Here is a 115,343-nt window from a genome sequence, read left to right as displayed (position 1 = left end):
CGGCACATCCCAATCCTGTTCAATGTTAGTTACATGAAAATATACATCATCGCCCATCCTTATACCTTCAATATTATCCGGTGTAAGGTGCGAACGGATAGCGGTCATATAAACATCAACTTTATTTCCGGTTCTTATAACTTTAGTTGTTCCTTCACCTTTGCTTACAAATGCGTTTGCATTGTCTTCAATCTTAAAGAATTTAACAGAACGGTCGCGGATAACACTTGCTGCGACAGCTTGTGCATAGTGCGGTTCACCAATGGTTGGGAAGTCTAAAATCAATTGCATTTTATCACCACTGATATCATACAGTTGTGCGCTCTGAGCCAGTTCCGGACCTGTTGGCAGGTAACGGTCTTTGGTGATTTTATTATAAGCAATTACATATTTTGCATTCGGTGTTTTTGTATCACCACCAGGTATGCATAAGTGACCAACAGAATAGTAAGTAGGAGCCCTGTCCAGTACTTTCAAATCTTTAATATTCCATTTTACAATTTCAGAACTTACAAAGAAAGATGTAATGGCATTGCCTTTTCCGTCAAACTCTGTGTGTAAAGGGCCAAGACCAGGTTTCTTTACTTCACCATACAAAGCGGCTTCGTATTTAATAACAGGTATGCCATCATAATCGCCTTCGTATGCTTTATCAGCAATGGCTTTTTGAATTTTATCAAAACTAAAAACGGGAATTAAAGCAGCCAGTTTACCACTGCCTACGATGTATTCGCCAGTCGGGTCAACATCGCAACCATGCGGCGATTTAGGGCAGGGGATAAAGTAACAAATGTCTTTCAGTTCTTTTGTATCCAGTACGGTTACTTCGGTTCTTATTTCAGAAGTTGCCGTATGTGTTTTTTCGTTGTACACGTTGTGCGCATATTTAACTGCCTGTTTTTTTCCTTTGCCGGCTTTTAAATATTCTTCCGCTTTTTTCCAGTTAACAGCCATGATAAAATCCTTATCACGCTTGGATGCATTTACTTCCAGCAGGGTGTTTGCCTGCTCTGTGTTGTAGCAACTAAAGAAGAACCAGCCGTGAGATTTTCCTTTACCAGCATGGCTCAAATCAAAGTTTACACCAGGGCATTGTAATTGAAAAGCGATGTCCATTTTACCGTCTTCTTTGCCAACACTAATGAAACTGATGGTGCCTTTAAAATTTTGTTTATAAGTGTTGATAGGAACGTCTCCATTTTTATCATCCGGTGGTACGCTAAACCTGGTGCCTGCTACTACATACTCTGTATTTTCTGTAATAAAAGGCGAGGAGTGGTTGCCGCCGCTGTTGGGTAATTCGATGATTTCAGCCGTGTGAAAAGTAGAGAGATCAACCCTTGCAACACGGGGTGTATTGTTGGCGTTGGCAAAAATCCAGCGGCCATCAATGTTGCCATCCGTTTGAGAAAGATCAAGGTGATGCTGGTCATCCCATGGAATAAAACCGTGTGAGGTGTTTAGCATAGGCTTTGTTTCTTCTGAATAGCCATAGCCATTTTCAGGATTTACGGAAAAGATCGGCACAACTTTCAACAGCCTTCCGCTTGGTATGCCATACACGCTCATTTGTCCGCTAAAGCCGCCTGAAACAAAATTGTAGAACTCATCATATTTGCCTGGTGCAACATATACTTTGGCGGCGGCATCGCCACTTACAGCCGAGCCGGCACTTTTCGGCTTGCAGGATTGCATCCCCAAAATTAATGCAAGTGCAGCCACAGCAAATGCATATTGTTTCATTGATTTCATTATTGTAGAATTTAAATTGTTTGATAGTTTAGGCATTGGATAAAAACGGGACATTGTAGGTAGATTATTTTACGCCGTCATTTTTACGCATGAATTCCAGCAGGTTTCTTGCATCATCATCTGTAAGGTTTTGATTGGGCATACGCACCAGGCATATTTCTAACTGCGCCTGTGCTTTGGGATCTTTGTTAATCATTGCATCCGTATTGGTAATAAAGTTCATGATCCACTCAGGTGCATGTCTTGAAGTAACACCAGACCAGCCAGGGCCAACCAGTTTTTCATCAGTTAGTTTATGGCAGGCGCCACATTTTACATCATATACTTTTTTGCCGCCGTCTGCTTTGGCTGCATCAAGCGTTGCTGCCAGTTCTACTTTTGTAAATTTGCCTTCACCCCTGTGCGGATCGTAAGAAGGATTTGCGTCTGTTGTTGCCGCGTCGGTTGTGGCTGCTTTACTGCCTGCATCTGCAATGCTGTTATCCGTACTTTTATTTTGTCCGCAGGAAGCTATTAAGGCAACTGCCAGGCTAAGTACAATCAGTTTTTTCATGTTGATTTATTTTTGAAATTGAAATTTGATTGCACAAGATTACCACCGGATAAAATGTGTTTTTATGCGTGAAGTCATATTCGAAAAATAGCTCATCGTGCAGCATACAAAATCCAACTTTCAAGCACCCGGCAGAATCCAGTACTGTGGCGGAAAAGGAGTGATTTATATAATATGAAAATCCCTGAAAGAGTTCAAAAATGACCTTTAAATATGATTAAGATCATGTAATTATCCGATTATCATCAGCTCTTCAACTTTCTGTACTGGCTATTTTTGGCCATACTTTTACCAGTAACCTTTTATCATGATTGACATCGACCTATTGCTCGCCTGGGGTGCCGCTTATAAGAAAGTTAGCACCGGAGAAATTATTTTTAAAGAAGGACAACCCTGTTCTTTTTATTACCAGCTCGTAACGGGAAAAGTAAAATGGGTGAACATTGATGATGAGGGAAAAAATTGTATTCACGCAATAGTTGAGCCAGGCGAATCTTTTGGTGAGTTCCCTTTATTTGATGACGGACCGTTTGCAGCTACTGCTGTAGCCGACGAAGATAGCCTGATCATCCGGTTGCATAAGCCAATCTTCCTGCAATTGATGCAGGATAATCCTGCCATTCATTTCGCTTTTACACAAATGCTTTCGAAAAGACTGCGGTATAAATTTGCGGTTATAAAATCTTTTGCGGCACATTGCCCGGAAGAAATGATCGCTACTTTACTAAACCAGTTAAAATCAGAAAAGAAAAATTTTTGCGGCGACTGCAACCAGTTAAATTTAACCCGTCAGCAAATTGCAGACATGACCGGGCTTAGAGTTGAGACCGTCATCCGCACCATGCGTACCATGCATGAAAAAGGCGACCTGGTGATCAGTCGCGGTAAAGTGTATTGCAAGGATATGATTCAACGCATAACCGCATAAAATTTGTTGCGGTTATTTTGCCAAAAAGTTTTCATGAATCATTTTTTGCGCAGGTGGCTTTCCGTTTCCTTTTTTAATTTATTGCTCGTTGCTACGCTTGGCGTAATTCTCCGGTATAAGATCGCGTTTTATCTTCCCTTTGTTCAGCAAAAATTTTTACTGCACAGCCATTCGCATTTCGCTTTTTCAGGATGGATAACACAAACCCTGATGGTGTTGCTGGTGCATTACCTCGCAGTAAAAAATGGTGAGGCCATGTTAAAAAGATACCGCTGGTTATTGTATGCCAATTGCATCACCGCTTACGGCATGCTGATCAGTTTTATTTTCCAGGGCTATGCATTTTTCTCTATCACCTTTTCAACGCTGTCTATATTTGTGTCGTATTTTTTTGCGGTATATTACTTTAAAGATCTTGCTAAACTAAAAGAAAAAAATGTCAGCCATTACTGGTTTAAGGCGGCGCTTATTTTTAGCGTGTTATCTTCTGCAGGCGCCTTTAGCCTCGCTTACATGATGGCCACTAAAATGATGGTGCAGAATTTATACCTGGCTGCCATCTATTTCTTTTTACATTTTCAATACAATGGCTGGTTCTTTTTTGCAGGCATGGGTTTGCTCTTCACAAAGTTGGAGCAAGTGCCGGCAATAGCTGGTCAGTTGAAAAAAGTGTTTTGGTTATTTTGCCTCGCTTGCCCCCCTGCCTATTTTTTATCAGCTTTATGGCTTCCTTTTCCTTTTGTAGTGTATTGTATTATTGTTATAGCGGTAGCAGCACAATTAATAGGATGGGGGATTATGATAAAAGTACTATTACAACAGAAGGCATTCATTCAAACACATTTTTCTAAGCACGGGAGAACTTTATTATTACTGTCAGCCATCGCCTTTTCAATCAAATTGGTATTGCAAACAGGTTCGGTTCACCCCGCGTTAAGTCAACTCTCATATGGTTTCCGGCCGATTATTATTGGTTATCTGCACCTTGTTTTATTGGGTGTCACCAGCATTTTTATCATCGGTTATATCATCTCTTTCGAGCTGATACCTTTCACAAAAAAAATATTTACAGGCATTTTTATTTTTGTTGCGGGCATAATTATCAATGAAATATTATTGATGGTACAGGGAGTTGCAGCCCTTGGCTATACACCTGTTGATGGTATTAATATTATGTTGTTAATGGCGGCACTGGTCCTGTGCACTGGTGTGGCAATCCTATTTTTAGGTTTAATAAAAAAAGATGCATCGCTGCGTCTTTAATACGGCCAGTCAAAAAGATTTTTATTTTTAATAAAAGGATTTTTTCTAATCAGACAGCGCCTGCTGTTTAATTTTTTCGTGTTTTACTTTTACAGAATTTCGCCAGCAAAATCTTTTTTAAAAATTTATTTAGCCCCATTTTACAGCTGTTTTACAAGAAAATATACTGTTTACTAATACAATTTTTTTTCAATAAAAAAAATTGGCATGATAATGGTTTTATGTCGGTCAAACATCAAAAAATTGCTTGAAAATTAATTCTTTCCTGCTTTCAGATGTTGCTGATAACTATTTATAACTTAAAACTTAATATCATGAGCGATTCAAATTTTCCAGCGGCCACTACAACAAGTTCGGCTCCGCGTTCGAATTACAAAAACGGCATTATCGCTGCTTTAGCAGTTGCTTTAGTTGGCGTCGGCGGTTATGCAATAGTAGATAAAAACAAAACAGGTGAAGTGATTCACCAGCAGGAAACTACCATTGCTAAAGTTTCAGATGAAAAAAGCGATATCCAGAAAAGCTTTGACGGATCACTGGCTCGTCTTGATTCATTGGGTACCGTTAATACTTCATTAGAAAGTAAATTAAAAGATAAAACCAGCGAGATCGCAAAGACAAAAAACCAGATCCGCAGTATTTTAAATAAAAAGAATGCTACTGCTGCTGAATTGGCAAAGGCTAAAACCTTGATTGCTGATTTAAATGGCAAAATCACAGGCATGCAGGAAGAGATTGCTAAGTTAACCCAGGAGAATCAATCTTTGACAGCTGATAAAGTTGCTTTAACAGCCGACAAAGAAAAATTGACTACTGACTTAAATACTACTACTGTAATTAAGCAGGACCTTGAAAAGAAAGTGGATGTAGCTTCTACGCTAAACGCTTCCAACATTGCTATTACAGCGATTAATGTTAAGAAGAATGGTAAAGAAAAAATCACTACTACCGCAAAGCGTGTTGACAAACTGGTTATTTCTTTCGACGTAAACAATCGCATTATTCAGTCAGGAATGACAGATGTTTATGTAGTTGTAATCGGACCTGATGGAAAACCAATTTCTGCAGAAAAATTAGGTTCAGGTACTTTCACAACACGTGAAGATGGCGATAAAGCTTTCACCGCTAAATTACCTGTTGATTTGGAAACATCAAAAAAGAAGAATGTAGAATTTGCTTTTGCTCCGGGACAAAGTTTCCAGAAAGGAAGCTATACTATCCAGATTTATCAGAACGGATTTAAGATTGGCGAAGGAACGCGTGAATTGAAAAAAGGCGGCCTGTTTAGTTAATCATTTATTATATAGTACGATTGCATTATCCTTTAAAATGCTATTAGCAACCTGTTCGCAGGTTGCTATTTTTTTTGCCATTACCCGACGTTGCGGTTACTTTTCGTTTTACAGTTTTGAAATTTTTGATTTGCAAGTCAGCATTGTGTTTGCTCTCTATCCTGATAGCAATTAATAATTAAATAAATAGCTTAACTGATATAGGTTTACTATGCATTAAGAAAAATACGATTGTTGTTTCAATAAATATTTCAATACTTTTAAAAAAAATAGACGGCTTATGGCATCACAAAGATTTACTGCACTGGATGTGTTTCGTGGTATGACGATTTGTTTTATGATTATTGTTAATACGCCTGGTAATGGCCTCACTACTTACTCTGAATTGGAACACGCCCATTGGAATGGCTTCACGCCCACTGATCTTGTCTTCCCGTCTTTTTTATTTGCAGTTGGAAACGCCTTAAGCTTTGTTATGCCACGCTGGGATAATTTACCTGCCGGTGCAGTGGTATGGAAGATCTTAAAAAGAACATTGATAATTTTTTTACTTGGTTACCTGATGTATTGGTTTCCTTTTGTAAAACAAGTTTCCGGCCATTGGGAGATGGCGCCTTTTAGCCATACAAGAGTGTTCGGTGTATTGCAACGCATTGCCCTGTGCTATGGTATTGCAGCCTTGCTTTTGTATTTCTTAAAACCTAAATTAACCATGCTGGTTGCGGTGGCACTGCTTTTAATGTATTGGTTTATTTTGTTGTTGTATGGCCAGGGAGACCCTTTCAGTATGGAAGGAAATGCGGGCATTTTGCTGGATAAATGGTTGCTGGGCAATGATCATTTATACCATGGAGAAGGCGTTGCTTTTGATCCTGAAGGCTTGCTGGGAACTATGTCTGCCGTTGGTAATGTAATAGGTGGTTTTGCCGTAGGAAGTTTTATTCAGCGTAAAGGAAAGACCTACGAGATGCTTGCGCAGTTGCTTTTGGCAGGTGCCAGCCTGATGGCGTTGGCCTGGGCCTGGAATCACTTTTTCCCGGTTAATAAAAAATTATGGACAGGCTCTTTTGTGCTGTTAACCGTAGGGCTCGATTGTATTATTATTTCTGCTGTCATTTATATTATCGACTTTTTGCACAAAACCAGGTGGACTTATTTTTTCGAAGTGTTCGGCCGTAATCCTTTATTTATTTATTTGCTGAGCGAACTGGGAGTAACGCTGCTGTATGTATTCACGGTGCAACCAAAAGTATCTGTCTACAAATGGATATACGAAACGATTTATGTACATGCCGGAGATTACTTTGGTTCTTTACTGTTTGCCATCAGTGTGATGCTCGTATGCTGGCTGGTAGGTTATTTCCTTGATAAGAAGAAGATATATGTAAGGGTGTAAATAAACCGCTATTGTTATTTTATATATTATTTTATTGTTGACCTGCTTTATGCGGGTCACTTTTTTTATACTATGATTTATCAATTACAATAATTAAAAATTACCTATGTCGCCAAAGATTAGATAACAAATGCTAAAAAGCCAGCAGTGCTCCAATTGCAGTGCGGCATTTTCATCGATAGACAAATACGGCCAAAATGGTGCACCAGTGCGGTGTGGCTCGTTGCCTGAAATAGTGTTCAGTAAATAAAATCTTAAACGTTAAATCAATTGGCTCGCATTGATGTTACTTTGCAGTTTAACTCCAGTGTATGAACAACGATTTTTCTACTTTGTCGGCCATTATAAAAAACCGGCGCAGCATAAAACCAGTCATGTTTAATGGCAATAAAATTCCTGATGAGCAAATTGAACAACTGCTTGAACTGGCAGACTGGGCGCCTACCCACACGTTTTCTGAGCCATGGCGTTTTGTTGTGTATTCAGGTAAAAAAGTAAATGATTTTAGCAGGCAGCATGCGCTGCTTTATCAGCAGTTTACACTGGCAGAAAAGTTTATGCAGGGAAAGTTTGATAGCATCATTGCCAATGGTGAAAAATCATCGCATTTAATTGTTTGCATAATGAAACGGAGCAATGAAAAAATACCTGCAATGGAAGAACTGGCTGCCGTTTCCTGTGCTGTACAAAATATATTATTGGGAGCACAAGCTTTGGATATAGCTACACTATGGAGTACCGGTGGTATGATATTGCACCCTGCTATGAAGAACTATTTTCAACTGAATGAGCAGGATCATATCCTTGGCATTCTTTTTCTTGGTAAAACAAATGAGCATAACGAGGGACACAGAAAAATAGCTCTGAGTGAGAAGGTTGTTTGGCAGAAATAGCACAAAAAAAAGGGATACCAAAAAGTTTCGTATCCCTTTTTTTACCGGTTCCTGGTTTATTTTAACTCATTCTGCAGCTTCATATTAAGCGCTACATAATCATCATTTTTTGCTGCTTGCGCCAATTCAATTGATTTTTTTGATACCGCTAAAGCTTCCTGCTTTTTCCCGAGCTTCGCCAGCACACGGGCTTTCTGGTAAAACATATAAAATGCATCGGGGTTTTGCGCAGTTGCTTTTTCAAGCCAAGCCAGTGCCTGGTTAAGATCTTTACCGTTGTCCATGTAATACATGGCGGCCGCAAAATAAGGGCGGTTATCTTTTTCCATCAACTCTTTAATCTGCGCAGTAACTTTAGTATCCACATCGGTGGTTATTGGTACAGCTACTACAATATCATCCCAAATAATCTGCAAATTGCAACTGTTGGCAGTTACATCTCCAAACAAAATCGAAAATGTTTCTACCGGAAAGCCAAGGTTAACAGGCTTTGCTGTTACACGCACAACATCCTGGTCCTGCTTGTAAGCGGCGGGACTGGTAACATCAGTTTGTTTAGTAATAATTACGGTCCATTCGCCTGCATTTGGGATGGTTAATAAACCATATTTACCGGCAGGGATTTTTTTTCCGCCAATAGTTACGTCATCGCCAAAAGTAAGGGTGGTTGCACTGTTGGCACCTGTACGCCATACTTTTCCATAAGGAACAAGGTCACCAAAAATCTTGCGTCCTTTCATTCCCGGTCTTGAATAAGATAACTCAATTTTGGACAGGCCGAAGTTTTGCTTCACCTCCTGGGTTGTTGAAGGCTGTGGCGTGTTTAATTGCTGGGCGAAAGAACAAAAAGCAAATGCACAGAGCGTCATTACGAGGCTTAATTTTTTTATCATGGCAGTTTTTTTATTGCAAATATAAGCGGTTGAAACATGTAAAATCAACCTAATAAAAATACTCATTGCGGCCAGGTACCATGAGCGGTTGCCATTTTAGTTTTATTGGAGGTAGCGGAATATTTATTTATCCGATAAGCTGCGCCCCCGCCAAATTACTGCAACAGCAATGGGCATAATTTAAAAGTAAGTAACATAAAAAATGTACATTGGGGATTGTTTTTGAATTGCCTGCAAACACGTAAAAATTGCAGGTATCTATTTAACTTAAATTACTTTACATGAAACGCTGCCTGTATTTATTATTATCCATGATGGCAACAAGTTTTTGCCTTAGTGGCAATGCGCAATCACCTGCGAAACCAATTTATGTGATTGTACATGGTGCATGGGGTGGTAGCTGGGCGTTTAAAAAAGTAGATTCATTGCTTACCGAAAAAGGTGCCGTCGTGTATCGTCCGTCATTAACCGGGCAGGGAGAACGTGTGCATCTGGCTACTACCAGCGTAGGACTGGACACGCACATCAAAGACGTGGTAAATATGATTTTGTACGAAGACCTGCACGATGTGATATTGGTGGGCCATAGTTACGGCGGTATGGTGGTGACCGGTGTTGCAGACAGTTTGCCGGGCCGGATAAAAAAGTTGATTTACCTGGATGCCTTTGTGCCGGAGAACGGCGAAAGTGTGGAAAGCATACAGGGAAGTCGTGCTGAAGGAATCAGGAAAATGGTAGTGAACGGATTTATTGTGCCCCCATGGGTTGCTGCCGGTAAGATGCCGCCAAAAGATGTTCCGCATCCATATAAAACTTTTACAGATGCCATATCGCTTAACAATAAGGAACGTTTAAAAATTCCTACCACGTATATACTTACCGTTGAAAAAGGAAAGGAGGCCAAAGCTGATGATTTTGCATCGCAGGCTGAAAGAGCCTGGAAAAAAGGCTGGCCAATTTTGGTATTGGAAGCGGATCACAATGCACAATGGTCTGCACCGGAAGCATTGGTAGATATGCTCAGAAAAGTTGGCGGTGAATAATACATTTGATTAAGGTGATTATGGTAGACATGACGGATTGGGATTTTAAAAACTATCAGCCAGGAAAAATATATACAAACTGCAATTAGTCTGATGCTCCAGAGCAAGGAATATAAAAAAGGGATCTCATTCAACGTTGATTGAGATCCCTCTTTTATTGGTAGCAGTCTTATTTGAACCAGCAGGCAGCCGTTGGTTATTGCAACTGATTAACTAGTACTTCAGGTATTTATCATACCACTTAATCCATCTTTGCAACCTGTCTGCCTGGTAAGATGGAACAGTAATGCCGTGATACTGGCCCGGATAAATTACCAGTTGAGTTGGTATACCCAGTGTTTTTAACGCGGTGTACATTTGCTCTGCACCCTCAACCGGTACATTAAAATCATTTTGTGAAGCCATAAAAAGGGTAGGTGTTTTTATTTTACTGGCTTTGAAAAAAGGATAGGATAATTTAATCCACCTGTCCGGATGCTCCCATGGTCTACCTAATTCGTTGTTGTATTGGTTGATGTACTGATCTACGCCGTACATGCTCAGTTGCAAGGCGCTGCCAGCGCCGCTGGAGGCAGCTTTAAAACGATTGTCTGTGGCAATAACATAGTCTGTTAAAATTCCTCCATAGCTCCAGCCGCCAATGCCCATTCGCGCCGAATCTGCAATGCCTTTTGCTATCAAATAATTTGCTGCGCCGATAATGTCTTTTACTTCTTTGTTTCCCCAGTCTGCATAAATGGCCTTGCAGAAAGCTATGCCTCTTCCATTGCTGCCCCTGTAATTTACAGCTGCCACTGCATAGCCTGCACAGGCCAACACCTGGCGCTCTGCATCAAAATCAAATTCATCCTCGGCAACAGGACCTCCGTGAATAAATAAAATAAGCGGCAATTTTTGTTTAACAACATTAGGTGGCGTGTATAATATGCCTGATACTTTTGTTCCGTCTTTACTGATACTTTCAAAGCCTTCTACATTGGCCAGCGAAACATGCGTAAGAAAACTATCGGATTGATGTGTGAGTCTCTTATAGTCATTGTGCTGAACCAAATAAAGTTCGTAGGGAATCTGGGGTGTGCTTCCCAGTACAGCCCAGTTATTGTCATTCAGCGCTTCCATTTCAGTACAATTATACTGGCCGTTTCCCAGTGGTTTCATGCTGCCGTCTGTTATGGAAAATAATGCGGCATAAGCATTCCGGTTATCTGTAACAATAGCTGCAACTGATTTACTATCTTTTGACCAATGGGGGTTATTGACCGGTCTGTCTAACTTTGCTGATAGCCTGCGGGGGGTGCCTCCGTTGGCATCAACAACGCAAAGCAGGTTTTGACCATACATGGTAAAATCATCTTCGGCAGAGCTTTGCAAATATGCAATAGTAGTGCCGTCAGGGCTCCATACAGGCCTGTCATCGGAACCTTTCCAAGTGGTGATTTGCCTGGGTTCACTTCCGGGAACTGCTTTAATTGTCCAGATATCGGTATTGTCATTGTAATCAAAAGCTGCGGAACGATTGCTTACAAAAGCCAGTTGTGTTCCATCAGGGCTCCAGTCAATTCCTGTTTCATTGTAAATACCTTTTGTGAGGGTGTCCAATTTTTTGGTAGCAACATCAAACAAATAAATGTGGCTGCTGCTGCTATCCAGGTAACCTTCTATGTCCTGCTTAAAATGGTAGCGATCAATCACAAAAGGTTTGCGGTTTTTTGGTTTTGGTGTTGCAACGGTGTCAGCATCTTTTATTACCATAGCTATCTTGGCTCCATCAGGCCGCCATACATATTCCGTGAGTTTGCCTTTTACATCCAGCAACTTTTGGCCCTCGCCTCCGCGCCTGTCCAATAGCCAGATACTGCTGCTGTCGTCACTGATATTACGTGAAGACAGGAAGCTTAAATATTTACCATCCGGGCTCCACTGAGGAGCAAAATCGCCGTCTTCCCCGTTCGTCATCCGGAGGGTGGTTTTACCATCCACACTACTCACCCAAACATGCGAAATGGTTTTATCTTTTGCCGTATCCACTGTTGCTACAACGTATGCCAGCATCATGCCATCAGGCGATGCTTTACAATCTTTCAGTTGAGGTAAACGGTATAAATCGGTGGCTTTTAATAAAGGTGGCGTTGGTTGTGCATCGCTATACAATTGGGTAAAAAAGAAAAAAAGAAGAAAGAAATATTTCATACAAATTTTATTTTGATTTAATAAAATGAAGTGCTACAAAAATCCGCTTAAAAATAAAAACAGGTAAGGTGCAAAACAGCTTTTTGCCTGACCCACTATCCTGTAAAAAATTAATCAGCATTTGTATAATGCTGATTAATTCTGTTAAGCATATACATATTTTGCTCAACCAGCTTTTTAATAGCCTTCGTTCTGGGTAAGGTTAGGGTTCACTTTTAAATCATTAAATGGGATGGGAAATGCCCAGGACCTTGAAGAGGAAGCAATGCTGCAAACATTGGAAGTAGAGGCGCCTGCAGTGCCGCACTCGGTTCTGTCAATGGTACGGGTAGTCTTCTTAATATCAAACCATCGGTGGCCTTCTCCAAGCAGTTCAACACGACGCTGTAAAAGAATGGTATTTAACAGTGCCACCCCGGTTTCGTTGCCTGTTGCAACGCCGCGGTTTGCTCTCAACTCATTCAAATCATCCAGGGCCGTTGCAACACCTGTACGCTGCCTGGCTTCGGCACGTATCAACATCATTTCACCAGCTCTGAAAACTTTAAAGCTTTTAATACCTGCATATTTGCGCAAAAGCGTACGCGGAAAGTCACCAATGCCTGTTTGGTTAAAACGTATGAGTGCGGTATTGGAGTACACGCCACCCTGCCCGGTTATGATGTTTGACATGGCTGTAGAAACCCTGTAATTAGGATTGGCTCCATTGGTAGCGCCACCCGGTGTCATAGTTCCATCGGATGGAATGGCCCAGTAAACCTCGCTTGACGGAATGGGTTCACCGGCTGCCGAAAATACATCCACAAATCCGGCAGCATCGGTAAGTGGCCGAAGGTTCAATGCAATGGTGGCATCGGCGATGGCGGCGGTCCAGTCGGAGGCATAATAATCCACCCTGGCCTTCATAGCGTACACCACTGTACTGTCAATATAATTTCTTGAATCGTTACCCGGTGTATCACCTCCATCCCTGAAGGCAGCAAGAGCGTCATTTAAATCTGCATAAATTTTATCATAGTCTTCCTTCACTGAGTTGCGTGGAGGCAGATTTGCAAAAGGTTTTAATGCATCAAAAATTGTTACGTAAGCAACCCCGGGGCTGGCAGAAGTACGCTCATAGGTCGGTGCAAAATATCGCAATAGATCAAAGTGAGCATGCGCCCTTATTGCCAAAGCCTGGGCCTTGATTGTTTTTGCTTCTGCAGCATTGTCGCCTGTTTCGTACTTATCAATAACATTTAAAAGGTTATTTGCTCTTGAAATAATTTCATAAGCCTGGCTGTAAATACTTTGTATGGGTCCAAAATCTGCAGCATAACTCATTTCGGATTGTGTTCTCCAGTTGCCAAGGCTTTCAAGGGCTTCTATCATGTCGTCCCCCATTAAATCAGGCAAAGCACTCCATCCGCTTCCAGAACCAGAAGCAGAAGGATTATTATAATACGCTGAACTTTGAAAACCTGCATAACAACCCTTCAGGGCACTCTTTACATCATCAAAAGTTTTAAGGTCTGTTAAAGAGGTTTGCGGCGTTGTTTCCAGTTCTTTTTTACAGGAAGAAAGCAAAACCAAACCTGTAACCATTGTAATAACGGTAAGCTTAAATATGTTTTTCATGTTTGTTTAGTTGAGGTTGATTAAAAGGTTACGTTCAATCCAAAGGTTACTCTCTTTAAAGTTGGATACTGGGCCCCGCTGACATCTGCGCTTGAATTAGCATCTGCAGAACTGATAGTGGAAACCTCGGGGTCCCAGCCCTGGAATGTAAATTTGGTGTACAAATTCTGGCCTTGTACAAATACCCGTAACGCCTGAATTTTTAACTTCTCCAATAAAATGCCTGGTATAGAATAAGCCAGTTGCACATTGCGTAACCTGAAGAAATCGCCCTTCTCAAGATATCTTGTTGTTTGACTTTGGGTGGTTTCCGTAATTCTTGGAAAGTTGGTTACCTGGCCAGGCGTAGTCCAGGCATTGATACCATTTTTTGCAAAACCGGATGAAGCGTAGCCTGAATTTTCTACGTTGATACGGGCATTGTTGTAAATATAATTTCCCGCAGATATAACTCCAAAGGCAGACAACTCGATCCCCTTAAAATAAAAGCTGGTTGTTACGCCGCCATTGTGGGGTGCATCGCTGGTGCCCAGTACTACCAGGTCGTTTGCATCATACTCTTCAGTAATAGTTTTACCATCCGCTTTCAGGTATTGAGAGTTACCATTTGCGGGATTAACGCCAACAAAAGGCACCAGGTAAAAACTGTTCAATGGCTTACCCACTTTCAAAGCCTGGAAACTTTTATACAGCTGAAAATCCTGTTTATCGGGCAATGATTTGATGGTGTTTTTATTGTAAGCGTAGTTAAGGTCTACTGCAATTTTGAAGTCTTTGGTATCTACTATTTTTACTCCAAAAGTGATTTCTATTCCTTTGTTTTCCATGCTGCCATTATTGCTCAATATGGCGCCGCCACCGCCGCTTGTGCTGGGAACAAAAGGAGAGAAGTACAATCCTTTGGTTAAGCTCCTGTATACTTCAACCGAAGTACGCAACCTGTTTTTAAACAGTTCAATGTCAGCACCAATGTTGGCAGTACTTCTCTTTTCCCAGGTAAGGTCTGCGTTACCCAAGCCGCCTATCTGCAGGGTGCCTGCACCACTGTAAGTTCCCCTGCCATAGCGTTGTTTATAAGGAAAATCGCCAATGCCATTTTGATTACCCACGCTGCCATAACTGGCTTTTAATTTTAAATAATTAATTGCTTTTACATTAAAAAATCCTTCATCACTCACAATCCAGCCACCACCTACAGAACCATATTTTGTCCAACGGTGTTCAGGGCTTAGTTTAGACGAGCCATCTGTACGACCGGTAACAGTCAGGTAATACCTGTTTTTATACGCATAGTCAATAGAACCAAAATAAGACATTAACGCACTATTTTCCGGGAACCCGCCACCAACAACCGGAATAAAGCCATTGGAAACGGTACCCGCCACAAGACCTGCTTCATTATCAAACGGAAGCAGCAAGCCATAACCGGTATAATTAAAGCTTCGTCCCTTGTTGCTAACAAACTCAGCAAATGCAGAAGTTGAAATGCTGTGGTTGCCGGCTTTATCAAGAAATGTGCGATAGTTTAAGCTGTTGGTGATGGTATATTTTGTACGCCTGTCCAGGCTGCGGCTCACTTGACCGTTGAGCCTGAAAGCCTCGCCGAAGGCATCGTTCTGCAATGCACTTTGGGTGCCGTTTTTTGTTATGGCAAAGCCTTCAGATTGTGAATAATCAAGGCCGCTGTTGATTTTGTAAGTCAGGTTTTTTACCCAGGGTAGTTTCCATTCCAGGTACATATTGCCGGAGCCTTTTAACTGTGCACTGGAGTTTTTATTTTCTTTCAATTCTTCAACGGGATTTATCCAGAAAGGAAATTGTATGGAGTTGGTATATCCTCCGGTTGGGGTGAAAGGCTTTTCGTAAGGCAGCGCCCATATTACCGTGTTAAGTGGTGAACCTACCCCGGAATTTCCTTCTGAAGTACCCGTAAAATCAGACCAGCCGGTGGCCAGGTTTGCACCGAGTTTAACGTTGTTTTCTGTATGGGCTATGTTTAGCCTGGCGTTGTATTTTTTAATGCCGGTTGCAATAGTGATGCCCTCCTCATTATAGTATCCTAATGAACTATAAAAGGTTGTTTTTTCACTGCCACCAGAAAGTGATAACTGGTGTGACTGGGTATTGCCTTTTCTGAAAACATAATCATCCCAGTTAACGTTTATTTTGCGAAGGTCTGCAACCTGGGCGTCTGTCCAGCCCCATGGGTTACCTGCAATCTTTGTTTCAAAATCGAGTTTCTCCTGCGTGTTCATTAACAGCAGTTGATTTTTTGGAAGCCTGGAAGTACCGGCCTGTATATCATAATTTATTTTCAATTTGCCGGCCTTACCTTTTTTGGTGGTAATTACAATTACGCCGTTTGACCCTCTTGAACCATAGATGGCAGTGGAAGCTGCATCTTTTAACACGGTGATGGTTTCAAAATCATTCTGGTTCATGGAACTAAAATCTGAACCCCGTATTTCAACGCCATCCAATATGTACAAGGGATTGGTAGAGCCGTTGATGGAACCTTTTCCTCTTATCACAACATCGGCACTTCTGCCCGGTTGGCCGGAGCCTGTTTTTACATTCAAGCCTGGCGCCTGTCCCTGCAAAAGCTGGTCAAAAGATGCGTTGGGCTGCGACCGCACATCATCTGCTGATATTACAGATGCGGAGCCGGTGTTGGAACGTTTTGAACGGGTAACATATCCTGAAATAATAACTTCAGACAATACCTTATTACCCTTTTCCATTTTTACACTGAAGTCTCCGGTGTTAGCCGGCAACTCTATTTCGCTGTAATCTACAGAAGAGAAAATGAGTGCTTTTGTTTTAGCTGGCACTACTACTTTAAAACTGCCGTCGGCATTGGTAACTCCTATAGAGGCACCGTCTTTTATTCTGATGGTAACGGCCGGCAGCGGCGTTCCATCTTTTAAGTCTGTTACTTTACCTGTAAGGGTCTTGTTTTGTGCTGAAATAAAAGCAGTTAACACAAACAGGTTAATCAGCAGGAGCAGATTTTTTTTCATTTAAGTTAGTTTGGTTCTGTTAAAAAAGAACAAACAACTTATGATTGTATGTGGTTCAAAATAATGACATAATTTTTTTACTAATGTTATCTTATTGCTCAATTTTTGTTGAATTGAATATGTTTAAGATACTTTAAAATAAATAATTAAATAAGTAATATTAATAGGTCAAGAATATGTGATACTGCTACTCCAGGTATGATTGGATTATTCAGCGGCGATAAGCTGATTCCGGCTTTGCCATGAGAATAATGGTAAAAATTTAACAATGGATATATTTTGACAGCCGCCCGTGTGTTAATTATTGCCGTAAATTGCACTGAGTCCTTTTGAAAATGAATGCACTTCTGCTGCAGGAGTTTTTTCTGCGTTTCGTTTCCGGAGTATCCGGTGTATCTGCCGAGCGTTTATATTTTACCGCACTTTGTTCATCATACTGCAACTAACTACGACGTCTTAATTTAAATGATTGATACAAGTGACGGACTGGAGGATGACAGAATATAATGGCTCATTTTTCATTTCGGGTCTCAATAATTTGTAAACAAATCTTTGCTTCAAAAAAAATGAATTCCAAAACACTAAAAAAACAGTCCTGTAGAAAACAGATTTTTTACACAACTACCTTCATGTTGCTGTACATGGTAATTGCCTTACAGGCAAAGGCCCAAATTATTTCTCAAACAAATGCAGCGATTGATTCAGCCAAATTAACAGACAAAGAATATACTTGTGAAGATTCTCTGTGGAATCATGTTTTTATGAAGTACAGGCTGCGCATGATTGAACGTTGCAAACAAGTAACTGGTGTAATAATGGGCACAAAAAAATCAGGTGACGGAGATGTACATTTTCTGTTGAAACTGGATGCAGGACAGGAAAAACTGCTGAACACAAAAAACATAACAAAACAAGAAGGGTGCCTGGTGTTAGAACCCATCTGCATAACTAAAGTAGTTAATTTTTTTGTTGGAAAAGCTTGCGTAGGATATGTCAATAAGGTGACCATACCAAAAGTGGGCGACCATGTTGAGGTGACCGGTAGTTTAGTAAGAGACGGCGTACATGGCTGGAATGAAATACATCCTGTTACAAAAATTACGGTAACAGCAAAATGAAAATAGTCACCCGGCGATGCCTGGAGTTGGAAGGTGGCATGGCAAACTAAAGCATCTATCAGCGCAGGTAGCTGTTTATTGCCCGTTGTTTTTTAGTTGCAACCCAGGCCAGTCTTGAAAATAACAACCTGCATCCCGGAAGTTGCACAATCTTTTTATTCATCACAATATAGCGTCAATGAAAAGGAACCTGATTAAATATTTTATGCTTGGCATGGTTGCAGTTTTTTACCTCAATGCATTTTGCATCGGGCAAACAGAAAAAATAAGACCTGCAAACTGGGCAGTGAAGATTAATTCTACTTCATTGGGCAACTTATATCGACTGAACGATAGTATTTACAGAAGTGAACAACCACGGAAGAAAGCTTTCCAGGATTTGTCTGTGATGGGTATTAAAAGTGTGCTGAACCTGAGAAACGATTTTTCTGATTCAGACCTTCTGTCTTCCACTACCATTCAGGGTTTCAGGGTAAGTATGAAAGGGGGCCATTTTTCTGATGCTGAAATAGTTGCTGCTTTAAAAATACTTTTAAGTGCGCCCAAGCCATTGCTGGTGCATTGTAAACATGGCGCCGACAGAACAGGGGTGGTAATAGCCATGTACCGCATGATTTTTGAAGGCTGGACAAAACAAATGGCGCTTGATGAATTACTGAACGGTGGATATCATTTTCACCGGCGATACAAAAATATTCCTGTATACATCAACAGGGTAAACCTGGCTGCTATCAAAAAACAAGTTTTGGCGGATACTGTTTCGACAGACCGTTGAATACTTAGGCGATGTCAAAAAGTAACCATTGGCAGAAAGATGAAAACAACAACGTACAACAATTAGTTGCTTCCTAATAATTCTGGTAATGAAAGTGTTTCCAAATTTGGTTGACGAATATATGTTTGTTGGTATCGCCTTCCATCAATATCTGCATAGCCTACGACAATTTGAAAAGAAGGGTTTATTCGATAGTCAAATTTATCGCCAAGAAAAATATTTAGCATTGCGTTTGCTTCAATGTCATTTTTGTTTATGATTAAATTTATTTCGCCATTTATATTTCCTGTAGTAACTATCAAACTAAAAGCCATTAATCCTATGTTGTAAAGACGGATTATTTTGTTTGTTGCTGATGGCTGAATTATAAAATTGGGTTGAACTAATAGCTGGCGCGTCCTATTTTCGATAAATTTATTATCCTTTTTATCCTCAGAATCGATAAAATAATCTTTTATATTTTTTTCCAAATCTTGAAGAACTTTTTTCATTAAATCCTCATCGTTTTCAAATGATTTATAAAGGATTTTATCTTGTATTGTTTTTTTAAAGCTTTCTAACCTTAGAAACTCTTTTTGAATGGATTTTAAACTTTTTTCAATTACAGATATAACAGGAGCTTTTGAATAATAGTAAAGCATTCCTATTGGGAAATCTTTTTTTGATTTATCTAGTGATTGAAGTAACTCTTCTGCTGTTCCAGATTCAGCTCGTTGTACTCCAGTCAAAAGATTCTTAGTTGGAGTTCCCAGTTTATGCTTAAAAATAGTAACCACAAAATCACATTCCTTAATGAGTTTGGCATTTATTAAATCTTGCCCATATCCCGGTTGAGATGCTAAGTCTTCCCATCCATGGACAATAATTCTGAATCCACAGTGACTTTCGTGACCATCCTTCCTAAACTTTGTCTCCAAGTGATCAAGTAACATTTTTCTTTCACTTACTGCATCACTTGGGGAAGCAATTACGATATGTATTGAATCCTTATTCTTTGGATTTCTTTTCAAATCTTCGCCTTCTTTATATTTAATTTTATCTAGTTTCATTTGATTTTTGTATTCCATTTCTCCTTTCGTTGTTAGCCAGACAATGTGCGGCCCTTTATGAAAAGGATCAGAATTATTAGGTTCAAAATGGCAAACACACATTCTATTCACAGAAGGTTCATGAAAATCAATCCAGCCAAAATTTTAAATCTAAAAGTACTCTATGATAAATTCTTGATCTGCTCTCAGATTCAAGAGTCTTGTCAGATTCATTGTCATTCCTACAATGATTGAGAATTAATTCCTGAATATCGTACGGTTGATTTTTAACACTCAACAAATTTTCAAGTAAATCTTCTTTAAATGATCCTTTATTAGGCATGGATAAAATTTGTTTTTTTTACGTTGAACTATTAAATTACTACTTGATCGAACCGGCCAGTTCTTTAACATAAATTAAATAATAAGAATCGTTATAAAAATATCCCATCTTTTTAAGCTAACCAAAAATCAAAGATTGTCGAAGTTAAGCTGCCAAAATCAACCAATCCATTTAAATCCCATTCAAACAATCTCCGCTACAAGAAAAGTTCCACACAGGTATGCCGTTAAAGTGAGTGACACAACGATGATCACCAGCGTTACTACAGCCCGACACAAAATAAAAACCCGCTTCTAGAAAAGAAGCGGGCTATATTTTTAGTCTTTAAAAAGTACTAGTAACGGTAATGATCTACCTTAAATGGTCCTTCTTTTGGAAGGCCTAAGTAGGCACTTTGTTCTGGTGATAAAACATCCAGCACCACACCAATTTTTGCAAGGTGTAAACGGGCTACTTTTTCGTCCAGTACCTTTGGTAACACGTACACTTTGTTTTCGTATTTGCCGGGGTTGCAATACAATTCAATTTGGGCAAGGGTTTGGTTGGTGAAAGAAGCACTCATTACAAAGGATGGGTGACCTGTTGCACAACCTAAGTTTACCAAACGGCCTTCAGCCAAGACGATGACATCTTTACCTTCGATGGTGTACATATCTACCTGGGGCTTGATGGTATTTTTGGTGTCGCCGTAGTTGGCGTTTAACCATGCCATGTCAATCTCAATATCAAAGTGACCAATGTTACAAACGATGGCTTTATCTTTCATCACACGGAAATGTTTCTCCGTGATCAGGTCGCGGCAACCCGATGCCGTTACGATGATATCGGCTTCTTTAACTGCATCGATCATTGGCTTTACTTCAAAACCATCCATTGCAGCCTGCAATGCACAGATAGGATCAATTTCAGTAACGATCACGCGGCAGCCTGCGCCCTTTAATGAAGCGGCAGAACCTTTACCTACATCACCGTAACTTCCTACAACAGCTACTTTACCAGCCATCATTACATCCGTAGCACGGCGGATAGCATCTACCAGACTTTCTTTGCAACCATACTTGTTATCAAATTTAGATTTGGTAACTGAATCGTTTACATTGATCGCTGGCATTGGCAATGTGCCTTTTTCCATTCTTTCGTACAGGCGGTGAACACCGGTAGTTGTTTCTTCTGATAAACCTTTAATGCCGGCAACCAGTTCAGGATAAATATCCAATACCATATTGGTCAAATCGCCACCATCATCCAGGATCATGTTCAGCGGACGGTCTGCACCACCGAAGAACAATGTTTGTTCAATACACCAGTCAGACTCTTGCTGTGTTTGTCCTTTCCAGGCAAATACACCAATGCCTGCAGCAGCGATGGCAGCAGCAGCCTGGTCCTGCGTAGAAAATATATTGCAACTGCTCCATTTAACTTCGGCGCCAAGGGCGATCAACGTTTCAATTAAAACAGCTGTTTGAATAGTCATGTGCAAACAACCGGCGATGCGTGCGCCTTTCAATGGCTGGCTTGGACCATACTCTTCTCTTAATGCCATTAAACCCGGCATTTCTGCTTCAGCTAAACGGATTTCTTTGCGGCCCCATTCGGCAAGGCTGATATCTGCAACCTTATTTTTAAGGCTGAAGTCGATTGAATTTTGTGTGATGGTTGACATAAATTTTATTTTAGACAACAAATGTACCAACACAGTATAATATTCTGCACAATTTGATAACTTTGGGACAAACCTTAACAATTAGGTCTTTTTGTAGAACAAAACACTTTTAAACCATGGCCAAAGCAATTGTAAAAGAAGATTTACCTGTTGAAGAATCAACGCTTGACAACAAGGACCTGGCGATACTGCACCTGCTGCAAAAAAACGCCCGAATAACGGTGAAGGAAATCAGCGAACAGGTGCACCTGAGCACCACGCCGGTGCATGAACGCATTAAGCGCATGGAAGCGAGCGGCGTAATAAAACAGTACGCCACATTGCTGGATCATAACAAGGTAAAAAAGGGCCTGATGGTGATTTGTTATGTATCGTTAAAAGAGCATAGTAAAAAAGCCGGCGTAAAATTTATTGATGCCATGCAGGCATTGAGCGAAGTAATAGAATGCTACAGCATATCCGGCGAGTTTGATTTTATGCTGAAGGTAATGTGCGAAGACATGAATGCTTACTACAATTTTCACGTAAACAAATTAAGCCAGATTGAAAATATGGGCAAAGTGCAAAGCACATTTGTAATGGGGATTATTAAGCAAACGCATGAGCTGGTTTAATTAATAATTTGATAATCGGGCTCTTTCTTACAGGCGGATAATAATAACATTGAACCATAAGAAACCAGCAATTAAAGAAGGCTCTGTACTTATTATCCATTACCCGGCTATCATCTTTAAAAACTCTTCCTTCTTTCTTCTCGCTACTTCTATTTCGGTACCGTCCTGCATCATTACTCTTCCGCCATTGCTGCGCAGGTATTTTTGTATGTAGTTTAGATTGATGAGGTGCGAATTGTGTACCCTGTAAAAATGGTAGGGTACCAGCATGTCTTCAAAATCTTTTAATAGTTTGGTAACGGTTAATGTGCGGTTGTCTTTAAAAAATATCTTGCTGTAATTGCTGCTGCTTTCAATGTGAATAATATTTTTGATAGGAATGAATTCAAGCCCTTCCGTAGTGGCTATGGCAATTTTATCTTCCTGCGATTTTTTATCACCCAGGGAAGATTTAAGTACATCCATTCTGTCCCTGGTTTGCGGGTTCAGTAATTTATTCAGCCGTGATACAGCCTGCTGCAAATCTTTGATGGCAATGGGTTTCAGCAGGTAATCAAAGGCTGCGATGCGGATGGCTTCTACGGCATAATGGTTGTAGGCGGTGGTGAAAATAATTTCAAAATCTACCTCCTTTAATTCTTCCAGCATGCGGAAGCCATTCATTTTAGGCATTTCAATATCTAAAAAAATAACATCGGGTTTGTGGTGATTAATTAGCAGGATCGCATCTTCCGGTTTTTGCGCACTGGCAATTACCTGGATGGTGGGGCAAAATTCAGCGATCTTTTGCTGCAGATTTTGCAGGCTGCTTAATTCATCGTCAATCAGGATGGCCTTAATCTTTTCCATGTTACAATAATTTAATTTTTACTTGTACCCTTGTTCCTGCTGGCTGGTTATCCGGCGTGTGCAGGTCTGTAATTACAATATCACCAGCATCTTTTTCCGAGCCGTTAAAAATATGTACCCTGTCTGCAGTAATGGTAAGGCCTACGCTTTTATGGTGGCGCTTGTTATTGTAGTTATATGCTGCAGCCTGTTTTCTTCCAATACCATTGTCTTCAATAGTGTACAATAAAAATCCATTTTGCAGTTCTGCAGACACGGCTACAAAGCAATCTGTTTTTTCACTATGTGCAATGCCGTGTTCAATAGCATTTTCTACAAAAGGCTGTATAATCAACGAGGGTACTTTATAGTCGCCGGTTAATATAGAAGGGGCAATGCAGGTGCGGTAGGTAAATTTATTATTGAACCGCAGCTGTTGCAAATCAATGTACAACTGCAGCGATTCCATATCTTTTGCTACTGGTATCAGTTCGTTAAAACTGCTATCCAATATAGAACGGATAAGCCTTGTGAACTTATTGAGGTAATCACTCGCCAGCCATTTTTCATTCTGCATCATAAAATTTTCAATGCTGTTGAGGCTGTTAAAAATAAAATGCGGATTCATTTGTGTTCTTAACACCTGCATTTGTACCTCAGCTATTTTTTGCTTTAACGAGGCTTCACTTCTTTTCTTTTTTGCCGTACTGGTTTTATAAATAAAGAAGGCGATAACAATGGCGAATATGAGCGAAATAAATACTACCAGCAGTAAGATATTTTTAATGGTAAGATCCTGGTGCTGCAATTGCGAGAGTGCCAATAAATGCGTATTTTCAAGCTCCTTTCTTTTAATCATCCATTCCGATTCTTTGATGATTACATTGCGTTTATTGTTCTCAGAAAAGAGGGAATCCGCGGCCTTTCGGTAAATGCGGTAAAAATGCAGGGAGGAATCATTGTTCTTTTTTTCTTCCCACACAGAGGCCAGTTCCTGCGCTACGTCGGCAATGCCCTGTGTAAAACTGGTTTGTGTGGCCAGTTGTAATGCAGAATCCAGCAGTGCTATTTTTTTATTACTACTGATATTGGATAAATATTCCGCCTGGGCTAAGAAAACCTGTTGCACATTTCTTAAATCGTCTTGCTGCCTGGCCTGTTCAATGGCTTTATTAAAATAAAAAATGGCAGAATCATTATGTCCGTTAACGGCATGCAGTTTTCCAAAACCCAAATAAAATATGGACAGCACATAGCTATCGTTGGATAACAACGCATAGGGCATTCCCCTCACCAGGTCTTCCCTGGCAGCAGGATATAATTTTTCCTGCAGGTCGCATTCATGAAGCAGCTCATAGTTAATGGCAACACCCCGCCAGGCTTTTAGCTGCGAATTGATTTGTATGGCCTCCTGTGTATATTTCCTGCTTTTTTCATAATCATGCAGCACTTTTAAATTATCGCCGATATTGTTGAGCGATACCGATTTTAAACGCAGCGAACCGCAGGCTTCCGCATAGTCGATGGCTTTAAAATATGCGCTGTTACTGGCATGGTAGTTTGCGGAGTTGCTTAGTAAAATACCGAGGTTAATTTGGGCCAGGGCTTTGCCATAAATAAAATTCACGCTGTCGCTGAGGGCAGACACTTTCTCGTAATATTCAAACGATTTTTTGACGTCTTTTTCTGATAACCTATAACTAATGCGGTGTAATGTGAGCAGGTGTTGCGAATCTATGGAAGGGTGGGCGATCGTCCAGGCGATCATGCTATCTACCAGTTTGCCCTGTCCGTATGCAACGCCATAAAGAAGGCCAATGCAGCACAGCAGAATAATTTTTTTTCGCATAATGTTCTATAAACAGTTGATTGCCCAATCAATTATTTCTGTGCGTTTCACGAGGAAAACAAATATTATTTGTAAGCAGTGGCAGCAAAAATTAAAAATACAATAATTAAGGGTAGGATAAGGATTGCCTTGTATTTTATTTATTAACAGATGTAGCTGGCAATGAGTAATTTTCAGGTGTGATAATACCAAACAGAAGCCTCATGCAATATGGCTTTTGCAGTTTAAGTTTGAGGCAGGAAGATTGAAATTATTGAATGGTAATTTTTAATTCAGGCGCAAAAAAACGCCGGCCCAGTTTATCCAATACAATGATGTCAAAAAAGTAAAGCGATTCTCCTGAATGCAATGATTCGGCAATATTGGTTTGCCATACTTCCGGTAAAGGGGTGGTATCAAATTGTCTTGATACAATATCCGATTGCGGTGAAGTTTTGCCGGTTTCTTCATCTTCGGTGATGCCGATTCTTTTATAGGTAAACTGGTAAGATGCTACGGTATAAGCACTGTTTTTGCTGTCTGCTATTTTTAATGGCTGGCTGATTAAATTTTTCGCCTCGTCCACGCCAGCCACGGCCGTACTGCCGGAAAGGTTGCCCAGCAAGGTCTTTACCACCGGAGGTTTAAATTTTGCAGCCGGTTTGGCGGCAGGTTTCGCAGGCGCCTGTGCAACAGTCCTGCTACAGGTAAAAAGCGTTGCAACGAATAGTAAAGAATAAGCACAAAATTTTCTTATCATCATAACTTTAAAGATAAAACGAAATTATGGTAACAATAGTGTAACAGCTATCCCACAAGGCGCCAAAGAAAAAAAATGTATTTATTTTAACCAAAATATCTGCCGGCAGTACTACTCAACTCAATTTAACCCGGCAAGACCTTCTTCAATAGTTTTAATTCTTGCTGCAGCATCAGACAATTTTTTACGTTCCAGCTCTATCACTTCCGGCTTTGCATTTTGTACAAATTTTTCGTTGCTTAATTTCTTTTGCACGCTGGCTATAAATCCCTGCTGGTGTGCCAGGTCTTTCAATAAATCAGTTTTTAAAGCAGCGCTGTCCAGCTTCTGTTCGCTTTCTATGTAAAATTTATTTTGCTCTACTGCAACTACAATGCTGTTGGCAACTGTATCATTGGTATAAAATACAGCGGCCGCATTTACCTGTTTGCTGATGATGTTTTCAATAGCTTTAAACGCAGCGCTATCTTCAGTCTGAATGTGCAGTTGAATCGTTTCTTTCGGCTTCAGCTGGTTTTTATTGCGTGCATCTCTTAAAGCAGAAATTACCTGTTTTAATAATTCACCCTGTTGCAAAACCGGCACGGCTGCAGCAATGGTTGGTGCATCTTGCGTAACGCATAAATCAGTTGACTGCTGCCTGAGCAAATGATAAATTTCTTCTGAAACAAAAGGCATAAACGGATGAAGTAACTGCATCAGTTCTTCAAAAAAAGCAACAGTAGTATTGAATACAGCGGCTTCAACAGGTTGTTCAAAGCCGGGCTTAACCCATTCTAAATACCAGCTGCAAAAGTCATCCCATATCAATGAATAAATTGTCTTTAAGGCTTCGCTCAAGCGAAATTGATGCATCAGTATTTCCACTTCTGCTTTTACCTGGTTCAGCCTGTTGGTAAACCAGTTGATGGCAAAACTATTGGGATCAGAAGTGTCATTATTATCAGCAACTCTTGCTTCCCACATCTTAACCAGTTTTAGCGCATTCCACAATTTGTTATTAAAATTGCGACCTTGTTCCAGTGCGCTTTCATCAAACATCAGGTCGTTACCGGCAGGGGAGGATACCATGATTCCAAACCGAACCGCATCTGCACCGTAGTTATCAATCAGCGCCAGCAAGTCAGGAGAGTTGCCCAGCTGCTTGCTCATTTTTCTGCCCAGCTTATCCCTTACCATGCCGGTAAAATAAACATCTTTAAAAGGTCGCTGACCTGCATATTCGTAGCCAGCCATGATCATACGAGCCACCCAAAAAAAGAGAATGTCCTGCCCCGTAACCAATGTGGTAGACGGATAATAATAAGCAATATCATCATTGCCCGGGTGACTGATGCCTTTAAATACTTCCATCGGCCAAAGCCAGGAAGAGAACCAGGTATCCAGTACGTCTTCATCCTGCTTCAATTGCATCCCGATTGTTGCCGGTTGATTTGTATGCAATGCCTCCAGGCTTTCTGCGACATATACGTTGCCCGCTTCATCATACCAGGCCGGTATTTGCTGGCCCCACCAAAGCTGGCGGCTGATGCACCAGTCTTTTATATTTCCCATCCAATGGCTGTACGTATTTTTTAACTTCGCCGGATGAAAGGCAATGTTGTCATCACTTACAGCCGACAGTATCTCCGGATTATTGGCAATAAATTTCTGCATATCAATAAACCATTGCAGCGATAAACGGTGTTCAATTACTGCTCCGGTTCTTTCACTCGTGCCTACCTGTCCCTTGTACTCTTCTGTTTTTTCAATCAACTGTAATGCGCTGATGTCTTCTACAATTTTTTTACGCAACGCAAAACGGTCAACGCCCACATAACTCAAAACAAGTTCCGAAGGCTTGTCTTCCATCAAATTTTCTGCAGTAAATTTTCCCGAAGCATCCAGCGTGTCAATTGCTTTCAGGTTATGTTTAATCCCCAGCACGTTATCATTCTTGTCATGCGCCGGTGTAATTTTTAAAGCACCCGTACCAAAATCCATGGTAACATATTCATCTGCAATAACAGGTATCACCCTGTTGATGATGGGTACCAGTACGTTCTTACCAATAAGGTTTGTATAACGTTCGTCTGTGGGGTTTACACAAATTGCAATGTCGCCCAAAATAGTTTCAGGCCTTGTGGTAGCTACCGTAAGGCCAGCGCCATCGCCTGACGGCTGGCCATCTTTATCAGTCAGCAAATATTTTACATAATATAGTTTAGAATCAACCTCTTTAAAAATAACTTCCTCATCGCTCAACGCGGTAAGGCTTACCGGGTCCCAGTTAACCATTCTTTTGCCCCGGTAAATAAGTCCTTTACCATGCAGATCCACAAACACCTTCATCACGCTCTGGTAATAATCTTTATCCATCGTAAAGCTGGTGCGGTTCCAGTCTAAACTACAGCCCAGCTTTTTTAATTGCTGTAAAATAATACCGCCATATTTTTCTTTCCATTCCCAGGCATAGGCTAAAAATTCTTCTCTTGTTAAAGACGATTTCGCGATGCCTCTTTCCCTCAACATGCCCACCACTTTTGCTTCGGTAGCAATGGATGCATGATCCGTTCCCGGCACCCAGCAGGCGTTTTTGCCCTGCATTCTTGCACGGCGAATTAAAATATCCTGGATAGTATTATTAAGGCAATGGCCCATGTGCAGCACACCGGTAACATTTGGTGGCGGAATCACAATCGTATAAGGTTCCCGTTCATCGGGCGTGCTGTTAAAATAGCCTTTATCCAGCCAGTGCGCATACCATTTGGCTTCTGCTTCTCCGGCAATAAAATTCTTACTCAGTTCCATGTTAAAAAGGTTTTGTCCGGACTACAAAGCAGTGTGGAACACCGTTGCATCGCCCTCTTGTACCGCATACCATTGAGGTACTTTTATGATATTATAGCTGACAGCCTGCTGTTTCGCCAATGTTCGCAAAGGTACGGATTGCAGTAATAATTTAAGCAGCAAAACAGTGGTTAAACGGCTCGCAAAAAAATGGGGTTTTATTTTGCTATTTCAAAATCTTTACCCGCTTACAATCAGATACAGGTTATCTTTGCTCCCTAAAAATTTTTTCTTGTACAAAGCACAGCAGAATTTACGACTTCAAAAAATAATAACGCTTATCGGCATTGTTCTTTTTATCATGAAGGTAATAGCCTGGTATTTGACCGGTTCGGTAGCTATTTTAACCGATGCATTGGAAAGTACTGTGAACGTAGTGGCCGGCCTGATTGGTATTTACAGCCTGTATGTTAGCGCCAAACCAAAAGACACGGATCATCCTTATGGTCATGGCAAAGCCGAGTTTCTATCTGCCGCCATTGAAGGCACGCTGATATCCGTTGCAGGTTTAATTATTGTATACGAAGCTATCAATAACTTACTCCATCCGCATCCCATTCAGCAACTGGATTATGGTATCTGGATTGTGGCTGCAACAGCCGTCATCAATTATTTCACCGGCAGTGTTTGTATCAACACAGGTAAAAAAAATAATTCGCTTGCATTAATTGCCAGCGGCAAACACTTGCAAAGCGATACCTATTCTACGATTGGTATCATTGCCGGATTAGTGTTGCTGTATTTTGTAAAATTGTGGTGGATAGATAGTGCTGTAGCCATTCTTTTTGCTTTCATCATTATGTTCACCGGTTATAAAATTGTACGCACATCCGTAGCCGGTATTATGGATGAAGCCGATACTACTTTACTGGAAAAACTGGTGGTAACATTAAACGCCAACCGCAAACCCAACTGGATTGATCTGCATAACCTGCGCATCATAAAATATGGTGGTACCATTCACCTGGACTGTCATCTTACTGTGCCATGGTATATGAATGTAAATGAAGCGCATCATGAAATAGATCAGTTATCTGACCTGATAAAAAATGAATACGGCGACTCGATGGAATTATTTGTGCACTCGGATGGTTGTCTTGAATTCAGTTGCAGGATCTGCACAAAAGATGATTGCCCGGTAAGGCAACATCCGTTTGAAAAGAAGATTGAATGGACGATGGACAATATTGTTTCCAATAAAAAACATACGGTTGACACAGCCTGATTCTTTCCAATATTTTTAATGACCTTCAAATAGTTTGGCAACTCCAAAGGCAGCAGCAGCAGCGACCGCACCGATAAGCATCACTTTTACGGCGCCCATCAATGGGTTTACGCCAGTGATTTTACTTTTAAAATAGCCGAATATAAAAAGACATATCAGGGTAGCTACGACAGATATTTTTAATGCTTCGGTTGAATCAGTAACGAAAAAGTAAGGACTTAAAGGTATAATACCACCTGCTATATATGCGAGGCCAATATTCAATGCACTTTTGGTAGCCCGTTTAGGATCTGGTTTCTCAAGCCCCAACTCATACTTCATCATAAAATCTACCCAGCGGTCTTTATCCTGTGCAATTTCTTCTGTGGCCTGGTCCTGCAAAGCAGGGCTTAAACCTATATTGGCAAAAAATTCTTTTGTTTCTTCAATCTCCAGGTGGCGCTTGTTTTCAACCTCATCGTATTCTCTTTTCACCTCGCTGCTATAATGATCCTGTTCGGTTTTTCCTGCCAGGTAACCACCCAACCCCATGGCTATGCTTCCTGCGCAAATTTCAGCAATACCCGCAATCACAATAATGGTACTGCTGCTCACAGCGCCGCTCAAACCAGCCGCCAGTGCAAAGGGAACGGTAAGGCCGTCACTCATACCGATAACAATATCGGTGAGCATTTCGGAGCTCTTTAAATGGCTTTCAATATGTGTGTCGTGGTGAAGATGGGTGTCCATTCGATGGTTGTTTATTGGGGCGTAAAGATATTGAAAAGGTGAACGCAAAGTCAAAAGTAAAAATGCAGGAAGCTAAGGCAAAATTCAAAGGTAAAAAGTCAAAACAGGAGAGTTCGTCGTTTATTAAAATCATTATCAAATTTAGTTAGCAGTAACGTCATTCTATTATCCATTATGCAATTATCAATTATCCATTAATTCCTATCCATTAAAATGCGCTCTCATCACTTTTGAATAATGTGCAATGGCTTTTTCCGGTGCTTCAATTTCAGGATGCCATAATTTTTCCCATTCAAAACTAAAGTAACCTTTGTATCCATCTTTATATAAAATATCAATGGCTTCAAAAATGGGTGTTTCACCTTCACCTAAAAAAGTATAGTGCTCTTTGCCATCGGTAACTTTTAAATCTTTAATGTGCGTATGATGGATGTAATTTTTTAACGCCGCATATACGGTAGCAGGCGGCTCTTTTGTCACCGACCACATATTAACAATATCCCACACGAGGCCAACATTGTTGCCTGCCGCAGCCTGCATTATCTTTTGCAGATCTTTCACGTAAACAAGCTCTCCATGCGACTCGAGCACTACTGTTACATTGCTTCCTTTTGCATATTCGCCCAGTTCAATCAAACCCTGTGTAATCAGATCAATGGTAATATTGCGGTCAACTTCTTTCGGCAAATTGTTGGGAAATACGCGAACATTGGGGCAATCTATTTTTTGTGCCAGGTCAATAAAACGTTTGGCATCGTCCAGGTTTTTCTTGCGCTCAGTTGCATCACTATGGTGCATTGCTGCAGATGAGCCAAGGTCTGAAAAATGCAATCCTTTTTCTTTCATCAGTTTATTAGTGGCTGCGATGCTTTCAGGATTGCTGAATTCTTTACATTTATTAAGATCAAGCTCCCGCAGTATGCCCCGTAATTCAAGACCGTCGAATTTATTATCCACCGCAAAATCAACAATTTGCTGAAAGGTCCAGTCGGGGCAGCCGAGCGTGGAAAAAGAGAGCAATGGCATTTTCTTTTTAAAATCAAAACCGCTGCCGGTAAGGCCCATCGCGATCAATATAGCGGAGGTTTGTAAAAAGTCTTTTCTGTTATATGGCTTCATCATTGTTATTTTATCTTTTTAAAGATAAGCAGCAATAGGCAGGCAATCAAATTTCAAGAGACGTATCCTCCGTAAAAAAAATTGCGGCTGCTATTTTTATAAAATGGCAGCCGCGATACTTACAAGTTGAAGTAAAATAAAAGTTATTTACTCCTTTATAAATCTCTTTGTTTCAGCGCCTGATTTTTTTAGTAATTGCAGATTGTAAATTCCCGCAGCGAACCCACTAATGTTCAACTGAATATTGGTGGTTCCGTTCAAGGATATTTTTTTCTCCTGAATGATTTTACCATTTAAATCAGTGATGATGATTGTGGCTGCTTCATTGCTTCCGCTTGTCTGTACAAATAATATATTTTTTGCAGGGTTGGGCGATGTTCTTAAACTAAAACCATCTCCGGTAATACGGACGGTAGCAACATTACTGTAAGAAAATTTGCCATCAATGTCTATCAGCTTTAACCGGTAATAATTAACGCCGGTAAATGGAGTTTGATCAATGGTTGAATAGTTGAGTTTAACATTGCTGTTTCCTTTTGCGGGTACAAAACCAATGGGGGAGAAGGTACCGCCATCCATGCTTCTTTCTACGGCAAATCCGGAAAGGTTTTCCTCGTTTACAGTTTGCCATTGCAATAACGCAGTTTTGTTCGCCTGGGCCATTGCTTTAAACACAGTGAGCTGTACAGGTAAAGGTCCGGCCCCAATGCCCAGGATATTTAAATTAAATCGGGAAGCCATACCCAGCGAACCAGGTATTTGTGAGTACCCGGAGACATATAGTTTACCATTTGAAAATAACTGCGATTCCGGCACACTGTTAGACAAATTTATAAAAGAAAAAGGCACTTCATTTTGTTTAAATGTCGAATCCAGACTACCATCAGTATTTAAAAGTGAAACAATCATAAGATTGCCAGAAGCACCGCCTGAAAGAATTTTTCCCTCATTGCTGAGAGACAAAAAGTAAGGATGATAAATTATGTTATCGACTGTAAATTGAGTTGTGTGATACCCATTATTTCCGAAAGAAGTATCAGGGCTACCATTAACATTATATCTTGCTGTAATGATTTGCGTATAGTTTTCATACACACCCTGACTATAACCTGTAGCCAATAGTTTTCCATCACCTTGTAAAGCTAATTGTCCGCCGAAATAATGAGTAGCCGGCATAAAATAGCTGGTTTGGATCCCTCCATTCCCAAAACTGGTATCAAGATTACCATTTACATTGAGACGTATAAGTTGTAAACCAGATGGGTAGTTTACATTCCAGGCAGAACCACTGACCACAATTTTTCCATCAGTTTGAACTACTGCACTTGTTACTTCCTGAGGTTCTCCTACTGCTGGTGAAGGTATTAATACTAAGCCTGTGTTATTAAAAGTATTATCTAATTCCCCATTTACATTTAACCGCACTATTGAAGATGCATAATTTGGGTAAGCATAGCCATAAATATCCAATGCAGAATCAATACTTTGCCCGTAAGCTAAAATTTTTCCATCGGGCTGTACTGAAACGCCTCTCAAAAAGTCCTGGTTATGCATAGCAACGATTTGTTTACCGTTACTACTAAAATTATTATCCAGACTACCGTCTGCATTGTACCGGTTTATTGCAAAATGGTTATCCGCAGTGGCACCAACGATTATTTTACCCCCCGGGGTAATAGCGACGCCTTTAACGTCTGACACAATTCCCACATTGGTAATTACTTTACCATTAGAGCCAAATGTTTGGTCAAGGCTGCCGTTTGTATTATAACGTACCACAGCAATATCATAATAATTACCATTCCAGGTTTTACCAGCAGTAATTAATTTGCCGTTATTTTGAACAGCGGCTGCAGTAAAATTGGTATTTCCCTGGTTATAATTAATTGTATACTTGCCATTCACACCAAAGCCTGCAACTACATTGCCGTTGCTATCGTATTTGGCAAGTAAAGTATTTGTGTGATCTGTTGAATCTATTGTTGAGGCCCCGATTAATATGTTGTCATTATCGTCAAGTGCAAGGCAATCTAAATAAATTGAAGATGACAAATAAGAAGGGATTATAGTGGAAATATCAGTCGTTAATAGTCCGCTATTTCCAAAAGCGTTATCATTCGAACCATCCCCATTTAGTCTTGTAATGGCGACATTAGCATTTGATCCATTGGATAGATAGCTGCCCAAAATAATTTTTCCGGATTTTTGTACATCAATGAATACCGGAGGTTTTGACACATTATTGAAAGGTCGTGTGCCAGTTCCACTAAAGCTTGAATCCAGCACGCCATTGCTATTAAATCGAAACAAGGAATAATTGCCATAATTAGTTCCGCCCGCAACTATTATCTTGTCATCTTTTTGGCTGGCGACAACCGGATTAAAGAGTGCCTGGCCAGGGCTTGCTATAATTTGCTGGCCGTTATTTCCAAAAGTTGAGTCAATGTTGCCATCCCGATTAATACAAGCTATCGCGAGAGTGCATGCAGTAAGATCAACTTTGGCATTACCCGTTGCAACAATTTTACCATTTGATAAAATTACCAAACCAGTGACAGTAGCATTTTGAATATGAAAAATAATGTCGCCGCCTTTCTGAGGCTTTATGTAAATTAACGGGAAACCGGATGTTACTACACCAGTTTTGTTAAAGCTACTATCTGGAATGCCATCAGCGGTATATCTCATGATAGCAAAATCTGCAGCGTTTGCAATCGGATCATTGATTTGGGCCAAAGGATTGTCGACTCCTCCACCTACTACTATTTTCCCATCGTTTTGTATTGCAAGCGCTTTATTTACCGAGGTTCCGTAAGATTGGGCAAATAGCGGCACCCGGGTTAAATTTGTATTTATAATCCCATCTTTCCCAAAAGTTTTATCCAATAATCCATTTTTAGTTAATCTGACAAGTGTTATTAAATCTGCATCCGGAGTTTTTCCTAATAAAACCATTTTTCCATCAGGTTGCAAAACTCCATAAGGTGACGTCACCTGAATTTGGTCAGAGTAACCATTTAAGCCGTACGAGGCATCGACGCTGCCATCTGCATTTCTTTTTGTTATCATAGTTGAATTTAAAAGTAAAAAATTAGAACCGCTACCATCATTGTTTTGAATGATTTGCCATACGTTCGCACTATATCCGGTGTAAATTGAACCCATGTCTACGTTCGAAATCCCTTTCGTTCCAAAGGTTGAATCAACCGTAAGGGTCATTTGTGCATAACTTGCTAACATTGTGTTGAAGCACATGCAACAGAGTAAAATTTTTTTCATTTTCATGTTCAATTGTATGATTAAAAAAGTTTAAAGAGGGGGCATAAATGTGCCTTTCGTTAGGTGGAAAATCAGGAAGAGATTGAAAACAATAAGGGTAGGTTTTAAGTGGGATAGCGGCAGGAAAACCGGCTACATATTTACCGGAAACCAAATGTAAGTTGGAAAAACGACTATAAACAAAGAAATATAAAAATATTTTTTGTTTTGGAATGGTTAGATGTGATTTATAATTGTGAATAAATGTAATTCGGTCTTTAAGTCCGGTATTCACTGAATATTTTAAAGTTTAACTACGGAAGCTAGCTAACTTACAACAGGCAACAAAAATACTAGGTCAATTAATTTTACATATCTAAACAGGATAGCTCGAGCAGCGGTAGTGCCCGGGCTATCCTGTTATAAGAAAATCCAAATCCATAATCACAACATTTCATTATGCCAGCGTCTGAAGACTTCTGTCAATAATATTCACGCAATCCATCACCTGCTCTTTTGTTATCAGCAACGGTGGCGCAAAACGTATCTTGTCGCCATGCGTTGGTTTGGCCAGCAGGCCATTTTCTTTCAATGTTAAACATAAGTCCCATGCGGCTTCCGGGTTGCTGTGTTTTATTACAATGGCGTTTAATAATCCTTTTCCTCGGACCAGTGAAATAAATGGCGAGTTTAGTTTTCTTATTTCGCTGCGCAATAATTCGCCCATCACTTCAGCGTTCTCGCACATGTTTTCATCTTTCAAAACTGCCAGCGCTGCAATGGCCACAGCGCATGCCAGCGGGTTGCCACCATAGGTGCTGCCATGTTCGCCGGGCTTGATAGTCAGCATGATTTCGTCGTCTGCAAGTACTGCACTTACCGGCAATACGCCACCACTGAGCGCCTTGCCGAGAATTAAAATATCAGGGCGCACATTTTCATGATCGCAGGCCAGCATCTTTCCTGTACGGGCAAGCCCGGTTTGTATTTCATCCGCAATCATCAGTACATTGTACTCGGTGCATAAATTTCTAACGCCGGTTAAATATCCGTCATCCGGAACCATTACGCCCGCTTCGCCCTGGATAGGTTCAAATAGAAAAGCAGCCACATTTTTATCCTGGAAAGATTTTTCCAACGCCGTCAAATTATTGTAGTCTACAGTTGTGTATCCGCCGGTAAATGGCCCGAAATTATTTTTAGCAGAAGGGTCAGTGCTGAACGTGATTACGCCCGTTGTGCGGCCATGAAAATTGCTTTCGCAGGTTACAATCACCGCCTGTTCAGCGGCTACTTTTTTTACTTCATAGGCCCATTTGCGGGCAAGTTTCAATGCCGTTTCAACCGCCTCCACGCCGGTGTTCATCGGCAGTACTTTATCATATCCAAAATAGGTCGTTATAATCTGTTCATACTCGCCCAGCAAACTGTTGTGAAAGGCCCTGCTGGTAAGGGTTAGCTGGCTGGCCTGCTTTGTGAGGGCAGCAATTATTTTTGGATGACAATGCCCCTGGTTAACAGCTGAGTAGCCACTTAAAAAATCATAGTAACGTCTACCACCCACATCCCACACAAAAACACCTTCACCCCGATTTAATACAACCGGTAAGGGATGATAATTGTGTGCACCGTATTTTTCTTCCAGGTCAATATAATGTTGCGTATTGGCGGATAAGTTGATAGTTGATTGCATGATGATAAAGTTGACTAATTAATAAAAGCTATTAAATTCAATAAAGTGGGCGGAAATAGAAAACCTCCTCTCCGTCAATGGGAGAGTGAGCGAAGTGTGAACTTAGTGATTCAGCAAATCAAGATTATTGCTGAGAAAATAGGATATGTTTTGCGAAGATTTGATGGTAATAATTTTTGTGCAAGATATAAAAATTATTTGAAAAATGGATAGAACGCTGATTGCGCTGATTTTGCGGATTTGCACTGATTTTTTGATGGAATGCTGATGAGACTGATTTTACGGATTGACACTGACAAAAAAGCCTTTCTTTAATTATCCGTTAGATCTGTTTGATCTGCGCCATCAGCGTTCCATCCGGTATTTTATAAATCAAACTTAATACCCTGTGCCAGCGGTAATTTATCTGTGTAGTTGATGGTATTGGTTTGCCTGCGCATGTACACTTTCCAGGCATCGCTGCCGCTTTCCCTTCCACCGCCGGTTTCTTTTTCGCCGCCAAAAGCACCGCCGATTTCAGCACCTGAAGTGCCGATGTTTACGTTGGCAATACCGCAATCGCTGCCCGCTGCAGAAAGGTATTGTTCTGCTTCCCTTAGGTTGTTGGTCATAATGGCGGATGATAGCCCTTGTGGTACACCATTCTGCATGGCGATGGCTTCTTCCAGTGTTTTGTATTTCATGAGGTATAAAATAGGAGCAAAGGTTTCATGCTGTACGATGGCGTAACTGTTTTTTGCTTCGGCGATACAAGGCTTTACATAACACCCACTTTCATAGCCCTTGCCTTTTAATACGCCGCCTTCTACAACAAAATTACCACCTTCGGCCTTGCATTTTTCAATGGCATCTTTATACATTTCAACGGCCATGGTATCAATCAACGGACCTACATGATTTTTTTCATTCAAAGGATCGCCGATCTTTAACTGCCCGTAAGCATGCACCAATTTATCTTTAAATTTATTGTACACTTTTTCGTGAATGATGAGCCTGCGGGTGGAAGTACAACGTTGTCCCGCAGTACCTACTGCGCCGAACGCAGCGCCAATCAAGGCCATATCAAGGTCCGCATCTTTTGAAATAATAATGGCGTTGTTACCACCCAGTTCCAGTAAACTCCGGCCGAGTCTTCCTGCCACGGCGGCCGAAACCGCTTTGCCCATTCTTGTGCTTCCGGTGGCGGAAACCAATGCAATGCGGGTGTCGTTGCTCATCCATTCGCCCACGATTCTGTCGCCAACAATTAAATTATTTACACCTTCGGGTACATTATTTTTCTTAAATACTTTCGCGGTAATATTCTGACAGGCAATAGCACACAGCGGTGTTTTTTCGCTTGGCTTCCAGATGCAAACATCTCCGCAAACCCATGCCAGCGTGGTATTCCAGCTCCAGACTGCAACCGGGAAATTGAAAGCGGAGATGATGCCGACGATGCCTAACGGATGATATTGTTCATACATTCTGTGGCCTGGTCTTTCGCTGTGCATGGTTAATCCATGCAGCTGGCGGCTTAAGCCAACGGCAAAATCACAGATGTCAATCATTTCCTGTACTTCGCCTAAACCTTCCTGTAAACTCTTGCCCATTTCGTAACTTACCAATTGGCCAAGCGCATGTTTTTGTAACCTTAATTCTTCACCAATCTGGCGGACTATGTCGCCGCGTTTGGGCGCCGGCCAGGTTCTCCACTCTGCGAAAGCAGTTTGTGCCTGTTGTACAACGGCTTCATAACTTTCTTTATCTGCACTTTTTACGGAGGCAATTAATTGGCCATCCACGGGAGAATAGGAATCTATGGCCGCGCCTTTTGATGAAAGCCATTTTGTTCCGGTTGATACGCCTTTATTTTTTTGCTGTACTTGTAATTGAGAAAGGAATTGCATAAACTGTTTTTTACAAAGTTACGATTGTAAAGTTGTTGATTTGCAGATGCTGTTACTTGTACTTTACAAGCTTCGGTAAAGCTCAATAAAAATTTACTGTAAAAGAGTGCGACGCCAATGCGGCACCACAAAGCTTCCTGGCCCGGCCCAATAATATTTTTTAAAGATCGATGTTTACGCCGGCGCTTGTCCATCTGCGTGGCATAATGCTTCCCAGCAAATCGCTGTATTTGATGTTGGTAATATTGTTGGAAGCAATGAATAACTGTAATTTCCGGTACAGCGTATAACCGAGTTTTGAGTTAAGTAAAAAATAGTTGCTTAAAATAGCCGCGTTGATGGCCGGAGCGTTAAGAGCGCCCCTGTTTTTGTACACCATGTTAGCGGATAGACTGGCTTTTTTATACTGGTATAAAACAGTTGACTGCATGAGTGTTTTCGCGTGGGATATAATATAAAAAGATGGCACGGGGTCTGTACTGACCGAATGCAGGAAAGTAATGCCCGCATTGATATACAAGTGCTGCTGCCGGCTAAATGCTTGTTCGTAGGTCAGCTCAATTTCCACACCGGATGTTTTTACTTTTTTGATATTTTTTGCCAATGCATAGGTACCGGTTGGCGAAAGATTTTCTTTTCTTGGCATGTCGCTGTAAGGGGTGGTTACAAAGTCAATCACATTGTGCTGATTTCTGTAAAAGCCGGTGGCGCTTGCTTTAAAACGATTGTTTAAAATAAGGTCTGCGCCTGCTTCGTAGCTCCAGGCATTTTCTGTGGTAAGATCCGGATTGCCAATGCTGCCTCCACTTACCAAACTTTTGTTGTAATTGTTGTACCGCTCCGTAAAGTCGCCGCCACGGATACTTTTGCCAGTGTTGGCACGCAATGTTATATTTGATAACTGCCAGGAAGCGCTTAACTGCGGCAAAAGCGCCGTTCCATAATTTCCATCTTTGTCTAACCTTAAGCCGGGTGAAATTTTGACCCGATTTTTTGAGTACACACCTGTTGCAAACAAAGCGCCATGAGCGGTTGCATGATTGCCGCGATCGTTGGAAATGATGAACCTTTTATCGAGCTGCATACCAGAGTTTAGATTAAAATGTTCACTTAATTTTTGTGCATACACATATTGTAACAACAGTAAATGAGAGCGGTTGTCATTGGCGGCTGAAGCGGCGTTATAAACATAATGGTCGCTGGTGTTTTTATACAATACATCCAGTTGCTGACTGTGTTTTTTTGACTGTTGCTTTAGCTGGGCCTGGTTCCACCAGGTGTTTACCCTTTCTGTGGCGGTATCACTTTTAAAAGTGGTATAGAAATTTTGTGCTGCAAAATCCCTGGTATCGTAACTGCTGCGTAAGGCCAGCTGCCAGTCGTTTTTTAATGCCATGGCCACTGAACCGCTAAAAGTATGGTTATGAATATAGCCCCGGTTACTGCCTCTTAAAAGCTGGCCCGATGTATTGTTACTTAGTACACCTATTGAACCATTTAATTTTTGCCCGGTGCCATGCCATCCCGCTGTTCCATTTACCAAACCATATTGCCCCAGCGAAACCCCAATGTTTTCGTGGTTACTTTTTTCTTTCACCAACTTGTTGAATGTTTTGGTAATGATGTTGATGACGCCGCCAACAGCCTCGGCGCCATAAACTGCGGCAGCGGGGCCGCGTAATACTTCTATGCGTTCAATCTCATACGGCGCAATGGGAACATAAGATGAAAAGTGCCCGGTGATTGGGTCGTTTACCTTAATACCATCCAATAATACCAATACCTGTTGAAAAGTGCCACCTCTTAATACGATATCGCTCTGGGCGCCCATCGGCCCCCGCGACTGTACTTCAACACCTGGAATGTATTTTAATAACTCATCAATGGAGTGTACACTTAACTGGTTAAATAATTTACCCTCCATTACTGTAATGGAGCGCCCGGTTTCACTTGCTTTTTGAGGAGTTCTGGCAGCCGTAACGGTGATCGGATTTAACTCAATTATTTGAGCGGCAAGGTTAGTAGTAATTAATATGCAAATGAAGAAAAGAATGCTTTTCATAAATTATTTTTGGAAACAGGCGCGGGATAGCTTAACAAAAATTAATTTGAACTGTGCGCAGATGTTGTAAATATTTAGATAGAAAATGCTTGTCAATAGTTCAGGAGATATTGGCAGAACACATATTAATACTGTTCATTTTCGTTAGGGAAATCTTTGGTTTTAATATCTGACACATACTGTTTGATGGCACCTGTTATCTGCTCATCCAGATTTAAGTACCTGCGTAAAAAACGCGGCTTAAATTCCGTGTTAATGCCAAGCATATCATGCATTACCAGCACCTGTCCGTCGCAATCACCGCCCGCGCCAATGCCAATGGTTGGTATGTGTAAACTTTCCGACACTTCTTTCGCCAATATCGCCGGAATTTTTTCGAGTACGATGCCAAAGCAGCCGGCTTCCTGTAAAATAAGGGCGTCTTTTTTTAATTTTTCGGCTTCGGTATCTTCAGTAGCCCTTACTACGTAAGAGCCAAATTTATTGATGGACTGGGGCGTTAAACCGAGGTGCCCCATTACAGGTATGCCAGCGCTGACGATCTTTTTTACGGAGTCAATGATTTCCTCGCCGCCTTCCAGCTTTACTGTGTGGGCGCCGCTTTCCTTCATGATGCGGATGGCAGATGCCAGGGCGATATCAGAGTTGGATTGATAGGAACCGAAAGGTAGATCTACTACCACAAGACACCTTTCCCTTGCCCTTACAACGCTTTGTGCATGATAAATCATTTGATCAAGAGTTATAGGAAGGGTAGTGGCATGGCCGGCCATCACGTTGCTGGCACTATCGCCAACTAAAATGACATCAATGCCTGCCGCGTCAAATAATTTTGCGAATGAATAATCGTAGGCAGTAATCATGGAGATTTTTTCTCCTGCTGCTTTCATTTTCTGAAGTGTATTGGTGGTTACTTTTTTGTATTCTGTTTCTGCGCTCATTTGTTTGCGTGTGGATTTTTAACTGCTGTTGTGAATTATTGCTTAGCCGTGAGCGAAGGAAGGAATTGACTCTGCGTTAGAATAAAACAAATCCGGGAATGATCGCCGGTGTAAATGTAGAGAATATTTATAAAAAATCATCGCAAACCAACGTTGAAATCAGGAAGGCTTTTTACAAGCACGTGCTTGCAGATAAATAAAAAATTAAAGAATGCAGTAACCCGCGGGTTGTTGCGATGGATTATTATTGATTAAGTATTTGAAACAGGAACTGATTTTATCTCACCAAAACTACTGTGCCATTCCGGTTAAATGACCTTCCGGACGGACATTCCATTTGAGCAAAGTAGGCATAGGTGCCAACAGGCAAAGGCTCACCCCTGAAAGTCCCATCCCAGCCTGCAGACCGTTCGCTCGCGATAAAATTATGGCGTTCAAATACTGGTGCCCCCCAACGATTGTAAACGATCAAATGCTTGACCACCGAAATGCCCCTGATGTTGAATACATCATTTTTGCCATCCCCATTGGGCGAGAAGGCCGCAGGAATAAATACCCTGTTTTCCTGGCATTGCAGTTTAAGTATTACCTCTGCAGATGCACTACATCCGTTACTGTTTGTTACAGTGAGGGTATAATTTTTTTGTGCCAGTGGTGTACTCACCGGCGATGGGCAGTCGCTGCAACTGAGGTAATCGGCAGGCATCCAGTTCCATGTAATTACGTCGCTGCTGCTTGTACTGTTCAGTGGTATTTGAGTGCCCAGCAAAATGTCCGGCACCTGCGCAACACTAACAGTGGGTAGTGCTAAAACTGCAATCTTTATTATTGCTGTATCACTAAAGCATTTATATTCGTCCGTTCCGGTGACAGTATATGAAGTGGTTTGTAAGGGGCTTGCTACCGGGTTACTAATGGAAGTATTGCTTAAACCGGCGGTATTGTTGATCCATTGGTAAAATGCGGCGCCAGCAACGTTAATTTGTACCGACTTGCCAAGGCAAACAGCAGCATTGCTGCCGGCAGTTAATTTACCTGGTTGAACAACAGTAATTTTTTGTGCAGCGCTGGATGAGCAGCCGATATTATCTTTTACTGTAACCGTATAAGTGGTGGTAACGGATGGGCTTGCCGCAGGTGAGGCGATGGATGCATTGCTTAAACCAATCGCCGGCGACCAGGAGTAAAATGAACCTCCGGAGGCGGTAATATTTAATTGCTGCCCCCGGCAAATCCTTGGATCCTGGGGAATGACTTTTATAACGGGGTCAGGGTGAACCAGAATAGTATCTGCAAGAGGAGCGAATGCGCTGCAGCCATTGGAATCTGTGAGTACCATCAACGGTATAAAACTACCGGGATGATTGTACTGGTGATTTGTGGTAAGGTTGCCGTTGCTAACAATGGTGCCGTCCCCATAATCCCATACATAAGCTAGCGCATTTTTTGTGGTGATGGTAAATGTGGGCGTTAAACCAATGCAGCCTTCTTTTTTATTTGTTTTAATACCCCCTTGTGGCAGCTGAATCAGCAGCGAATCTTTGAAAGTGCCGGTTAGGCCACTGGGTCCATATACATACAGCGTGATGATGTACTTGCCCGGTTGCTCATAGATATGACCAGGGTAATTTAAGTTATCGGCAGAAGTGCCATCTCCAAAATCCCATTTTACTGAAGTATAGTTGGTGGAGTTGTTAGTCATTTTTACCAAAACAGGCGGGCAGCCCGCCCCGGTTAAATACATTTTATCAAAAGTAAATATTGGTATAAAATTGCTCACAATAATAACCTGCGAAGTAGTATCAGTACAACCGGTGTCAGGATTGGTGGTTATTAATTGTACAGTGTACTGGCCGGGACGTTGATAGGTATGTTGCGGGGAGTAGTCGCTGGAAGAAATGCCATCGCCAAATTGCCATTTGTATTGTGTATTGTTGCTGTTATAGTTATTGGTATTGTTATAAAAATAAACCGGCAGCGTAATGTAAGTATTGGTGGTAGAAGGGTAGAATGTAGCTTTAGGACCGTTCACTGTAACATACTGGCTGTAAGATGGAGTAGTGGTACTGCAACCCGAAGCATCAACAACAGTAAGACTTACATAATAATAACCAGGGTTGCTGTACGTATGCCTCACCAGGCCGCCTTGTGCAACTGTTTCCACTGCACCATCACCAAAATTCCATTGCCAGCTTACGATTTTATTATTGGTATTGGAAGTATCTTTTAACACGATTGGCAATTTAAAACACACATTATCAGTCACCACTTCAAAGCCAGCCTTTGAACCTTTTATTGCAAGCGGTATAAAATTAGTAGTGTCGGGGCATTGAAAGGAAGATGACCTTAAAATGATCCTTAAAGCTGTTGTGTTTGTCGAAAAATTACCCAATGTTCCCTTAAAAGAATTTGACCAGTAATAATTTGAGTCGTTATCTCTGACAATATAACCAGTGAATGCGCTGCCATCGTTGTATTCCAGCTTTTCAAAGTTATAATGATTGTCGTAGGAGGGATAAGCAGGATTGTTCTGAAGTTTGCTGATTTGTATATGAACATTTCCGTCACTGCAAACTTGTGTTGCACTGGCAGTGAGCAATGGAGTTTGTTTCAGTAACACTTTGGTATATATGGAATCTCTGACGGTGCATTGGCCATTAGTATTAATAAGTACGGCTTTATAGCTTCCTGTTGCGTTATACACATGATTTACGGATGGACTATCCGCAAAAAATGTTTTCGTAATTCCATCTCCAAAATCCCACGTCCAGGTGTTTGCTTTTTTCGATTCCTGGGTAAATGTTACCATACCCCTTGTGCCTGCACAGGTATTTGCCTGGCTGGTAATTCTGGGAAAAGGTGGTAAAACTTTAATATAGTTAGTCCTGGTGATGGTATCCCGGCAATTGCCCCGGTTGGCTACAATAAGGGTAACTGTGTAAGTACTGTCATAAAGGTATTGATGCGTTGGGGAACTTCCGTAATTGTAACCGGGGTAATTATTGTCGCCGAAATCCCAGTAATAGTCGGTATCTGCACCCTGGTAAACAGCGTTGAAGGTTACCGGCGAATTGCCACAAATAGTGGTTGAGCCTGCTGAAAAATTGGCTTTTGGCATCAGATAAACGGCAACAGTTCCATAAGTTGCCGTGCCGCTGCAGCCGGTTTTTGTTTTATAGGTGAGCGTAACAGGCCAGTAACCGCCAGTGTTAAATAGATGGCTGGGTTGCGCTTCGGTCGAAAAGTTTCCATCGCCAAAATTCCAGTTGTATTGAATAATGGAATCTGAACTTGTTGTAGTAAACTTTAAAGAGTAGGGGCCACAGGTTGGAGCTGTTCCGTTGGACGTAATACTTACGTAAGGCCCTGTAATGCTAACGTATTGGTTTGCCGTGGAGGTACACCCGGCGGCGTTGGTAACCCTTAACGAAATATAATGATCGCCATTATTGATATAGGTATACGACGGGGCCTGCAATACAGATTGTATATCTGTTAAATAATACTGATTAAAATTCCACTCCCATTTTACTGCAGAGGCAGTGGTATCTTTAAAGTTAACCTTAACCGGTGCATTGCATTCACTCGTTTTGTTGGTAATAAAACCATTCAGGTTGGGCACTTCATTTATTACCGCTTTTTTAGATGCAGAATCCCTGCAGCTGCCGAACGTATTTTTGAGTTCAATGGTATGTGCTCCGGTTACTGCAAAATTATAGTTTAAGCTATTGTCATAATAATAGGCATAGGCTGGCACACCATCAACAAACCATTCTGTTGTGGAGGCTATAGGTGTGCTGGTATTATTGAAAACAATATTAAAACCCTGGCATATCAGTGATGGAACCGTAAAATCAGTTTTAAAATTGTCTACATTAATATATCCGCTTTGCGTGTTAACGGCCGCACATCCCTCTGAACTGGTAACGGTTAACGTTACAGTGAAAGTACCTTTGGTTTTAAAGGTGTGTGAAGGTGTTATGACCGTTGACGTGGTGCCGTCACCAAAATCCCACAAATAGGTCAAAGTGCCGGGACCGTAACTAGTATTAGTAAATTCAACGGCATCAGTTACCCTGCACAAAAAAGTTCTGCTGGCGCCGAACACGGCGCTGATAGCAGGTAAAATAGTCAGGATGTTATCTTTCTGAATAGTTTTAGTACAGCCATAACTGTTACCAACGGTCAGGCTCACACTTACTTTTTGAGGAATCGTGTAGGTATGTGCCGTGGCTGAATTGTACCCTTGCTGCGTATTCCCATCCCCAAAATCCCACGTATAAAGATTGCTGCCCTGGGTAGTGGTGGCATTAAAATTAACCGTCACCGGTAAACATCCTTTAACCGGGGAAACGGTAAAATCTGCCAGTGGAGGGGTATTGACTGTAACCTGTTTTGTTTTGGAACTGGTGAAGGAACCATCACTGACTGTGAGCGTTACATTGTATGTTTTTTCTTCAATAAAAATAGCTCCGGGGTTTGCAATGAAGGCACTGTTACCATTATCAAAATCCCAGGTATAAATTGCCGCAGCAGAAGCGCCCGAAGAAGTATTGGTAAAATTGACGGCGAGCGGCGCACAGCCGTTACTTTTATCCAATGTAAAATCAGCAGTAAGTTGCGCCGTTGCATTGGCGCAATACAATAATATAATTAGCGTAAATAATAAAACAGGCTTGTTGTGACGGGCAGTACGGAATGATGGCATAAGCAGGTAGGACAAGATTGCGGTTAAAGGTCTGTGCAATATAAACATTATTTTTTAAAATGTTATATCGCAACCTTATCGCGTCGACAATTTAAACAATCTGAATTTGGTATAAAATAATCAGGTCTTTAATGATAATTGGCAATCTTTGTAGCAGATCAATCTACTTTACCTCATCCCATAAATGCCGGATCAATCCATCTGCCAAACCAATTTTAGGTACGTAAATAGCCTCGGCTCCGGCCCATCGCATGGCATTGATATAAATCTGGATAGCAGGTATCAACACATCAGCCCTGTCTGACCTTAAGTTATAGCGGTTAATTCTTTCATCCAGCGTTACACTGCCGAGCTCTTTATAATAATCTCTCAATAATTCCAGCGATAAAGGTTTGCCATCTTTTTTCTTACTCATGGAAAACACTTTGTTGATGTTGCCGCCGCTTCCGATGGCTACCACTTCTTTTTGACCTTTCGTAACTGCACGGATATTGTCTTTCATATCATCCCAGTTGCTATCTGTTACCATGTTTTTAAGTAAACGGATGGTGCCAATATTAAATGATTTTTTATAAGTGAGAATGCCGTTGCTAAAAAACGAAAGTTCTGTGCTACCCCCGCCCACATCAATGTATAAGTAACTATGATCCTTATCCATGTTTTCCGCCACATGGTTTTCATATACCAGCCCGGCCTCGAGGTCGCCGCTGATCACTTCAATTTCAATGGAGGTTTCCATCTTTACCTTTCGGATTATATCCGCGGAGTTTTTTGCATCCCGCATAGCACTGGTGGCGCAGGCTTTAATATGTTCCACCTCGTAGGCATTGCATAAATGTTTGTACGCCTTCATGGTCTGCAACACCATCCCTATTTTTTCTTTGGAAATAAAACCGTATTCAAAAACGTCAAAGCCCAGGCGCAGTGGTATTCTTACAAGATTAAGCTTATTGAATGCATCGCTGCCTTTTTCATTTTTTATGACCTCTGTTATCAAAAGCCTTGCTGCATTACTGCCGATGTCGATGGCTGCTAATTTCAATATCCTGTCTGTTTATTGTATGATGGGTTGAATGTGTCACAAATATACCATTGAATTAGTCTATTGACGCAATCGGCAGCAATGAATTTATCCCGTGGCTAATTTGCGGTAGAGGTAATTATAAATATCCACCTGGCTGCGGATTTTTTTTGTATTGCGGGGATTGATGTATTGATTGCTCAGGTCATTGTCCAGTTTGCGTGCCTTTATATTATCCGATAATTGTATCCGCAGAATGTCCTTTAACTCCTCCTGTATTTCTTTTTCAAAGATGGGGCAGGTAACTTCAATGCGGTGATCCAGGTTACGCACCATCCAGTCTGCAGAAGAAATAAATACTTTTTCTTTTCCTCCATTATAAAAAATCATTACCCGGGCATGTTCAAGGTACTCGTCAATTATACTGATGGCATGTACGGGTTCTTTAAACTTTTTATTTTCGGTGAGCATGCAGAAAATACCTCTTACAACCATGTCGATTTCAACCCCAGCCCTGGCTGCTTCGTACAGTTTATTGATTAGTATTTCATCACTCAGCGAGTTTAATTTTAAGGTGATGGCAGCCGGCTTTTTTGATATGGCGGCTTTAATTTCCCGGTCAATTAATTGAATCAGTTGTTTGCGTAAACTAACCGGACTTACCAACAGTGTTTTGCATTGTTTTAAAATGCCGATCCTGGTTTTGGGTTGTTCCAGATAATGAAATATGCGGTTGAGATCAGCCATTATAAACCGGTCTGAAGTAAGCAGACAATGATCACCGTAAATCCGGGCTGTTTGTTCATTCAGGTTACAGGTGCCTACAAAACCGTAATGTACGGTGCGGCCTTTTACTATTTTCTTTATCAGGCAAATTTTGGCATGTACTTTTAAATCGGGAACGCCAATCAGCACTTTGATGCCCGCGTCTTCCAGTTCCTCTTTCCATTCCAGGTTGGCCTCTTCATCAAACCGGGCCCGTAGTTCAAGCACCGCTGTTACTGCCTTACCATTACGTACCGCGTTGGTAAGCGCATTGATGATTTTTGATCTTGCGGCCAGCCTGTAAAATGTAATCTTTATGCTTTTTACATCCGGATCAATTGCAGCTTCCCTCAGCAGGTCAGTCAGGCTGTCAAAAGAATGATAGGGAAAAGTCAGCAGTACATCCCTTTGTAAAATAACATCTGTAACGCGGTTAACGTTTTTCAACACCGGGTGCAAGAACGGTTTTTTCCTGGTACTTTTTTGTTTAAAAACGGACTCAGGGAAATTGATAAAATCTTTAAAATTATGAATGCGGCCTCCCGGTATCAAATTGTCTTTCCCCGTTAAGCCCAATCTTTTTATCAGGTAAGTCAGTAAAGAAGCATCAATGTCTTTATCAAAAATAAAACGGACCGGTTTTCCTTTTTTTCTGTTCTTTAAAGCCTTTTCCAGTTTTTGAATTACGGAAGTTTCAATGTCATTGTCAATGTCAATTTCAGCATCCCGGGTAACCTTGATAATATGAGCTGAGAAAACATCATAGCCGAAATAAGAAAAGATATAGGGTAAACAAAACCGGATCACATCTTCCAGCAGTATGATGGTGTGTTCATTTTGTTTGGAGGGCAAAATTACAAAACGGCTTAAACGCCTTGCTGGTACGGATACAAGTGCATACCGCTGGGGGATGCTGTTATTTTTGGCCGACATTTTACACGCGAGGTAAATGGATTTGTCACTTAGCGTGGGAAAGGCCTGGATGCTTTCAATCATCAGCGGCACGATATTACTTCTTATTTCGTCATTGAAATAATCGGTAATAAATTGCTTTTGTACCCGGTTTAATTGCGTTTCATTAATCAGGAATATTTTTTCTTTTTTTAGTTCCCGCAAAATTTCATTCCATACCCTGTCAAACTCTTTTTGCTGTTGCACCACTTTTTCCTGGATTTCACGCAATATCGATTGAGGAGCTTCTTCCAGGTGCATGTTACCGGCTTGCCCTACTTCTATCATTCTTTTTAAGGTGGCCACTCTTACCCGGAAAAACTCATCGAGGTTATTGGAAAAGATGCCAAGGAATTTGATTCTTTCCCGCAGTGGTACGGTTTCATCTGCAGCTTCCTGAAGTACACGGCTGTTGAAAGACAGCCAGCTGATATCCCGAATAATTACTTTCTGTTTAAGCAAAACGAATTCAATTTATATTTAAAAGCGGTGAAATTAAATGGATTGATCTCAATAAAATTAAATGCTGTTGTTAACTTTTTATCAACTTTTAATGAGCATACCAATTATATTATCGTAGCAGACGAAGTATTGGCAGCAGGACTGGATTGTTTTTTTCGGTGTGTAAAAAACAATGCACCAAGACAAATCAGTCCAAAAAATAAAACAATAAAAGTAGTTGTGCCCCACATCAGCCAGCCAAATGCTTCACCGGTGGAATGGTCGATATTATATAAGTTCAAGACCAGGAAAACTGCCGCCGGAAAAGTGCCAATGCCACCTGGTGTAACAATCATTGCCAGTGTAGCCAGCGTTAACACAGCACAGGCAGCATCCAAGCCCAGGTGCGACACGTCCTTAAGTGCAGAAAATCCAAGGTAAATTTGCAGCAGGTACATAGTCCAGATGAACAGGGTGTGCAATAAAAATTGCCTTCTTTTTTTTAATTTTCTTATGCTGGCAATACCCTCCCTTAATCCTTGTATAAAGTTGTTGATCCGCCGCAGCAGCGTTGCCGGCGCAAATTTTCTGAACAAAAAGCGGAGGAGCAAAAAAGCTGCAATAATAACCGCAATTGCAATTGCGGCCTTTAACCATAAGGGAATGCCGCTGTTGCCGCTCACCATCTCTGCTATTTCCTGTCGTACAAAACCGCCTACCAATTTGTATTGTATTAACACGGTAAATATGATAAAAATAAGATAGCATAAAAAATCAAAAATACGTTCTATTACAATGGTACCAATTAATTTTTGTACGGGTATTTTTTCATATTTACCCAGTAGCGTGCATTTTAAAATTTCCCCCAAACGTGGCACAAATGAGTTGGCAAGGTAGCCTACCATGGTTACACTAAACGTATTGAAAAGAGAAGGGGTATAGCCCAGCGGTTCAAGCAAAATTTTCCACCTCAGCGAGCGGCTGATATGGCTGGCGAGGGCGAAAATAATGACGGGAACAAGTATACGGTAATCTGCATCTGCCAGTGCATATTTAAATTTCGCCGTTTGATCCGGCGTCATATTGTGAAACTGCCACCATATCAAAAAAATGCCACCTCCCAAAAAGAAAATATATTGTAATACCAAGGCAGTTTTCTTTCGCATATGGAGCTAAAATTACAAAGTAAAAAACAAACGTTTCAGAATACTAAAAAACGATGCTGTCAGCGGAATGTTTTTATGGCCCTATAATTAATTTAGTATCAAATTATCAATCAGTCTTACTTCATTTAAAAATGCAGCTACCAATACCACTATCTGCTCTTCTCCATCCCAGCTTTCCTGCAACCGCAATGTAAAGACATCGGCTATAGTCACATAATCAACTCTAAATCCTTTTGCAGTCAGCTGCCGGACAGCTTTTTGTTGAAGCAGATTTAAATCTCCCGGTTGTATGTTATTTTTTACATACTGCATTGTTTCAAATATTGCTGTAGCTGTTATTTTATCCGCATCACTCAACCGTTTATTACGACTACTCATTGCCAGGCCAGAGCTTTCTCTTTGTGTAGGGCAAATGATAATGTCCAGCCCCGGGAAAAATGTCGCAGCCATTTTCCTGATTACCATGCATTGCTGAAAATCCTTTTGCCCTAAAAATAATTTGTCCGGCGTAATAATTTCCAATAACCGGTATACCACCTGGCAAACGCCTTGAAAATGCCCCGGCCTGAATTCTCCTTCAAGTATCGTTTCAATAAATCCGAGCTCAAAATGGAGGCTTGTTTGCAAACCTTGGGGATACATTTCGGCTACCGCAGGCAAAAACAAAACATCGCACCCTGCTTTTTCCAGCAGGTAAATATCCGACTCTATGGTGACGGGGTATTTCTCAAAATCTTTAGGATCGTTGAACTGGGTCGGATTTACGAATATGCTGCAAACTACGACACCTGTTTCCTTTTTTGCGGCTTTGATGAGTGAAATGTGCCCATCGTGTAATGCACCCATAGTTGGTACAAAGCCAGTTGACTTTTGCTTCGCATTACGTTTTGCCAAAAATTGTTGAACGTCCGTAATCTTTTTTACTATGATCATATTGGCTTTTATTGAGCTTCAAATCTACGTTGAGATTGATTTTAATAAAATTATCTTAACTTTGCGTCCCTTTATGGAAATCCTTCTGTTTTAATCTAATCAATCACAAATGTCAACAAAAAAACGAATTTTATTCATTGCCAATGAAATGTCTCCCTACGTTGAACTTACAGAGTTTGCAGAGATCATTAATAAACTGGCAGTAAAGGCAAACGACAGCGGCATGGAGGTAAGGTGCATTATGCCACGTTTTGGAATTATCAATGAAAGAAGACACCGTTTGCATGAAGTGGTTCGTTTATCAGGTATTAATGTTTCAATAGATGGAGATGATTATCCACTGGTGATTAAAGTAGCTTCGCTTCCCAATGCAAGATTGCAGGTTTATTTTTTAGATAACGAGGATTTTTTTAAACGTAAAACAGTTTTTACCGACGAAAACGAAAAGTGGTATGATGACAATGGATTAAGAACAGCACTCTTTTGTAAAGGGGCTCTTGAAACGGTGAAAAAATTTGGCTGGCCTCCGGATATTATCCATTGCAGTGGCTGGATGACAGGATTGATACCTATGTTTATAAAAGCAGCTTACAAAAAAGAACCTGTGTTCAGTAATTGCAAAGTAGTGTACACAATTGGCCAAACAACATTCAAGGAAAAGTTGGGTGCTGATTTTTTAAAGCTCATTACAATCAATGATAACGTTACCAAAAAGGAACTTGAATATTTTAAGGACATTAATAATGTTGCGATGTTCAGGGGCGGTGCCGCATTTGCAGATGCTGTTACTTTTGGGGCAGAAAAAGTGGATAAAAAATTAGTAGAAGAATTCAGCAAAATAAAAGGCAAAAAAACATTGCCTTATAATGCGGAAAGTGATTTAACAGACTATTTACAATTATATAACGACCTTGCTAAATAGGGATAAGACCCAGCCCATTCATTAAATATTGTTTTTGTGCAAAGAAAATTTTTACGTTTATTTTTAGCTATTGGAGTTGTTTCCCTTGTTTCATGGAGTTGTACAAAGATAGATACCACCAAGGTTGGTCAGGATCTTATACCAGCTGTTGACAATGTGCATACTTTTGCTGATACCCTTTCTGTTATTGCTACCCAGGGAATATTATCCCCTGACAGTACAAGAGTTTCCATTGGCGATGTGCATGTATTGGGAAGTATTACCAGCGATCCGCTTTTTGGCAAAACCGACGCCAGGATATATATGGAGCTTAAACCCCGCTTTTTCCCATATTATTTCGGCAACAGTAAAGATACCATAGGTCAACCTTTTGCGCCTGCAGGTACAGGTTTTGATTCTGTTGTACTTTGCCTTTCCTACAAAGGCTTTTATGGCGATTCAACCAGGCCACAGCATTTGCGGGTATTTGAGATGAGTGATGCAGAAACCAATTTCAAACCCGACACTTCCTATCAAATCAATTATCAGCCGGCTGTTACCCCTTCCAATTTATTGGGAGAAGTTACAGTTATTCCGGCCAACCTGGCAAATTATACTTTTTTAGACAATCATAAAGATTCGGTTAACTACCAGGTAAGGATTCCATTGAATCCATCTTTTTTGGCCAAGATTCTTGCCAACAGCGATTCAACTACTGGCAAAACGTTTAATTCCGACTCACTATTTAAAACCGTGTTCAAGGGTTTTGCAGTACAAACTGATGCAAGTTCAGATAACAACGGGCTATTTTATGTCAGTCTTACGGATGCCGCTACAAGGCTCGAAATTCATTATCGCAGAAAGAACGGAGTGCCAATCGACACGGCGCATTCTTCATGGAGTGTTGTATCTTTAAGTACAGGCGTATCCAATTCTGCTACTGCCAATTATGTCAATAGAAACAGGGAAGGTTCTCAATATGAAAATCCTGTTTCGAATGAAATATTTATCCAGGCAACGCCGGGAACTTATGCCAACCTGGTGATCCCGGGTCTGGACACTTTTAAAAACAGCATCATACACCGTGCAGAACTGGTGATGGAGGAAATTCCTTCTCTGGCAACAGCCCTCTCTGCGCCGTCATTTTTGTACGTGGATAGAATTGATACCGGGGCGTGGAATTACAAGCCGTTGCCGTACGACCTGAATCCATCAACGTTTTATAATCCTAACACAAGCGCACAACCTTTTTACCCAACGGGAGGAATTGACTACGCCTATTTCGGCGGAAATCAGCTCAAAAAAATTGATCAGCTTACCGGCTTGCAGATGAACTATTATGTATTTAACATTAGTCGTTATGTGCAGGGTATAGTAACCAAGAAAGAAAAGAATTACGCTTTGCGGGTGTCGGCGCCATACGATTTATTGTATTATGGTTACAAGCTGCCTTTCAGCAACCGCCTGGCTTATGGCGGCATAAAACTAGGCAGTGGAAATAATCCGAATTACAGAATGCGGCTGCGGATTGTATATTCAAAAATTTAAAAAAGTTATTCAACTACTCATTCAGGGCCTCCATAAAATTTTGGAGGCTTTGTTGTTTACAACTACACACTTATCTTTGCAACTCAAAATTTAAAACTATATGCCTTATTTGTTTACATCAGAGTCCGTAAGTGAAGGACATCCGGATAAAGTGGCTGATCAAATCAGCGATGCTTTAATTGATAATTTCTTAGCGTTTGATCCTAACAGTAAAGTAGCTTGCGAAACTTTGGTAACCACCGGCCAGGTAATATTGGCGGGAGAAGTAAAAAGTAGGGCCTATCTTGATGTACAGGAAATTGCACGTGGCGTTATCCGCAAAATAGGATATACCAAAAGTGAGTACATGTTCGAGGCCAATTCATGTGGTATACTTTCTGCCATCCACGAACAATCTGCAGATATTAACCAGGGTGTAGACAGGCAAAAGAAAGAAGAACAAGGTGCTGGTGACCAGGGGATGATGTTTGGATATGCTACCAACGAAACAGAGAACTATATGCCACTGGCATTGGACCTGGCGCATTTTATTTTATTGGAATTGGCCGCAGTGCGCAGGGAAAATACAGCAATTAAATACTTGCGTCCGGATGCAAAAAGCCAGGTTACACTGGAGTATGATGATAACAATCAACCTATACGTATTGATGCCATTGTAGTATCAACACAGCATGATGATTTTGGCAAAGATGAAACCATGCTGGCAAGAATAAAAAAAGACATCATCAATATTGTGATACCAAGGGTAAGAGCAAAATACCCCAAGTACGATCACCTGTTTACCAATAAAATTAAATACCACATCAACCCAACAGGTAAGTTTGTAATTGGCGGTCCGCATGGCGATACGGGATTAACAGGTCGTAAAATTATTGTAGATACATACGGCGGGAAAGGGGCACATGGCGGTGGTGCTTTTAGTGGCAAAGATCCCAGCAAGGTGGATAGAAGTGCGGCTTATGCCACAAGACATATTGCTAAAAACCTCGTAGCTGCAGGGCTTTGCGACGAAGTGCTGGTTCAGGTAAGTTATGCAATTGGTGTAGCTCAGCCAACCAGCATCAATGTAGTTACTTATGGTACTGCAAAAGTAAACTTAACCGATGGTGAAATTGCGAAAAAGATCATGGAAATGCCATGTTTTGATATGCGCCCTTATTTTATTGAACAGCGTTTAAAATTGCGTAACCCTATGTACAGCGAAACTGCAGCATACGGTCACATGGGGCGTAAAAACGAGGTGGTGGAAAAAATATTTAGTTCTCCGGATGGTAAAACAGTGAAGAAGAAGGTAGAATTATTTACCTGGGAAAAACTGGATGCAGTAAAAGAGGTGAAAAAAGTTTTTGGATTAAAATAAGATCCGCCAATCCATAAAAAAATACTTTAACGAACCATAAGTTTTTAAAACTTATGGTTTTTTTATCCCTGTTCAATAACACTTAATTTTGCATTGTGAAAAATTTCAGACAACAGCAGCATCGTCCTAAAAAAAATACATTGGTCATTGGCCGGGAAGCGGTCATTGATGCCATGAAATCGGGTAAACAACTGGAACGCATTTACCTGCAAAGTACCGTGCATGGAACAGTGATTGATGAGATAAGACAACTGGCTGAAAAGAATTTGGTACCCATTAATAAAGTGCCGGTTGAAAAATTAAATGGCTTCAACGTCAGCAACCATGAGGGTTGTATAGCAGTGATCAGTAAAATTCAGTATCAAAATCTGCAGGACATTATTTCGTTTATTGTTGAGCAGGGAGAAGTGCCGTTGTTTTTAATACTGGATGGAATAACCGATATTCGTAACATCGGTGCCATTGCAAGAAGCGCCTTTTGTTTTGGTGTTAATGGTATCATTATCCCGGATAAAGGTGTTGGAGCTTTAAATGAAGATGCCATATTAACCTCGGCGGGGGCATTGGAAAAAATACCTGTATGCCGTGTGAACAGCCTGATGAAAACAGTGGATGAATTGCACCTGAATGGCATAAAGGTTTTTGCCAGCGAAATGACGGCTACAAAAAAGGTATTCGAGCTTGATTTAAGCGAGCCCTGCGCCATCGTAATGGGAGGAGAAGAGCATGGTGTTTATCAGCCATTATTAAAAATATGCGACGAACAATTTCAGATCCCTATGTTGACCGATTTTGATTCGTTGAATGTATCTGTCGCTACCGGTATTATTTTGTATGAGGTGATGAAGCAAAGGGTACTACCAGCAAAGGTATAGTTGCAAGGGATGCTTTATTCAAAGTAAGACCCGTCTTCAGTTTTAACAGACGATGAAACATTTGCTTCAATTGTTTTTATTTCTTCGGCAGTGAAATAGCGCCACTTGCCAACAGGTAAACCTGCCAAAGTAATGTTCATGATGCGGACCCGTTTTAATGTATCAACATGATATCCCAGCACTTCGCACATCCTTCTGATCTGGCGGTTAAGCCCCTGCACAAGTATAATCCGGAAGCGGTTTTTTCCTTCTTGTTTTACAATACATTTTTTTGTTACCGTGTCTAAAATTTTTACCCCGTTGCCCATCTTATGAATAAATTCATTGGTAATAGGCTTATCAACAGTTACTACATATTCTTTTTCGTGATTGTTGCCAGCCCTTAAAATTTTATTGACGATATCGCCATCATTGGTTAAAAATATCAATCCCTCCGATGGCTTGTCCAATCTCCCTACCGGGAATATCCTGGTTTTATAGTTGATAAAGGAAATAATGTTGTGCTTGTCTTTAAGATCGGTGGTGCAGGTAATGCCAACTGGTTTATTAAAAACGATGTACACAATTTTATCTTTCTTTTTTATCGGTTCTCCATCTATTTCCACTACATCGCCCGGCATTACCCGGTTACCTTTTACGGCAATATTATCATTGATTGTAACCCTTGCCTGTTCAATGTATTTGTCAGCTTCCCGCCTGGAACAAAAACCTGTTTCACTGATGTATTTATTTAAACTTTTATCCATTGTGCATTTCAAAATTAATATAATAAAGATAGGTAACCGGCGTTTCAATCCGGTAAAAGCGCTGTTTTATTCCCATGGAGATAGTACGGCAGTTAAATATTTTTTAATTAAGTGAATATTACCCTTTAAGAAATTGTTTTATGTATTTTGTAAACATAAATTTAAAACACAATGGGAATGATTGTTGCAATGGATGTATCCTTTAATTTACCATCGCTATGAAAAGATTCTTTTTTTGCCTGACATTTTTGTGGACTGTTTTTTTTACACAGGCGCAACGCATACTGGTTACGGGTTTTGCAGGTATGAGTAATTACCAGGGGGATCTGCAGGATAAAAGATTTACTTTTGATCAGGCGCATTTGGCGGGTGGCTTGGGTGTGGCTTACGAGTTAACAGATCAGTTATTTATAACAGCCGGGTTCAAAATGGGTAAAATAAGTGGCGATGATAAAAAAGCCAACAAGAATGCCACCCGTAACCTTAGTTTTTCTTCTCCTTTAAGTGAAATCCAACTCGGGCTTGAGTACGACTTGATCAGTCTGAAGGTCCAGGATTTAACGCCCTATGTCTTTGCCGGTGTTGCGGGTTTCCATTTTAATCCATACACATTTGACTCGCTTGGGCGGAAGGCTTACCTGCAGCCCCTGGGTACAGAAGGACAGGGATTTTACAATGGCCGCAAAAAATACAATCTCACAGGGGTATCAATTCCTTTTGGCGCAGGTCTCAGGATGGCATTGAATCAACAGGTAAGAGTTGGTTTTGAAATTGGCCTTAGAAAAACCTTTACCGACTATCTTGATGATGTTAGTACAACCTATGCTGACAAATCACAACTATTACTCAATAATGGTTCCCGCGCTGTGGAGCTGGCTTTCCGGGCCGATGAGTTAAAGCCTGCGTTTAGTTATCCTGCAGCAGGCACCGTCCGCGGAAACCCCGCAAGTAAAGACTGGTATTACTTTGCTGGTTTTACAATCAGCGTCAGAATAAATGGAGGCGAAGGTTCAAGCTTGAACGGAGGAAAATCAAGAACAGGCTGCCCTGTAAATGTTTACTGATAGTTTTATGTTCTCTTACCAACCAATTGATGGTTTTAGTGTTTTACTTTTACACTGAAACCTAACCGCATGGCATATCAATCTTTAGAAGCTTGTTTACTAGACCTGGAAGCAAACAGGCAATTGGTGCGTATTAAAGAAGAAGTAGACCCTTATCTTGAAATGGCGGCTATACACTTACGGGTACATGAAGCAGGCGGACCGGCTTTGCTGTTCGAAAATGTAAAAGGCAGTAAGTTCAGGGCTACATCAAATATCTTCGGCACTTTGCAAAGAAGTAAATTTATTTTCCGGGATACCTTGTTGCTGGTTCAGCAATTGATTGAATTAAAGAATGATCCGGTAAAAGCCATCAAACATCCTATCCGCAATTTTTCTGCAGGTGTGGCCGCATTAAAAGGATTGCCATTGAAAAATCCTGTTGTTAAGCCTGCTTTGTTTCAGCAAATACAAATAGAAGATATTCCACAGGTACATCACTGGCCCATGGACGGAGGCGCATTTGTAACGCTGCCACAGGTGTATACAGAAGATGTCGACCAACCAGGAATCATGCATGCCAACTTAGGCATGTACCGCATCCAGCTTTCCGGAAACAACTATGAGATGAATAAAGAAATTGGTTTGCATTACCAGTTGCACCGCGGTATAGGTGTTCATCAAACGAAGGCAGATAAAAAAGGGGTACCACTTAAAGTGAGCATTTTTGCAGGCGGCCCTCCGGCACATAGCGTAGCAGCAGTGATGCCGCTTCCGGAAGGAATAAGTGAGATGACTTTTGCCGGCGTGTTGGGTGGCCGGCGTTTCCGGTATACTTATGTAGATAACTTTTGTATAAGTACCGATGCCGATTTTGTTATTACGGGCGAAGTTCATGCCGGTGAAAATAAACCGGAAGGACCTTTTGGTGATCACCTGGGTTATTATAGTCTGCGGCACAATTTTCCATTGATGAAGGTGCATAAAGTATTTGCGAAAAAAAACGCTATCTGGCCGTTTACAGTGGTAGGCAGGCCACCGCAGGAAGATACCAGTTTCGGGCAACTGATACATGAAATTGCAGGGAGCGCTTTACAGGCTGAAATACCAGGATTGAAGGAGGTGCATGCAGTAGATGCAGCCGGCGTACATCCGTTACTGCTGGCAATCGGCAGCGAACGATACACACCTTATGCACCGGCCAAACAGCCTGCAGAGATATTAACCATTGCCAATCATATTTTGGGTACGGGGCAGTTAAGCCTTGCCAAATTTTTATTTATTACTGCAGACGACGCCAACAAACTTACTACTGGTAATATTCAATTGTACCTGCAGTTTATTTTACAACGCATCAATCTTTTAAGAGATGTACATTTTTATACCAATACCACAATCGATACACTTGATTATTCCGGAACCTCTCTAAATACCGGCAGTAAAGTGCTGTTGGCTGCTTACGGAGAAATTATAAGAGAGCTGGCAACAGAAATACCATCCTGTTTACAACAACTGCAATATTTTGAGCGGCCATCACTGGTAATGCCCGGTGTAATAGCCTTACAGGCCAGGCCCTTTGAAAATTACGGGACTGCTGCAAAAGAAATGGAAATATTAAATACCCTTTTGCAGGGAAGCATTGATGTGCTGCAAACAGTACCTGTATTGGTCATCTGTGATGATGCAGCGTTCGTTAGCGAACAACTTAATAATTTTTTATGGATTGCATTTACGCGTTGTAATCCATCCCATGATTTATATGGTATCAACAGCTGTACCATTAATAAACACTGGGGATGCAGCGGACCGCTTGTATTTGATGCCCGTATAAAGCCACACCATGCACCGCCTGTTATTAAGGATGCAGCAACTGAAAAGAAGATTGACAAATTGTTTAACAAGGGGGGAAGCCTGTATGGTATTTTATCCTGATAAATTGGAAGTGCATGAAATATATACAAACGCTTTTACTGATAAGTGTATTTTATTCCTGCAATGCACAGCCTGCGCTGCCTAAGCTACTCATTAATAAAGACGATAACAGTTTGTTATGGCAGGTGAGTGGCAACGGGTTGCAGCAGCCATCTTATATTTTTGGTACTTTTCACCTGATGTGTAAAAATGATATCCATTTCAGCAACCAGTTAGCTACCGCCGTTAAACGGGCTGACAAAGTGTATATGGAAATGGATATGGACGATCCGGCTACAATACTCGGTGGCTTTACACTGATGACAATGAAAGATGGAAAAACGCTGGAGCAATTGTACAGCGATGCAGAGTATAAAAGAGTGAGGCAGTTTTTTTTAGATTCGCTTAAAACATCCTTGTCTTTTGTAGCAAGAATGAAACCTTTCTTCCTGGAAGCTTTGCTGTATCCTAAAATGATGCCCTGTAAAACAATTTCAGGTGTAGAGGAAGAACTGGTGAGACTGGCTAAAACCAACAAAAAGGAAATCAGGGGATTGGAAACAATGGAGTTCCAGGCTGCTGTTTTTGATAGTATCCCATACGAAGAGCAGGCAAAAGAATTATTAAAATCCATCGACAGCATGGAATCGAATAAAAAGTCTTTTGACACGATGATGCAGGTTTATAAAAACCAGCAATTAAATGAAATGGAAAACCTGTTTTCAAAAAGTGAATCGGGTATGGAAAATCACCAGGATCTTTTGTTAAACAACCGCAATAAAAACTGGGTAGCTCAATTAAAGAATATTATGAAAAAAAATCCTGTTTTTGTAGCTGTGGGAGCAGGGCATTTGGTTGGCGAAAAAGGACTGATCGCTTTATTGCGCAAAAAAGGCTACACGGTACAACCGCTGCAAAACCGTTAATGTCAGCAGATTCCAATGTAATAGTTGATACCAGCATTATTAATAGAAACTTGATATAAATAAATGCCTGCGTTTAAAGACGCAGGCATTTATTTTATATACCCTGTGAAGATAAGATTGCCAGAAAAATACTAACACAATTACACAAAGCTGATTGCCGGAAAAAATTAAAACTGTTCCAGCTTACTGAAAAAGAAGTCTCCTTCTACCAGGGCGTTTGCATCGCTGTCACTTCCGTGCACCGCATTTTCGCCAATGGAAGCGGCATACAATTTCCGGATGGTTCCTTCATCCGCCTGGGCAGGATTGGTTGCACCGATCAGTTTTCTGAAATCCTCTACTGCATTGTCTTTTTCCAATATGGCTGCAGCAATTGGGCCACTGCTCATAAATTCCACGAGTTCTCCATAAAAAGGTCTTTCCCTGTGTACTGAATAAAATTCGCCAGCTTTTTGGGCAGAAAGATGGAGCATCTTTAATGCTACAATCTTAAAGCCTGCGCCGTTTATCTGTGCTAAAATTGCCCCGGTATGGCCCTTCCTGGTTGCATCCGGTTTAATCATTGTAAATGTTCTGTTACCCATAGTTTCTTTTTGAGGCGCAAAGATAAAACGTTTTTGTGTCAGAGTAGAAAATTCATGTTAAAATAAACCAGTATTGCTGGCCAAAAAAGTTAGTAAAATGGTAAACCAGCTTATCCGCATAAAACAGAAAACGGAAAACTAAAAACTTTCAGTTACTTTTGCGCCGCTTTATGCAGTCACTCCAACAAATATTTCCTTTATTACTGCAGCCACGAAAGGTTGTAATAACTACTCATCAGAAACCGGATGGCGATGCTATGGGGTCTTCTTTGGGCTTATATCATTTTCTTTTGCAGTTTGGCCATGCTATTACGGTTATATCTCCTACCAACTGGGCCAGCTTTTTAAACTGGATGCCCGGCACAAAACTGGTGCTGGATTACGAAAGACAAACAGAAGAAGCAGACAGGGCAATTGATGCAGCAGACTGGATATTCTGTCTTGATTTTAATACCTTAAACCGCACGAAGCGGATGGAGGAAAAATTGGCTAATGCGGCTGCGCAAAGAATTCTGATAGATCACCACCAGGAACCGCAGGCGGATAAATTTGCTTATGGCGAAAGTGATACCAGCAAAAGCAGCACCTGCGAAATGGTGTTCGATTTTATTATGGCCAGCGGGCATGAAAATAAAATCAGTCCAGCGGTATCAGAATGCCTGTATGCCGGTGTAATGACAGACACGGGCTCATTTCGTTTTCCCGCAACCTCCGCCAATGTACATAGAATGGTGGCCACGCTGAAGGATAAAGGCTTAGATCACGGCCCTATACACGAGGCTTTATATGATAATTTCCTGGAAGCCCGTTTCCGTTTTTTAGGCAATGTGTTGCTGAACCGGATGGAAATCTTTTACGAATACAATACAGCGCTAATTGCTATCCCGCAGGCCGATTTAATTAAATACAATATTAAGACCGGCGATACAGAAGGATTGGTAAACTATCCGCTGAGTATACAGGGAATTAAATTAGCCGCTATCATCATCGATCGCGGCGAAGAACGCAAAAGTTCTTTCAGAAGCAAGGGTGGCTTTGACGTAAATACCTTTGCCCGTAAATATTTTAATGGCGGCGGTCACTTTAATGCAGCAGGCGGACAAAATAAAGAAACACTGGAAGAAGTAGTGGCTAAATTTATTACAGCCATGAAAGAAAATAAAGATCAATTAAGCAATTATCAATTTTAAACACAAAAAAAACATGAAGCAATTTTTTTATCTACTGGCAGTATCATCTGCACTGCTGGCCGGTTGTAACGGAGGCGGGTCTTTTAAAAAAGGCGAAAAAGGGATGGAGTACAAAATCGTCTCTGAGGGTACCGGCAACAAATTACAAAACGGAAACTTTTTTGAAATTCAATATGTGCAAACATATAAAGATGCCGGTGCTTCAAAAGATACTGTCCTGATGGATTCCAGAAAAACTGCCAATCCAATTCAAATAATGGATTCTGCAAGTATGCCGGGTAGTTATTACAAAATATTTAACCAGCTGAAAAAAGGGGATAGTGTTATTGTAAAACAATCTGTAGACAGTTTGATGTCAGGCGGTCAAAATTTTCCTCCGTTTATTAAAAAAGGTGGTAGCCTCATCGCTTACTATAAAATTGTAAGTATTTATACTACTAAGGAAGCAGCGGATAGTGCTAATAAATTGCAAATGGAAATGGCCAGAACTAAGGATTCATTAAATGCACTGGTACAGTTAAAAAAAGATGACAAAACATTGGCAGATTACCTGGCTTCCAAAAATATTAAGGCACAAAAATCACCCAAAGGTGTTTATGTAGAAATTTTGCAGGAAGGTACCGGCGAAAATGTAACAGATTCAGTTGGTGTTAAAATGAAGTATACTGGTAAAAGCCTGGAAGGTAAACCATTCGACAGCAATGTTGATTCCCAGTTTCACCATACAGAACTATTGTCGGTTTTGATGTCAGCTCCAAGGGTTATCCCTGGTTGGGTTGAAGGTTTAAAGATGCTTTCAAAAGGGACAAAAGCCCGTTTTTATATTCCTTCGTCACTAGGTTATGGTGAACAGGGCAGAGCTCCGCAAATTGCACCCAATGAGAACTTAGTTTTTGATGTGGAAGTGGTTGACGTTACCAGCCAGAAGCAGGCACAGGCCGAGGAAATGGCACAACAGCAGAAAGCTATGGAACAGCAAATGCAAATGCAACAAATGCAGCAAAAAATGAGGAGCCAGCAACAGCCGGCGCCCGCTAACAAATAACTAATCTTGTATTACAAAAAGCCGTTCCATTGGAGCGGCTTTTTTTGTGTAGGAAAGTTCTCAATTCTGTCAGGCATTGTTGTGTTTTTAGGATTAGAATACACTAGTAACATATCTTTCCAATGAAAATGTTTTCTTCACTGGCATCAATGTGCGTGGGTATTATTGTTTTTGCCTTTTATGTATCAGGTTCACACGGTCATATTCGCTTTAGACTTGGTATGGCAGAAGACTGGATATCTGGTGGTATAATACTATTGTGTTTTTCAATACCGGAAATTTTTATGGTTTCCTGGATGAAGTGAAGAAAGAAAAAATAAATTCCATAGTAAAGTTAAAGACATTTTTTGTTTACAAAACAGTCCGGCCCGGGGCCATTTTTACGTTAAATAAAATGGTGACCTATTAGTTGAATTTAGTTCGACAACTTGCCAATACGACCTCCGCTGCCAGCAAAAAATATGGCATTTCCTTTCTTTGCTTTACGGCATACATGAAAGCTTTCTTTGCTGATCAATTGCCAGTTGTTGCCTTCATCATTACTGACATCAACGCCTGTCAGCCCGCAACTAAGCCAGGTATTTTTATCAATGTATTCTACACAGCTTCGGTAACCATGTGGCGGTGTTGCTGGGGAAGTAAATGTTTTACCACCATCAGTTGTAATGCAGCAATTTTGTGTAGTATCTTCTTTGGCCATAAAATCGCCGCCTACAATTATAAACGTGTGGTTATTTTTTATGGCGATGGAATTGGCGCCGGTGCTTGTTTTACCCTGCATGATAGGCAGGTCAATTTTATTATCCCTGATGAACAGTCTGCTTTTTGTACCGCCTGAAATAAACACGGCTTCCTGTTTACTTAGCTTTCTTACATTGGTACCGCTACTGGCAAAAAATGCTTCACCACTATCCGTCACGGGGTAATTTTGTGGCGGCAATTCCTGCCATTTTTTTCCGCCGTCAAAAGTGCGGGCAATAAAAACTTTATTGTCAATGGGGTCGCCAATTACGATACCGCTTTGTTCATTCCAGAATTCCATGGCATCTAAAAACATGCCTTTTGTTTTATTTTCATATACCGTTTGCCAACTCTCGCCACCATCCGAAGTGCGTAAAATGTAGGCAGGCTCAGCAATGGCCATAATCACGGCTGTCTTCATATCAAACGCTTCAATATCCCTGAAGTCGGCTGTCTCAAAACCTTTTACCTGCATCATTTTCCAGGTTGTACCACCATCTGTTGATTTGCCGACTGTACCACTGCTACCGCTGATCCAAACAACTTTGTCGGACACTACGCTTAGTCCACGAATGGAGGCTGCTGTACCGCTGTTCAATAATTGAATCGTTTGAGCGTTCGCGTTAGTAAAGCCGTTCAGCAATGCCATGGCGTAAAAAAATATTTTTGTTTTGAAAGACATGGGAGGTTGTTTTATTTTCAAATGTAGCAAATCAGTGGAGTATTCATTGTGATAAAAGAACTAGCCGCCTTAGAGATTTTGCTGTATTACTTTTTCAAGTTCTTTGTCCTGACCTTGCACATACCCAACCTGGGAGAAAATTATGCTTCCATTCTTGTCAATCAAATACATGGTGGGTATACCCGCGACGTGGTAATCTTCCGATACGACTTTTCCTCCTAACAAAACCGTGTAGGTTACGCCACGTTTTGTTAGAAAGCCGGCTATGCCATCTTCTTTTTTGTCATAGATATCAATACCAATAACTTTTAGTCCTTTCTTTTCGTATTTTTTATGAAGGGTTTGTAATCCTGGTAGCGCCAGTATACAGGGGTAACAAGATTTGGTAAAAAAATCAATTAGTACAAGCTGTCCTTTAAAATCGTTTAGATTTGTTTTTTCGTCTTTTAATGAAAGTAATTTCCATTCCGGAGCGATTGCACCCCTGGTCAAAGGAACAGGGTTTTTGGAAGGAGTGTAATCTTTTAATGTATAGAAAGCCGGAAGTGATTTCACCGTCCAGATATTGTCATCCTTCAAGTTGTTTATTTCATATTTATTCAAAGTATTCCGTTCATATTGATGCATGGTATCATTATCCATTACGTTATCGTACGCTATGGAATATTGGATGGGAATAAAGTCAGATTTCTTAATCCAATAATGGTATTCTAGCAGGATGGTTTTCATCTTTTCGGAAGTCTCATCTTTGTGAGTATCATTTACCTGAATATGAAAGCAACTTTCATTATCTAAATTTTCTTCTCCTATTAGTTTGCAGATGTATCTTTTATCCATAAGATCAGTATCATGCAGAACAGTGGGGTATTTCTGATTTGTGAATGGTGAATAGAATTTGTAGCTGCGGCTTTGCGATTGAATTTTTTTAGCCCATAACGCTTTTGATACAATTGTTGCAGTGCTGTCCCAGGGCTGAACTATTATAAGATCGTCACCTGTGTAAAGTGAAATACCTCCATCTTCGTAACGAAAAGCAGCAAGATCAAAGTCATCATCTTTGAGCTTTTTAAAAAAGCACTTCGAAGTGCTTTTTGTTGTATCCTTTGCATCCATAAATTTAAAATACCTTGTCATTTCATAGTAGCCATTTTGAATGGTTTGGCATTTGTTATATGTCTGCTGCAAAATATCTTTTGCATTTTGAGCTGATAAATTATCGCAATTAAAAAGGAAGAGGATACAAAAGAATAGTTTTAATCTCATTACTTTCAGTTTATATAGTTCCGGTAATTCGGGTGTTATGTTAGTATTAAGCTAAAATCAAATGTATAGTATAATGGGAAACTCCTTGTCAGTATTTCCAATCAATAAAGTTAAAATGCGTTCGCATTTAAGACCGGCATCCCCAAGCCGAAAAAGTACAAGCGAGTGACACAACGATTTGCCACAAAGCTTCGTAGCCCGGACAATAATGGTAATATTGCAAACCAAAAATTAATAAACAGATGATACCATATTGGATGAGCCGCACACAGTTGCTGCTGGGTGATGATACTACGCAACAACTGATGCATAAAAATGTGCTGGTAGTAGGACTAGGTGGCGTAGGAGGTATTTGCGCTGAAATGATTGCCAGGAGCGGCGTTGGAAGGATGACCATCGTGGATGGCGATACGGTTGATCTGAGCAACGGCAACCGGCAGATTGCGGCCCTGCACAGTACAGCAACACAATTAAAGGCCAAAGTAATGGCCGCAAGGCTAAGAGACATCAACCCGGAGATTGAATTAACAGTGGTTGCTGAATTTATAAAGGAAGAAAGAACGGTGGAGATTATTGAAGCTGGCACGTATGATTATGTAGTAGATTGCATCGATACGTTGACCCCTAAAGTGTGGCTGATTAAAACCTGCGTTGACAGGAACATTCCGGTGGTAAGTTCACTGGGAGCGGGCGGTAAAATGGATCCTTCGCAGATACAGGTGGCGGATATTGCCGACAGCTATAAATGCAAACTAGCCCGCTACGTTAGAAAATATTTGCACAAAGAAGGAATAACCAAAGGTGTAACTGTGGTGTTTTCACCGGAGGAAATTGATGCTGGAAAAATTGTTGTTACTGAAAAGGCGTTTCCCAAAAAATCCATTATTGGTACCGTCAGTTATATGCCGGCATTGTTTGGTTGCCTGGCTGCGAGTGTTGTTATAAGGGCACTTTGTAACCGCAACGATTAGACATTGCCGAAGGTCAGTTTTGATAATTAATAATACAGCGGATGATTCTTTGTTGTATTTGTCTTTCCGGTACGTAAAAATGCAGATTGCAATGCCAGGACAATTGCTAATGCCGGTAAATCTATAGTTAATAAGTTTTGTTACTTTTGAAAAGATAAGCCTGTTTTATTTTACGGATATATCCAAAAAAGAAGCCCCGCATGAGTTATAATTATTTGCCACTTGACAAAAACCCGCTTAGCTTTCAGCAGGTGAAAAACCTGCTGGCTTTTGAGCAAAAAGTATCCATTACGTTTGATGCGCATAAGCGCATTACAGCCTGCAGGGAATACCTGGATAAAAAACTGGCTGAGGGCAATGAATTATTTTATGGTATCAATACCGGATTTGGCTATCTGCAAAATGTAAAAATCGACCATGCACAATTACAGGAGTTGCAGGTAAACCTGATTAAATCACACGCATGCGGTTTGGGCGAAGAAGTGCCTGCACCGATAGTCAGGTTTATGATCATGCTCAAAATAAAATCGTTGAGTTATGGCAATTCCGGCGTACAGATAGATACTGTGAAAAGGCTGACAGAGATGTACAACAATGATGTGTTACCGGTGATTTATACACAGGGGTCGCTGGGGGCTTCGGGGGATCTGGCGCCACTTAGTCACCTGAGCCTGGCACTGCTTGGTTTAGGTGAAGTGTATTGCAAAGGCAAGAAAATGCTGGCTGCTGAAGCATTACAGCAATTTGACTGGAAGCCGATACCCCTGCAAAGTAAAGAAGGGTTGGCGTTGATTAATGGTACGCAGTTTATGAGCGCCTACGGTATGCACAACCTGATACAATGCGACCGGTTATTGCAGTGGGCCAATATTATTGCGGCTATATCTTTTGATGCTTTTGATTGCACACTGGAACCATTGCACGAAAAAATACATTCCATTCGCAGCCACAGCGGCCAGGTGTCAACGGCTGCGGCTTTGCGCAGATTGCTTGCTGGTAGCCAAATTGCAACACAACAAAAAGAACAGGTGCAGGATCCATATTCTTTTCGCTGTATACCACAAGTGCATGGCGCAACAAAAGATACATTCGATTATGTGCTCGGCATTTTTATAAAGGAAATCAATTCTGTTACTGACAATCCCAATATTTTTCCGGATGATGATTTAATATTGAGCGGCGGAAATTTTCACGGGCAGCCGCTGGCACTGGCGCTGGATTTTTTAGCCATTGCAATGAGTGAGATAGCCAATATTTCGGAAAGAAGAACTTACCAGCTCATCAGCGGTCAGCATAAATTACCCATGTTCCTGGTAAAGCAGCCGGGCCTGCATTCTGGTTTTATGATACCTCAATATACGGCCGCGGGCATCGTAAGCGAGAACAAACAGTTGTGTACGCCTGCCAGCGTGGACTCTATAAGCAGCAGCAACAACCAGGAAGACCATGTGAGCATGGGTGCCAATGCAGCTACCAAATGTAAAAGGGTGGTTGACAATGTAGAAAAAGTGCTGGCCATTGAATTGCTTACTGCTGCACAGGCGCTTGAATTCCGGCGGCCATTAAAAAGCTCAGCTGCGATAGAAGCAATTGTGCATGCCTTTAGAAAGGAGGTTACCTTTAACGAAGCTGACCGTATTTTACAAACCGATATGATGAAGGCAATTGCATTTATAAGCAATGATCCGTCCTTGTAAGACCTGGTTCATTTTAACGACACCATTATTTGGCCTATATGGTAAATATCATGTTGCACAATACCATTCAGCAAGGTCCTGAAATTATATTCCCTTCCCGGCACTTTTTTATCTAATATTTCATCGGTGGTTTTATTTATTTTGTCCAGTAAATGTTGCTGGGTAAGTGTCAGTGACTGCATCCCGTTTCGCCATACAGATTCTGTGGGTTGTGGAAATGACGGAAAATTATTTTCTTCAAAATGTGCCGTAGTGGTCAGGGCATCCTTTTCAAAGCGGCTGATGGTAAACAACCGCCAGTTAATAATATGATATAGTAAAACAGTGTTGTTGTGATTGTTGTTTACTTTAACGGCCCAAGCATGTTTTGTTGCTACTTCATTTAAAATACTAGCCAGTGATCTGCCATACCATGGATCGCCATCATAGGTATCCGTCAATTGTTGTTTGATTAATTGAAGTTCTTTATTCATGTTGCTGTATTAAATTAATATTTTTGTGGTTGAATTATTGTTGAATATTTTGAGTGATTGCGAACTACATGTCATAAGTTGGCACAGGGCGCTTCATGATTGCTGCATCCTTAAATACATAATAATGTTTACCCATGGTAATAAGAAACTTGCCGGTTTAATTACAATATTTTAGAGAATAAGTTTAATAAATATTCATGATAGCAAAGAATGTTAAACAGCATTTTTTCGAAAGAGTAGAAAAACTTCTACGCCATTGCCGGCTATATATCTATAGGATGCTTGTTGGAAATGTTGCATTTTTACATAACAATCCAATAAGCTAAAACCTCGTTAAGTCTATATTCTGAGAATGCAAATATTTACTCCTTGTCTAAGAAAAACCTCCTGATGGGGGTTTTTTATTTGTCACTACTTGCTTTTTTTACTTAGTTGTAGTTTCTCTGAGTTCAAAGGCCATTGATCATTTGCAGAGCGAAGCATTAAATTGCAGCATGAAGAACAGGTTATTTGAGTTTGAAGACCAGGCATGGCTGCCCGCCTCCATACGGGAGGGTATGACGGATTACTTAAGGTTTATTTTGAATAGTGGCAATTTTTACGAACCAGTTAGTCCGCTTTTGTTACAATTGTTACAGCATACAAGGGCTCACAACATAATTGATCTGTGTTCAGGCGGCGGAGGTACCATTCAACAGATCCAAAAAAATTTAGAAGAGCAATATTCCCGGCAGGTAACATTTACATTAACGGATAAATTTCCCAATATACCCGCCTATGAATTTATACAACAACAAGCTGGCGGAAAAATCAATTACTGCTCTACCCCGGTAAATGCCGTAAGCGTTAATGCAGGCTTAAAAGGCGTGAGAACCATTTTTTCTGCTTTTCATCACTTTGACGAAGCTACCGCAACAGATGTAATTCAAGATGCTGTAAGGGCTCGTGAAGGCATAGCTGTTTTTGATGGCGGAGACAGGAATATGTTTTTTGTTATCGCCATTCTATTGCTGCACCCCGTTGCCTTCATGTTGTTTACTCCATTCTTCAGACCGTTTAAATGGAGCCGCATATTGTTTACCTATATCATTCCATTAATTCCATTTTGTACAGTTTGGGATGGCATAGTTTCGGTAACCAGGTTATATCAGCCCAAACAGTTATTGCAAATTGCACGTAGTATCTCCGATACTGGTTATACGTGGCAAGCCGGTAAAGTTAAAAATAAGTATGGCATGCAGATTACCTACCTGCTGGGTAGTCCTCTTTAAAAACCAGATAATTGTGCGCCTTAAATCAGCAGAGAGCATATATCATTATTTTAGTTGTTACAAAAACTTCGATGATATATTACAGGATTGATTACAAACCCTGACAAATAACCTGTCTATATTTACATTGAAATCATCCAATACCACTGAAACCCTGACCATAGGTCCGTACACTAAAAAACCGCCTGTGAAAAGCCTCCTGTTTGGGAGGTTTTTTGTTTGTATTCTTGTGAATATTGCTTCATAAAATTCCCATTTGTTGTGGAGCAAAATAAAGCGTACTTTGAAAATAAATTGTATGCCTGAATCCAAGACAAGACACCCGCACAAACATCCCGATCATCATCCAAAAACAGCGGAAACACAGCATAAGCATAAAAAAACAAGCCGTACTATTATTGCAACCGTTTTATTTTGTGGTTTGCTGGGGCTGGCCGTAAGTTTTTTTATGGCTGCTGACAGCGTTACGACGCTCGTAGCTGGCACCTTGCTAGGTTGTATAGCAGGTTATATTTTTGGCTACCAGGTTGATAAAAGCCTGTCAAAAAAATAATCAGCGTGTTTTAACAATATCACTGACTTAGCATCAGTTGCAGGATAAAACAGGAAGCAGAATGCTGCAATAAGGTATAGTTTTTTGTTATGAAAAAAATAAAATGGGGCATTATCGGTTGCGGGGATGTTACCGAAAAAAAAAGCGGGCCTGCCTTTAATAAAGTGAGCAATTCCATGCTGGTTGCGGTTATGCGACGCAATGCAGACAAAGCAAAGGATTATGCCCAGCGCCACAATGTACCAAAATGGTACACCAACGGGGACGACCTGATTAATGATCCGGAAGTGAATGCAGTGTACATTGCCACGCCGCCTTCTTCGCACGAAATGTATTGCATAGCTGCCATCAACGCCGGCAAACCAGTGTATGTCGAAAAGCCGATGAGCAACAATACTGCTGAAGCCTGGAAAATGGCAAACCTGGCCGCCCAAAAAAACGTTCCATTAGCAGTGGCGCATTACCGCCGGCAACAGCCTTTTTTCAAAAAAATAAAACAACTGATAGAAGATGAAATTATTGGAGCGGTACATTTTGTGCAGTTGCAATATTGTAAAAAAGCATTGACGGCAACGGAATTAATGGACAAAAGAATTGCCTGGCGTGTTGATCCATCCGTGGCAGGCGGCGGTTTGTTTCATGATCTTGCGCCGCACCAGCTGGACCTGATGCATTATTTTTTTGGTGAAGCTGCAACCGTTCATGGAGTGGCCACCAATAATGCAGGATTGTATGCAGCAGATGATACAGTTGCGGGAAATATCCTTTTTAAAAATGGAGTTGTATTTAATGGAATATGGAGTTTTGGCATAGCTGCGGCTGCAGAAAGAGACTGGTGCGAAATTACCGGTTCAAGAGGTACAATAGGATTTTCCGTTTTTGATGGCCGTACCATTACAATTACTATAAATGATGAAACCGAACAAATTACCTTTGATGCATTACAACATGTACAGCAACCCATGATTGCAGCCGTGGTGGAATATTTTTCAGGCGGCACTGAAAACCCTTGCAGTGCACAAGACGGAGCTTTGATAATGCAATGGATGGAAGCCATGACCCGGAATTCATAAAAGTTACAGACTCATTATGTAAAAGCCAATAACTTACAGTTAGCAAATCCGGGAAACTTAATACTTAACTTTATTGCATGACTTGTAGAAAATTATTACTGCCTATTTTATGTTTTATTTCTTTTTATACTTCAGCGCAAAACTTTGGCGGTAACCCGGCTGCGTTAAAATGGCAGCAGGTAAATACAGCTTTCTCCCGGGTTATTTTCCCGAAGGGATTGGACAGCCAGGCAAACAGGATCAGTAATATTGTGCGGCTGCTGGATAGCACCACAACGTCTACCATCGGAAATAGACATCGTAAGTGGAACATTGTTTTGCTTAACCAGACAACCATCCCAAATGCCTACGTAAGGCTGGCACCCGTTATCAGCGAATTAAATTTGTTACCAGGTCAGGATAATTTTAGCAATGGCAGTGTGAGGTGGGATGATAACCTGATCATTCATGAAGACCGGCACATGCAGCAGCTGGCCAATTTTAATAATGGGCTTACCAAAGCATTTTCTTTTTTCCTGGGACAGGAAGGACAGTTATTTGCTAACGGAATAACCATCCCGGATTATTTTTTTGAAGGTGATGCGGTTTGGCAGGAAACGCTGGTAAGTGCGCAGGGCAGGGGCCGGATGCCCTTTTTTTACAATGGCCTGCGCTCGCTGCAATTGAGCAATAAAAACTACAGTTGGATGAAATTGCGCAGTGGTTCGCTGGTTGATTACACCCCCGATCATTATGAATTGGGTTACCAGCTGGTAGCATACGGGTATGAAAAATATGGTGCTGATTTTTGGCGAAAGGTTACGGATGATGCCGTTCGTTTTAAAGGATTGTTTTACCCTTTTAATAAAGCCATCGAAAGGTATTCAGGAAGAAATTATAGCCAGTTCAGGCAGGATGCGCTGGACTATTTTAAAATCCAGACAACGCCGAAATTAAAAGCGGAGCCAGAGCTCAGCTATCTCACCCCTGTTAAAAAAAATACGGTGGCAGATTACCAGTTCCCCGTGTCTATTAATAACGACAGTATTCTTGTAACAAAAAGATCGTACAAAGAAATTAATGCCTTTTACCTGATTGCACATGGCAGAGAACAAAAAATCAGTGTTAAAAAGATAGTGATTGATGACTACTTCTCTTACAATAACGGTCGTGTTGTTTATGCCAGTTATCAAACTGATCCGCGTTGGGGTAACAGGAATTACAGCAATATAGAACTGCTGAATATTTATACCAAAGAAAAAAGACGACTTACCTTTAAATCAAAATATTTTTCTCCGGTAATAAACAAAGAAGGTACAGAAATCCTTGCTGTAAATGTTGAAGTAAATGGAGGAAACAATTTGCACCGCATAGATGGTCATTCAGGTAAACTGGTTCACATAATACCAAATCCGCATAATTATTTTTTTACACAAAGCAGTTACATTGATAACAACGCTGCAATTTCAGCCGTAAGAAATCCGGCAGGTGAAATGGCGCTTGTGCAGGTGAATTTAACAACCGGGGAAACAGCAACTGTTACGCCTTTTTCTTTTAACGTAGTGGGGTTTCCTTTTGTAAAGAACGATACAGTTTATTATAGTGCGATGGACAATCAGTCACCGGCCGATAAAATCTTTGCGGTTTCTTTAAAAGATAAAAAAATATACCGGCTTACTGCTAACGTAAACGGCGTGTATCAACCGGCTGTTAGTCCAAACGGCAATTTGATATTTTCTGCTTTTACTGTGAACGGCTACAGGCTGTCGTCGCTTGCGGCTGGTGAAATAAAATGGCAGCTGGAAGATAATTCAGCCATCACCCCGGTAAAAGAAATCGGTACGGCCTATTCATTGAAAGGACAAGGCGCAGGTGCTTTATACCAGGCAAGCAACGAAAAAAATCCTGTAAGCAAATACCGTAAATCGTTTCACTTATTCAACTTCCATAGTTGGCGGCCTTTTGTGAGTGATCCTGAATATGGGTACAGTTTTTACAGTGATAATATTTTAAGCAGTTTTACAAACACACTTACCTATACATACAATCGCAACGACCGGAGTCATACGCTTGGTTTCGACGCTATTTATGCAGGATGGTTTCCATATCTGGATCTGGGAACGTCGGCCAGTTTTGACCGGCAGGTTGATACTGCATTGGGCAAAACAGTACATTTTAACAGCGCTAAAATAAATGCAGGGTTTTATATTCCGCTTAGTTTTACGGGCGGTACAACATCCAAATATCTGAACTTTGGCGCCAGCTATAATGTTGAACAATTGTATTACCGGGGCATTGGAAAAAATATATTGGCGAATGCCGGTGTTAACTATGCCAGTGCATTCTTGTCCTTTAGCAACGTTTCGCAGCAGGCATTGCAGCAAATCAATCCACGGTGGGCACAGTCGGTCTCACTAAGTTACCGGGATGCGTTCAATTACCGCAATAGCCACAAACTGGTTGCTTCGGCATCGCTTTATTTACCCGGTCTTTCAACCAATCATAGCCTGGTGATAGCCGGTGCATTTCAAAAGAGAGATACTTTGAATGATTTGTTCAGCAATAATTTTCCTTATTCACGAGGGTATGATGCTTTGAGTCAGCCTACAATGTATAAGGCCGGTATCAATTACCACTTTCCATTGTTTTATCCTGATTGGGGCTTCGGCAACATGGTGTTTTTTCAACGCATACGAATGAATGTTTTTTATGACCATACAAGTGTAAGTGCAAAAGCAGATGACGGATCAACGGGTTATCTTAAAAATCGTAGCACAGGAGCAGAATTATATTTCGATACCAAGTTGTGGAATGCTTTGCCAGCCATATTTGAAATCCGTTTTTCACATTTGCTTGATCCTAATTACAGAAATCCAACTGTAAAAAATCGTTGGGAAATTGTGATACCTATAAGTCTGATACCAAATTAAAATACCTACCGGTTCATCACTTCCATCTCATCCAAATCGTAGGTGCCCGTTGTGAGCGTACAATTAAAAGCCGAACAATAACTAAACAATTCATTGACTGGGATGGTATTTATTTTGAATTTTTTTACGGCAATTTTGTCTGTTTTTAAATCGCTGTCTTCTTCACGGGTTTTATCGGCAGCATATACAGTTATTACCGTTTCCTTTCCTAAAAATAGCCTGATGGCAAAAGCTTCAAACCTGTCGCGGTTGTAATCAAGAATATGTTGCTGGCAAAAGTCATCCAGGGTTTGATCATTGGCTAAGGTCACAGAAATGGCTCCTGTCATATCTCCGTGTTCAAAATTAATTGGTTGTTGCATGTTGTAAATTTTACTAATGGTTAAATATCAGGTAAAGACTAAATAATATGCCAGAAAAGTATTCGACTTTACATACAAAAACGGGCGCAGCCATTACACTGCACCCTTGCTGATCTATAACCCTTACTAAAAATTATCTGTGCCAATATCCGCGGCGCCATTGCCAGCCGTTGTTGTAGTGTTGCCAGCTACCGGCTTGCCAGCGGCGGCCACCTCTTGGTGCAGCCCAGTAGCCTGGTTGATGAATATATCTTCCGCGGCTCCATATCCAATCTCCTTCTATCCACACATAACCCGGTCCCGGTGCAAACGGACGTTGATAATAAGGAGCAATGGGCCTTTCTGCGACCACCACCCTCGATCCGCTGCAGGAAGCGAACAGCAATGAACCAATGATTGCGAAGGCGACTAAAATTGTATTTTTCATGGTGGTAAATTTTTATGATAGATAATTGTTGATTTGAAAATTTATTCTCTTCCACGGCCTCTACCCTGTGACTGCGGCCGCTGGTTATGCTCCTGTTCTACCCTTTGCCGGCCTTCATTATAACCACCATTGGACGGCCGTTCCATTCTTTGTTGTGGTTGCTGTGGCATTGGTTGTTGTTGCCTGCGTTCCATATTCCGTTGCGGAAATTGTTGCGGGGCTGGCATAGGCTGCGGGATATTTTGCTGCTGCGGCCTTCCGGCATTGTTATTTCCACGGCCGGGAAAACCATTGTTTTCTCTGCCACGGTTATCAGGGAAATTATTTTGCGGTCTTGCTGGAAAATTGTCATTGCGGTTGTTACCAGGGTTACTGATCACCGGCGTATTATTTTGCGGTTGCCCGTTATTATTGTCTCTTCCATGATTGTAGTTGCCGTTGTTACCATTCCGGTTATCAGGAAAACTGTTTTGCGGCCTCGCGGGAAAATTGTCGTTCCTGTTGTTACCGGGATTATTGATTACGGGCGCATTGTTTTGCGGTTGCCGGTTGTCGTTTTCTCTTCCGCGATTATAATTGCCGTTATTTTCATTTCTGTTATCTGGCCTTGTGGGGAAATTATTATTCCGTCCATTGCCCTGTGGCTGATTATTGTTGTTTCTATCCCTGTTATAGTCACGGCCATTGTTAAAAACATTACCCCTTCCTCTTTCATTATCATTTCTGGTAACCACCATTCGTTCCCTGTAATTAACATGCCTCTCTTCAATACGGTTATTGGTAAATCTTTCTACTTCCCTTCTTTCCGGACCGCGGTTAAATCTGCCCTCACGGCCATTGTAAAAATTGTTGATCACAACGGCATTTCTAAAATAATTATTCCGCGGTTCAACGCAATACCGGTAAAAGTCTGGTCTTCCCATATATTGCCTTGGTAAAAAATTCCACCTGTTATAAGGAATGGAGCCAAAGGATATACTTACGTTAAGACCATAACCCAATGGCGCCCATCCATAATAACCGTCGTATTCACTCCAGCTCACCCATGCACTTGCCCACTCATATCCCGGAATCCACATCCAGCCATATTCGGGGTCATATTCCCATCTGCCATAGTGGAACGGCGCCCATCCCCATTCAAAATCAGAAACCCATGACCATCCGTAGTTGGTATATTCCCAGTGACCGTCAGTTGCATAAGGCCGGAAAGCAGGATCTTCATAAATCCAAACCTGGCCAAAGCGTGGATTAAAAGTCCATCTGCCGTAAGGACTGAGATCTTGCTGAAATACAGAAAAATTCACTTCAACTGATTGTGCTTTTAATTGGCCAGACGGTACGATGCCAATAAGGACAATAAATAACAGGAGTAAAATTCGATTGCTTTTCATGGTTGACTATTTAACTGAATGAATTTCAAATTGCCTACCTGTGACTGGAAAAGAGCCATTAAGTTTGTTAAGGGTTTGATAATAAATACACTGTACATCTACATCCCGGATTTCGATCAATTTTTAAAAGGTTGGACGATTAATCCGATTAAAGGTTTATGCCAGGGTATACCCAGTCCTTATATTATATCCACAGTTGCAAAAGTTTCTGTGGACAATTTTTGACGAAAAGTATTTGCCAAATGGATATTTTTAAACTGCTAAAACTGCAATATGAAATTTCAATCTGGTCAAACGGTTACTGTGTTGGACACGGAATATAAGCCTGCAGGCAGTGCAGTAGTGTGCAACTACCAGGAGAATTCCAATAAATACGAGGTTGACTTTATCTACCCGGGTCACGACAAAGCAGACAAGATTTCCGTACCCGAAGAACGGTTGATTTTACCGGGAGATATACTTCACCGTTAAACGAGATTCCTTCTTCATGATTTTGAAAAAGTAATGTTAGTATCGCCATGCCATCTAAAAATGCAGAAGGTATGAGTATACAATTCTGTTGCTTTTTAACATGCAGACCCGTTGTAAATATCAGGGTGGTTATTCTGGAGTTGAGGCTAACAGTCTTGCCCATCCAGGCGTTAATTATGGTATATAAGCCGCGGCTGCGTTACTATACGGCGAAAAAAAAGGGGATAATTTCGTAAACAAAAGCTGTCTAAAATTATACACATGTTGTAGCGTTTATTGCAACGCCTTTAAGTCCTTATAAACATACCTGGGCAACAATAAAATACCCCTTATTTGCCCCCGCTGATTTGCATTATTTTCATAATTTATTTTAGACCCGGATAACATCAAACCCATTTAAATTGTTAACTACAAAAACCTGTAAGCTACAACCAGAATGGCTTGTGGAGTTGCGGGGCTGCCTTGAAGGATAGAGTGGCCGGATGTTAGAATACTGATAATTTATTCATTGACATCCTCCGATTTTTACATCTTTTCTCCTGCAAAATCCTGAAAAAAAAGCTTGTTGGCTTATGAAAGGCAAAACGTTTTTTTGTAAAAGCGCCGTCTTAGAACACCCATTTAAAGTGGCATGGTTATTTTGTAAATTAAGTTTTATAAACAGATAAAATTTTAAACTTTTTATTATGGCAACAAAAGCAACAACTACCAGCAAAAGCCAGTCAAACGGCAATGGCAATGCGATGAAGGAATCTCCTTCGAAAAAGATGACACCCAACCAGCAATCTATGGGAAGCGATTCCAGGTTGCAGGAATTTTTTCATGATGAAATAAAAGACATTTACTGGGCAGAAAAGCACCTTGTAAAGACATTGCCAAAAATGCATAAGGCAGCCAGCTCACCTGAACTGAAGAATGCCATTGCAGAGCACCTGGATGTTACCCGTGGTCACGTTGAAAGATTGGAAGAAGTATTTTCACTGCTGGGCAAAAAACCCCAGGCAAAAAAATGTGAAGCAATGGAAGGTATTACTAAAGAGGGCGAAAGTATTATTGAAGATACTGAAGCCGGAACAGCAACCAGGGACGTTGGTATTATTATGGCGGCCCAAAAAGTGGAGCATTATGAAATTGCCACATACGGCGGACTTGCACAGTTAGCAAAAACACTTGGCAAGGATGAAGTGGCTGGTATTTTACAGTCTACGCTGGATGAGGAAAAAGAAGCGGATGAAAATTTGTCAAAACTGGCAGAAAGCCGGGTGAACGAATCCGCCGCTGCTGAATAGTGAAATCCATAGCTTGCATACCTGCACGGCCATTTGTTAATAAATGGCCGTGTATTATTTAAACCCGGCAACCGGCCCATCAACTATCATACAAATACCATGATTAAAAAGTATCCTTTCTACCTGAAAAGTACGGTAGTCCTTTTTGGATTGATCTTATTTGTCTTTATGCTTTTTAACCTAAAGGCAATATTGGTACCACTGGCTTTCTCCATTTTACTTGGCGTGTTGTTGAATCCGCTCGTAAACCGACTTCAGTTATGGGGACTAAATAAGATATGGGCTATATCCTTATCGCTGCTGATTGCTTTTATTTTTATATCGGGTATCGTATATTTTATAATGACAGAACTAAATAGTTTCGGCGCCCAGTTGCCGGTTATAAAAACTAAATTCTGGCAACTTACTGCTACGTTTCAGCATTATGTAAGCACGCAACTTCATGTGCCAATTGCCAAACAGCAACAATATATCGCCGAAGCTGAAAATGGCATCAAACCCATCATTGCCGCCACTTTGGGAACTGTGATGGGAACACTGGGGATGGTATTTTTACTGCCTGTTTACACCTATCTTTTCTTGTATTATAAAATTCTTATCCTCAATTTTCTGTATGAAATATTTTCAGAAAACAATTCAAAAGAGGTAAGCCTGGTGCTGAAACAAACCAAGGGTGCGATTCAAAACTATATGTTTGGATTGATACTGGAAGCGCTGATAGTAGCAACTTTAAATTCGACAGCTTTGCTGTTGCTGGGGGTAGATTACGCTATCCTGATTGGATTGCTTGGCGCCATTTTAAATATTCTTCCATTTATAGGTGGTATTATCGCAGTGTTGCTTCCGCTCTTTATTGCCACCATTACGAAAGATGGTTATCATACGCAAATTGGTATTACATTGGCTTACCTCGTAATTCAATTTATAGATAATCATTTCCTGGTGCCTTTTATTGTTTCTTCCAAAGTAAAAATAAATGCACTTATTTCTCTCGTCATCGTTTTATTAGGTAATGCGGTATGGGGCATCCCGGGGATGTTTTTATCCATTCCTTTTATAGGTATTCTCAAAATTATATTTGACCGTCTTCCTGAGTTAAAGCCCTGGGGTAAATTATTGGGAGATGAAATACCAACCCGTCATAAAGGGCAGGTATGGAACCTGCGCAAAAAACGTAACACTGCAATAAACAGTGAAACTGAAAGCCCTGTGAAATCTGCATCCTGAAAATTATTTTTGAGAAAAAGGAAAAAATTTTTTGGCTGTTACGAAATATTCGTAGATTTACGAAAAGATCGTAACAATGGCAGATAAACTCACACTACAGGAAGAACAGGCCATGAAGGCCATCTGGCAAACAGGGGAGGGCAATGTAAAAATGTTTCTTGAAAAAATGGAACCGCCCATTCCTCCCTACACTACACTGGCGTCTACAGTAAAAAATCTTGAAAAGAAAAAATACGTTACAGGCAGGCTCATGGGCAACCTGTACGTATACAAACCGCTGATAACAGAAGCTGACTATACCAAAGGTTTTATGAGTGGTTTTGTAAAAGACTATTTCGATAACTCCTACAAGGAGCTGGTAAACTTTTTTGTCGATCAAAAAAAATTATCGCCTAATGAGCTGAAAGAAATTATCACCCTGATTGAATCTAAAAAGTAAAACACTATTTATGCAATCATTGCTTTTATACCTGTTTAAATTATCTATTAGCCTTGCCGTAGTATATTCATTTTATTTGCTGGTGTTGCGGCGTACTACTTTTTACAACTGCAACCGGTGGTACCTGCTGGCGTACACAGCCTGCTGTTTTTATATTCCTTTTATTGATGTCAGTTCCATGCAGGTATGGCATTCACTGAAAAACAGTGAAATAGTTACGACCATACCATATTTTAATTTTAATGCGGTTAGTAATAAGCCGGCAGTTGCATCAAGCTGGGCAGAAACATGGTTACCGGCGATCGTTCAGATAATATTATTGCTTGGTGCCCTGTTACTGCTGCTGCGTCTTTTGATACAATATGTTTCTTTTATAAGGTTAAAAAGAAAAGCCATTCTTATAAATGACGAACGCGTAAAAATTTATAGCGTTGCAAAAAATATCATTCCGTTTTCAATTGGCAACGCCATTTTTATACAGCATGATTTGCAGGATAGCGATGGTTTAAAAGAAATCATCCGTCACGAATTTGTGCACGTACAGCAAAAGCACACAATAGATATCCTGTTTATAGAAATATTGTGTGTAGTAAACTGGTATAATCCATTTGCCTGGCTAATAAGGCATGCAGTTCGGCAAAACCTGGAATTTATTGCCGACAATAAAATAGTCCAAACAGGTTTTGATAAAAAACAATACCAGTACCTGTTGTTAAAAGTTATGGGTTCAGCCCAGTTTAGTTTCGCCCAGCAATTCAATTTTTCCTCACTTAAAAAACGCATCATCATGATGAACAAAATTAAAACGGCCAGGATACAACTGGCAAGATTTCTGTTTGTGCTGCCGGTTGCAGCAATGCTGTTACTTGCATTCAGGCAACACCATACAGAGCCGGAAGCAATTGCACTAAAGCCGCAACAAACGCGTCTTAGTGTTGACACTGTGCCTGCCAGCGGCGGCATCACTCCTGCAAATGTCCGGTCGGTAAATGTTCAAAATCACAGGGCTACCGTAACTTTAAAAAACGGCAAGGTGGAAGAGTACGATTTAAATAACGCAAATGCAAAATCTACTTTTACAAAAAAGTACGGTGAACTTCCTGCGCCACCTCCTCCACCCGCAGCGCCAGATGCACCAGAACCAGCCATAGCCCCGGTAGCACCTATAGCACCAGTTCCTTCGGTTGTTCCTGTTGCACCAGCTCCTGAAATTGCTCCAGTCGCACCATTGCCTCCACCACCGCCACCACCACCTCCACATCCTGCTCATGGAAAAGAGACTGTTAAGACGCCAGGCAATGTACCATCTCCGGCAGTCGACAAGGTTGTTGATAGTAAAATATCAGAAAGCGCTGCTGCCGGGCAAACAGAAGCAGCTAAGAATCATATTGTAAATGTGACGATGCAAGAGGATAAAGCATCACAAGGTGATAGTGCACCAGGAAAAGCTCTTTATGTAATTGATGGAAAGGACGTAACAAATGATGTATTTAATTTGTTGGACAAAGATTTAATTATGAGTATAAATGTTTTAAAAGGTAATCATGCGACAAAGCAATACGGTGAAAAAGGAAAAAATGGAGTGATTGAAATAACCACAAAAAAGATAAATAACTAAGATGATATTTTTATTTATAAGAGGAATGGTGAAAGCTGTTCCTCTTTTTTGTTTTAACGAGTCTGTCAAGTGCCGGTTATTAAGCTTAGTGTAGTAATTGTACTATTCTTCACTCGTAAAATCGCTATTCAATAAAAAGTTTAAATACTAAAAAAAAGAAATAACCCTACGCAAAAAAATGCGAACTCTTGCTATTGTATACTTTAACAAATCGTTGCATCTTTGTTATAGAAGTTGATTGATATTAGTTTATCAATCTTATCCCAATATCCAGATTAAACCAAAAAGTATTCAATATCCTTTACTAAAAAACCAAATCCAATATCAGTCAACTTCTAATTTTTCTCTTACCGTAAATATATAGGCGCCCCTTTTATAAACCTCGTTGTTTCGTTCAATTAAGTGTAATCCCCAAAGAAGGCCTTTTCCAGGGCCTTTTTATTGTGCCCGGTACTTCAATTCTAAGTGTTGAGATGCGTGTTTCGTACGCTGGAATGTTTTAAATCAACTCTGCTATTAATTATTGCCTGATACATTTGAAAAAAATGTACATTGGTACAATAATTTCAACTGGTGATTCAGTCATAATCATAAACATATGTCAGCTAAAAATATCTTCCTACAGGGAGCCATCTCTCCTGCATTTATTGCAGAGAGTATTCAGAAGCACAGTACTAAAACAGGAATTGGAGCACATAATATTTTTTTAGGCCAGGTGAGAAAAGATGTACTGGCAGGGCAGGAAGTTGCTGCTATTGAATACAGCAGCTATGAACCCATGGCTGCAATACAAATGGAAGAAATAAGGGAAGCGATTTTTGCGAAATATGCGTTGACCTGTATGCATGTTTATCATAGCCTTGGTGTAGTACAAGCCGGGGAGATTTGCCTCTTTGTATTTACTTCATCCAAACACAGAAAGACAGCTTTTGACGCCTGCGAAGAAACGGTGGAAAGAATAAAAAAGGAATTGCCCGTGTGGGGAAAAGAAATTTTTGCAGGTGGCGATTATCAGTGGAAAGAGAACACATAAATAGCTTTCGCAAGGGGGTGAAGACACCCGCTTGAATCGCTCAGTCTGATAAAAATTCCTCTTGATTAATTATACCTTTTTTGATGAGAAAACATTTGTTCATTTCCATTTGCCTCGCCTTTTGTTTGCCCGTTAAAGCACAACTTACACCTAAGTATAACCTTGTTTTTGATTCACTTGCCAAAAGATGGGATGAAGGTATTCCGCTGGGTAATGGCTGGCTCGGCGCACTGATCTGGCAAAAAGAATCCAACGTTCGTATCTCGCTTGACAGGGTTGATTTGTGGGACGATCGCCCCATGCCGGAAATAAATAAGCTGAAGTTTAAATGGGTAGCGGAGCAGGTACAAAAGGGCCAGTATGATACAGTGCAAAAATTGGGTGACGAGCCTTATGAAAAATACCCGGCGCCTTCAAAAATCCCGGGGGCAGCGCTGGAATTTGACGTGAGTAAATTCGGAAAGGTAATTCACAATGAACTGGATATTCAGTCGGCCTTGAGCACCATTCAGTTTCAAAATGGTGTGGTGTTTAAAAATTATATTCATGCAACTGAGCAGGTTGGATATTTTAGTTTTGAAAATTGTCCGGATGCCATCATTCCAATTATTAAAATTCCTGCCTATCATTCTGATAAAAAAGGAACAACCGGCAATAGCGTAGAAGGGCAGGGGCTTGAACGGCTGGGTTATGCCACAGGTACCATAGAAAGAGGAAAAAACTTCCTGCGTTACCATCAGCCAACACGGAATGGAAATTATTACGAAGTGCTGGTACAGTGGACAAAATCAGGTAATAAAATATTGGGTGAGTGGACAATAACGCAGGGAAGAAAAGCTGCAATGCCTGTCATCAACCCTGCGTTAAAAGAACCCACGGGTTGGAATACACATATCGCCTGGTGGAAAGATTACTGGAGCCGCTCGGCTGTTGCCGTTCCGGATACAATTTTGGAAAAGCAATATTACCTGGAGATGTATAAGTTTGGCTGCGTTGCCAGGAGCAATACACCCCCCATTTCTTTACAAGCCATATGGACTGCAGACAATGGAAATCTGCCACCGTGGAAAGGCGATCTGCATCACGATTTGAATACTGAATTGAGTTACTGGCCGGGCTACACGGGTAACCACCTCGACCTTACCGCATCTTACACCAATTGGTTATGGAAAGTGAAACCTGAAAACGAGCGGTGGACTAAACAATGTTTTGGTACAACAGGACTGAATGTGCCGGGTGTCACCACCATTAGTGGTAAACCAATGGGTGGCTGGATTCAGTATTCTGTTAGTCCAACTACGGGCGCCTGGCTGGCGCAGCATTTTTACTGGCAATGGAAGTATGGCATGGATGAAAAATTTCTTCAGCAAAGATGCCTGCCATATATAAAAGCTGTTGAAACTTACCTTGCTCAAATTCGTATAACCGACCCCATTAGTAAGCTGTATAAACTGCCGCTGAGTTCATCGCCGGAGTACAACGATAACCGCATAAGCGCATGGTTTCCGCAGTTCACAAACTATGATTTGGCGCTTGTTAAAAATCTATACCGGGAATATATTAAGCTGTTGGTAAGAACTGGAGGTAATAATTTGACAAAAATAAAATCAGCGGAACAATTGTATCCGGCATTCAATATCAATGAAACAGGTCTCTCTATTGCACCTGGTCAAAACCTGGATCAGTCGCACAGGCATCATGCACAGCTGATGGCAATTTACCCGTTGGGATTGTTAGACATCAACAAGGAAGCAGAAAAAAATACAATTGACAAAAGCCTCCGTTGGCTTCAAGAAAAAGGAACAAGAGAATGGTGCGGCTATTCTTTTAGCTGGGCCGCCTGCCTGTATGCACAGGCCAAACAAGGGGATAGTGCGGCAAAGATGCTCACACTGTTTGCAAAGCATTTTGTTTCGGCAAACAGTTTTCATTTGAATGGTGATCAGAGCGGTGGGGTATACTCCAACTTTACCTACCGGCCATTTACTCTGGAAGGGAATTTTGCTTTTGCGCAGGGCATACATGAAATGCTGATCCAGAGCAATAAAGGATACATCGAAATTTTTCCCGCAATTCCCGCCGATTGGAAAAATATATCCTTTGAAACTTTAAGGGCTGAGGGCGCATTTTTAGTATCTGCCGTAAAAGAAAATGGTACAACTATCCGCGTGACAATAAATGCCGGAGCAACGGGGATTATGCGTTTAAAGCTGCCCTTTAAAACATTTTATATTGCTGGAAATAAAAAGACTTATTCTTTAAATGAAAATTTGCTGGAAATAAAAATGACAAAGGGAGAAACAGTTATAATAAACAATGGATTCGAATAGGGGAGTTGAAAACAAAATATAACAGGCTTTGTGAACACAATAACTTTTTTTTAGTGAAATGTACATCGGCCCCCATGCACTTCCAATTCGCAGAAAAAAACTTTTAGCCATCAAACTTATGCAATCGTTTGATTAAATTCATGCTGATTAAATGGTGTACATTTTCACAGATTTCAAACTGTATTTAAAACCACAACAAATTTATGTCATCTAACAGAAGAAAATTTTTACGTAATGTAACCCTGGGTACTGGTGGGCTGGTAACAGGATTCAATTCCATTGCCGCAGTAACCGCAGATGAAAAAGACCGTTTTTTTGTAAAGGAACGTCCGTCGGCTGGCGGTTTTAATATGTGTGGCTATGCCGCACCAAAAATTGATACCGTAAGGGTTGGTATTGTTGGTTTAGGCATGCGTGGCCCCGGCGCCGTGGAAAGACTGTCATTTATTGAAGGTGTTGAAATAAAAGCCTTATGCGATCAATATCCAGACCGGACTGCATCTGCACAAAAAATTTTACAAAAAAAAGGGCTGCCGAAAGCAACTGAATACAACGGTAGTAAAGAAGCCTGGAAGGAAATGGTTAACCGCCAGGATCTTGACCTGATTTATATTACAACACCCTGGAAATTGCATACGCCGATTGCAGTATACGCTATGGAGCATGGTAAACATGCTGCATCAGAAGTTCCTGCTGCTCAAACAATCGACGAATGCTGGCAGTTGGTTGAAACGTCTGAAAGAACAAAAAAGCATTGTGTAATGCTTGAAAATTGTTGCTACGACTTTTTTGAATTACTTACATTGAACATGGCCCGTAATGGTATGTTTGGCGAACTGGTGCATGCGGAAGGCGCATACCTGCACGATTTAAGGAGCCTTAATTTCGATAAAAACGGGTATGCGGAAATGTGGCGGTTGAAAGAGAATGCAACCAGAAATGGCAACCTGTATCCAACGCACGGATTGGGGCCTGTTGCACAATGCTTAAATATTAACCGCGGCGACCAGATGGATTACCTGGTGTCTATGTCGGGCAACGACTTTATCATGGGTGCTATAGCAAAAGAACGTGCTGCCACGGATAGTTTTTACAATGAATTTAAGGATAAAACCTTTCGCGGTGATATGAATACTTCCGTAATAAGAACGGTTAAAGGTAAAACAATTATGGTGCAGCATGATGTTAGTACGCCCAGGCCTTATTCAAGAATTCACACCATCTGCGGTACAAAAGGTATGGCCAACAAATGGCCGCAGCCACAACGTATCTCATTTGGCGAAGAATGGATAAAAGAAGATGAATACAAACAATTGGAAGAAAAATTCACCCTGCCGATTGTAAAACATATCGGATCGATTGCGAAAAATGTGGGCGGTCATGGCGGTATGGATTTTATAATGGACTGGCGCCTGATTGACAACCTGCGCAATGGGCTGGCATTGGACCAGGATGTATATGATGCTGCTTTATGGAGTTCGATCGCTCCGCTTAGTGAACATTCAGTAGCTAACCGCAGCCGCAGCATGGATGTACCTGATTTTACAAAAGGCGCATGGAAAATCAACAAGCCTGTGAACCTTACACTGGATGGCGGTGGTACAACTACCGTTAGAAATATACCGGAAGAGAAATCAAAAATAAATTAAGGATACAGCTGGCAGTTTACAACTGCTTACAAAACTGATTAAAAATTGATAGGCGTCACCTTCACCGGTTGGCGCTTTTTTTAACTTTTTTGTTCACTATTTTATCAATGCATTCTTTTTAAATCAATGCAGGGTACCTTTATTAAAACTGATTGAAAATGAAGCAACAAGCCGGATTATTAACAGCAATTATATTGTTTGCCTGTTTAACAACGGGTTTTGCCCAGCATAAACATAGCTTTAGAATTGAGGATGGGCACTTTATGTACGATGGCAGGCCTACTGCTATCTACAGTGGCGAAATGCATTATGCCAGAATACCAAGGGAATATTGGAAGCAACGTCTGCAGATGGCAAAAGCCATGGGCCTTAATACCATTACCACTTATGTTTTTTGGAATTTTCATGAAACGTCTCCTGGTGTATGGGATTTTAAAACAGGCAATCATAACCTGCGGGAATTTATAAAAACCGCCGCCGCTGAAGGTTTGATGGTGATACTTCGCCCTGGTCCGTATGCCTGCGCCGAGTGGGAGTTTGGTGGATATCCATGGTGGTTGCAGAATAATAAAAACCTGGTGATACGAACCAATAACAAGCCTTTTCTCGATTCCTGTAATACCTATATAACGAAGCTGACAACTGAAATAAAAGACCTGCAGATCACCAACGGCGGCCCGGTAATTATGATACAGGCTGAAAATGAATTCGGCTCTTATGTTGCGCAACGAAAAGACATTCCATTGAGTGAGCACAAAGCCTACAGTGCGGCAATAAAAAATCAACTGGTAAAAGCAGGCGTGACAGTGCCATTGTTTACATCTGATGGAAGCTGGTTATTTGAAGGGGGCACAATCGAAGGTGCCTTGCCTGCGGCTAATGGGGAAGATGATGTGGCCAATTTAAGGAAAGTAGTTGATCAGTACCATGGCGGAAAAGGGCCTTATATGGTAGCTGAATATTATCCGGGTTGGTTGGATCATTGGGCTGAACCTTTTCCAAAAGTAAGCACTGAAGCTGTATTGAAACAGGTAAAGAAATACCTGGATAATGATGTGTCTTTCAATTTTTACATGGTACATGGCGGAACGAATTTTGGCTTTACCGCCGGTGCAAATTATGACAAGGACCACGACCTACAGCCAGACATGACAAGCTATGATTATGATGCACCTATCAGCGAAGCAGGATGGGTTACACCAAAATATACGGCATTAAGAGACATGTTTAAAACTGTTGTTAAATACCCCGTGCCTGTTGTGCCACCAGCATTCCCTGTGATAACTATTCCTTCAATCAAACTGACCAGCAGCCTTGATCTGGAAGCATACAAGTCGGTGGTAAAACCTGTTGTAAGTGATACGCCACTTAGTTTTGAAGCCTTGAGCCAGGGTTATGGGTATGTTATGTACACAAAGCAGTTTGATCAGCCTGTGAATGGCAAACTCACCATAAAAGGACTTCGGGATTTTGCCACCGTTTATGTAAATGGAGAGAGGACAGGCGTACTAAACCGCTATTATAATACTTATTCAATGGATATTCATATACCGGCAAAAGCAACATTGGAAATATTGGTAGAAAATATGGGCCGGATAAATTACGGATCGGAAATTAATAATAACCTTAAAGGAATTATAAGTCCTGTAATGATTGACAGTGCAACTATAACCGGCGGCTGGCACATGTACCGGCTGCCAATGGATAAGATGCCGGTATTAACAGACGGCAGTAGTAAAAGTATGAAGGGGCAACCCACCTTATATGGTGCAACTTTTATCCTCAATAAAACGGGCGATAGTTTTTTGGACATGCACAAATGGGGAAAGGGAATTGTTTTTATAAACGGTCATAACCTTGGCCGGTATTGGAGTGTAGGCCCTCAGCAAACACTTTATGTACCTGGCGTTTGGCTTAAAAAAGGATCCAATAAAGTAGTGATTTTTGAACAATTAAATGATGCCACTCAAAACACCCTTGAAACCGTTTCAATGCCAGTGCTGGAAAAGTTGGTACCCCGTTAAATCGTGAGGTAATATAAACTTTAATCTGCGGTACATCATAGAGGTAAAGTAACTTATCGTAAAAATGCGTTGTATTTTTACGGTAAGTTCAATTATTTATCCCGGTAAAAATACTTTTTTAATACAACTCTGTTTGTTGCGTCAAGATCAACCGTTGTGTGTTGTTTCGTGCTACTACGGCTTATTGTATGTGGCTTTTTTTTTCTTCAATTTTTTGTTTTTTTTTGCGACTGGGTTTTAGACAAATCTTTTCGGCTAAAGATATTTTATTGTTAAAATACGTCTTTTTGCAAACGTAAAAATTTGTTGGCTGTCATGAATGAATGATGATGTAATCCTTATGTACAAAGGGTTTTATCAATTTATTGGCTATTTTAAAATAAATAAACAACCTTTATATTAGTTGCAGATCAGTTAAAACTCACTGTATCTTTACAGTGCAAATAGAAAACAACTATTGCAGCAATCAGTACTCATTCTTCCTGTTGGATTATTTACCATGATACAAACTATCATTTTTCAACAGGGCTAAAAACTCTTTAGCGGGTTTTACAACGTAGCCAGTCATATCAAAAAACAATTCTCTCGTTTGCTTTTTTTTGCCACAGTATGATGCAATTTTTATGCTGTTTATTGGTGAAACAATGACAGGAATCAATGATTTTAAAACACCTAAATATACAATTATGACTAAGTTAAAAAACATCGCAGTTGCCCTTGCAACACTCGTAATATTTACAAATATTACTAATGCGCAAACACAAAAAGCATCTTATACGGTAAACGCACAGGAACCATTAAAAGTAAAGTACCTGGGTGATGACGACAAGTATCTTCTGTTTGAAGTGACGCTGATATCACAGCAGGAAGCAAAACCTCTTTTTGTAATTTCTGATAAAAAAGAGGGAGAATTCTTCTCATCTCCGCTTACCACCGGTTTAAAGCCACGCACTTTTAAAATTGAAAAAAGAGGCGAAGACCAGGTATTGAATTTTAAACTGGTTATTGGTAAAACAACTTTTGTAAAAACATTTGCTGTTAATACAACCACAGTTGAAAGAACGGTAGTTGCAGAACGTGATATAACAAAATTGTAATAACCCTTACCCTGTAAACTATTGTCCCTGTGCGGCTATCCTGAATTTGTAATAATTCCGGGATGGAGGTACAGGGATTTTTGTTTGAATGCTATTTCCCTTGCCTGGGGAAGGATTTTTGATTTTCCTTTACTGTAGTAATATTTCTAATTTTTTTTTACCTCCTGGCTTCTTCCAGCCGTTACCCACCTAAAGCCATAGTAATACAGGTAGTTCCGCCTGAAAAATAAAGATTGCAATTTCTTTGGAATACAATAAATACCAACAGGCACCGTTATAAATTATCAGTTGATATATTGTAAAATGCCCTTGACCTGTTTGCTGTATGTTGATGAAAAATATCCAAATCCAATTTTATGAAAACCGCTACCTTACCCGGAAAATTTTCCATTTTTGTCACCTGTCTTTTAATGAGTACCCTGTTTACTTTTGCCGGCTCACACGATATTAATACTGCTGGTAATACATCAACAGCACGAAATAAATGCTTTTCGCCATTGGGTACTACAGAATCACTGGCCGCTAACCTTTACCTTTTACAGCCGGATAATTCACTGATTCTGGCAGACGGTTTTTATGCACAATACAACGATGCTTATCACGATAGTGTTACAAGAGAGGATGCACTTAAGTTAACCAATCCGTCTGAAAATGTGGGTCTGACCCGGTATGGAAAAACGCTTGTACTTGAGAGAAGACCGATCATAAAAGCCAATGACACTTTATTTATTAAACTCTGGAAAACAACCCAGCGCAGTTACCATCTGGAACTCATTACCAACTTCATTACCAATATTGGCCTCCAGGCATACCTTCTAGACGCTTATTTGAACACCAGTACGGCTTTGGGACTTGCCACTACTATAAAAGTAAATTTTGCGGTGAATGCTGACGCTGCTTCTGCTGCAACCAACCGGTTTAAAATTGTATTTAAACCCGCAGCTGCACCGTCTCCCTTGCCCGTAACCTTTACGGATGTTAAGGCCCTCAGGCAGGCAGCCAGCGTTCTTTTGAAATGGAATGTGGAAAATGAAATCAACATATCTAAATACGAAGTGGAGAGATCGTTGAATGGAAAAGATTTTTCAGTTGTAAATACCACCCTTGCAGCAGGCAAAAATAGCCTTACCGGCAGCTATAGCTGGGCAGATCAAAACCCTTCGGGCAATACATCTTTTTATCGTATTAAAAGTATTGGTACGGACGGTAGCGACGTTCAGTATACTTCTGTAATGAAAGTAAATATGCTGCAAAATGACATGTCTTTTACGGTGTATCCTAATCCGGTAACAGGTAATAAAATCAATCTGCAATTGGCAAACCAACCTGCCGGCGTTTATCAGGTTAAACTTATCGACATCACCGGCCAGGTATTGTATACCAGCAGGATTTCAGTAAATACTAACAGCCTTTCCTTTTCACAAAGAATCGATCTGGACAGGAAATTTCCGAAAGGTATCTATCATCTGGGGATCACCAGTCCAGACAATAATATACAGGTTAAGAAGATTATAGTTCAATAAAGAATATTCGATGACAAGCTGCAGTTCTGTCCTCATCACCGGTATTAGTATGCATTCGAAATTTGATTCATTGAATTCGTTAATAGATAATATTAAAGGTTATAAAAAATTATGCTGGAAAAACTGGAAGAAAATTTTGTTATAAAATTTACCATGCTGCTATTTATTATGGTCAAGCTTTCCTGCACATTGCCATTTTTGATGTACGAAAAAGCGAAAGGAGATTTGTAGCGGTAGCAGCGGTTATAATCATTGTCACTAATTTATCATGATAATCTAAACTAAGTATTTAACTGGACACATGAGCTATTGGTGCGTGAACCACTATCTCATCAACCTGCTTTTTTGGTGCAGATATTCATCCTGGGTAATAGCTCCTTTTTGTAACAAGTCAAACAATTTGGTAAGCTCATCTGCTATCATTTGTTGGGAAGGTTTAACTGTGGCGGTTGAATCTGTAATGGCTTTAGCAAGCAACGCCGCCTGGCTCATAATACCCGATTTTTTATATTCTTCCTGGGCATGCGTAATGGTATCTTTTAACAGTTTCGGTTCCTGAATCAGCTCATAAGTTGTTTCACCTAATTCCGCGGCAGTTTGTATGTCCACGTTGCCATAGCCAAACAACCTACCCCATATGCTTTGATCATATTCAACATTGTTTATTTTATCGAGCGGACTTTCTTTTGAATAACGGCTAAAAAAACCGCTTTCATCTACCACTCGTAAATTGGTGACACACCATAAATTGCTTTTCCACGTAAGGTACTCATACATTGGATAAAGCGCTGCAACAAGTGTTATAATCAGCCCCGTGGTGTCAATCAGCCAGATGGCTAATACGGCAATCAGAAGCCATACAAAAATGGGCAACACCATTTTTATCCAGTGTTGCCGGGTTATCAGCAATATTTTTTCATCTTTTTTTAATGCCGTTCTCATGTGTTTGTGTAGTTAATACTTGTTCTTAAAATTAAAGAATGATTTGTTCATCAGCATTTTTATTTCAAAGGGGAATGGCTTTTTGTTATTTACAGAATGCTTATTTTCGATGTTTATTTTTATTAAAATATACTATGACTCCTGAACGTACTGACCGGCTCAATTTTGTACTAGATAAAAGGCAACCCGATTTAACTGTGGTGCTTGAAAATGTTTTTGATCCGCACAATATATCTGCTGTGATGCGGACCTGCGATGCTGTTGGCATCCAGGATATTTATATACTTAATAATAAAATTCCCCCGCACAGGAAGTGGGGGGAAAAGAGTTCATCCAGTGCCGCTAAGTGGTTAACCGTTCACCAGTTCACAGATGCGAATAAATGTTTTGCTGCATTGCGTTTAAAATATTCAAAAATATACACCACTCATTTAAGTGCTGATGCTGTTAGTTTACACGAATTGAATTTAACAGAATCTGTTGCATTGGTGTTTGGCAATGAGCACAGCGGTGTTAGCGAAGAAATCATAGCGATGGCCGATGGCAACTTTATTATACCTCAGGTGGGTATCATTAAATCGCTCAATATTTCCGTAGCCTGTGCGGTTTCTTTATACGAAGCTTTCAGGCAAAAAAATAACGCCGGGCATTACGATGCAGCTAAACTGCAAAGGGAAGAACTGATTGCTTTGCGTGAGTCTTGGGGTTTTATCGGGGACTAATATTTTTACAGATGCAAAAAGCAGTATCACTGTTCTTCCTTGAATTGATTTACAAAACTTCCGCTTCCCTTGTATTGTATTTAAGCACTGCAAGCTCATACAGGACTTGAACAAATAGTCCCTCAGAGGCTATTGGTTGAAAATTTGTTAAAGTTGTTTTAAAGGAATTTTGACAGACAGCTATATGTCCAATACTTTGAGTAAATGTTTCTACAACAAAAGCCTACTCTCAGTGAATGTGCTAAAAATGGAGTTTTGCTAGTTACGCACAATTTTGTTTTTGGCAAGGTATTGGTTTAAGGCTAAGCAATTCTTACAATAACAAAAAACAAAAACATGAAAAAATTAATTATGGTATTCGCAATAGTTGGTGCATGCACAACTGCTGCCGTAGCTCAGGATAGTTCAGCTACAACTAAAACTCCGTCAGATAAAATGACAACCCACCAGGGGAAAGATTTCGTAACATTGAAAGATGGCAAAGTATTGGTAATTAAGGGTGGTGCAGCTTCTGCTCTTGGTAACGACTTAACTTTACCAAATGGCACAGTTATTAAAACTGACGGTACTGTAAAGAGTTCAGATGGCACAACTCTGAAACTGCAGGAAGGAGAAAAAATTGATATGGAAGGTAAGTTATTAAAAAAAGAGGATAGTTCAGCTCCTCAAAAATAATAAATCTGTTACTTAGAAAAAGCCACCTTTACGGTGGCTTTTTCTTTTTTTTGAGGGAGAAACTCACAATTACTTTCTGTTGTTAAATAGGGTATAAAACAAGCTGATCTGTATTACGCCATTCTTAAAATCAGGATTAATGCCATTGCTGGGCTTAAAATTTCCTACTTTAGAAAGGCCTGCGGTATAACGTGCGCCGATACCTAAACCCATCTTGCTATGAAACCCCAAACCTCCGGCAACTGATAAATCGGTACTTTTTCCAAGGCTGTCAATGCTGGTGCTTGATTCACTTATTTTAAAGCCAACCTGCGGCCCCGCCTCAACATAAAATCCACCTGTTGTTCTGAACTTCAGCATCACGGGAACGTTGATGTAATTGATTTTCAGGTTTTCATCGTGTGTTGCATCCTGGTACTTGGCGCCCTGCGAAGAAAACAATACTTCCGGTTGAATGGCAAAAACGTCGCCGAGAAAAAAACTTACAAAACCACCGGCGTGAAAACCAACCAGTGTATTAGTTTTGGCATTTTGCCAACTGCTGTGGCCTGTGAAATTACTGATGTTAACACCAGCCTTTGCTCCTAATTCAAATTTTTGGGCAAAAGAAGTCGATGTCACAAATAGTGCACAGATAATCATAATCTTTTTCATAAATGTTTTTTTTAGGTTGATATTGTTTATGCAACAAAATTGCTGCCATTATTTTAAGATTATTTTTACATCGTGTTAATGAAAAGCTATTGAAGCAGGAAAGTGACAATTAGTATTCATTTGGCAGTAAGGGAAGAAGGAAATTAGTGGAATTAAAATTAAACAAATTGCCCAATTACCTGTTGAATATCGGCAGCGGCAGAGGTTAGGGAAACTAATCTGTTAATTACGCCTTCCACCATAGAATCGGGACAACTGGCGCCACTGGTTAATAAAATTGTAACAGGACGATTTGCAGGAAGATAACCTTCGGTAGTAATTTGTTGTCTGCTATGGAAATTGTAATGTGAAATAGTTTCGGCTGAAATAATATTTTCCTCACTGCTGATAAAGTAAGTCGGTAATTTTTCTTCGCATAGCTCAACCAGGTGAGAGGTGTTGCTGCTATTGTAACCGCCTACCACAATGGCAAGATCGGCGGTTGTTTGTAAAAGACCATACACTGCAGTTTGATTGTCGTTGGTTGCATAACATAGCGTATCTCTTGTATCCGCAAAATGCGCATCTATTGTATCTGCTGTCAGCTGGTATTTTTCTATCATTACTTGTCTCAGAAAATCAGAAATGGTCTGTGTATCACTCGCCAGCATAGTGGTCTGATTTACTACGCCAAAACGCTGTAAATCTCTCCTGATATCAAACCCTGCCGAAAACCGGCCAGCAAATTCTGTATAAAATTGCGCTGCTTCTTTTTGCCCTGTAATGTACTTGCTAAGCTCAATTGCCTCCTGCATGTCGTTCACAACAACAGTAGGAGTATTAGCAGCCGCATGCGAAAAGGTGGCCCGTGTTTCTTCGTGCGTTGGTTTTCCATGTACCACTACACTGTATTGTTTCAGCGCAATTTGTTCACTTCTGTTCCATACTTTTTCTACAAAAGGGCAGGTGGTATTGTATTTTTCAACCGGTATGCCGATGGCCGTTAATTGTTCTTCAATGGCGAGCGTTGTACCAAAAGCCGGTATAATAACTACATCATCTTTTGTAATACTCTCAAATGGAATTACCTGTTTGCCGTGTGTATCCTGTAAAAATTGAACACCCCTTTTTAACAGATCTTCATTTACCTGCGGATTATGTATCATTTCACTCAATAAAAAAATGCGTTTACCGGGGTTTTCTTCAATGGTCCTGAAAGCAATGTCAATGGCATTTTCTACACCATAGCAAAAGCCAAAATGGCGTGCCAGATAAATACGCAGGTTGCCAAAATCGAGCAGCGAAGGACTAAAATCTTTTTTCATTTTATCCTGCAGCTTGCGTTTATTTTTTATGGCCGCAATTAAAGGGCTTCGGTAAATAATGGGGACGTTAAACTGTTTCATTGATACAAAGGTACAGGTTTACTGGTTTTTAAAAAGTAGGTGAAGCTTTAAACAAGGGCTTGTATGTATCATTTTTATTGACAGTTATTTTTATCCGGATAAAAAAGTAAAGTGACTGCATTGTGCAATTACCGTTCAGCATCAGGCAAGGTATACTCACTATTCTGTCTTACATTTGATTAAATTGCCTGCCAGGATTTTTTTATTTTTTTTACCGGTATTCACAACACGATATAATACGCAAAACAAACAAACGCTATGAATTTTAAAAAGGCAGCCTGGATTAATAATACAGATGTGTATGAAGTAAATACCCGTCAATACACACCTGAAGGAACTTTTAATGCTTTTGCGAAAGAGTTGCCAAGGCTACAGGATATGGGCGTTTCCACGCTTTGGTTTATGCCCGTTACGCCCATTGCACAGCAAAATAAAAAAGGCAGTTTAGGCAGCCCGTATGCATGCAGTGATTATACTGCCATCAATCCCGAATTCGGAACAATGGATGATTTTAAGGCACTGGTAAAATTGGCGCATAGCATGAGTTTTAAAGTCATCATCGATTGGGTGGCCAATCATACTGGTTGGGATCATGTATGGACAGTTACCAATCCCGATTATTTTAAAAGAGAAGACAATGGCGATTTTAAAATAGCCAGCGGCATGGATGATATCATCGAATTGAATTACCAAAATCCTGCGCTAAGAAAAGCGATGATCGATGCCATGGTTTTTTGGGTAAAGGAATGTGACATTGATGGATACCGATGCGATCTCGCGTTTTGGGTGCAACTAGATTTTTGGTTGGAAGCCAGGGCAGAACTTGAAAAAACAAAAACGCTGTTTTGGCTGGCTGAAAGTGATCCGTTGGATCATGAAGATTATTACCAGGCTTTTGATGCCTGCTATACCTGGACATGGATGCACAAAACAGAAGAATTTTATAAACACGGTCAGAACAAGTATTTGCTGGATGAAGTAGTACATCGCTACGATACCAACGGCGGCCCGGATGCTATACCGCTTTGGTTTACCAGCAATCACGATGAAAATACCTGGAATGGTACCGAGTACGAAAAATACGGCGATGCCGCCAAAGCCCTTGCAGTATTTAGTTTTACAAGAAACGGCATGCCGTTAATCTATAGCGGGCAGGAGTTGCCCAGTCTTAAACGATTGCAATTTTTTGACAAGGATCAGATAGAGTGGAATGGTAAATATGAGCTGCATGATTTTTATAAAAAATTACTTGGCCTGCATAAAAATAACCCTGCTTTGCGGGCTGGCGATGCAGCGGTAACAACCTACAATCTTTCAGTAAATAATGCAGATAAAGTAATGGCTTACTTGCGAAAAAATGGTGAGCATGAAGTGCTGGTGGTATTAAATTTCAGCAGGGAGGCATTGAGCTGCAGCATCCTGGATGAGCATCTTGGAGGGAAATTTACAAATGTATTCAGTAAAAAAGAAGACAATTTTAGTGGGTTAAAAATTGTTGAAATGAAGCCATGGGAATATCTTGTATACGAAAAATAATTGCCTGAATTTATATGAATACAATTGTAAAATATGCGCTTCTCAGCCTGCAGTGCTGCATTGCTTTAACTGCAATTGCGCAAAAAAATGCGGTGATAAAAGTAACTAGGTCTGCTTCGGAAAAAAAAGTAACTATTTATGCAGATGATAAGCTATTTGCCAGTTTTTTATATCCCGATACATTGGAAAAGCCGGTATTGTTTGATATACATGCTGCCAATGAAACGGTTATTACCAGGGGCTTTCCCTTAAACAGGCAACCAGGCGAACCCAATGATCATCCACACCATATCGGTCTTTGGCTGAATTTTGAAAATGTGAATGGCCTCGATTTTTGGAATAACTCTTTCGCCATCCCAGCTGAAAAAAAACACGCCTACGGCTGGATTAAAACAGACCGCATTATTGAAACAACCAGTGGTGCAAAAGGAATTTTATCTTACCATGCCAATTGGGTGAATCAGCAAAATGATGTGTTACTGGAAGAAACTACCCGCTTCGAAATTACGGGCACAGCTACCCGGCGCATTATTGACAGGGTAACTACTTTGAAGGCCAAAACTGATGTGCTTTTTACAGATGCAAAGGATGGCTTGCTGGGTATAAGGGTAGCCCACGCATTGCAAATGCCAACCGATAAAGACCAAGAATTTACAGATGATAAGGGTAATATTACCGTTGTAAAAGGGGGTACTGATACCGTTGCAAAAGGCAATTATTTGTCAAGCGAAGGAAGGTTGGGCGACAGCGTGTGGAGTACCAGGGCCAGGTGGTGTAAAATGTTTGGAAAGATGGGCAAAGATTCTGTAAGTATAGTTGTGATTGATCATCCGAAAAATCCAAATTATCCTACTTACTGGCATGCACGCGGCTACGGCTTGTTTGCTGCCAATCCATTGGGAGAAAAAATATTTACCAACGGAGCTAAAGTAAAAAACCTTTCACTTAAAAAAGGTGAGGCCGTTACTTTCAGGTACAGGATAATAATCGATAACGGTATACATTCAATGCCTGTTAAAGCCATCAATGCACAAGCCGATCAATTTGCACGCTCACTAAAATAATCAGCCACGGGCATGGCTAAACGGAATTTTGAGTTTAATAGAATTGTTATCGGCATAATTTTTTTCGGGTAATTTGTTGTTGAAAGCACGGTAACAGGTGTTGATGAATACAGGGGCTTTTGACAGATAAGTGCCGGCACTATTGACTTTGATTTGAGAGCGTAAGCAGGGTGGATTTCATCAGGTACCCAGTGCTTACGCAAATGGGTTTAAATTCAGTTTTTTTAATTGTTATTGCCTTTGTTGATAGACCCTCTATCGAGACAATTTTTTATTGAAAAGAAACGATGCTAAAAAATTTAGATACTAAGCTGGCACTGGTTATAACTTACCTTTTTCTATCAATAAGTCCCGGAACACTTTCGTCGCAAACTTTGAAAATGAAGCCTAAAATCAATGCCTATTACCTGTCATCAACCGGCAATGACGACAGTGCCGGAACCATTGCCAATCCCTGGAAATCAATTAAAAAAATGAATGCGGTTTCGCTCAACCCTGGTGACAAAGTTTTTTTTAAAGGAGGCGATATTTTTAGCGGATCATTAATTGTGAATAGCGGGAGGCTGGGCAAGCGAAATATCTCCATTTTGATTACCAGTTATGGTAAAGGAAAAGCGATACTGGATGGTGATAAATCGGCTGCAATAAAGATAAAAAACAGCAGCTTCGTTACAATACAAAATCTTCAGCTAAAAGGAGCAGGGAGAAAGAATGGCAACACAAGTGATGGGTTACTGATACTAAACAGCGATCATATTACAGTGGACGATCTGGATGTAAGCGGCTTCCGCAATGCAGGTGTTTCGGTGTACACATCTTCCTTTGTACATATTACAAAAGTAGAAACGCATCAAAATGGTTTTGCAGGTATTGCTGTTTCCGGCGTTTACCAAAATAAAGCAAGCTGTACTAATATTTATATCGGTTACTGTAATGCTTTCAATAATCCAGGTAGTCCGGTTATTTTGGATAACCATAGTGGCAATGGAATTGTAGCCGGTAGCTGCAGTAACGTGCTGATAGAATATTGCACCGCTACCAACAATGGACGGGATATGCCCCGCAAAGGAAATGGCCCGGTAGGTATCTGGTGTTATGAGGCCGACAGTGTTACCATTCAGCATTGCATTTCTTATCTCAATAAAACTTCAGCGGGTGGCGGAGATGGTGGTGGCTTCGACCTGGATGGAGGTGTTACCAATTCCGTTATTCAGTATTGCTTATCGTATCAAAACCAGGGAAGCGGGTATGGTATTTTTCAGTACGCCGGTGCAAGCGCCTGGCTCAATAATATCATCCGGTTTAACATCAGTGAAAATGATGGCGAAGTATCTGAAGCAGGCGCCGGTATTTATATCTGGAACAGTTCTGAAGACAGCATGCAGTTTCAAAACTGCAGCTTTTACAACAATACAATTTATAACCGTAAAGGCGCTGCCATCAATTATGCGCCGCTCAGTAAAAGAAAAGGCTTTGTGTTTTATAACAATATTTTTGTTGCAGCAGAAAGCTTGTTAAAAAGAAATAAGTTGAACGATATTTTTTTTGCGAATGATTGGTGGAGTATAAAAAATAAATCAGTGCAGGTTAATCCCGGCGAATTTAATATTGATCCGGGATTTAATCTTACTGATGATTTGAATCCGACTTCATGCGATAAGTTAGCAAGTTTCAACCGTTACAAAGTAGCGGCAAGTTCACCACTTCAAAATAGCGGAATTGATTTGACAAACATGTTTGATATCGCAACCGGGGTAAATGATTTTAACGGCGATCCTGCGCCGGTAAAGGGAATTGGCGCTTGTTTTGGAAAGGAATAGCGTTTGCAACAAGTGCCATTGTAAAATTAATTTCGTTCTTTTTGAAATAAAAAAAGTAGTCTGTAATACAACCTGGCATTCATTAATTCGATTATTTAAAGATCAATATTCCAGATAATGCTAATCTGATTTATGGAGAGAATAAATGGTATCGCAATAGAAAAGATAATATTTATAATCTTTCGAAAAAAGAAAGTATGTGTATTTGAAGCTTCGTCTTTTCCGATATTTGGTATCCCAAGTATCAGACCATACGTTCTGCTAAAAATAAATTTTAAAAAATACCATACAAATATTTGACTGTAGCTAAATACAATCAACAATAGCAAATCATCATTTGAAAAAAAGTTGTATTTATAGTTAGCAGCCCATAGCGACAATGTCAGAAACAAAATGAAGCAGGTTGAAAATATATTTAATTTGATTTTTAGGTATAGGTTAAGAAAGACATATAAATTAAGCCCAAGGAAAAAAATGGTAAAAAAAATCTTAACATACATAGATTAACAATTGCTTGGAATGTTTATAATCAAAATAGGTATTTATCAGCATCGACAAATAAATAAACGAAATCGAAAATAAATGCCGGAACAATATAATTTATTTATGCTCCCCAAAAACCTTCCTTAACTCACCAGCAATTTCACCCAGGGTACAATAATTTTCAACTGCATCAATTACAACAGGCATCAGGTTGGTATTATTGATGGCTGAAAGTTGTATTTGTTGCAAACAATCAGCTACTTTTTGATTGTCTCTTTTTGCCTTTAATAATCTCAATTTTTCGCATTGCACTTCCCTGATGCTGTCATCAATTTTAAATCCGGGCACGGTGTTTTTTTCATCTGCCTGGAACTTATTTACCCCCACAATTATTTTTTCGCCCGTCTCAATCTGGCGTTGGTATTCATATGCGCTTCTTGCTATTTCTTCCTGCATAAAACCTTGTTCTATGGCGTCTACACTGCCTCCAAGCGCATCAATTTTTTCAATCAGTTGCCAGGCTGCGGCTTCTACTTCCGCAGTCAGACTTTCAACAAAATAGCTTCCCGCCAATGGGTCTACCGTATCTGGCGTGCCACTTTCAAATGCTACAATTTGCTGGGTACGCAATGCTATTCTTGCTGCTTGCTCTGTAGGCAGGCTAAGGGCTTCATCATAACCATTGGTGTGCAGGCTTTGTGTGCCACCTAATACAGCTGCCAACGTTTGAATGGTAACGCGGGTTACATTATTTAATGGTTGTTGCGCAGTAAGTGTTGCACCCCCGGTTTGTGTATGAAAGCGCAGCATCATCGCTTTGGGATCTGTTGCGCCAAGGTCTTTCATAATAACCGCCCACATTTTTCTGGCAGCCCTGAATTTGGCAACTTCCTCAAACAAATTGTTATGGGCGTTAAAAAAGAAGGAGAGGCGTTTGCCAAAAATATTAATGTCCATTCCTTTTTGTACAGCAGCCTGCACATAGGCCTTGCCGTTGCTGAGTGTAAAGGCAATTTCCTGTACCGCTGTACTGCCGGCTTCACGTATATGATAACCCGAGATGGAAATTGTATTCCATTTGGGAAGCTCTGTCATGCACCATTCAAAAATATCGGTGATGATGCGCATGGAAGGTTTGGGCGGATAAATATAAGTGCCTCTTGCCGCGTATTCTTTTAAAATATCATTCTGTATGGTGCCCGAAATTTTTTGCAGATTGGCACCCTGTTTTTTTGCCAGCGCCACATAAAAGGCCAGCAAAATAAAACCGGTTGCATTGATGGTCATAGACGTGGTGATATCCTCTACTTTGATACCATCAAACAATAATTCCATGTCTTCGATTGAATCTATTGCTACACCTACTTTACCTACTTCACCATCAGATAATTCATGGTCGCTGTCGTAGCCAATTTGTGTTGGTAAATCAAAAGCTACGCTTAAGCCGCTTACGCCCTGCGATAATAAATAGTGATACCGTTTATTGCTTTCTTCTGCCGTGCTAAAGCCTGCATACTGGCGCATGGTCCAGAGTTTGCCACGATACATGTCCGGTTGTACGCCCCGGGTAAAAGGAAATTCACCGGGCAGCTCATCGCCGGGCCTGGCATCTGCCTGCAGGTATAATTCTTTTATTTCTATACCGGCATCGGTAAATATTTTTTTTTCAACAGACATAGGCTGGTTTTAAATCAGGTGACTTAATGGTCGCAGGATTAAATCAATTTTTTAACCTCGTATTGAATGGCATTTAAAACAATCCCACTCAGTTCAGCATTGTCTGCTGTGGTATACTGAAGAATGTTTCTGCTTAAATCAAGCGCTGTCGCATTGGGTGGTAAAGCACCAGCCAGTTCGTTGATAATATATATATTCTGGTCCTTTAAATTAGTTACTGCTTTCCATACTTCCGGGTTTACATAGTTTTGCTGGGTAATGTTGTGTTCATATTCTGTCCGGATGGTTTGTATCAGGCCTGCAGCCAGTTCAGTGGCAGAATACTGCGTGTCATGCATTCTTGTAACAAGATTTTTTAGAGAGATTCTGTCAGTAAGCAGGGTAAGTCTTTCGTATGCCTGTAACCGAAGCAGGCTGTTGTCCGCAGCCACAGGGCGTTTCTGGTCAACTGAGGCTTTAAGACTCCTGAATTCAGTTAACAAAAAGAAGATGGCACCTATTAACAACACCAGTGCAATACCTAGAACAATCAGGATGGTTTGCACATCCTGCAGGGTAAATTCCAATAAAATCATGGGTTATTTTTTTTACAAAAGTAAAGGAAAGTACCGCCAAATATTTCCTGCTTTCGAAAAGTGTTGCGATTGGGCTTTTTTCAAAATGGGCTACCTTTGCTGTAAATCATTTTACATGGAAGCAACAACAGCAATATCGGCCCCGGTTAGTTTTACCATCAGCGCAGTGAACGAAATTAAACGGCTGATGGGTGAGCCAGGGTTTGATACAACACAGGTTTTAAGGGTGGGTGTTAAAGGCGGCGGTTGCAGCGGTATGACCTATGTACTTGGTTTTGATGCACCCACTGAAAAAGACAGTCGTTTTGAAATTGAAGGCATTCCCTGTACCATGGAAAAAGCACACGGCATTTATTTAACCGGAATGGAGGTTGACTGGCAGGGTGGATTAAACTCCCGCGGTTTTACTTTTAATAATCCGAATGCCAGTAAAACCTGCGGTTGCGGTACTTCTTTCGCTGTTTGATTTGCATAATCAATATTCCACTACCTGCCGCAGATGATGTTCCAAATGTGTTACATAATCATTGATTAAAAATTCAAGTGTGAGCAATGTATTGTCTCTTGACAAACACCCAAACTGTAATTTTTCTTCAGGAATATGTTTGATGAGTTCAACAAGGTGTTTGTTGTAGGCAGTCCAGAAGGCAATTACTAGCGCTCCTTCCATTCGATCGTAATAACTATATTCATTCCATTTATGTTGATCATAATAAATCTGCGGCGTTGGTTCAAACTGCGCCCGCACAAAACGTTGGTGGTTATTGGTGGCGCTGTCAATCAGGTGCCCGATGATTTCTTTTTTACTCCATTTTTTAGGAGCAGGTTTTGTTGAAAATGCAGGCTCGCCGATTGCGGTTAACAGCGGAGGAATTATTTCACCCAAATGGGATAGCCTGGTTATGGAATGTTTGATCATGATTATAGTTGTATACAAAAATGAAGATTATAACAAGTCCCGCAAGCATTTGTGTGAACCAGGATTGGGGTAGATTCAATGAATAAAAAAGATAAGATTTAAGAATCCGCAACATCCTATCAATCCATTTAAATCCCCGTTCACAATCTACGCTTTGATAAAAGTTCCACAGTGAAATGCAGTACAAGAGTGCGACGCCAATGCCGGACCACAAAGTTTCTCAGGCCGGACCATAAAAAAACGAGGTACGTCTACGCAAGGTCTTCCACCCATTTATCCCTGTCTTCGGGGCTGAATTTCCAGGGGGCGAAATTGTTTTCTATATTGCCAAACATGGCGTTCCATTCCTGCGGGGCATTGCTGTCTTCCATGATGAGCGAGCGGCGCAGTTGTATAATAATATCCAGCGGACTAATGCTTACAGGGCAAGCTTCCACGCAGGCATTGCAGGTGGTGCAGGCACGCAATTCCTCCACGGTGATATAGTCTTTTACAAGTGTTTTGCCATCGTTTTTAAACTGCTGATTGATTGCTATATTTTTACCCACTTCTGTTGCCCGGTCACGGGTATCCATCATGATTTTCCTGGGGCTTAACAGTTTGCCGGTGATATTTGCGGGGCAGGCGGCGCTGCATCTTCCGCACTCAGTGCAGCTGTATGCATCCAGCAAGTTTTTCCAGCTCAGGTCAAACACATCTTTGGCGCCAAATTTTGGCGTTTGTGTGTCACCGGTAGTGGGTGCCAGTTCAGGCTGCATCATATATTTTACTTCATTTTGCACGCTGACCATATTCGTCATTTTTCCCTGCAGGTTAAGACGTGCATACCAGGCATTGGGAAACGCCAGCATGATATGCAGGTGTTTGCTGTAAGGCAAATAATTTAAAAATGCCAGTATGCCGGCAATGTGGATCCACCAGCAGGTTCTTTCTATACCCATTAATGTGCCTTGCGAAAAGCCACTGAATAAAGGTGCCAGCAAACCTGAAAAAACAAAGCTGCCGGTATTGTGATAATGTTCATTGCCCTGCAACTGTAGCGCCCTGTCAGCGGCATTCATCGTTAGAAAAAGACTCATCAATATAATCTCGGCAATTAAAATATAGTTGGCATCGCTGCGGGGCCAGCCATTTAAATCTTTGCTGATAAAGCGTTTTAGTTTCAGGATATTTCTCCTGCTTAAAAAAGCAATGCAAACAATGATCACCCCCACGGCGAGGATTTCGAAAAAGTTAATCAGGAAAGAATAGCAGCCGCCGAGCCAGGGAAAAAACAGGCGGTGGGTGCCAAAAATTCCGTCCAGTACAATCTCCAGCACTTCCAGGTTAATGATGATAAAGCCTGCATATATTACCAGGTGCATTATGGCCACCAGCGGATTTTTAAACATTTTTTTTTGCCCCAAAGCCAGCAGCAGCAGGTTTTTCCAGCGTTGTGGTTTATTGTCAGTCAGGTCTTCGGGCTGGCCCAGAAATATGTTGCGCCTTATTTGTAAAATGTTTTTTGTAAACAGCCAAACAGCTGCAGCCAGCAGGGCGACAAAAACAATTTGGAGGACAATGTGCATACGGTTTATTTATATGGCTAAGTTAATTATCAAAAACCAGATACACTAATTATGCGGCATTATTGAATATTGATTTACTTTCGTACAATACAAAGAGTTAACTGCATGGCAAACAAAAAATACATTCTCACAAAAGAAACGGCCGGAAAAAAATTGCGTCGCATGGCGCTGGAAGTGGTAGAACAAAATTATGGTGAGCAGCAATTGGTATTGGTGGGCATTAAAGATAATGGATTGATCATTGCCCATAAAATAAGTGATTATTTAAAAGAAGTTTTTACAGGTGAGATTATAGTAGCGGCTTTAACAATGGATAAAAAAAATCCGTTTACAATTTCGGTTGAGCCCGCAATGGATTTTAATGATAAAATTATTTTGCTGATTGATGATGTGGCCAACAGTGGCAAAGCAATGCTATATGCACTGAAACCATTTTTGGAAACTCACCCTAAAAAGATACAAACACTGGCGCTGGTTGAACGGACGCACAAATCATTTCCGATTGACCTGGATTATGTTGGTCTTAGCTTTTCAACAACTTTGGACGAACATATTTATGTGGAAGTAGAAGGTACGGATGTTGTGGGAGCATGGATGGAGGCCCCCTAAATTCCCCAAGGGTGACTTTTGGCGTTTGCTATTTTGCGATGCTCTTCTTTTTCGCAAAGCCTGTTTTTAATTTTTACTTTTTTGTTTTTACTTTTTTTAAAAATGCAATGCATGCACTTTGAATTGTCCTTTGCTAAACTCCAGGCTTGGGGTGGGAAATTTGAAGGCGCTTAGTACCGTTAATAAAAAACGGATACCTTTTTTATTCGTCTTTATTTTGGTGAGGTCAATGTCTGGAGCCAGGTACCATTGGCGGTAGCGGCTGATATTACTTCTGTCGAATGTTATGTTTCCTTCTTTATCTTTTGCAATATTGCTTCGGGCACCAAACATACCATCTGCTCCATAACCCACAGCAACTCCCAACCACGCCGGTAAATTACTTTCAGGTATAAAAGCTTTCAGGTTGGCGCTTGCCCAGTAGGTTTGCGCATTGTAATCTTTAATAAAACGTTGCGAAAGAGTTTTTCCATACAAGTCATCCGCCCGTTGGTTTAGCCCGGCATCACCGTAACTGTTTTTATGAAATGAGAATTTTATTTTGATCCGCTGATCATTCCACGCAAGTTCCTGTCCGATAAGTAAAGCGCTGCCCGCGACATTGGCACTGAAGTCGCCCCAGCTAAAACCCCATTGGGTGCTGAATCCGTCCATCACTTCCAGTGCGCCCTGGTAAGCCAGCCCGCTTAATCCTCCCAGCCAGATGCGTTTTTTGCGGCTGATACCTGTCCACCGCCACAATTCCATACTGGCGCGGCTTTCAATATACGCACTGTAAAAATGTCCCACTTTATCTACCTGCAACCATTCGGCATTGTCGTCAAAAAAATGAAAACTGCTGCGGGGGTAATCTGCATACCAAGCCGAGTTTAACCCGACAAGGATAGCGCCATATCCAACTACGTTGGCTATGGCAACACCTGTAACTCTTTTTTTTATTACCCCGGGGCTGAGTGTTAATGACGCAGTTGAAGGATAGGACTTTTGTGATTGCAAACTATCCTGCGCCAGCATTTGCTGAACGGTTAATATGCTGAACAGGAAAAGCAGCACCGGTTTTTTGTAACCGGCCGCTTTATCATAGCGGTACTGTCTTAACATCCACCCCTTCGGTAAAAAGCCTCTCATAAAACAAAAATAATAGTATCTGCTGTTAATGAGATACTATTATATATTTTTGAGGACTCAAAATATGAAACAATGGATACAAACATTCAACAAAAAATAGACGGCTGGTTAACCGGCAACTACGAACAATCAGTGAAGGATGCCATCAGGCAAATGCAAAAGGATAATCCCGATGAACTGGCAGATGCTTTTTATAAGAACCTGGAGTTTGGTACCGGCGGTTTACGCGGCCTGATGGGCATCGGCACCAACCGCATGAACAAATACACCGTAGGAATGGCGACACAAGGTTATGCCAACTATTTAAAAAAATGTTTTACCGGCGAAATAAAAGTGGCGATTGCGCATGACTGCCGTAACAACAGCCGTTTTTTTGCTGAAACAACGGCCCATGTTTTTGCTGCCAATGGCATCAAAGTATTTTTGTTTGAAGCGTTGCGACCTACACCGGAATTAAGTTTTGCCATCCGCAATTTAGGTTGCCAGGGGGGAGTAGTTTGCACCGCATCGCACAATCCAAAAGAATACAACGGGTATAAAGCCTACTGGGATGACGGCGCACAGATGGTAACACCACATGATGAAAATGTAATTATTGAAGTAGATAAAATAGCGTCTGTAGATGATGTACAATGGAGCGGGGGCGATGCCAACATTACCATTATTGGTAAAGATATGGATGAAGCGTACCTCGCCATGGTAAAGGGTTTGAGCGTTTACCCGGATGTATGTGCTGCGCAGCACGATCTTAAAATCGTGTACACACCTATCCACGGAACGGGTATTACCCTGGTACCGCAGGTGCTGGCAAAATTTGGTTTTGATAACGTGCATATTGTGGAAGAGCAGAGTACACCGGATGGCAATTTTCCAACAGTTGTTTATCCCAACCCGGAAGAAAAAGAAGCTATGAGTATCGGTCTTGAAAAAGCCAAACAGTTGGATGCAGATATTTTGCTGGGTACAGATCCTGACAGTGACCGCGTTGGTATTGGCGTAAAAAATGCCAAGGGAGAATGGGTATTAATGAATGGTAACCAAACCGCAGTATTGGCATTTAATTATATGATTGAAGCCAGGAAAACGAAAGGAATTAATCAGCCAAATGATATGGTGGTTAAAACAATTGTTACAACCGATATGATTGATGGCATAGCCAAAGCCAGCAACATCGCCTGTTACAATGTACTCACCGGTTTTAAATGGATTGCTTCTTTGATAAAAGAAAAAGAAGGAAAGGAAAATTATATCATTGGCGGCGAAGAGAGTTTTGGGCTGATGGTGGGAGATGAGGTTCGAGATAAGGATGCTATCAGTGCCGTGGCTTTACTGTGTGAAATGGCTGCATATGAAAAGAACAAGGGCCGGAGTTTATATGCCAAGATGATTGACTTGTATGTGCAATACGGTTTGTACAAAGAGAACCTGGTAAGCATCACCAAGAAGGGTATGAATGGCGCCAAAGAAATTGCTGATATGATGGAAGGCTACAGAAACAATCCGCCTGCAACTATCGATGGTGTGGCGGTTGCTGCTTTGCTGGATTATGAGTTACAGGTAGGGAAAAATTTACAAACGGGAGAAACCTATCCTATTAATTTACCAAAAAGCAATGTGCTGCAGTTTTTGCTTAACGACGGAACTAAAATTTCGGCAAGGCCCAGCGGTACAGAACCTAAAATAAAATTTTACTTTAGCGTAAATACCAAACTGGCAGATGCAGCAGGTTTTGATGCTGCCAATCAATCGCTCGATGAAAAAATTAAGCGGATGATTGAAGAGATGAAATTGAAGTAGAAAATTATATTTTTTTTGCAGTGCCGGCATTGTTCCGGCACTGTTTATTTATAGAAAAAAGGTTTAAAAAAAGAGGCCAGTTAAGTTTTTGTTTTATTCGCAAAAAAGGGGGTAATTCGTGGCAGTTAACAAGATTATGAGAAATTACCAAGACAGTTACCGGCACAAAGGGTTGAGAAAAAAACTAATGGATATTCTGCGGGAAAAAGGCATTACAGATGAAACCGTGCTGGCAGCAATGAACAATATCCCCCGCCACTTTTTTCTAGACAGTGCTTTTGATGAAATCGCTTACGAAGACAGGGCTTTCCCAATCAGCGAGGGCCAGACGATTTCTCAGCCATATACAGTAGCCTATCAAACGCAGTTACTGCAGGTGAAACCTTTAGATAAGATTTTAGAAATTGGCACAGGCAGTATTTACCAGGCGACCGTACTGGCTGAAATGGGTGCCAAGGTATTTACAATAGAACGTCAAAAAGCATTGTTTGAAAAAACAAGAACCTATATATTCAAATCAACATATCCCAACCTTAAATTTTTTTTTGGTGATGGATACGAAGGCTTGCCAACTTTCGCACCATTCGATAAGGTAATTATTACTGCAGCCGCACCTTTCATACCACCTAAGTTAATCGACCAGTTAAAAGCTGGCGGTAAGATGGTTATACCAGTTGATGAAGGAGAGCACCAGCGCATGTTGCGCATTACAAAAAATGCGGATGGCAGTACCAGTGAGGAAGCCTTTGATAATTTTTCATTTGTGCCTATGCTAAAGGGAAAGCAGGGATAACCATCACTAAAGTATAGAATCATCCGGATGAAATTTTTTGCAAAACTTGTTTTTATATGCAACTGCTGTTTTATAATAGCCGTCATATTGCGCTTAGTAGAAAATGCACATAAAAAAGCTGGTAATTTTAATGGCAGTATTAAAATCCAACCTTTGGAGAGTATACTTGTTATACTGGGTTATGGCGCCGTTTATATCAATTTTATATTCAACATTTTTTTACTGGTTTTAATTGTATCCAACCGAAAGAAAACTTCGCCGCATTGGCTAAATTGGGTTAATTTCCTTTTCCTGATTTTACAAGTATATTATTTTTTCTTTAGCAATTTTTAAATGATACAAAATATACTAAAAGACAAGCCTACAAAACTGTTTGTAATTTTTACAGCTTTTTTTGTGGCCAATGCACTGATAGCCGAATGCATCGGGGGCAAAATTTTTTCATTGGAAAAATTATTTGGGCTTGCGCCATCCAGCTTTACACTTTTTGGACAAAAGGCCCTGTCATTTAACCTCACCTGCGGGGTATTGTTGTGGCCGCTGGAGTTTGTGATGACGGATATTGTAAATGAATATTACGGGCCGAAAGCGGTACGGCGGATATCCTATACCGCTGTGGCATTAATAACGTACGCCTTTGTAATGTTTTATTTTGCCATGAGTGTTCCACCGGCAGATTTCTGGTATGGCTCGGCAGTACAGGATGGTATACCTGATATGAACAAGGCCTTTAATGGTATTTTCGGCCAGGGCATGTGGATTATATTGGGAAGTCTTGTGGCTTTCCTGGTGAGCCAGATTGTTGACGTGACTGTTTTTCATAAAATAAAAAAATATACAGGAGAAAAGAAAATGTGGCTACGGGCTACCGGCTCTACGCTCATCTCTCAGCTGGTGGATAGTTTTATAGTGTTGTTTATTGCGTTTAAAATTGGAAAAGGGTGGAGCTGGCAGCTGGTGCTTGCTATTTGCCTTGTGAATTATACATATAAATTTACCATGGCTATCATCTTAACACCTTTAATTTATCTTATAGAAAAACGCATTGAAAAATACCTGGGCCATGAAATAGCTTATACCATGAAACAAGCTGCCATGGGTAGAGAAAGTGCCTGAGTAATATTTGCAAATTTATACGGCATTAAAAAAGCATGGCGACTGCCATGCTTAAAAAATTCTGAAAGAAATTATTCGTTAATTAATAATAAATCAATTAAAACGTCTTCTCATTTGCAGAGACGTACGTTGCTTTTTTTTAAGGTTCCACATGTCGATTGCACCAAATGTACGGGTAAAGTCGTTTTGTTTTGAATCCATTGCAACTGTTTCAGTTAATGCTTCTTTCAGTTCATCATTTTTGATAGGGGCACCCATGCCCAAGGTATCACTTTTCATATCTCTAATTTTAATTTACTAATTCGCATCGCCGGCATCGCTTATTTATTCACATTCCGGCAATTTTCCTTAGCAAGCAACAGTTAGAGGACAGCCTAAGTAAATATAGTTACTGTTTTGCGGCGCAAAGATACGGTACTTAAAAATAACCGCCGGCAGATATCAATGTTTAAACTTTAAAGAGTTGTTAAAACTCTGACAAGTTTATTTTTGGAAAGATAGTTCGCTTGTGCGAGGCTGTTTTACCAGTATTTTCCTATGGGACGATGGCATTAAAATTGTTCTCGCTCCAAGGAAAGCCGCTTGTAAATATAACAGGTAAGATGAATAAATAAGGAATGTTGCGCGTAAAATCTAACCACTCAAGTAACTATAATTAAAGGTTCTTTGTGTGCGTGCAGGCGTGTAATGGAGGAAATAATAAATTAGTATATTGAAGCAACGGAAATGATGCAATACAGTCTTTAAAAATCCCGTTGTTAAAATGCAGCTTCTGCCATTAATCAGATACCCGCTTTTTAAAACGCAACGTATCCAATAATATATTAAATCCAGCCAAATGAATATCTTTATATATAAATCCAACGCAAACCAATGCTAAAAAAGGCTTTGCCATTTATTTTATCAGTACTCTTTTTTTCTTTTTTTTCATCCGGTTTGCTAGCACAGGATATCAAAGAAGAAAAGGATACCTTTTTTTTAGCGAAGAGAGGAGGGTTGCTTGGAAAGTTAGCAAAAAGCATTTCTACAGATGGACCTGGCCCCAATGGGGATGCTGTTAAAGTAGTAAATCCTTTCATAGCTCATACGGGCAAGATAATCCGCAATATTGAGTATTTACGTCTCGGTTTCGAAAGAACCATTTTTGATACTACAATTATCAGGAATAATTTTGGTGCTATTGTGGCCAATGGGTTTCATAAGAAAACTACTGTGAAAACCCTCAAAAATAATTTATTTTTTGTGGAAGGGGACAGGGTTCATCCCTATCTTTTGGCTGACAACGAGCGACACCTTAGGGACCAGATTTACATCCAGGATGCACGCATTTTAATCGACACGATTGCAGGAACCCGGGATTCAGTCGATGTGATTGTTATTACCAAAGATATTTTTGCCTTGGGTGGCAGCATTGATATGAGCAGTCCAACGAAGATGGCTGTTCAGGTAAAAAATGAAAATGTCGGAGGTTCAGGTTCCCGCTTATCGCTGAGTAGTTTTTATGATATAGACCGCAACCCCGTTTTTGGTTATGACGCTGGCTTTTTAAAACGAAATATCATGGGCAGTTTTATAGACTGGAGCGTTGGTTTCAAAAATTACCGAAATGCATTCAATAGCGGGCGAGCGGAAGAAACCATGTTGAATACGCATCTTGAAAAGCCTTTGGTAACGCCTTATATTCCATGGATTGGCGCTGCCGATATTTCTTTCGCCAGGACCAGTAACAATTATCTTTCGGACTCCCTGTATAAAAGTGATTTTAAATACAGCTACCGTAGTTCGGATATATGGTTTGGTTACAATTTTGGCAGTCAGCGGCTATTGTATAAAAACATGAATACACGGGTACGGAAATTTATTGCCGTTCGAAATTTTTATCAGCATTTTACCGCTATTCCTGCTATCAATCACCAAATATACGATTACCGTTATGCCAATATCAGGAGTACCCTTGCAGCGCTGAGTGTTTTCAGGCAGGAATCTTACAGGGCCAGTTTCATTTACGGATTCGGCCGGAACGAAGACGTTCCCGAAGGTTTTAGTGCTTCTCTCATTGGAGGTATAACAACAAAGCAAGACAGAACGCGACCCTACTTCGGCCTGGAAACTTTGATGAGTCACTTTTCCAAAAAGGGTTTTTACAGTACTTACACATTCAGAATGGGTGGATACACCTATCAAAAAACATGGGAGGATATTGATTTGTTATTCAACGTTGACCACTTTACAAAGTTAAAAAAAATGCATGGTAAATGGCTGAACCGTAATTTTTTTGGGTTTGGATTTACAAAGCAAATACGCCCGGTCTTAGATCAGCCTCTAACTATCATCAGTACGTTTGGTCTTCCCTATTTCAGAGGCTTTCTTGGCCCCGCCGACATGAGAACTACCGTTAAAACTGAAATGGTATTTTTCAACATGCAAAAATTCTGGGGCTTCAGATTAGCACCTTTTTTTTACGCTGATATGTCTATGCTTACCCCTACCAACAAATCGTTTGATAAAAGTGAATTATTTAGTTCCATCGGTGGCGGTGTCCGAACAAGGAATGAAAACCTTACTTTCGGGACAGTGGAGCTCCGGGGATATTACTTTCCAAGAACAGTTCCCGGTATGAAGAATTATAAAGTTGAGATCGGCACCAATATTCGTTTCAGGTACAACACCGTATTTATCCGTAAGCCCGATTTTGTACTACCTAACTAAATCTACAAAATTTTGAAAAAAGTATTGCATTTATTTGATTGGTAAGTTAAAATACTATTACTTTACCGCACAAAAAAATAGTCCTTCCGTAGAAACGGAAGAACTTTAACGATTGCTTGCCATATGAAATTCTTAGAGTATTTTGAACTGTTAAACAGTTAACTTTCTTTATTATTGCAACTTATTAACGATTGGTTGCCCACTTTTACGATTGCTTGCTATATTTTTCAACACATCATCGCTTTCTTAAAACGAAAGTATGGTGTGTTTTTTTACGTTCATAATCAAGTTATGAGTGTTTTAATTACGTTAAGGGAGTATTAATTTTTCGAAACCCTTATTCCATTTGGATTTTAGTTAAAAAAAACAATGATGCCCAACCGATTTACAGATACATTATTTCAGCTTATTAAATCACTGGAAAAGGCTGAGAAACGAAATTTTAAACTTTATATCAAAAGAAGTTCAGGTAACGAAGATTTAAAAATTATAGAATTGTTTGATGCACTGGATAAACTTTCTGACTATGATGAAACATTGCTTCTTAAGAAATTGCCATCTATTAAGAAGCCGCAGTTATCCAATATCAAAGTTCACCTCTATAAACAATTGCTTTCCAGCCTCCGGCTGCTAAAAAGTACCGGCAGTATAGATATGCAGCTAAATGAGCAACTGGATTATGCCAGGATTTTGTATAATAAAGGATTGTATGTTCAAAGCTTAAAAATTCTGGAGAAGCTGAAAGAGGTTGCTAAAACACATTACAAATTCAATTTTCTTACCCAGGTAATTTCATGGGAAAAAAAGATTGAAACGCTGCATATAACCCGCTCGATGCAAAACAGGGGAGAGTTATTGTCCGCAGAAGCTATAGAGGTAAATCACCGGGTAGATAATGTGGCGCGGATGTCGAATTTAGCGTTGCGTTTATATAGCTGGTATATTAAGAACGGGCATGCACGAAATGAAAAAGATGAAACTGACGTTAAGAATTTCTTGCAG

89 protein-coding genes (2 of these 89 cut by a window edge) are annotated in these 115,343 nt (G+C 40.6%); 48 read left to right on the top strand and 41 right to left on the bottom strand.

Going from position 1 to position 115,343, the window contains the following annotated elements; genetic code table 11:
- Window positions 1–1,752, bottom strand: partial view of a Sec-dependent nitrous-oxide reductase gene (gene nosZ / locus QWZ08_RS12700; protein ID WP_290337795.1) — the 5' portion only. The gene continues 249 nt to the left of window position 1, outside the view; 1,752 of the gene's 2,001 nt are visible here — the first part of the coding sequence; its start codon is at window positions 1,750–1,752; its stop codon lies beyond the left edge, outside the window.
- A gap of 64 nt (window positions 1,753–1,816) precedes the next feature.
- A complete protein-coding gene (locus QWZ08_RS12695; protein WP_290337794.1) occupies window positions 1,817–2,305 on the bottom strand; it encodes a c-type cytochrome in 489 nt (162 codons plus the stop codon).
- A 307-nt stretch (window positions 2,306–2,612) separates the two neighbouring features.
- On the opposite strand from QWZ08_RS12695, the gene QWZ08_RS12690 reads away from it, so the two are divergent.
- From QWZ08_RS12690 to QWZ08_RS12670, 5 genes are all read left to right on the top strand, one after another.
- Window positions 2,613–3,233 carry a Crp/Fnr family transcriptional regulator gene (locus QWZ08_RS12690; protein ID WP_290337793.1) on the top strand — a complete coding sequence of 207 codons (621 nt, stop codon included), beginning with the start codon at window positions 2,613–2,615 and terminating at the stop codon, window positions 3,231–3,233.
- Window positions 3,234–3,266: 33 nt separating this feature from the next.
- The gene (locus QWZ08_RS12685) at window positions 3,267–4,496 is read left to right on the top strand and encodes a hypothetical protein (RefSeq protein WP_290337792.1); all 1,230 of its coding nucleotides are present in this window, start codon (window positions 3,267–3,269) and stop codon (window positions 4,494–4,496) included.
- 314 nt (window positions 4,497–4,810) lie between these two features.
- A complete protein-coding gene (locus QWZ08_RS12680) occupies window positions 4,811–5,788 on the top strand; it encodes a DUF8428 domain-containing protein (RefSeq protein WP_290337791.1) in 978 nt (325 codons plus the stop codon).
- A gap of 280 nt (window positions 5,789–6,068) precedes the next feature.
- Window positions 6,069–7,184, top strand: a complete 1,116-nt coding sequence (locus QWZ08_RS12675; RefSeq protein WP_290337790.1) for an acyltransferase family protein — start codon at window positions 6,069–6,071, stop codon at window positions 7,182–7,184.
- Window positions 7,185–7,495: 311 nt separating this feature from the next.
- Window positions 7,496–8,077, top strand: a complete 582-nt coding sequence (locus tag QWZ08_RS12670) for a nitroreductase family protein (RefSeq protein ID WP_290337789.1) — start codon at window positions 7,496–7,498, stop codon at window positions 8,075–8,077.
- A 56-nt stretch (window positions 8,078–8,133) separates the two neighbouring features.
- Here the strand turns inward: QWZ08_RS12670 and QWZ08_RS12665 are convergent, their stop codons facing one another.
- Complete coding sequence (locus QWZ08_RS12665; RefSeq protein WP_290337788.1) at window positions 8,134–8,970, bottom strand: DUF2911 domain-containing protein; 837 nt, start codon at window positions 8,968–8,970, stop codon at window positions 8,134–8,136.
- A 281-nt stretch (window positions 8,971–9,251) separates the two neighbouring features.
- On the opposite strand from QWZ08_RS12665, the gene QWZ08_RS12660 reads away from it, so the two are divergent.
- Window positions 9,252–10,013, top strand: coding sequence for an alpha/beta fold hydrolase (locus tag QWZ08_RS12660; protein ID WP_290337787.1), 762 nt, complete (start codon window positions 9,252–9,254; stop codon window positions 10,011–10,013).
- A gap of 213 nt (window positions 10,014–10,226) precedes the next feature.
- Here QWZ08_RS12660 and QWZ08_RS12655 read toward each other — a convergent pair whose 3' ends face one another.
- The 3 genes from QWZ08_RS12655 to QWZ08_RS12645 form a co-directional block, all read right to left on the bottom strand.
- Complete coding sequence (locus QWZ08_RS12655) at window positions 10,227–12,203, bottom strand: S9 family peptidase (RefSeq protein ID WP_290337786.1); 1,977 nt, start codon at window positions 12,201–12,203, stop codon at window positions 10,227–10,229.
- Window positions 12,204–12,380: 177 nt separating this feature from the next.
- Window positions 12,381–13,820 carry a RagB/SusD family nutrient uptake outer membrane protein gene (locus QWZ08_RS12650; RefSeq protein WP_290337785.1) on the bottom strand — a complete coding sequence of 480 codons (1,440 nt, stop codon included), beginning with the start codon at window positions 13,818–13,820 and terminating at the stop codon, window positions 12,381–12,383.
- 20 nt (window positions 13,821–13,840) lie between these two features.
- Window positions 13,841–16,840: a SusC/RagA family TonB-linked outer membrane protein gene (locus tag QWZ08_RS12645; protein WP_290337784.1), complete on the bottom strand. Its 3,000-nt coding sequence runs from the start codon at window positions 16,838–16,840 to the stop codon at window positions 13,841–13,843.
- A gap of 566 nt (window positions 16,841–17,406) precedes the next feature.
- Between QWZ08_RS12645 and QWZ08_RS12640 the strand changes: the two genes are divergently transcribed.
- Complete coding sequence (locus tag QWZ08_RS12640) at window positions 17,407–17,958, top strand: hypothetical protein (RefSeq protein ID WP_290337783.1); 552 nt, start codon at window positions 17,407–17,409, stop codon at window positions 17,956–17,958.
- 178 nt (window positions 17,959–18,136) lie between these two features.
- Entirely contained in the window at window positions 18,137–18,733 is a 597-nt protein-coding gene (locus tag QWZ08_RS12635; RefSeq protein WP_290337782.1) for a phosphatase domain-containing putative toxin, read from the top strand.
- A gap of 62 nt (window positions 18,734–18,795) precedes the next feature.
- Here QWZ08_RS12635 and QWZ08_RS12630 read toward each other — a convergent pair whose 3' ends face one another.
- Window positions 18,796–19,782 carry a DUF4062 domain-containing protein gene (locus QWZ08_RS12630; RefSeq protein ID WP_290337781.1) on the bottom strand — a complete coding sequence of 329 codons (987 nt, stop codon included), beginning with the start codon at window positions 19,780–19,782 and terminating at the stop codon, window positions 18,796–18,798.
- A gap of 656 nt (window positions 19,783–20,438) precedes the next feature.
- Window positions 20,439–21,767: an adenosylhomocysteinase gene (gene ahcY / locus QWZ08_RS12625; protein WP_290337780.1), complete on the bottom strand. Its 1,329-nt coding sequence runs from the start codon at window positions 21,765–21,767 to the stop codon at window positions 20,439–20,441.
- A 116-nt stretch (window positions 21,768–21,883) separates the two neighbouring features.
- Between ahcY and QWZ08_RS12620 the strand changes: the two genes are divergently transcribed.
- A complete protein-coding gene (locus QWZ08_RS12620; protein WP_290337779.1) occupies window positions 21,884–22,381 on the top strand; it encodes an Lrp/AsnC family transcriptional regulator in 498 nt (165 codons plus the stop codon).
- Between the two features lie 99 nt (window positions 22,382–22,480).
- On the opposite strand, the gene QWZ08_RS12615 is transcribed toward QWZ08_RS12620, so the two are convergent.
- The 4 genes from QWZ08_RS12615 to QWZ08_RS12600 form a co-directional block, all read right to left on the bottom strand.
- Window positions 22,481–23,230 carry a LytR/AlgR family response regulator transcription factor gene (locus QWZ08_RS12615; protein ID WP_290337778.1) on the bottom strand — a complete coding sequence of 250 codons (750 nt, stop codon included), beginning with the start codon at window positions 23,228–23,230 and terminating at the stop codon, window positions 22,481–22,483.
- A gap of 1 nt (window position 23,231) precedes the next feature.
- Window positions 23,232–25,058 (bottom strand): histidine kinase, encoded by a 1,827-nt coding sequence (locus QWZ08_RS12610; RefSeq protein WP_290337777.1) that lies wholly within the window; start codon window positions 25,056–25,058, stop codon window positions 23,232–23,234.
- A 250-nt stretch (window positions 25,059–25,308) separates the two neighbouring features.
- A complete protein-coding gene (locus QWZ08_RS12605; RefSeq protein WP_290337776.1) occupies window positions 25,309–25,800 on the bottom strand; it encodes a hypothetical protein in 492 nt (163 codons plus the stop codon).
- 117 nt (window positions 25,801–25,917) lie between these two features.
- Entirely contained in the window at window positions 25,918–28,587 is a 2,670-nt protein-coding gene (locus QWZ08_RS12600) for a valine--tRNA ligase (protein ID WP_290337775.1), read from the bottom strand.
- A gap of 271 nt (window positions 28,588–28,858) precedes the next feature.
- Here QWZ08_RS12600 and QWZ08_RS12595 point away from each other — a divergent pair, with 271 nt between their 5' ends.
- Window positions 28,859–29,851, top strand: a complete 993-nt coding sequence (locus QWZ08_RS12595) for a cation diffusion facilitator family transporter (protein WP_290337774.1) — start codon at window positions 28,859–28,861, stop codon at window positions 29,849–29,851.
- A gap of 15 nt (window positions 29,852–29,866) precedes the next feature.
- On the opposite strand, the gene QWZ08_RS12590 is transcribed toward QWZ08_RS12595, so the two are convergent.
- The 12 genes from QWZ08_RS12590 to panC form a co-directional block, all read right to left on the bottom strand.
- Window positions 29,867–30,580, bottom strand: a complete 714-nt coding sequence (locus QWZ08_RS12590) for a VIT1/CCC1 transporter family protein (protein WP_290337773.1) — start codon at window positions 30,578–30,580, stop codon at window positions 29,867–29,869.
- Between the two features lie 201 nt (window positions 30,581–30,781).
- Window positions 30,782–31,702: a sugar phosphate isomerase/epimerase family protein gene (locus QWZ08_RS12585; RefSeq protein WP_290337772.1), complete on the bottom strand. Its 921-nt coding sequence runs from the start codon at window positions 31,700–31,702 to the stop codon at window positions 30,782–30,784.
- A gap of 144 nt (window positions 31,703–31,846) precedes the next feature.
- Window positions 31,847–34,939, bottom strand: a complete 3,093-nt coding sequence (locus QWZ08_RS12580) for a T9SS type A sorting domain-containing protein (RefSeq protein ID WP_290337771.1) — start codon at window positions 34,937–34,939, stop codon at window positions 31,847–31,849.
- A 475-nt stretch (window positions 34,940–35,414) separates the two neighbouring features.
- Complete coding sequence (gene rocD, locus QWZ08_RS12575; RefSeq protein WP_290337770.1) at window positions 35,415–36,650, bottom strand: ornithine--oxo-acid transaminase; 1,236 nt, start codon at window positions 36,648–36,650, stop codon at window positions 35,415–35,417.
- Window positions 36,651–37,015: 365 nt separating this feature from the next.
- Window positions 37,016–38,539, bottom strand: a complete 1,524-nt coding sequence (gene amaB / locus QWZ08_RS12570) for an L-piperidine-6-carboxylate dehydrogenase (RefSeq protein ID WP_290337769.1) — start codon at window positions 38,537–38,539, stop codon at window positions 37,016–37,018.
- Window positions 38,540–38,699: 160 nt separating this feature from the next.
- Complete coding sequence (locus QWZ08_RS12565; RefSeq protein WP_290337768.1) at window positions 38,700–40,601, bottom strand: TonB-dependent receptor plug domain-containing protein; 1,902 nt, start codon at window positions 40,599–40,601, stop codon at window positions 38,700–38,702.
- A gap of 125 nt (window positions 40,602–40,726) precedes the next feature.
- Window positions 40,727–41,542 (bottom strand): 3-methyl-2-oxobutanoate hydroxymethyltransferase, encoded by an 816-nt coding sequence (gene panB / locus QWZ08_RS12560; protein WP_290337767.1) that lies wholly within the window; start codon window positions 41,540–41,542, stop codon window positions 40,727–40,729.
- A 277-nt stretch (window positions 41,543–41,819) separates the two neighbouring features.
- Entirely contained in the window at window positions 41,820–46,250 is a 4,431-nt protein-coding gene (locus QWZ08_RS12555) for a PKD domain-containing protein (protein WP_290337766.1), read from the bottom strand.
- Between the two features lie 163 nt (window positions 46,251–46,413).
- Entirely contained in the window at window positions 46,414–47,292 is an 879-nt protein-coding gene (locus QWZ08_RS12550; RefSeq protein ID WP_290337765.1) for a Ppx/GppA phosphatase family protein, read from the bottom strand.
- Window positions 47,293–47,379: 87 nt separating this feature from the next.
- Window positions 47,380–49,449, bottom strand: a complete 2,070-nt coding sequence (gene ppk1 / locus QWZ08_RS12545; protein ID WP_290337764.1) for a polyphosphate kinase 1 — start codon at window positions 49,447–49,449, stop codon at window positions 47,380–47,382.
- A 104-nt stretch (window positions 49,450–49,553) separates the two neighbouring features.
- Window positions 49,554–50,594 (bottom strand): lysylphosphatidylglycerol synthase transmembrane domain-containing protein, encoded by a 1,041-nt coding sequence (locus tag QWZ08_RS12540; protein ID WP_290337763.1) that lies wholly within the window; start codon window positions 50,592–50,594, stop codon window positions 49,554–49,556.
- Window positions 50,595–50,681: 87 nt separating this feature from the next.
- Complete coding sequence (gene panC, locus QWZ08_RS12535; protein ID WP_290337762.1) at window positions 50,682–51,527, bottom strand: pantoate--beta-alanine ligase; 846 nt, start codon at window positions 51,525–51,527, stop codon at window positions 50,682–50,684.
- Window positions 51,528–51,636: 109 nt separating this feature from the next.
- Here panC and QWZ08_RS12530 point away from each other — a divergent pair, with 109 nt between their 5' ends.
- The 4 genes from QWZ08_RS12530 to rlmB all read left to right on the top strand — a co-directional run bounded on the left by QWZ08_RS12530 (window position 51,637) and on the right by rlmB (window position 56,211).
- Window positions 51,637–52,449, top strand: a complete 813-nt coding sequence (locus QWZ08_RS12530) for a glycogen/starch synthase (protein ID WP_290337761.1) — start codon at window positions 51,637–51,639, stop codon at window positions 52,447–52,449.
- 36 nt (window positions 52,450–52,485) lie between these two features.
- The gene (locus tag QWZ08_RS12525) at window positions 52,486–53,976 is read left to right on the top strand and encodes a DUF4270 family protein (RefSeq protein ID WP_290337760.1); all 1,491 of its coding nucleotides are present in this window, start codon (window positions 52,486–52,488) and stop codon (window positions 53,974–53,976) included.
- A gap of 100 nt (window positions 53,977–54,076) precedes the next feature.
- Window positions 54,077–55,336 (top strand): methionine adenosyltransferase, encoded by a 1,260-nt coding sequence (gene metK, locus QWZ08_RS12520; RefSeq protein WP_290337759.1) that lies wholly within the window; start codon window positions 54,077–54,079, stop codon window positions 55,334–55,336.
- A gap of 95 nt (window positions 55,337–55,431) precedes the next feature.
- The gene (gene rlmB, locus QWZ08_RS12515; RefSeq protein WP_290337758.1) at window positions 55,432–56,211 is read left to right on the top strand and encodes a 23S rRNA (guanosine(2251)-2'-O)-methyltransferase RlmB; all 780 of its coding nucleotides are present in this window, start codon (window positions 55,432–55,434) and stop codon (window positions 56,209–56,211) included.
- A gap of 14 nt (window positions 56,212–56,225) precedes the next feature.
- Here rlmB and rluF read toward each other — a convergent pair whose 3' ends face one another.
- A complete protein-coding gene (gene rluF / locus QWZ08_RS12510; RefSeq protein WP_290337757.1) occupies window positions 56,226–56,957 on the bottom strand; it encodes a 23S rRNA pseudouridine(2604) synthase RluF in 732 nt (243 codons plus the stop codon).
- 218 nt (window positions 56,958–57,175) lie between these two features.
- Here rluF and QWZ08_RS12505 point away from each other — a divergent pair, with 218 nt between their 5' ends.
- From QWZ08_RS12505 to QWZ08_RS12495, 3 genes are all read left to right on the top strand, one after another.
- Complete coding sequence (locus QWZ08_RS12505; RefSeq protein ID WP_290337756.1) at window positions 57,176–58,021, top strand: DUF6089 family protein; 846 nt, start codon at window positions 57,176–57,178, stop codon at window positions 58,019–58,021.
- A gap of 69 nt (window positions 58,022–58,090) precedes the next feature.
- Window positions 58,091–59,932: a UbiD family decarboxylase gene (locus tag QWZ08_RS12500; RefSeq protein WP_290337755.1), complete on the top strand. Its 1,842-nt coding sequence runs from the start codon at window positions 58,091–58,093 to the stop codon at window positions 59,930–59,932.
- A gap of 14 nt (window positions 59,933–59,946) precedes the next feature.
- Window positions 59,947–60,837 (top strand): TraB/GumN family protein, encoded by an 891-nt coding sequence (locus QWZ08_RS12495; protein WP_290337754.1) that lies wholly within the window; start codon window positions 59,947–59,949, stop codon window positions 60,835–60,837.
- Window positions 60,838–61,004: 167 nt separating this feature from the next.
- Here the strand turns inward: QWZ08_RS12495 and QWZ08_RS12490 are convergent, their stop codons facing one another.
- Window positions 61,005–61,421, bottom strand: a complete 417-nt coding sequence (locus QWZ08_RS12490) for a nucleoside-diphosphate kinase (RefSeq protein WP_290337753.1) — start codon at window positions 61,419–61,421, stop codon at window positions 61,005–61,007.
- Window positions 61,422–61,591: 170 nt separating this feature from the next.
- Here QWZ08_RS12490 and QWZ08_RS12485 point away from each other — a divergent pair, with 170 nt between their 5' ends.
- Window positions 61,592–62,611: a DHH family phosphoesterase gene (locus tag QWZ08_RS12485; protein ID WP_290337752.1), complete on the top strand. Its 1,020-nt coding sequence runs from the start codon at window positions 61,592–61,594 to the stop codon at window positions 62,609–62,611.
- A gap of 13 nt (window positions 62,612–62,624) precedes the next feature.
- Window positions 62,625–63,656, top strand: coding sequence for an FKBP-type peptidyl-prolyl cis-trans isomerase (locus tag QWZ08_RS12480; RefSeq protein WP_290337751.1), 1,032 nt, complete (start codon window positions 62,625–62,627; stop codon window positions 63,654–63,656).
- A 415-nt stretch (window positions 63,657–64,071) separates the two neighbouring features.
- On the opposite strand, the gene QWZ08_RS12475 is transcribed toward QWZ08_RS12480, so the two are convergent.
- A complete protein-coding gene (locus QWZ08_RS12475) occupies window positions 64,072–65,079 on the bottom strand; it encodes a YCF48-related protein (RefSeq protein ID WP_290337750.1) in 1,008 nt (335 codons plus the stop codon).
- 69 nt (window positions 65,080–65,148) lie between these two features.
- Window positions 65,149–66,342 (bottom strand): TlpA family protein disulfide reductase, encoded by a 1,194-nt coding sequence (locus tag QWZ08_RS12470; RefSeq protein WP_290337749.1) that lies wholly within the window; start codon window positions 66,340–66,342, stop codon window positions 65,149–65,151.
- Window positions 66,343–66,584: 242 nt separating this feature from the next.
- Between QWZ08_RS12470 and QWZ08_RS12465 the strand changes: the two genes are divergently transcribed.
- On the top strand, window positions 66,585–67,313 hold the full coding sequence (locus tag QWZ08_RS12465) for a tRNA threonylcarbamoyladenosine dehydratase (RefSeq protein WP_290337748.1): 729 nt from the start codon (window positions 66,585–66,587) through the stop codon (window positions 67,311–67,313).
- A 200-nt stretch (window positions 67,314–67,513) separates the two neighbouring features.
- Complete coding sequence (gene hutH, locus QWZ08_RS12460) at window positions 67,514–69,010, top strand: histidine ammonia-lyase (RefSeq protein ID WP_290337747.1); 1,497 nt, start codon at window positions 67,514–67,516, stop codon at window positions 69,008–69,010.
- An 8-nt stretch (window positions 69,011–69,018) separates the two neighbouring features.
- Here the strand turns inward: hutH and QWZ08_RS12455 are convergent, their stop codons facing one another.
- The gene (locus QWZ08_RS12455; RefSeq protein ID WP_290337746.1) at window positions 69,019–69,483 is read right to left on the bottom strand and encodes a DinB family protein; all 465 of its coding nucleotides are present in this window, start codon (window positions 69,481–69,483) and stop codon (window positions 69,019–69,021) included.
- Between the two features lie 494 nt (window positions 69,484–69,977).
- Between QWZ08_RS12455 and QWZ08_RS12450 the strand changes: the two genes are divergently transcribed.
- From QWZ08_RS12450 to QWZ08_RS12435, 4 genes are all read left to right on the top strand, one after another.
- Entirely contained in the window at window positions 69,978–70,754 is a 777-nt protein-coding gene (locus tag QWZ08_RS12450) for a hypothetical protein (protein ID WP_290337745.1), read from the top strand.
- A gap of 298 nt (window positions 70,755–71,052) precedes the next feature.
- The gene (locus tag QWZ08_RS12445; protein ID WP_290337744.1) at window positions 71,053–71,307 is read left to right on the top strand and encodes a hypothetical protein; all 255 of its coding nucleotides are present in this window, start codon (window positions 71,053–71,055) and stop codon (window positions 71,305–71,307) included.
- A gap of 89 nt (window positions 71,308–71,396) precedes the next feature.
- Window positions 71,397–72,380: a Gfo/Idh/MocA family protein gene (locus QWZ08_RS12440; RefSeq protein ID WP_290337743.1), complete on the top strand. Its 984-nt coding sequence runs from the start codon at window positions 71,397–71,399 to the stop codon at window positions 72,378–72,380.
- A 77-nt stretch (window positions 72,381–72,457) separates the two neighbouring features.
- The gene (locus tag QWZ08_RS12435) at window positions 72,458–75,289 is read left to right on the top strand and encodes a DPP IV N-terminal domain-containing protein (RefSeq protein ID WP_290337742.1); all 2,832 of its coding nucleotides are present in this window, start codon (window positions 72,458–72,460) and stop codon (window positions 75,287–75,289) included.
- A gap of 5 nt (window positions 75,290–75,294) precedes the next feature.
- On the opposite strand, the gene QWZ08_RS12430 is transcribed toward QWZ08_RS12435, so the two are convergent.
- From QWZ08_RS12430 to QWZ08_RS12420, 3 genes are all read right to left on the bottom strand, one after another.
- A complete protein-coding gene (locus tag QWZ08_RS12430) occupies window positions 75,295–75,651 on the bottom strand; it encodes a hypothetical protein (protein ID WP_290337741.1) in 357 nt (118 codons plus the stop codon).
- A 133-nt stretch (window positions 75,652–75,784) separates the two neighbouring features.
- Window positions 75,785–76,078, bottom strand: a complete 294-nt coding sequence (locus QWZ08_RS12425; RefSeq protein WP_290337740.1) for a hypothetical protein — start codon at window positions 76,076–76,078, stop codon at window positions 75,785–75,787.
- Window positions 76,079–76,119: 41 nt separating this feature from the next.
- The gene (locus QWZ08_RS12420) at window positions 76,120–77,469 is read right to left on the bottom strand and encodes a DUF6600 domain-containing protein (protein WP_290337739.1); all 1,350 of its coding nucleotides are present in this window, start codon (window positions 77,467–77,469) and stop codon (window positions 76,120–76,122) included.
- 273 nt (window positions 77,470–77,742) lie between these two features.
- Between QWZ08_RS12420 and QWZ08_RS12415 the strand changes: the two genes are divergently transcribed.
- The 11 genes from QWZ08_RS12415 (at window position 77,743) to QWZ08_RS12365 (ending at window position 92,169) form a co-directional block, all read left to right on the top strand.
- A complete protein-coding gene (locus tag QWZ08_RS12415; RefSeq protein WP_290337738.1) occupies window positions 77,743–77,940 on the top strand; it encodes a hypothetical protein in 198 nt (65 codons plus the stop codon).
- A gap of 686 nt (window positions 77,941–78,626) precedes the next feature.
- Entirely contained in the window at window positions 78,627–79,229 is a 603-nt protein-coding gene (locus QWZ08_RS12410) for a YciE/YciF ferroxidase family protein (RefSeq protein WP_290337737.1), read from the top strand.
- Window positions 79,230–79,328: 99 nt separating this feature from the next.
- Window positions 79,329–80,456, top strand: a complete 1,128-nt coding sequence (locus QWZ08_RS12405) for an AI-2E family transporter (protein ID WP_290337736.1) — start codon at window positions 79,329–79,331, stop codon at window positions 80,454–80,456.
- Between the two features lie 76 nt (window positions 80,457–80,532).
- A complete protein-coding gene (locus tag QWZ08_RS12400; RefSeq protein WP_290337735.1) occupies window positions 80,533–80,895 on the top strand; it encodes a BlaI/MecI/CopY family transcriptional regulator in 363 nt (120 codons plus the stop codon).
- Window positions 80,896–80,905: 10 nt separating this feature from the next.
- Window positions 80,906–82,513: a M56 family metallopeptidase gene (locus QWZ08_RS12395; protein ID WP_290337734.1), complete on the top strand. Its 1,608-nt coding sequence runs from the start codon at window positions 80,906–80,908 to the stop codon at window positions 82,511–82,513.
- A 598-nt stretch (window positions 82,514–83,111) separates the two neighbouring features.
- Window positions 83,112–83,546, top strand: coding sequence for a molybdenum cofactor biosynthesis protein MoaE (locus QWZ08_RS12390; RefSeq protein WP_290337733.1), 435 nt, complete (start codon window positions 83,112–83,114; stop codon window positions 83,544–83,546).
- A gap of 83 nt (window positions 83,547–83,629) precedes the next feature.
- On the top strand, window positions 83,630–85,876 hold the full coding sequence (locus QWZ08_RS12385) for a glycosyl hydrolase family 95 catalytic domain-containing protein (RefSeq protein WP_290337732.1): 2,247 nt from the start codon (window positions 83,630–83,632) through the stop codon (window positions 85,874–85,876).
- 203 nt (window positions 85,877–86,079) lie between these two features.
- The gene (locus tag QWZ08_RS12380; RefSeq protein WP_290337731.1) at window positions 86,080–87,525 is read left to right on the top strand and encodes a Gfo/Idh/MocA family protein; all 1,446 of its coding nucleotides are present in this window, start codon (window positions 86,080–86,082) and stop codon (window positions 87,523–87,525) included.
- Window positions 87,526–87,683: 158 nt separating this feature from the next.
- A complete protein-coding gene (locus QWZ08_RS12375; RefSeq protein WP_290337730.1) occupies window positions 87,684–89,549 on the top strand; it encodes a glycoside hydrolase family 35 protein in 1,866 nt (621 codons plus the stop codon).
- A 686-nt stretch (window positions 89,550–90,235) separates the two neighbouring features.
- Entirely contained in the window at window positions 90,236–90,646 is a 411-nt protein-coding gene (locus tag QWZ08_RS12370; RefSeq protein ID WP_290337729.1) for a hypothetical protein, read from the top strand.
- A 356-nt stretch (window positions 90,647–91,002) separates the two neighbouring features.
- Window positions 91,003–92,169 carry a T9SS type A sorting domain-containing protein gene (locus QWZ08_RS12365; protein WP_290337728.1) on the top strand — a complete coding sequence of 389 codons (1,167 nt, stop codon included), beginning with the start codon at window positions 91,003–91,005 and terminating at the stop codon, window positions 92,167–92,169.
- Window positions 92,170–92,493: 324 nt separating this feature from the next.
- On the opposite strand, the gene QWZ08_RS12360 is transcribed toward QWZ08_RS12365, so the two are convergent.
- Window positions 92,494–93,111, bottom strand: coding sequence for a PH domain-containing protein (locus QWZ08_RS12360; RefSeq protein ID WP_290337727.1), 618 nt, complete (start codon window positions 93,109–93,111; stop codon window positions 92,494–92,496).
- A gap of 134 nt (window positions 93,112–93,245) precedes the next feature.
- Here QWZ08_RS12360 and QWZ08_RS12355 point away from each other — a divergent pair, with 134 nt between their 5' ends.
- Both QWZ08_RS12355 and QWZ08_RS12350 read left to right on the top strand, forming a co-directional pair.
- Window positions 93,246–93,833 (top strand): TrmH family RNA methyltransferase, encoded by a 588-nt coding sequence (locus QWZ08_RS12355; RefSeq protein ID WP_290337726.1) that lies wholly within the window; start codon window positions 93,246–93,248, stop codon window positions 93,831–93,833.
- 336 nt (window positions 93,834–94,169) lie between these two features.
- The gene (locus QWZ08_RS12350) at window positions 94,170–94,508 is read left to right on the top strand and encodes a DUF6799 domain-containing protein (protein ID WP_290337725.1); all 339 of its coding nucleotides are present in this window, start codon (window positions 94,170–94,172) and stop codon (window positions 94,506–94,508) included.
- A gap of 69 nt (window positions 94,509–94,577) precedes the next feature.
- Here the strand turns inward: QWZ08_RS12350 and QWZ08_RS12345 are convergent, their stop codons facing one another.
- Both QWZ08_RS12345 and QWZ08_RS12340 read right to left on the bottom strand, forming a co-directional pair.
- Entirely contained in the window at window positions 94,578–95,162 is a 585-nt protein-coding gene (locus tag QWZ08_RS12345; RefSeq protein WP_290337724.1) for a porin family protein, read from the bottom strand.
- A gap of 158 nt (window positions 95,163–95,320) precedes the next feature.
- On the bottom strand, window positions 95,321–96,547 hold the full coding sequence (locus QWZ08_RS12340; RefSeq protein ID WP_290337723.1) for a 4-hydroxy-3-methylbut-2-enyl diphosphate reductase: 1,227 nt from the start codon (window positions 96,545–96,547) through the stop codon (window positions 95,321–95,323).
- A 258-nt stretch (window positions 96,548–96,805) separates the two neighbouring features.
- On the opposite strand from QWZ08_RS12340, the gene QWZ08_RS12335 reads away from it, so the two are divergent.
- The 3 genes from QWZ08_RS12335 to QWZ08_RS12325 all read left to right on the top strand — a co-directional run bounded on the left by QWZ08_RS12335 (window position 96,806) and on the right by QWZ08_RS12325 (window position 100,967).
- Window positions 96,806–98,083 (top strand): alpha-amylase family glycosyl hydrolase, encoded by a 1,278-nt coding sequence (locus QWZ08_RS12335; protein WP_290337722.1) that lies wholly within the window; start codon window positions 96,806–96,808, stop codon window positions 98,081–98,083.
- A gap of 14 nt (window positions 98,084–98,097) precedes the next feature.
- On the top strand, window positions 98,098–99,147 hold the full coding sequence (locus tag QWZ08_RS12330; protein WP_290337721.1) for a DUF6807 domain-containing protein: 1,050 nt from the start codon (window positions 98,098–98,100) through the stop codon (window positions 99,145–99,147).
- Between the two features lie 380 nt (window positions 99,148–99,527).
- Entirely contained in the window at window positions 99,528–100,967 is a 1,440-nt protein-coding gene (locus QWZ08_RS12325; protein WP_290337720.1) for a right-handed parallel beta-helix repeat-containing protein, read from the top strand.
- Between the two features lie 600 nt (window positions 100,968–101,567).
- On the opposite strand, the gene QWZ08_RS12320 is transcribed toward QWZ08_RS12325, so the two are convergent.
- Window positions 101,568–103,127 (bottom strand): acyl-CoA mutase large subunit family protein, encoded by a 1,560-nt coding sequence (locus QWZ08_RS12320; protein WP_290337719.1) that lies wholly within the window; start codon window positions 103,125–103,127, stop codon window positions 101,568–101,570.
- Between the two features lie 38 nt (window positions 103,128–103,165).
- Window positions 103,166–103,702: a DUF7935 family protein gene (locus QWZ08_RS12315; RefSeq protein ID WP_290337718.1), complete on the bottom strand. Its 537-nt coding sequence runs from the start codon at window positions 103,700–103,702 to the stop codon at window positions 103,166–103,168.
- 115 nt (window positions 103,703–103,817) lie between these two features.
- Here QWZ08_RS12315 and QWZ08_RS12310 point away from each other — a divergent pair, with 115 nt between their 5' ends.
- Entirely contained in the window at window positions 103,818–104,168 is a 351-nt protein-coding gene (locus QWZ08_RS12310) for a HesB/IscA family protein (protein WP_290337717.1), read from the top strand.
- Window positions 104,169–104,177: 9 nt separating this feature from the next.
- On the opposite strand, the gene QWZ08_RS12305 is transcribed toward QWZ08_RS12310, so the two are convergent.
- Complete coding sequence (locus QWZ08_RS12305) at window positions 104,178–104,621, bottom strand: DinB family protein (protein WP_290337716.1); 444 nt, start codon at window positions 104,619–104,621, stop codon at window positions 104,178–104,180.
- A 251-nt stretch (window positions 104,622–104,872) separates the two neighbouring features.
- Window positions 104,873–106,189, bottom strand: a complete 1,317-nt coding sequence (locus QWZ08_RS12300) for a 4Fe-4S dicluster domain-containing protein (RefSeq protein WP_290337715.1) — start codon at window positions 106,187–106,189, stop codon at window positions 104,873–104,875.
- Between the two features lie 105 nt (window positions 106,190–106,294).
- On the opposite strand from QWZ08_RS12300, the gene QWZ08_RS12295 reads away from it, so the two are divergent.
- On the top strand, window positions 106,295–106,798 hold the full coding sequence (locus QWZ08_RS12295) for a phosphoribosyltransferase family protein (RefSeq protein WP_290337714.1): 504 nt from the start codon (window positions 106,295–106,297) through the stop codon (window positions 106,796–106,798).
- 96 nt (window positions 106,799–106,894) lie between these two features.
- Here the strand turns inward: QWZ08_RS12295 and QWZ08_RS12290 are convergent, their stop codons facing one another.
- The gene (locus QWZ08_RS12290; RefSeq protein ID WP_290337713.1) at window positions 106,895–107,926 is read right to left on the bottom strand and encodes a DUF2279 domain-containing protein; all 1,032 of its coding nucleotides are present in this window, start codon (window positions 107,924–107,926) and stop codon (window positions 106,895–106,897) included.
- A 72-nt stretch (window positions 107,927–107,998) separates the two neighbouring features.
- Here QWZ08_RS12290 and QWZ08_RS12285 point away from each other — a divergent pair, with 72 nt between their 5' ends.
- The 3 genes from QWZ08_RS12285 (at window position 107,999) to QWZ08_RS12275 (ending at window position 111,632) form a co-directional block, all read left to right on the top strand.
- Window positions 107,999–109,723, top strand: a complete 1,725-nt coding sequence (locus tag QWZ08_RS12285) for a phospho-sugar mutase (protein WP_290337712.1) — start codon at window positions 107,999–108,001, stop codon at window positions 109,721–109,723.
- 136 nt (window positions 109,724–109,859) lie between these two features.
- Window positions 109,860–110,516 carry a protein-L-isoaspartate(D-aspartate) O-methyltransferase gene (locus QWZ08_RS12280; RefSeq protein WP_290337711.1) on the top strand — a complete coding sequence of 219 codons (657 nt, stop codon included), beginning with the start codon at window positions 109,860–109,862 and terminating at the stop codon, window positions 110,514–110,516.
- A gap of 333 nt (window positions 110,517–110,849) precedes the next feature.
- Entirely contained in the window at window positions 110,850–111,632 is a 783-nt protein-coding gene (locus QWZ08_RS12275; protein WP_290337710.1) for a queuosine precursor transporter, read from the top strand.
- Between the two features lie 93 nt (window positions 111,633–111,725).
- On the opposite strand, the gene QWZ08_RS12270 is transcribed toward QWZ08_RS12275, so the two are convergent.
- Complete coding sequence (locus QWZ08_RS12270) at window positions 111,726–111,911, bottom strand: hypothetical protein (RefSeq protein WP_290337709.1); 186 nt, start codon at window positions 111,909–111,911, stop codon at window positions 111,726–111,728.
- 594 nt (window positions 111,912–112,505) lie between these two features.
- Here QWZ08_RS12270 and QWZ08_RS12265 point away from each other — a divergent pair.
- Together QWZ08_RS12265 and QWZ08_RS12260 are read left to right on the top strand one after the other, a co-directional pair.
- Entirely contained in the window at window positions 112,506–114,341 is a 1,836-nt protein-coding gene (locus tag QWZ08_RS12265) for a hypothetical protein (RefSeq protein WP_290337708.1), read from the top strand.
- A gap of 369 nt (window positions 114,342–114,710) precedes the next feature.
- Window positions 114,711–115,343, top strand: partial view of a hypothetical protein gene (locus tag QWZ08_RS12260; protein WP_353960482.1) — the beginning only. It continues 927 nt past the right edge of the window; the window shows 633 of its 1,560 coding nt (coding positions 1–633); it begins with the start codon at window positions 114,711–114,713; its stop codon lies beyond the right edge, outside the window.

This window comes from Ferruginibacter paludis (genome assembly GCF_030409685.1).
Taxonomy (GTDB): domain Bacteria; phylum Bacteroidota; class Bacteroidia; order Chitinophagales; family Chitinophagaceae; genus Ferruginibacter; species Ferruginibacter paludis.
This window is presented reverse-complemented; position numbering and strand designations above follow the sequence as displayed.

Bases quoted from the DNA above. Each gene is read 5' to 3' on its own strand.
- QWZ08_RS12695 (WP_290337794.1), bottom strand. From the start codon at position 2,305: ATGAAAAAACTGATTGTACTTAGCCTGGCAGTTGCCTTAATAGCTTCC.
- QWZ08_RS12690 (WP_290337793.1), top strand. From the start codon at position 2,613: ATGATTGACATCGACCTATTGCTCGCCTGGGGTGCCGCTTATAAGAAA.
- QWZ08_RS12685 (WP_290337792.1), top strand. From the start codon at position 3,267: ATGAATCATTTTTTGCGCAGGTGGCTTTCCGTTTCCTTTTTTAATTTA.
- QWZ08_RS12680 (WP_290337791.1), top strand. From the start codon at position 4,811: ATGAGCGATTCAAATTTTCCAGCGGCCACTACAACAAGTTCGGCTCCG.
- QWZ08_RS12675 (WP_290337790.1), top strand. From the start codon at position 6,069: ATGGCATCACAAAGATTTACTGCACTGGATGTGTTTCGTGGTATGACG.
- QWZ08_RS12670 (WP_290337789.1), top strand. From the start codon at position 7,496: ATGAACAACGATTTTTCTACTTTGTCGGCCATTATAAAAAACCGGCGC.
- QWZ08_RS12665 (WP_290337788.1), bottom strand. From the start codon at position 8,970: ATGATAAAAAAATTAAGCCTCGTAATGACGCTCTGTGCATTTGCTTTT.
- QWZ08_RS12660 (WP_290337787.1), top strand. From the start codon at position 9,252: ATGAAACGCTGCCTGTATTTATTATTATCCATGATGGCAACAAGTTTT.
- QWZ08_RS12655 (WP_290337786.1), bottom strand. From the start codon at position 12,203: ATGAAATATTTCTTTCTTCTTTTTTTCTTTTTTACCCAATTGTATAGC.
- QWZ08_RS12650 (WP_290337785.1), bottom strand. From the start codon at position 13,820: ATGAAAAACATATTTAAGCTTACCGTTATTACAATGGTTACAGGTTTG.
- QWZ08_RS12645 (WP_290337784.1), bottom strand. From the start codon at position 16,840: ATGAAAAAAAATCTGCTCCTGCTGATTAACCTGTTTGTGTTAACTGCT.
- QWZ08_RS12640 (WP_290337783.1), top strand. From the start codon at position 17,407: ATGAATTCCAAAACACTAAAAAAACAGTCCTGTAGAAAACAGATTTTT.
- QWZ08_RS12635 (WP_290337782.1), top strand. From the start codon at position 18,137: ATGAAAAGGAACCTGATTAAATATTTTATGCTTGGCATGGTTGCAGTT.
- QWZ08_RS12630 (WP_290337781.1), bottom strand. From the start codon at position 19,782: ATGAAACTAGATAAAATTAAATATAAAGAAGGCGAAGATTTGAAAAGA.
- ahcY (WP_290337780.1), bottom strand. From the start codon at position 21,767: ATGTCAACCATCACACAAAATTCAATCGACTTCAGCCTTAAAAATAAG.
- QWZ08_RS12620 (WP_290337779.1), top strand. From the start codon at position 21,884: ATGGCCAAAGCAATTGTAAAAGAAGATTTACCTGTTGAAGAATCAACG.
- QWZ08_RS12615 (WP_290337778.1), bottom strand. From the start codon at position 23,230: ATGGAAAAGATTAAGGCCATCCTGATTGACGATGAATTAAGCAGCCTG.
- QWZ08_RS12610 (WP_290337777.1), bottom strand. From the start codon at position 25,058: ATGCGAAAAAAAATTATTCTGCTGTGCTGCATTGGCCTTCTTTATGGC.
- QWZ08_RS12605 (WP_290337776.1), bottom strand. From the start codon at position 25,800: ATGATGATAAGAAAATTTTGTGCTTATTCTTTACTATTCGTTGCAACG.
- QWZ08_RS12600 (WP_290337775.1), bottom strand. From the start codon at position 28,587: ATGGAACTGAGTAAGAATTTTATTGCCGGAGAAGCAGAAGCCAAATGG.
- QWZ08_RS12590 (WP_290337773.1), bottom strand. From the start codon at position 30,580: ATGGACACCCATCTTCACCACGACACACATATTGAAAGCCATTTAAAG.
- QWZ08_RS12585 (WP_290337772.1), bottom strand. From the start codon at position 31,702: ATGATGAAGCCATATAACAGAAAAGACTTTTTACAAACCTCCGCTATA.
- QWZ08_RS12580 (WP_290337771.1), bottom strand. From the start codon at position 34,939: ATGTTAGCAAGTTATGCACAAATGACCCTTACGGTTGATTCAACCTTT.
- rocD (WP_290337770.1), bottom strand. From the start codon at position 36,650: ATGCAATCAACTATCAACTTATCCGCCAATACGCAACATTATATTGAC.
- amaB (WP_290337769.1), bottom strand. From the start codon at position 38,539: ATGCAATTCCTTTCTCAATTACAAGTACAGCAAAAAAATAAAGGCGTA.
- QWZ08_RS12565 (WP_290337768.1), bottom strand. From the start codon at position 40,601: ATGAAAAGCATTCTTTTCTTCATTTGCATATTAATTACTACTAACCTT.
- panB (WP_290337767.1), bottom strand. From the start codon at position 41,542: ATGAGCGCAGAAACAGAATACAAAAAAGTAACCACCAATACACTTCAG.
- QWZ08_RS12555 (WP_290337766.1), bottom strand. From the start codon at position 46,250: ATGCCATCATTCCGTACTGCCCGTCACAACAAGCCTGTTTTATTATTT.
- QWZ08_RS12540 (WP_290337763.1), bottom strand. From the start codon at position 50,594: ATGCGAAAGAAAACTGCCTTGGTATTACAATATATTTTCTTTTTGGGA.
- panC (WP_290337762.1), bottom strand. From the start codon at position 51,527: ATGATCATAGTAAAAAAGATTACGGACGTTCAACAATTTTTGGCAAAA.
- QWZ08_RS12530 (WP_290337761.1), top strand. From the start codon at position 51,637: ATGTCAACAAAAAAACGAATTTTATTCATTGCCAATGAAATGTCTCCC.
- metK (WP_290337759.1), top strand. From the start codon at position 54,077: ATGCCTTATTTGTTTACATCAGAGTCCGTAAGTGAAGGACATCCGGAT.
- rluF (WP_290337757.1), bottom strand. From the start codon at position 56,957: ATGGATAAAAGTTTAAATAAATACATCAGTGAAACAGGTTTTTGTTCC.
- QWZ08_RS12505 (WP_290337756.1), top strand. From the start codon at position 57,176: ATGAAAAGATTCTTTTTTTGCCTGACATTTTTGTGGACTGTTTTTTTT.
- QWZ08_RS12500 (WP_290337755.1), top strand. From the start codon at position 58,091: ATGGCATATCAATCTTTAGAAGCTTGTTTACTAGACCTGGAAGCAAAC.
- QWZ08_RS12495 (WP_290337754.1), top strand. From the start codon at position 59,947: ATGAAATATATACAAACGCTTTTACTGATAAGTGTATTTTATTCCTGC.
- QWZ08_RS12490 (WP_290337753.1), bottom strand. From the start codon at position 61,421: ATGGGTAACAGAACATTTACAATGATTAAACCGGATGCAACCAGGAAG.
- QWZ08_RS12485 (WP_290337752.1), top strand. From the start codon at position 61,592: ATGCAGTCACTCCAACAAATATTTCCTTTATTACTGCAGCCACGAAAG.
- QWZ08_RS12480 (WP_290337751.1), top strand. From the start codon at position 62,625: ATGAAGCAATTTTTTTATCTACTGGCAGTATCATCTGCACTGCTGGCC.
- QWZ08_RS12475 (WP_290337750.1), bottom strand. From the start codon at position 65,079: ATGTCTTTCAAAACAAAAATATTTTTTTACGCCATGGCATTGCTGAAC.
- QWZ08_RS12470 (WP_290337749.1), bottom strand. From the start codon at position 66,342: ATGAGATTAAAACTATTCTTTTGTATCCTCTTCCTTTTTAATTGCGAT.
- QWZ08_RS12465 (WP_290337748.1), top strand. From the start codon at position 66,585: ATGATACCATATTGGATGAGCCGCACACAGTTGCTGCTGGGTGATGAT.
- hutH (WP_290337747.1), top strand. From the start codon at position 67,514: ATGAGTTATAATTATTTGCCACTTGACAAAAACCCGCTTAGCTTTCAG.
- QWZ08_RS12455 (WP_290337746.1), bottom strand. From the start codon at position 69,483: ATGAATAAAGAACTTCAATTAATCAAACAACAATTGACGGATACCTAT.
- QWZ08_RS12450 (WP_290337745.1), top strand. From the start codon at position 69,978: ATGAAGAACAGGTTATTTGAGTTTGAAGACCAGGCATGGCTGCCCGCC.
- QWZ08_RS12445 (WP_290337744.1), top strand. From the start codon at position 71,053: ATGCCTGAATCCAAGACAAGACACCCGCACAAACATCCCGATCATCAT.
- QWZ08_RS12440 (WP_290337743.1), top strand. From the start codon at position 71,397: ATGAAAAAAATAAAATGGGGCATTATCGGTTGCGGGGATGTTACCGAA.
- QWZ08_RS12435 (WP_290337742.1), top strand. From the start codon at position 72,458: ATGACTTGTAGAAAATTATTACTGCCTATTTTATGTTTTATTTCTTTT.
- QWZ08_RS12430 (WP_290337741.1), bottom strand. From the start codon at position 75,651: ATGCAACAACCAATTAATTTTGAACACGGAGATATGACAGGAGCCATT.
- QWZ08_RS12425 (WP_290337740.1), bottom strand. From the start codon at position 76,078: ATGAAAAATACAATTTTAGTCGCCTTCGCAATCATTGGTTCATTGCTG.
- QWZ08_RS12420 (WP_290337739.1), bottom strand. From the start codon at position 77,469: ATGAAAAGCAATCGAATTTTACTCCTGTTATTTATTGTCCTTATTGGC.
- QWZ08_RS12415 (WP_290337738.1), top strand. From the start codon at position 77,743: ATGAAATTTCAATCTGGTCAAACGGTTACTGTGTTGGACACGGAATAT.
- QWZ08_RS12410 (WP_290337737.1), top strand. From the start codon at position 78,627: ATGGCAACAAAAGCAACAACTACCAGCAAAAGCCAGTCAAACGGCAAT.
- QWZ08_RS12405 (WP_290337736.1), top strand. From the start codon at position 79,329: ATGATTAAAAAGTATCCTTTCTACCTGAAAAGTACGGTAGTCCTTTTT.
- QWZ08_RS12400 (WP_290337735.1), top strand. From the start codon at position 80,533: ATGGCAGATAAACTCACACTACAGGAAGAACAGGCCATGAAGGCCATC.
- QWZ08_RS12395 (WP_290337734.1), top strand. From the start codon at position 80,906: ATGCAATCATTGCTTTTATACCTGTTTAAATTATCTATTAGCCTTGCC.
- QWZ08_RS12390 (WP_290337733.1), top strand. From the start codon at position 83,112: ATGTCAGCTAAAAATATCTTCCTACAGGGAGCCATCTCTCCTGCATTT.
- QWZ08_RS12385 (WP_290337732.1), top strand. From the start codon at position 83,630: ATGAGAAAACATTTGTTCATTTCCATTTGCCTCGCCTTTTGTTTGCCC.
- QWZ08_RS12380 (WP_290337731.1), top strand. From the start codon at position 86,080: ATGTCATCTAACAGAAGAAAATTTTTACGTAATGTAACCCTGGGTACT.
- QWZ08_RS12375 (WP_290337730.1), top strand. From the start codon at position 87,684: ATGAAGCAACAAGCCGGATTATTAACAGCAATTATATTGTTTGCCTGT.
- QWZ08_RS12370 (WP_290337729.1), top strand. From the start codon at position 90,236: ATGACTAAGTTAAAAAACATCGCAGTTGCCCTTGCAACACTCGTAATA.
- QWZ08_RS12365 (WP_290337728.1), top strand. From the start codon at position 91,003: ATGAAAACCGCTACCTTACCCGGAAAATTTTCCATTTTTGTCACCTGT.
- QWZ08_RS12360 (WP_290337727.1), bottom strand. From the start codon at position 93,111: ATGAGAACGGCATTAAAAAAAGATGAAAAAATATTGCTGATAACCCGG.
- QWZ08_RS12355 (WP_290337726.1), top strand. From the start codon at position 93,246: ATGACTCCTGAACGTACTGACCGGCTCAATTTTGTACTAGATAAAAGG.
- QWZ08_RS12350 (WP_290337725.1), top strand. From the start codon at position 94,170: ATGAAAAAATTAATTATGGTATTCGCAATAGTTGGTGCATGCACAACT.
- QWZ08_RS12345 (WP_290337724.1), bottom strand. From the start codon at position 95,162: ATGAAAAAGATTATGATTATCTGTGCACTATTTGTGACATCGACTTCT.
- QWZ08_RS12340 (WP_290337723.1), bottom strand. From the start codon at position 96,547: ATGAAACAGTTTAACGTCCCCATTATTTACCGAAGCCCTTTAATTGCG.
- QWZ08_RS12335 (WP_290337722.1), top strand. From the start codon at position 96,806: ATGAATTTTAAAAAGGCAGCCTGGATTAATAATACAGATGTGTATGAA.
- QWZ08_RS12330 (WP_290337721.1), top strand. From the start codon at position 98,098: ATGAATACAATTGTAAAATATGCGCTTCTCAGCCTGCAGTGCTGCATT.
- QWZ08_RS12325 (WP_290337720.1), top strand. From the start codon at position 99,528: ATGAAGCCTAAAATCAATGCCTATTACCTGTCATCAACCGGCAATGAC.
- QWZ08_RS12320 (WP_290337719.1), bottom strand. From the start codon at position 103,127: ATGTCTGTTGAAAAAAAAATATTTACCGATGCCGGTATAGAAATAAAA.
- QWZ08_RS12315 (WP_290337718.1), bottom strand. From the start codon at position 103,702: ATGATTTTATTGGAATTTACCCTGCAGGATGTGCAAACCATCCTGATT.
- QWZ08_RS12310 (WP_290337717.1), top strand. From the start codon at position 103,818: ATGGAAGCAACAACAGCAATATCGGCCCCGGTTAGTTTTACCATCAGC.
- QWZ08_RS12305 (WP_290337716.1), bottom strand. From the start codon at position 104,621: ATGATCAAACATTCCATAACCAGGCTATCCCATTTGGGTGAAATAATT.
- QWZ08_RS12300 (WP_290337715.1), bottom strand. From the start codon at position 106,189: ATGCACATTGTCCTCCAAATTGTTTTTGTCGCCCTGCTGGCTGCAGCT.
- QWZ08_RS12295 (WP_290337714.1), top strand. From the start codon at position 106,295: ATGGCAAACAAAAAATACATTCTCACAAAAGAAACGGCCGGAAAAAAA.
- QWZ08_RS12290 (WP_290337713.1), bottom strand. From the start codon at position 107,926: ATGAGAGGCTTTTTACCGAAGGGGTGGATGTTAAGACAGTACCGCTAT.
- QWZ08_RS12285 (WP_290337712.1), top strand. From the start codon at position 107,999: ATGGATACAAACATTCAACAAAAAATAGACGGCTGGTTAACCGGCAAC.
- QWZ08_RS12280 (WP_290337711.1), top strand. From the start codon at position 109,860: ATGAGAAATTACCAAGACAGTTACCGGCACAAAGGGTTGAGAAAAAAA.
- QWZ08_RS12275 (WP_290337710.1), top strand. From the start codon at position 110,850: ATGATACAAAATATACTAAAAGACAAGCCTACAAAACTGTTTGTAATT.
- QWZ08_RS12270 (WP_290337709.1), bottom strand. From the start codon at position 111,911: ATGAAAAGTGATACCTTGGGCATGGGTGCCCCTATCAAAAATGATGAA.
- QWZ08_RS12265 (WP_290337708.1), top strand. From the start codon at position 112,506: ATGCTAAAAAAGGCTTTGCCATTTATTTTATCAGTACTCTTTTTTTCT.